The organism is Streptomyces sp. NPDC047081, from assembly GCF_040643775.1.
Taxonomy (GTDB): Bacteria; Actinomycetota; Actinomycetes; order Streptomycetales; family Streptomycetaceae; genus Streptomyces.
This window is the reverse complement of sequence record NZ_JBEYUY010000016.1, coordinates 114,873-228,926: the sequence shown is the minus strand read 5'-3', so window position 1 is coordinate 228,926 and position 114,054 is coordinate 114,873. Positions and strand designations below refer to the sequence as shown.

Sequence of the window (114,054 nt, the reverse complement as noted above, 5' to 3'; positions counted from 1 at the left end):
ATGCCCGTCACCGAGACGCCCGTGACGCCGTACAGGGTGTCCAGGTTCACGAAGCAGAGCAGGGCGCCGGGGATGCCCACCGCGAGGGTGGCGACCCAGGGGGAGCCGAAGCGGCCGAGCTTCGAGAAGACGTCGTTGACCGGCTGCGGCCAGGCCTTGTCGCGGGCCGAGGCGAACAGGACGCGGGAGTTCTGGATGACCATGACGATGCCCGCGTTGATGATCGCGAGGGCCACGCAGAGGCTGACGAAGGTGCCGACCGCGGAGTTGGACCAGGCGGTGACCATGGAGCTGATGTCGCCGCCGGTGAGGGCGGACAGGTCCGAGGCGCCCATGGTGATGGCGACCACCGGGACCAGGATGATCACCGTGGAGATCGCGAGGGTGGCCAGGACCGTGCGGGCGACGTTGCGGCGCGGGTGCTCCAGCTCCTCGGAGAGGTAGACCGCGGTCGAGAAGCCCTGGGTGACGAAGAGGGCGATCGCGAGGCCGGAGACGACCAGCATGGCGGTGACGGTGTCCGTGTGGCCGTCGGCGCCCGCCACCTGCATCGAGGTGAGGCTGCCGAGGCCGCGCTCGCTGTGGGCGAAGCCCAGGACGGCCACCACGCCCGCCGCGACGACCTCCAGGACCAGGAAGATGCCGGTGATCCAGGCGTTGGCGCGCAGGTCGAGCAGGCCCGCGAGGGTCGCCAGGATCATCACCCCGGCGCCCGCGACCGACGGGTCGAGGTGCACGACCGGGGCGAGGTAGTCCGCCGTGCCCATGGCGATCACCGGCGGGACGATCATGACGACCAGGAGGGAGAGGACGAAGACCAGCCAGCCCGCGAGCCGTCCGGCCATCGTCGAGACCATCGCGTACTCGCCGCCCGCGCTGGGGATGAGGGTGCCCAGCTCCGAGTAGCAGAACGCCACGGCGATGCAGAGGAGGGAGCCGATGGCGATCGTCAGGGCGGTGGCGGTGCCGAGCGAGCCGAACAGGTCCGGGACGACCACGAAGAGCGTGGAGGCCGGGGTGACACAGGAGAGCGTGAGGAGAGTGCCGCCGACCACCCCGATGGAGCGCTTGAGCGTCTTGGGGCTGTCGGGCGCGGCGTCCGCGACGGCGGTGTCGGCAGGACGGAGCGTGTCGGTCATGCGGCGGATTCCGATCGACTGGTGTGACTGAGGGTGGGTTCGGGAGCGCTATCGCCTCCGGCGGATCGCGTTTCTCGTTCTCTTCGTCCGCTCCCGGCGGGAGCATGGAACCCCGACGAAAACCGACGCGTCAATGGCTGTTTACCTACGGAATTCGTGGTTCAAGACTGCCTCGGCACGCGTTAACGTCGCGTCAAGGCCCCATACCGGGCACCTTTCGGGCGTGCGGGAACCGTAGCGGGCGGGCACAAAAAAATGGGGCCGTCCGGAATACGGACGGCCCCGAGGGGTTTTTCAGGTCACCCTCAGTGGTTGCGCGGGAACCCGAGGTCGACGCCGGTGGGGGCGTCGGCGGGGTCGGGCCAGCGGGTGGTGACGACCTTGCCGCGGGTGTAGAAGTGCGTGCCGTCGTTGCCGTAGATGTGGTGGTCGCCGAAGAGGGAGTCCTTCCAGCCACCGAAGGAGTGGTAGCCGACCGGGACCGGGATCGGCACGTTCACGCCGACCATGCCGGCCTCGATCTCCAGCTGGAAGCGGCGGGCCGCGCCGCCGTCCCGGGTGAAGATCGCGGTGCCGTTGCCGAACGGGGAGCCGTTGATCAGCGCCACGCCCTCCTCGTACGTGTCCACGCGGAGCACGCACAGCACCGGGCCGAAGATCTCGTCCTGGTAGGCCTTGGCCGACGTCGGCACCTTGTCGAGCAGCGAGATGCCGATCCAGTGGCCGTCCTCGAAGCCCTCCACCGTGTAGCCGGTGCCGTCCAGGACCACCTCGGCGCCCTCGGCCGCCGCGCCCTCCACGTAGGAGGCGACCTTGTCGCGGTGGACCTTCGTGATGAGCGGGCCCATCTCGGAGGTCGGGTCGTTGCCGGGGCCGATCTTGATCTTCTCGGCGCGCTCGCGGATCTTGTCCACCAGCTGGTCGCCGATGGAGCCGACCGCGACGACCGCGGAGATGGCCATGCAGCGCTCGCCCGCCGAGCCATAGGCGGCCGATACGGCCGCGTCGGCGGCGGCGTCCAGGTCGGCGTCCGGCAGGACCAGCATGTGGTTCTTGGCGCCGCCCAGGGCCTGGACGCGCTTGTGGTTCGCGGAGGCGGTGGTGTGGATGTAGCGGGCGATCGGGGTCGAGCCGACGAAGGAGACGGCCTTGACGTCCGGGTGCTCCAGGAGGCGGTCGACGGCCACCTTGTCACCGTGTACGACGTTGAAGACGCCGTCCGGCAGACCGGCCTCGGCGAGCAGCTCGGCGAGCTTGATGGAGGCCGACGGGTCCTTCTCGGACGGCTTGAGGACGAAGGTGTTGCCGGTCGCGATGGCGATCGGGAACATCCACATCGGGACCATCGCCGGGAAGTTGAACGGCGTGATGCCCGCGACCACACCCAGCGGCTGGCGGATGGACGAGACGTCCACGCGGCTGGCCACCTCGGTGGACAGCTCGCCCTTCAGCTGCACGGTGATCCCGCAGGCCAGGTCCACGATCTCCAGGCCGCGCGCGACCTCGCCCAGCGCGTCGGAGTGCACCTTGCCGTGCTCGGCGGTGATCAGCTCGGCGATCGCGTCCCGGTTCGCCTCAAGCAGCGCCCGGAACTTGAAGAGGATCGAGGTCCGCTTGGCCAGGGACGAGGTGCCCCAGGTCGCGAACGCGTCCTTGGCCGCGGCCACAGCCGCGTCCACCTCGTCGACCGTCGCGAACGCGACCTTGGTGGTGACCGCGCCGGTCGCCGGGTCGGTGACCGGCCCGTAGTTCCCCGACGCGCCTTCGACGGTCTTGCCGCCGATCCAGTGGTTGACGATCTTCGTCATGCCCAGTTACTCCTTTTACAGATGGCGGCGTCGGGTAGAGACGTGCCGTTCGTACAGCTCTCGTGCCTTGACCGCCGACGGTCGGGTCGCGGTCTCGGCCACAGGTACATCCCACCAGGCCTGCGCCGGAGGCGCGCCCGACACTGTGTCTGCGGTTTCGGTCTCGACGTAGACACATGTGGGAGTGTCGGCCGCGCGGGCCTCTGCGAGCGCCTCGCGCAGGTCCGACACGGTCTTCGCGCGCAGCACGCGCATGCCCAGGCTGGCCGCGTTGGCGGCGAGATCCACGGGCAGCGGACGGCCGGTGTACGTGCCGTCGTCCGACTGGTAGCGGTAGGCGGTGCCGAAGCGCTCGCCGCCGACCGACTCGGACAGGCCGCCGATGGACGCGTACCCGTGGTTCTGGATCAGCAGGACCTTGATCGCCACGCCCTCCTGCACGGCCGTCACGATCTCCGTCGGCATCATCAGATACGTGCCGTCGCCGACCAGCGCCCAGACGTTCCGGTCGGGGGCGGCCAGCTTCACGCCGATCGCGGCCGGGATCTCGTAGCCCATGCAGGAGTAGCCGTACTCCAGGTGGTACTGGTCCCGCGAGCGCGCCCGCCACAGTTTGTGCAGGTCGCCGGGGAGGGAGCCGGCCGCGTTGATGACGATGTCCGACTCGTCGACCAGGGCGTCCAGCGCGCCCAGCACCTGCGGCTGGGTCGGGCGTACGTCCGGCTCGTCGGCCTCGAAGCAGGCGTCGACGCGCTGCTCCCAGCGCTCCTTGTCCTCGGTGTACTCGGAGACGTAGGAGGCGCCGACCCGGTGCTCGTGGATCTCCAGCGCCTGCGTCAGCTCGGCGAGGCCGCTGCGCGCGTCCGCGATCAGCGGCAGGCCGGCCAGCTTGTGTCCGTCGAAAGGCGCGATGTTGAGGTTGAGGAAGCGGACGCCGTCGGCGCTGAAGAGGGTGCCGGAGGCGGTCGTGAAGTCGGTGTAGCGGGTGCCGACGCCGATCACCAGGTCGGCGGTGCGGGCGAGTTCGTTCGCGGTCGCGGTGCCGGTGTGACCGATCCCGCCGACGTCCTGGGGGTGGTCGTGGCGCAGGGAGCCCTTGCCGGCCTGGGTGGAGGCGACCGGTATGCCGGTGGTCTCCGCGAACTCGGCGAGCGCTTCCTCGGCCCGGCTGTGGTGCACGCCGCCGCCCGCGACGACGAGCGGCCGGCGGGCCGACCTGATCGCCCGCACGGCCTCGGCGAGTTCGGTCGGATCGGCACCGGGACGTCGTACCACCCAGGTGCGCTCGGCGAAGAACTCGTCCGGCCAGTCGTGGGCCTCGGCCTGAACGTCCTGCGGAAGGGCCAGGGTTACGGCGCCCGTCTCGACCGGGTCGGTCAGCACCCGCATGGCCTGGAGGGCCGAAGGGATCAGCTGCTCGGGGCGGTTGATGCGGTCGAAGTACCTGGACACCGGGCGCAGGCTGTCGTTGACCGACACATCGCCGGCGTACGGGACTTCGAGCTGCTGGAGGACCGGGTCGGCGGGGCGGGTGGCGAAGACGTCGCCGGGGAGGAGCAGGACCGGGAGGTGGTTGATGGTGGCGAGGGCGGCGCCGGTCACGAGGTTCGTGGCGCCGGGGCCGATCGAGGTCGTCACCGCGTGGGTGGAGAGGCGGCCCGACTGACGCGCGTAGCCGACCGCGGCGTGGACCATGGACTGTTCGTTGCGGCCCTGGTGGTACGGCATGTCGTCCGCGTACTCGATGAGCGCCTGGCCGATCCCGGCGACGTTGCCGTGGCCGAAGATGCCCCAGGTGGCGCCGATCAACCGCCGCCGTACGCCGTCGCGTTCGGTGTACTGCGCGGACAGGAAGCGGACGAGCGCCTGCGCGACCGTGAGCCTCGTCGTCGAGGTCGTCATCGGTAACCCTCCGTGTGGTCCGGGTGGAAGCAGATCCGCCACTCCCGCGTCTCACCCGGTCCCGCCATGACGTTCAGGTAGTACATGTCGTGGCCGGGCTGGGCGATGGACGGGCCGTGCCATCCGTCGGGGACGAGGACGGCGTCGCCGGAGCGGACCTCGGCGAGGACGTCGGATCCGCCCTCACGGGAGGGAGATACGCGCTGATAGCCGAAACCGTTCGGGCCGTCGACCTCGAAGTAGTAGATCTCCTCCAACTCGGCTTCCACGCCCGGCCGGTGCTCGTCGTGCTTGTGCGGCGGGTACGAGGACCAGTTGCCGCCGGGCGTGACGACCTCGACGGCGATGAGCTTGTCGCAGTCGAAGGCGTCGGCGGAGGCGAAGTTGCGGACGTGCCGCAACTGGGTGCCGCTGCCGCGCTCTTCGACGGGGACCTCCGGCGCGGGGCCGTAGCGGGCGGGGAGTCGTCGCTCGCACTTCGCTCCTGCCAGGGCGAAGCGGCCTCCCGCGCCGGAGGCGATCTGGACCTGGGCGTCCCGGGGTGCGTACGCGAAGTCGGTGGCCGACGCGAACACGCTTTCCCTGCCCAGGAGTTGGAACCGTTCATCCGCCATTCGCACGGTACATCCGCCTTCCAGCGGAAGCACGATCCACTCACTGTCACCGGTGGTGAAGGTGTGGGTGCCGTCCGGCGCCAGCTCGACGATCCGCAGACTGCAGTACTCCCAGCCGGCCCGCTTGGGGTCGATGTCGAGCACGTAGTTCGCGCCGGCGGTGGTGCCTCGCGGAATGTACAGCTCCGTACTGCTCATGCGGCCCTCACAGCAGTCCTACGGCGGTGTCCACGGCGGCGGTCACATCGCCGTCCGCCGGGTACAGCAGCGAACGTCCGACCACCAGGCCGCGCACGGTGGGGAGTTGGAGGGCGCCGCGCCACTTCTCGTACGCGCCGTCCTGGTCGTCGCCGACCTCGCCGCCGAGCAGCACGGCGGGCAGCGTGGACGTCTCCATGACCTCGGCCATGTCGTCGGGATTCTCGGTGACGGGGAGCTTCAGCCAGGTGTAGGCGGAGGTGCCGCCCAACCCGCTGGCGATGGCGATGGACTTGGTGACCGCCTCGGCGGAGAGGTCGTTCTTGAGCTTGCCCTCGTCGGTGCGGCGGCTGATGAACGGCTCGACGAACAGGGGGAGTCCGCGCGCGGCCATGTCGTCGATGGCGCGGGCGGTGGACTCCAGGGTGGTGAGGGAGCCCGGGTCGTCGTAGTCGATGCGCAGGAGCAGCTTGCCCGCGTCGAAGCCGAGCCGCTCGATGTCCTCGGCGCGGTGGCCGGTGAAGCGGTCGTCGAGTTCGAAGCTGGCGCCCTGGAGGCCGCCGCGGTTCATGGAGCCCATGACGACCTTGCCGTCGAGGGCGCCGAGCAGCAGCAGGTCGTCGAGGATGTCGGCGGTCGCGAGGACGCCGTCGACGCCGGGGCGGGACAGGGCCAGGCAGAGCCGTTCGAGCAGGTCGGCGCGGTTGGCCATGGCGAACTTGCGGTCGCCGACGCCGAGCGCGCCGCGGGCGGGGTGGTCGGCGGCGACGATCATCAGCCGCCCGGAGTCGCCGAGGAGGGGCCTGCGGGTGCGGCGGGCGGCGGCCTCGGCGATCGCCTCGGGCCGCTGGGCGCGCAGCCGCACCAGCTCGCCCACGTCCACGCTCTTCGGCGTCCGGGGCGTCACGGTCATGCCCAGGCAGCCCGTGCCGCCCGTCTCGTCGTCCGCGGCCCCGTGGACCCGGCCCGCCCTCACAGCACCGCTCCGGCCTTGAGGGCGCCTTCGATCTCGTCCGGCGTGGGCATCGCGGAAGAGCACTCCAGGCGGGAGGCGACGATCGCGCCGGCCGCGTTGGCGTGTCGCATGATCGTCTCCAGGTCCCAGCCCTCCAGGAGGCCGTTGCAGAGGGAGCCGCCGAAGGCGTCGCCGGCGCCGAGGCCGTTGAGGACGTTCACCGGAAGGGGTGGCACCTCGGCCGACTCGCCCTTGCTGTTGACGGCGAGGACGCCCTTGGGGCCCTGCTTGACGACCGCGAGTTCGACACCGGCGTCAAGGAGCGCCTGCGCGGCGGCCTGCGGTTCACGGACGCCGGTCGCGACCTCGACCTCGTCGAGGTTGCCGACGGCGACGGTGGTGTGGCGCAGGGCCTCGGCGTAGAAGGGGCGGGCCGAATCCGGGTCCTTCCAGAACATGGGGCGCCAGTCGAGGTCGAAGACCGTCGTACCGGCCTTGGCGCGGTGGGCGAGGGCCGCGAGCGTCGCCGTGCGGCTGGGCTCCTCGCTCAGGCCGGTCCCGGTGACCCAGAAGATACGGGCGTCCCGGACGGCGTCGAGGTCCAGCTCGTGGGCGTCGATCTCCAGGTCGGGGGCCTTGGGCAGCCGGTAGAAGTACAGCGGGAAGTCGTCCGGCGGGAAGATCTCGCAGAAGGTGACCGGGGTGGGCAGGCCCGGGACCGGGGTGACCCAGCGGTCGTCGACGCCGAAGCCCTGGAGGGCCTCGTGCAGATAGGTGCCGAAGGGGTCGTCGCCGGTGCGGGTGATGACCGCGGTACGGCGGCCGAGGCGGGCCGCGGCCACCGCGACGTTGCTGGCCGAGCCGCCGAGGAACTTGCCGAAGCTCGTCACCTGCGGCAATGGGACGCCGGTCTGGAGTGGATACAGGTCCACCCCGATCCGTCCCATGGTGATCAGGTCGTACGCCATCGGCTTCCCTTCGTCACGGCTCTCCTCCGCGTTTGTAGTCCCGCGCCCCGAGCCCTGTCAATGTTTTGTCCAGACATTCGGACGAGACCTTGACAGCGCTTACCGCTGCCGCGGAGGCTGGCCGCCATGAACGCACCCGCGCCCCAGTCCTCACTGTCCCGCATCCGGATCGGGTCGGCTCCCGACTCGTGGGGTGTGTGGTTCCCCGACGACCCTCAGCAGGTGCCCTGGCAGCGGTTCCTCGACGAGGTGGCCGGATCCGGGTACGAGTGGATCGAGCTTGGCCCTTACGGGTATCTGCCGACGGATCCTGCGGTGCTGACGGAGGAAGTGGGCCGACGGGGCCTGAAGGTGTCGGCCGGCACTGTCTTCACCGGGCTGCATCACGGTGAGGGCGTGTGGGACAAGACGTGGGCGCATGTCGCCGACAACGCGGTTCTTGCGCAGGCCATGGGGGCTTCTCACCTCGTCGTCATTCCGTCGTTCTGGCGGGACGACAAGACGGGTGAGGTGCTGGAGCCGGACACGCTGACGCCGGAGCAGTGGCGGAATCTCACCTCTCTGACCGAGCGGCTCGGGCAGCGGGTGCGGGAGGAGTACGGGCTGCGGATCGTCGTGCATCCGCATGCGGACACGCACATCGACAGTGAGGAGAACGTCGTCCGGTTCCTGGACGGGACGGATTCCTCGCTGGTGTCGCTGTGTCTGGACACGGGGCACTACGCGTACTGCGGGGGCGACAGCGTGAAGCTGATCGAGACGTACGGGTCGCGGATCGGGTATCTGCATCTGAAGCAGGTGGATCCGGAGATCCTGGCGGACGTACGGGCCAAGGGGACGCCGTTCGGGCCGGCTGTTGCGCAGGGTGTGATGTGTGAGCCGCCTGGTGGTGTGCCTGCGTTGGGGCCCGTGCTTGAGGCTGCGCAGAAGCTGGATGTGGATCTGTTCGCGATTGTGGAGCAGGACATGTATCCGTGTGCACCGGACAAGCCGTTGCCGATTGCGCAGCGGACTCGGGCGTTTCTTCGGTCGTGCGGGGCGTAGTGGTCGCCTAATGATCTGCCGGGATCTGTGTGACTGCGGCTGCGGGTTCGTTGTGGCTGGTCGCGCCCACGCGGCGGAGCCGCATATCGATACAGCCCCGCGCCCCTAGGCATGCTGCAGGCCGCGTAAGACCATGAGTGCATGTCGGATGCTGTGCGACGCAGGTCGGGACAAGGGGCCTGGGGGTCTTGGGAGACCGTGCTGGCGCGGCCCGATCCTCGGTTGTTGCCCGGGGTTCTGAGTTATCGCGGGCTGCGGCTTGCCCTTGATCGGCCTCGGCGGCGGCTGGAGGCGCCCATCGGGGCCGCCACCCTGTTGCTGGGGTTCGAGGAGCCGGTGACCATCACGCGGATGGGGCGGGCGCCTGCGACGCTCGTGTCTGTGTTTGCCGGGCCCACGACCACGCCTGCCCTTGGTGAGCACTGCGGGCGGTTGTCGGGGATCGAGGTGTTGATGACGCCCTGGGCCGCGTTCACGCTCTTCGGGACGCCCTTGTACGAGGTCATCGACCGGACCCTCGATCCCGACGATCTGCCGCATGTGCTGGGGGCCCGGCGGAACAGCAGCGTCCGCGAACTCTCCGCCGCGCTCGCCTCCTTGCCGACCTGGGAGCTGCGGTTCGGGCTGCTCGACGACGTGTTGGTGCGGTGGGCCGGGGCCGGGACCCCCAGTTCGGCGCGGGTCGTGGCGGCCTGGTCCGAGCTCGTGCGGACCTGGGGTGCCGTGCCGGTACGGTCGCTCGCCGACGAAGTGGGCTGGAGCGTACGGCAGTTGGAGAACCGGTTCCGGGAGCAGATCGGGCTCGGGCCGAAGGTCGCGGCCCGGGTACTGCGGTTGCAGCGGGCACGGCGGCTGCTGGCCGAAGGGCACGGGCAGGCGGAGACCGCGGCCATGTGCGGGTTCTACGACCAGGCCCATCTCAGCGGCGAGTTCCGGGTCATGACCGGGTGCACCCCGCGCGAGTTCACCATGGCCCGGGGTGTCGCGCCGGTCTCGCAGCCCGGGGTGCCGGCCGCCGACCGGATCACCGGCGAGGCCACGAGCCTGTTGCTGACGTCCGCGCGCAGTGCGGTTTTCTCCAAGACCGGCCGGGTCCGGTCCGTGCACCCTGATCGTCGTCCGGCAGGTTGATCCCCGGACAGCGGTCTCCCAGGGCCATGGCACAGCCGACGGGGGCGGGGGAGCCGGTGGGCCGGGTCCGGCGCAGCGGGTCCGGCCCACCTCGCCGACCCTTTTCGCCGCGAATGTCAACGCGCCGCGCCTTTGAGCCCGCGTACGCCCTTGCAGCACTCGTGTCACAAACGCCCCCTCCGTGTCACACATGTCGCATGTACGCGGGCCCTGCGTCACACCCCGCGCACAGGCCCTGACCCGCCTTCACGCCGCGTCGTTCACGGAGCACAGGCTTTGTGATCGCCAGCGCAGCGCCCGGCTCCCCCGACGGCCGCCCCCGGCCGACCCCGCGGTGCGCGCAGGGAGGTGCACCTCATGACCGACCGACGGCTGTGGTCGTACAAGGAGATCGCGGCGCACATCAGTGTCCAGCCGGACACCGTGCGGTCCTACCGCAAACACGGGCTGCTGCCCCCGCCCGACCACGTCGAGGGCGGCAAGCCGTTCTGGTACGCCGACACCGTACGGAAATGGGTGGCGTCCCGGCCCGGCAACCGCGGGCGCAGAGAGGGCTGAGGAGAGAGGGCTGAGGAGAGGGAGGGCTGTTGGTCGGGCTCAGGTCCAGGGTTCGATGACCGTCACCCCCGCTCCGGGTGCCGTGCCCATCGCGGCCAGGGCTGCTGGGGTCGCGTCCAGGGTGATGGTGGAGGTGACCAGCAGGTCCGGTCGCAGTACGCCCGCCCGTACCAGCTCCAGCATCGCCGGGTAGGTGTGCGCCGCCATCCCGTGGCTGCCGAGTATCTCCAGCTCCAGGGCGATCGCCCGGGCCATGGGGACGGGGGTCGTGCCGTCCGCCGACGGGAGCAGGCCGACCTGGACGTGCCGGCCCCTGCGGCGCAGGCCGTTCACGGACGCGGCGCAGGTGACGGGTGAGCCGAGGGCGTCGAGCGACAAGTGGGCTCCTCCGCCGGTCAGTTCGAGGACCGCGGCGGCTGTGTCCGGCGTGCGCTGCGCGTCCACGCACTCCGTCGCGCCGAACTTTCTCGCCAGGTCCAGGGCCTGCGGTGATACGTCGACCGCGACCACCCTCGCGCCGGACGCTGCGGCGATCATGACCGCGGAGAGGCCTACGCCGCCGCAGCCGTGCACCGCCACCCACTCGCCTGCGGCGACCCTGCCCTGCTGGACGACTGCGCGGAACGCCGTGGCGAAACGGCAGCCGAGCGCTGCCGCTGTGGCGAACGACAGCTCCTCGGGTACGGCTACCAGGTTCACGTCCGCGTGGTCCAACGCCACGTACTGGGCGAAGGAGCCCCAGTGGGTGAAGCCGGGTTGGGTCTGGTGTTCGCAGATCTGGTGGTTGCCTGCGGCGCAGGTGGGGCAGGTGCCGCAGGCGCAGACGAAGGGGGCGGTTACTCGGTCTCCCGGGTGCCAGTTGCTTACGCGGGGGCCGACTGATTCCACTGTGCCGGCCAGTTCGTGGCCGGGGACGTGGGGGAGGGTGATGTCCGGGTCGTGGCCCTGCCAGCCGTGCCAGTCGCTTCTGCAGAGGCCGGTGGCTTCTACGCGGACGACTACGCCGTGGGGGGCGGGGTGGGGGTCGTTCACTTCACGTACGTTCGCGGGTTCGCCGTACTGTTCGAAGAGCACCGCTCTCATCTGCCGTCCCATCGCCGTTTCGGTCTGCGGGTGCATTGTGGCTGGTCGCGCCCCGCGGCGGAGCCGCAAATCGATTCAGCCCCGCGCCCCTATCGGGGCGCTGCCCCTGGCCCTCGCTCAGACCGAACCGTTCGTGGAACCTTCGCAGCGGGGCCGGTGCCCACCAAGTCGCCCTTCCCGTCAGCCTCATCACCGCCGGTACCAGCAGGCTCCGTACGATCATCGCGTCCATCAGGACCGCCAGGGCTATGCCCAGGCCCAGCATCTTCGTGTTCGTCACGCGGGACGTGCCTATCGCCACCATCACCACCGCCAGGATCACCGCCGCCGCCGTGATCAGGCCTCCGGTGCGTTGCAGGCCGTGGCGGACCGCCTCGTTGTGGTCGCCTGTTTCGTCGTACTCCTCCTTGATGCGGGAGAGCAGGAAGACGCCGTAGTCCATGGAGAGGCCGAAGGCGACGCAGAACATCAGGACCGGGAGCGTTGTTTCTATCGAGCCGGGGCTGGTGAAGCCGAGGAGGGACGACAGGTGGCCGTCCTGGAAGACCCAGACCACCGCGCCGAACATCGCCGTCAGGCTGAGGGCGTTCAGGACCACCGCCTGGACCGGGATCAGGACGCTGCCCGTCAGGAGGAAGACCAGGATCAGGGTGACGATCGCTATGAAGGCCGCCGCCCACGGGAGGCGGTCCGCTATCGCGTGCTTGGAGTCGACCAGGACCGCCGCCGTGCCCGTCACCTTGGTGTCGAAGGGGGCCTTCGTCGCACGCACTTCGCCGACCAGGCGCTGGGCCGTGTCGTCCACCGCCTCGCCCTTGGGGAGGACCGTGAAGTAGGCCGCGTCTCCCTTCACCAACGGGCCGTCGACCCTCAGGACTCCGGGGAGGGAGGCCAGTTGGCTCTTGTACGTCGTGTACTGCTCCTGGGTCGCCCTGCCCTCCGTGAGGACCTCCAGGCCGCCGCCCGGGTTGCCCGGGAAGCCGTCGCGGATGTGCTGCTGGACGATGTGCGACTGGGCTGTGGAGGGCAGTTGGCGGTCGTCCGCCGTGCCGAACTTCACGCCCAGGAAGGGCAGGCCCAGGACGATCAGGACCGTCGTCGTCGCCACCGCGAAGAAGGGGGCCCTGCGCATCACCAGCGTGGCCATGCGCGCCCAGGCCGTGCCCTCCTCGCCGGAGGCCCTCGGTGCGCGGCCGCGGCGGAACAGGCGGCGCAGGTCCAGGGAGTTGACCCGGTGGCCCAGGAGGACCAGGGCGGCGGGGAGGAGGATCAGGGCCGCCGCGGCTGCCAGCAGGACGACCGCCATGCCGGCGTAGGCGAAGGAGCGCAGGAAGTACTGCGGGAACAGCAGCATCGCCGCCAGGGAGACCGCGACCGTGAGGGCCGAGAAGAGGACCGTGCGGCCTGCCGTGCGGAGGGTGGTGCCGACCGCCGTCAACGGGTCGGCGCCTGTGGATAGTTCCTCCCGGAAGCGGCGGACTATGAAGAGTGCGTAGTCGATGGCCAGGCCCAGGCCCAGGGCCGTGGTCAGGTTCAGGGCGAAGACCGAGACGTCCGTGAACTCGGTGAGGCCGCGCAGGACCGCGTTCGTGCCGAGGATCGCGACGATGCCGATGCCCAGCGGAAGCAGGGCCGCGATCGCCGAGCCGAAGACCATCACGAGGAGCACGAGGGTGACCGGCAGGGCGATCATCTCGGCGCGGGCCAGGTCCTCCTTGATGATCGTCTGCATGTCGTGGCGGACCGCGACCATGCCGCCGACCTCGACCTCCACCGGGCCGTGCGTGCCCCGGTAGCGGGGGGCGATGCGGTCCAGGGTGTCGGCCGCCGCCTTCTCGTCGCCCGAGATGTGCGCGGCGATCAGTGCCTCGTGGCCGTCCTTCGCCCGCAGCTCGGGCGACTTGGTCTGCCAGTAGGAGCCGACGCCTATGACGCCTTTCTCGCCGGTCAGTTGGGCGGTCAGGCGCTCCGCCTCGGCCGCCACCGCGGGAGCGTCGACCGACGCGCTGCCCGAGTCCACCAGGAGCAGCAGGTTCGGCTGGGAGGCCGGGAACTCGCGCTCCAGGGCCTTGGTCGCGTACGTCGACTGCGCCGCCGGGTCCTCCCAGCCGCCGCTTCCGAGCCGGTCGGCGACCCCGCTGCCGGCCAGTACTGCGAGTGCCGTGATCAGGAGGGCGAGGAGCAGGGACAGCCGCGGGCGGGCCGTCACGAAGCGGGTCCAGCCGCCGGGCCTCGGCGGCTTGTTGACTTCGGTCATCGGGCGGTGTCCCCTTCTTCGTGGCACCATGAAGATGCAAATACGAGAGAGCGCTCGCGTTTCGCCTGGATCCAGAATGCGAGCGACCACTCGTGTTTGTCAATGACGTTCGGAGAGCTGGGGATAACGCGTGTCCGAGAACGAGCAGAAGGAACAGCCGCGCCGCCGCCAGGCCCGCGGCGAGCGCCGTATCGCCCAGCTGCTCGAAGCGGCCGCGAACGTCTTCTGCACCACCGGCTACACGGCCGCCAGCACCAACGCGATCGCCCGCGAGGCCGGCGTCTCACCGGGCACGCTCTACCAGTTCTTCCCGAACAAGGAAGCGATCGCGATCGAGCTGGGCGAGCGGCTGATGCACGAGATGCGGGAGACGTACGGGGAGGCGCTCGCGCCGGTCGACCCCGCGACCCCGCTGGAGGAGGCGGTCGGGGCGGCCGTCGACCGGTTCATCGCCTTCAACTGCGACCACCCGGTGTTCTTCGCGCTGATGCACGGGCCGGACCTGCCGGGCCGCATCACGGAGGAGCACGACGCCCTGCACGCGACGCTGCTCGCCCGGATCGAGGACCTGCTCGGCAGCTTCCTCCCCGACGCTCCCCCGGCCGACCTCACCCGCACCGCACAGGTCTGCCTCGGCGTCTACAAGGCGGGACTGGAGCTGGTGCTGGCCCACGAGGGCGCCGAACGCGACGCCTACGTACGGGAGTTGAAGCACGTACTGATCCGCTATCTGGAGCCTCTGGTCGGCGGCCGCCCCGGCCGTCCGGCGGTCACCACGACTCGGTCTGCCTGACCGCCCGCTCGGCCGGCGTCCGCTCCCCGCGCAGCCGCAGCCCCGCCAACGGGAACACCAGCACCGACACCATCGCCGCGCCGACCAGCGCCGCCGCCTCCTCGGTCGCGAGGATGCCGTCGTCGACGCCGATCGTGGTGATGGCCACGACCAGCGGCAGGGCGGTCGACGCGAAGAGGGTGAGCGCGCGCCGGTCCCGTCGTACGAGATCCGGCGGGGCGAGGACGTACACCGGAAGGCCGCGGATCAGCACGAACAGCAGCAGGAAGACCGGCAGGAGCAGCAGCGCCCTGCCGCCCGACAGCAGCGCGTCCAGGTCGAACTCGATGCCGGTGACGACGAAGAACAGCGGCACCAGGAAGCCGAAGCCCATCGCCTCGACCTTCTCCAGGACCGCGCCCGCGCTCTCCGGCGCCGCCCCGTGCAGTACGAGGCGGGTGAGCAGCCCGGCCGCGAAGGCGCCGAGCAGAATGTCGAGGCCGAGGGCGTCGGAGAGGCCGAGCATGGCCGCGAGCAGCAGCACGACCAGGCGTACGGCGAACTGGGCGCTGCTGTGCAGCGTCCGCGCGATCACCCGGGAGAACCAGGGCGGGCGCGGCCGCATCGCCCACCACACCGCACCGGCGGTCAGCAGCGCGAAGGCGGCGAGGAGGGCGGCGGAGCGGCCCGGTGAGCGTCCGCTGAGCAGCAGGGCCATGGCGATGATCGGGCCGAACTCCCCCACCGCGCCGAACGCCATCATCACCGAGCCGAACCGGGAGCGCAGTTCGCCCGCGTCGCGCAGCACCGGCAGCACGGTGCCCAGGGCGGTGCTGGTGAGGGCCGTACCGACGTAGACGCCCTTGGACCAGCCGGACAGCAGCGTGGCCACGCCGAGCGCGACGGAGAGGGAGATCCCCCAGGCCGCCAGCGAGCGCTTCAGGGTGTCGCCGCGGACCTTGTCGAACTCGATCTCGTACCCGGCGAGGAAGATCAGCATCGCCAGACCGAGGTCGGACAGGGTGTCGATGACCTGTCCGTCGCCCGCCCAGCCCAGTACGTCCGGGCCGACGAGGACACCCAGCAGGATCTCGAAGATGACCAGCGGGACCGGTAGCCAGCGGCCGATTCCGTACGCCAGCAGGGGCGCCAGCACGGCGATGGACATGATCAGAACGAGCGTCCCGGACTGCGACATGATCGGTATCTACCATAAAGTGCCGGTAAATCTGCCCTGTACGAGTACGAGGGGATTTGCCGTGACCTACTCACCGCCGCCCGGCGCACCCCAGGCCCGCATCCCCGGCCCTCAGCAGCCGCCGCCGACGTATCCGCAGATCCGCCCCGGGCTGTGGAAGCGGTCCCTGGGGGGCGGGCTCGCGCTGTGGGGACTGACCGCGCTCGTGACGTACGCGACCAGGAACACGACGCTGCTGCCCACCCTGATCCTGCTCGGCAGTTTCCTGGTGCCGGTCACCTTCGTCCTCTGGGCGTTCGAGCGGCACGGCCGCGATCTCGGGGTCAGCGTGATCCTCGGCTGCTTCCTCACCGGCGGCACGCTCGGCGTCCTCGGCGCCTCCGTCATGGAGTACTACCTGCTGCACCCCTCCTTGTGGATGTTCGTCGGCGTCGGCCTGATCGAGGAGGCCGTGAAGCTGGGCGCGCTGATGTTCGTGCTGCGCCGGCAGGTACGGCTCCGGGGTATGCGCGCGGGCCTGGTGCTCGGCGCGACCGTCGGCTTCGGCTTCGCCGCCCTGGAGAGCGCCGGGTACGCCTTCAACGCGGCCGTCTCCGCCAAGGGCATCGACCTGCGCGCCCTGCTGGAGACCGAGATCCTGCGCGGGGTGCTCGCCCCCTTCGGGCACGGCCTGTGGACGGCGATCGCCGGTGGCGTGCTGCTGTCGTACCGCCGGATGAACGGGCGCTTCCACTTCGCCGGGCCGGTGCTCGGCGCGTATCTCGGGGTCGCGCTGCTGCACGCGCTGTGGGACTCGACGCACGGCATCGCGATCTGGCTGGTGGCGCGGCTGGCCGGAACGGATCTGGACCGGCGGTTGTTCGCCCAGGGGTACATCCCGCGCCCGACCGAGCAGCAGGAACACCTCTTCACCTTGTTCTCGGTGGGCGGGCTGGTGCTGGTGTCGCTGCTCGGGATCGGCTGGGTGCGGTCCCTCGCCCGGCGGGACCCCTCTTGGAGAAATACCCCCTAGGGGTATAGTGTGGGTATACGGGAAACCACCGCGGGTCCCCTACGCCCCACATGCCTCGACGAGGAGAACGACATGACCGCCCAGACCGACACCCAGGGTTCCGTCACCACCGTCTACAAGGTGACCGGGATGAGCTGCGGACACTGCGAGGGCTCCGTCTCCAGTGAGATCTCCGAGATCCCCGGTGTCAGCTCGGTGAAGGCCGTCGCCTCCTCCGGTGAGGTCACCGTCGTCTCCGCGGCCCCGCTCGACGAGGCCGCGGTGCGCGCCGCGGTGGACGAGGCGGGCTTCGAGCTCGTCGGCACGGTCTGAGCGGCGCCGCAGGAGGCCTGGTCATGACCACCACCGCAGAGACACCCATAGCCGACGCGTCCGAGGTCGAGCTGCTCATCGGCGGAATGACCTGCGCCTCCTGCGCGGCCCGCGTCGAGAAGAAGCTCAACCGGATGGACGGCGTCACCGCCACGGTGAACTTCGCGACGGAGAAGGCGAAGGTCAGCTACCCCGCGGGCATCCAGGTCGCCGACCTGATCGCCACCGTGGTGAAGACGGGGTACACGGCCGAGGAGCCGCTTCCGCCGGTGCAGGAGGAGACGCCCGCCGCCCCCGACGAGGACCCCGAACTCGCCGCCTACCGCGAGCGGTTCACCGTCTCCGCGCTGCTCGCGGTCCCGGTGATCCTGCTCTCGATGATCCCCGCCCTCCAGTTCGACAACTGGCAGTGGCTCGCGCTCACCCTCGCCGCGCCCGTCGTCGTATGGGGCGCCCTGCCCTTCCACAAGGCCGCCTGGACCAACGCCCGGCACGGCGCCGCGACCATGGACACGCTGGTCTCGGTCGGCACGCTGGCCGCGTTCGGCTGGTCGCTGTGGGCGCTGTTCTTCGGCGACGCGGGCATGACCGGCATGCACGACGAGTTCCGGCTCACCGTCTCGCGCATGGACGGCGCGTCCACGATCTACCTCGAAGTGGCCGCCGGAGTCGTCGCGTTCATCCTGCTCGGCCGCTATCTGGAGGCCCGCGCCAAGCGGCGCTCGGGGGCCGCGCTCAGGGCGCTGATGGAGCTCGGCGCCAAGGACGTCTCCGTGCTGCGCGCCGGCCGTGAGGTCCGTGTCCCGGTCTCCCAGTTGGCCGTCGGCGACCGCTTCGTCGTACGCCCAGGCGAGAAGATCGCGACCGACGGCACCGTCGTCGAGGGTGCGTCCGCGGTGGACGCGTCGATGCTGACCGGCGAGTCGGTACCGGTGGACGTGACCGTGGGCGCCACCGTCACCGGCGCGACCGTGAACGCCGGCGGACGGCTGGTCGTCGAGGCCACGCGCGTGGGCGCCGACACACAGCTCGCGCGGATGGCGAAGCTGGTCGAGGACGCGCAGAACGGCAAGGCGGAGGTGCAGCGGCTCGCCGACCGCATCTCGGCGGTCTTCGTACCGGTCGTCATGGCCATCGCGCTCGGCACCTTCGGGGTGTGGCTAGGCGTCACCGGCGAGGCGGTGTCCGCGTTCACCGCGGCCGTCGCGGTCCTGATCATCGCCTGCCCCTGCGCGCTGGGCCTGGCCACGCCGACCGCCCTGATGGTCGGCACCGGCCGCGGCGCCCAGCTCGGCATCCTCATCAAGGGCCCGGAGGTACTGGAGTCCACGCGCCGCGTCGACACCGTCGTACTCGACAAGACCGGAACGGTCACCACCGGCCGCATGACCCTCCAGCAGGTGTACGTCGCCCAGGGCGCCGACGAGAAGGAGGTGCTGCGGCTCGCGGGCGCCGTCGAGCACGCCTCCGAGCACCCGGTCGCCCGGGCGGTCGCCGTGGGCGCCGAGGAGCGGGGCGGGAGGCTCCCCGAGGTCGAGGAGTTCGAGAACGTGCCCGGGCGGGGCGTGCGCGGGCGGGTGGAGGGCCGTGAGGTGGCCGTCGGGCGGCTCTTCGAGGAGCTGCCCGAGGAGCTGGCCCGCGCCAAGGACGAGGCCGAGCGGGGAGGCCGTACGGCCGTCGTGGTCGGCTGGGACGGAGTGGCACGCGGTGTCGTCGCCGTCGCGGACGCCGTGAAGCCGACGAGCGCGGAGGCGGTGCGGTCGCTGCGCGCGCTGGGGCTCACGCCGGTGCTGCTGACCGGGGACAACCGGGCCGTCGCGGAGGCGGTCGCGCACGAGGTCGGCATCGAGCAGGTGATCGCCGAGGTCCTGCCCGAGGACAAGGTGGACGCCGTACGGCGGCTGCAGGGCGAGGGGCGCGTGGTCGCCATGGTCGGTGATGGGGTGAACGACGCCGCCGCGCTGGCCACCGCCGATCTGGGGCTCGCGATGGGTACCGGGACGGACGCGGCGATCGAGGCCGGTGATCTGACGCTGGTGCGCGGGGATCTGCGGGTGGCCGCGGACGCGATCCGGCTGTCCCGGAAGACGCTGTCGACCATCAAGGGCAACCTCGTATGGGCGTTCGGATACAACGTGGCGGCGCTGCCGCTGGCCGCGGCCGGGCTGCTGAATCCGATGATCGCGGGGGCCGCGATGGCCTTCTCGTCGGTGTTCGTGGTCACGAACAGTCTCAGATTGCGGACGTTCCGCTGAACAGCGGGAAAGTTACCGGCGGTTATGGCCAAGTCGAGGCGAAAGCCCCTCTGGAGTCCTGGGCCGGGCTCACATAAGCTCTTCACAAGGCTCGCGCATCATCCTTACGCTTGGGTCCCGATCAACCCATCGGGGCTCTTGCGTATCAAACGGACAAATGCAAGAGACGCAGATCACAGTGATGTGAACGTAACCATCGAAGGGGTTCGAAGGTCTAAGTTGACGATGTCAGGGAGCGTCTTGGGGGGCGCGAACTGGCATCTGAGGATGTCTTGGGGGACCTCCTCAGAGTTGCGTTGCCGGGGCACGTACTTCGGGAAGCTTTGAGCGGCCCTCCCGAGCGTGCGTTGTCCCGGCAGACCGCACACAGGAGTAGTACGAGGAGTTTTGCTCGTTCTGCTCAACCAGCAGTACCAGTAGTTCGAAACACGCAGTTCGAAGACAGCGATTCAGGCGCTGTCCTCTCAGGCGCCCGGCCGGATCCCGTGGGGGGAATCCGCACCGGGACATGGGAAGGCGCCCTGGACGTCGGCCCGTGGGGGGACCGGCGCCAGGGCGCCTTCTGCTTTACGTCTGTGTCAGCGCGCCCTTGTCAGCGCTGCTCGACCGGGATGAAGTCCCGCTCCACCACGCCCGTGTAGATCTGGCGCGGGCGGCCGATACGGGAACCCGGCTCCTTGATCATTTCGTGCCACTGGGCGATCCAGCCCGGGAGGCGGCCGAGGGCGAAGAGGACCGTGAACATCTCGGTCGGGAAGCCCATGGCGCGGTAGATCAGGCCGGTGTAGAAGTCGACGTTCGGGTAGAGGCTGCGCGAGACGAAGTAGTCGTCGGAGAGCGCGTGCTCCTCCAGCTTCAGCGCGATGTCCAGCAGCTCGTCGGACTTGCCGAGCGCGGAGAGGACGTCGTGCGCCGCCGCCTTGATGATCTTCGCGCGCGGGTCGAAGTTCTTGTAGACCCGGTGGCCGAAGCCCATCAGCCGGACGCCGTCCTCCTTGTTCTTCACCTTGCGGATGAAGGAGTCGACGTCACCGCCGGAGGTCTGGATGCCCTCCAGCATCTCCAGCACGGACTGGTTGGCACCGCCGTGCAGCGGACCCCACAGCGCGTTGATGCCGGCCGAGATCGACGCGAACATGTTCGCCTGGGACGAGCCCACCAGACGGACGGTCGACGTCGAACAGTTCTGCTCGTGGTCGGCGTGCAGGATGAGGAGCTTGTCCAGCGCGGCGACGACGACCGGGTCGAGGTCGTACTCCTGGGCCGGCACCGAGAAGGTCATCCGCAGGAAGTTCTCGACGTAACCGAGGTCGTTGCGCGGGTAGACGAACGGGTGGCCGATCGACTTCTTGTACGCGTACGCGGCGATCGTCGGAAGCTTGGCGAGCAGGCGGATCGTCGAGAGGTTGCGCTGCTTCTCGTCGAAGGGGTTGTGGCTGTCCTGGTAGAACGTGGACAGCGCGGAGACCACCGACGACAGCATGGCCATCGGGTGGGCGTCGCGCGGGAAGCCCTTGTAGAAGTTCTTGACGTCCTCGTGCAGCAGGGTGTGCTGCGTGATGTCGTTCTTGAACACGGAGAGCTCGTCGACGGTCGGCAGCTCGCCGTTGATCAGCAGGTAGGCGACCTCCAGGAACGTCGAGCGCTCGGCCAGCTGCTCGATCGGGTAGCCGCGGTACCGGAGGATGCCCGCCTCGCCGTCGAGGTAGGTGATGGCGGATTTATACGCGGCGGTGTTCCCGTAACCGCTGTCCAGTGTCACCAGACCGGTCTGGGCGCGGAGCTTCCCGATGTCGAAGCCCTTGTCGCCGACGGTGCTGTCGATCACCGGGTAGGTGTACTCGCCGTCGCCGTACCGCAGTACTACAGAGTTGTCGCTCACGTCTTCCCTCACCGACGTAGTGCCTCATCTTCGAGGTTGCCCTGACTGTCTCTACCATCCCCCAATTGGCTCAGGAGAGTGCACTCGGGGTCGACCATCGGGCCTATCGGCGGCACTGAGTGCCGCCAACTTGCTCATCCTGCCCCCTGTCCTTCCCATCCGGAAGAGCTCTGTGACCTTCACGACTCATTTGATCGATCATTTTTCGAGATGAGTCGAGAGATGGGTCGAGCCGAGCCGGAAGTCGAGGGCCGTACAGCGCCGTCCCGCCGACACCGTACGCACCGCCTGGCCGATCGCCTTGCGCGAACCGACGAGGACGACCAGCTGCTTGGCGCGGGTCACCGCGGTGTAGAGCAGATTGCGCTGGAGCATCATCCAGGCACTCGTGGTGACCGGGATCACCACGGCCGGATACTCACTCCCCTGCGAACGGTGAATGGTCACCGCGTACGCGTGGGCCAGCTCGTCCAGCTCGTCGAATTCGTACGGAACCTCCTCGTCCTCGTCCGTCAGCACCGTCAGGCGCTGGTCGACCGGGTCGAGCGAGGTGACAACGCCCACGGTGCCGTTGAAGACACCGTTCTTGCCCTTCTCGTAATTGTTGCGAATCTGGGTGACCTTGTCGCCGACCCGGAAGACCCGGCCGCCGAACCGCTTCTCGGGCAGGTCGGGGCGGCCGGGCGTAATCGCCTGCTGGAGCAGCCCGTTGAGGTTGCCGGCGCCCGCGGGGCCTCTGTGCATGGGCGCGAGGACCTGCACGTCCCGCCGTGGGTCGAGCCCGAATTTGGCCGGAATCCGACGGGCGGCGACGTCCACGGTGAGCCGTCCGGCCTCCTCCGTGTCGTCCTCGACGAAGAGGAAGAAGTCCTTCATGCCGTCGGTGACCGGGTGCTGTCCGGCGTTGATCCGGTGCGCGTTCGTCACGACGCCGGACTGCTGGGCCTGCCGGAACACGCGCGTGAGGCGTACGGCCGGGATGGGACTGCCGTCGGCGAGGAGGTCCCGCAGCACCTCCCCCGCGCCCACGCTCGGGAGCTGGTCGACGTCCCCGACGAAGAGGAGATGCGCCCCGGGCGGTACGGCCTTCACCAGCTTGTTGGCGAGCAGCAGGTCCAGCATGGACGCCTCGTCGACCACCACCAGGTCGGCCTCCAGCGGGCGGTCCTTGTCGTAGGCCGCGTCGCCGCCGGGCTTCAGCTCCAGCAGCCGGTGGACGGTGGAGGCCTCGGCGCCGGTGAGCTCGGCGAGCCGCTTGGCGGCGCGGCCGGTGGGGGCGGCGAGGACCACCCTGGCCTTCTTGGCGCGGGCCAGCTCGACGATCGACCGGACGGTGAAGGACTTGCCGCAGCCGGGGCCGCCGGTGAGGACGGCGACCTTCTTCGTCAGCGCGAGCCGGACGGCGGCCTCCTGCTCGGGGGCGAGGTCGGCGCCGGTGCGTCCCTTGAGCCAGCCGAGCGCCTTGTCCCAGGCCACGTCGTGGAAGCCCGGCATCCGGTCCTCCTCGGTGCGCAGGAGCCGCAACAGCTGGGAGGCGAGGGCGACTTCGGCACGGTGGAAGGGGACGAGGTAGACGGCGGTGACGGGTTCCCCGTGCTCACCGGGCACCTTCTCCCGTACGACACCCGGGTCCTCGCCCTCCTCGGGTGGCACGGCCAGCTCGGCCAGGCACTCGATGACGAGCCCGGTGTCGACCTGGAGGAGCTTCACCGCGTCGGCGATGAGCTGTTCCTCGGGGAGGTAGCAGTTGCCCTGGTCGGTGGCCTGGGAGAGGGCGTACTGGAGGCCGGCCTTCACGCGCTCCGGGCTGTCGTGCGGGATGCCCACGCTCTGGGCGATCTTGTCGGCGGTGAGGAAGCCGATGCCCCAGACGTCGGCGGCGAGGCGGTAGGGCTGGTTCTTCACGACGGAGATGGAGGCGTCGCCGTACTTCTTGTAGATGCGGACCGCGATGGACGTGGAGACCTCCACGGTCTGGAGGAAGAGCATGACCTCCTTGATCGCCTTCTGTTCCTCCCAGGCGTCGGCGATCTTCTTGGTGCGCTTGGGGCCGAGGCCGGGGACCTCGATGAGCCGCTTCGGCTCCTCCTCGATGATCTGGAGGGTGTCGAGCCCGAAGTGCTGGGTGATGCGGTCGGCGAAGACGGGGCCGATGCCCTTGACGAGGCCCGAGCCGAGGTAGCGGCGGATGCCCTGGACGGTGGCGGGCAGGACGGTCGTGTAGTTCTCGACGGTGAACTGCTTGCCGTACTGGGGATGCGAGCCCCAACGGCCCTCCATCCGCAGGGACTCCCCCACCTGGGCGCCGAGCAGCGCGCCGACGACGGTGAGGAGGTCGCCGCCGCCTCTGCCCGTGTCCACGCGGGCGACCGTGTAGCCGTTCTCCTCGTTGGCGTACGTGATGCGCTCGAGTACGCCTTCCAGGACGGCCAGCCGCCTTTCACCCGTGGGGTTCCCCGACTGTTGAGCCATGATCCGACGGTACCGGTGGGGTCTGACACAGCGGGGCGATGTCCTCGGTCGTGGCCAGGGCCGCGGCGGCGGCCAGGTGGCCCAGACGCAGGCCAGCCTCGGGGGCGCGGCCTTCGAGGAGGGCGGCCAGGAAGCCGGCGGCGAAGGCGTCGCCGGCGCCGACGCGTTCGACGATCCGGGCGGGCGGGGCGGGGACGAAGGCCTCGGTGCCGTCGGCGCCGTATGCCGTCGCGCCGTGCCCGGCGTCCTTGACGACGAGGGTCCGGCCGGGGCCCAGCAGGTCGTGGACGGCTGCGGGGGTGCGGGTGCCCCACAGGGTCTCGGCCTCGTCGCGTCCGACGAACACCAGGTCGGCGGAGCGGGCCAGTCGGAGGAGGGCGGGGGCCGCGTCCCGCGGGCGGTCCCGCCACAGGGACGGGCGGTGGTTGACGTCGAAGGAGACGAGCGGTCCGGGGACGGTCCGGCGGACGACGAGGTTGGTGAGGAGTTCGGCGCAGGTGCCCGAGAGGGCCGCTGTGATGCCAGAGAGATGCAGGACCCTGGCCCGGTGCAGGAGGGGCACGGCGGCCAGCTCCGGGCCCATGGCGGAGGCGGCCGAGCCGCGCCGGTAGTAGTGGACGCCGGTGCCGTCGGGGCCGGGGTCCTTGAAGTAGACGCCGGTCGGCCGTGTCGGGTCCGTCTGCGCGGCGGAGACGTCCACGCCCCGGTCGGCCAGGTCGGCAAGGACGCGCCGGCCGAGCGGATCGGCGCCCACCCGGCCGAGCCACGCCGCGCTGCGCCCGAGGGCGACCAGGGCGCAGGCCACGTTGGACTCCGCGCCGCCGACGGAGAGGGCGAGGGTCGTCTGGAGGGCGAGCGGGTGGGCGGTGTCGGCGGGGGCGAGGACGGCCATGGTCTCGCCGACGCACACCACTTCGACGGGGGCCTCCGGGTCAGCGCCCCTCACGTGTCCAGGACCCGGTGCAGGAACTGCTGGGTCCGCTGCTGGGCCGGGTTGCCGAACACCTGCTCGGGCGGGCCCTGTTCGAGGACGACACCGCCGTCCATGAACACGACACGGTCGGCGGTGTCCTTCGCGAAGCGCATCTCGTGCGTGACGACGACCATGGTCATGCCGTCCTCGGCGAGGGAGCGCATGACGCCGGTGACCTCGCCGACGAGCTCGGGGTCGAGCGCGGAGGTCGGCTCGTCGAAGAACATGATCGCGGGGTCCATGGCGAGCGCGCGGGCGATGGCGACGCGCTGCTGCTGGCCGCCGGAGAGCTGGGCGGGATACGAGTCGGCCTTGTCGGCGAGGCCGACCCGGGCGAGGGCCGCCCGGCCGCGCTCCTCGGCCTCCGCGCGCGACAGCTTGCGCACCTTGAGCAGGGCGAGGGTGACGTTGCCGAGGGCGGTCCTGTGCGGGAACAGGTTGAACTGCTGGAAGACCATGCCGACATGGCCGAAGATCTCGGGGGCGCGCTTGCGGTCGTGCAGCGGTACGCCGTTCACCCAGACCTCGCCGCCGTCGGCGCGCTCCAGGTCGCACATGATGCGCAGCAGGGTGGACTTGCCGGAGCCGCTGGCGCCGATGAGGACGACGACCTCGCCCGGTTCCACGTCGATGTCGACGCCCTTGAGGACCTCCAGGTCGCCGAAGCGCTTGTGCACGCCGGAGAGGGAGATCCGGGCGGCGGCCACCGCCTTCTGCTGTGCGGCGGGATCGGTGATCATCATGCGGTGACGGCCTTTCGCTCCATGTGCCGCACGAGGAGCGACAGCGGGTAGCAGATGACGAAGTAGAGGACGGCGACGGCGACGTACGAGGTCGCCGGGTCGCCCATGCGGTCGATGACGGCCTGGCCCTGGCGGACCAGTTCGACGTAGCCGATGACCACGGCGATGGACGTGTCCTTGATCAGGGAGAGGTACTGGCCGACCAGCGGCGGCAGCACGATCGCGCGGGTCTGCGGCAGTACGACGCTCACGAACGTCCGCCCCCGGCTCAGGCCGAGCACCCGCGCCGCCTCCCACTGCCCGCGCGGCACGGCCTCGATGCCGGCCCGGAAGATCTCGGCGATGTAGGCGCCCTGGTAGAGGGTGAGGGCGAACAGGGCGGCGCCGAAGATGGTGACGCCGAAGCCGGTCAGATAGGCGGCGCCGAAGTAGATGAACAGCATCTGGATGAGCAGCGGGGTGCCGCGGAAGACCTCCAGATAGCCGCGGGCGAGCTGGGCCAGCACCGGGACGCGGCTGGTGCGGATCGCCGCGACGACCAGGCCGAGGAGCGTGCCGGTCGCGATCGCGGCGAGCGAGAGCAGGACGGTGGCCCACAGCCCGGAGAGGTACAGCTCGCGGTTGGACCAGATGACGGACCAGTCCATCTCAGGCCTCCTTCGGGGCGGGCCGCGCGGGCAGCAGACGTCGTACGGCGCTCAGCGGGCGGGGGCGCGGGGAGGGCCGTAGCGGAGGCTTGAAGGCGACGCGGCCGACGAGACCCGCCACCAGCACCACCGCGTTGGTGAGGACCAGGTAGAGGATCGCGGCGATGCCGAAGACCTGGACGGTCAGCAGGGTGCGGGAGTTGATGACCATGGCGGTGCCGGTGAGTTCGGGCACCGAGATGGCGGAGAGCAGGGACGAGCCGAGGATGATCTGCACCAGCTGGTTGACGACGGCCGGGTAGACGTTGCGCAGCGCCTGCGGGAGTACGACGTGCGCGAAGGTGCGGGCCGGGCTCAGGGCGAGCACCCGGGCGGCCTCGCGCTGGCCGCGCGGGACGGCCTGGATGCCGGCGCGGAAGATCTCGGTGAGGTAGGCGCCGACGTTCACGCCGAGGGCGAGGACGCCCGCCTGCACCGGGCTCAGCCGCAGGCCGGCCGACGGGAGGGCGAAGTAGGCGACGAACATCTGCAGCAGTACGGGGGTGTTGCGGATGACCTCGACGTACGCGGCGGCGGGTGCGCGCAGCACGAGGAGGCGGGATCCGCGGGCGAGCGCGCCGAGCAGGCCGAGCGTGAAGGCGAGTACGAAGGCTTCCAGTGACAGCCGCAGGGACAGCCAGGCGGCGTCCAGATAGGTGGGCCAGTCCCGGAGGGCATAGCTCCAGTCGACGAACATGGGACTCCTCCCGGGGCGGCGGGGACGATCTCCTCCGCCGCCCGGCCGGGACTCAGTGGTTCAAGGTCAGCAGGACGGTCGGCAGGACCGTCAGTAGGACGGGTTGAGCGGGTAGGGGCGGTCGACGCCGAACCACTTCTTGTAGAGGTCGGCGGCCTGCCCGGAGGTGTTGAACTCCCGCAGCCAGGTGTTGACCCACTGGAGCCAGGTGGCGTCGCCGAGCGGGACGCCGATGCCGTTGTACTCCAGCGGTACGACGGAGTCCTTGGTGACCTTCAGCGAGGGGTCCTGCTTGGCCTGGTAGTTGAGGAAGTTGGAGTCCTCGACCATCGCGTCGGCCTGGCCCTGCTTGACCGCGAGGACGGCGGCGGACGAGGTGTCGTACTCCTGGATCTTCGCCTTGGGGTTGCCGGCCTTGACCGCGTCGCCGTTGGTGGAACCCTTGGTGACGGCGACCGTCTTGCCGGTGAGGTCCTTGAGGGTGTCGATGCCGCTGGACTTCTTCACCAGCAGCACCTCGCCCGCGACGATGTACGGGTCGCTGAAGGAGACCTGCTTCGCGCGCTCGGCGGTGGTGGTGAAGTTGCAGACGACCGCGTCGACCTTCTTGGTCTGGAGGTTCGGGATGCGGTTGGCGGAGGTGGTGTCGACGATGTGCACCTTGACGCCGAGCGCGGTGGCCATGGCGGTGGCGACGTCGACGTCGAAGCCCTGCGGCTTGTTGCTCTTGTCCATCGAGCCGAACGGCGGGAACGTCAGGCAGCTGGCGACGTTGAGGGTGCCGCGCTTGATGACGGTCTGAAGCGTCGAGGAGGTCTGACCGGAGGACGAGCCGGAGGTGCCGGCGGAGGCGGAGGTGCAGGCGGACAGGGATGCGACGGCGGTCACACCGATACAAATCGCCATCAGATTGCGGGTACCGTGACGAAATCTCATCACTTGAGTTCCCTTCCGGGAGGGTGCGAGGGGAGCCGGGAGGCGGGAGCCAGGAGGCGGGGGCCGGGGGCCGAAAAGGTGAAGCGTGTCCGGTGAAGCGTGTCCTGCAATGCAAAACGTCGTTTCGCATTGCGTTGGCGAGAAGTTAGCCCGGACCCCCGAGGTCGTCAACGGCGGATTTCAATATGTAACATTCAGTTTTGCAATGCAGTACGGTAGGGTGCGCGGCGTGACCTCTCCAGACGCCCCGGACGCGCCCGAAACCCGCCGTAACTCCTCGTCGTCCCTGCGACGCGCGCTGAGCATCCTGATGTACCTGGCCGAGGACGACGGCCACCCGCACGGCACGTCCCTGACGGACCTCGCGACCGGCCTCCAGCTGAGCAAGAGCACGGTTCTACGGCTCCTCGCCCCCCTCCGTGACACCCGCCTGGTCGACCAGGACCCGGAGAACGGCCACTACCGGCTCGGCCCGCAGAACGCGCTGCTCGGCCAGGTGTACCTGGAGCGCCTCGACATCCGCCGCACGGCGTCGCCCCTGCTGCACCGGCTCGCCCAGGAGGCGCGCGAGGCCGTGCACCTGGTCAGCTTCGACCCGCCGGAGATCGTCTACATCGACAAGGTGGAGAGCCCGCAGGCGGTACGGATGCACTCGCGTGTGGGCGGACGGCAGCCGGCGTACTGCACGGCGACGGGCAAGGCGTTCCTCGCGCACGCGGCGGACGAGATCCTCGACGGGGTGATCGCGGCGGGGCTCCCCGCGCGCACGCCGGCCACGATCACGGCGCCCGACCAGTTGCGCGCCGACCTCGCGCTCATCCGCGAGCGCGGTTACGCCATCGACGACGTGGAGAACGAACTCGACATCCGCTGCGTGGCGGCACCGGCGTTCAACCACGCCGGCGCGGTGGTGACGGCGATCAGCATCTCGGGACCGGCGTCCCGGGTGACGCACGAACGACTGCCGGAGATCGGGCGCCGGGTGACCGAGACGGCACGTGAACTCACGGAACTGCTGGGCGGGGTGGCGCCGACGCCTTGACCGGCGTCAGGAGTGGGGGTGCCGGGACTTGTTGAGGGCTTCGAGGAAGGCGGTGAAGGTGGGGGTGGTGGCTATCTCCACGCACTCGTTGCCGTCGCCGGGGCCCGAGTAGGACGACTTCCGCCAATTGTCCATGGGGACCTCACAGTTCCTTCGTCAGCCTGTGGATGAACTCACGCGACTGTTCGGGGGCGGAGGAGGGGCGGGGGCTGTGGCTGGTGCGGGCATTACCTCAGCTACCTGTACGAGAAGTACCGCTGCGAGCCCGTCCTCATCGTCACCACGCAGAGCAGTACGACGGCCAAGTGGGCCTCCCAGCCGATCCGGTTCGGCTTCCGGGGCTGGCACTCGATGACGGTACGGCCCCTGGTTCTCGGTCCGGACAGCGTCCCGTTGATCACCGACGAACGGCAGGCCGAGAAGGACGTACCCCTTGCGGTGCTGTCGGCGATGACACACGGCCGTGGACCGCAGGCTTCGTGCAGTTTGTCGACTCCTGCCTGGCCGACCCCCAGGCAAAGCAGATGTGGAGGCGACACCCGCTCGCGGAGCAGGTGCGTGAGGAGGGGCGGGAGCAAGGCCGAGAGGAGGGTCGGGCCGAAGCCAAAGCCGAGATGATCCTGCACATCCTGGAGTGGCGCGAGCTTCCGGTGCCCGATGACGTACGCGAACGAGTTCTGTCCTGCACGGATCTCGATCAGTTGGAGTCCTGGGCGCAGCGAGCCATGCACGTCAGGAACCCGGCGGAGTTGTTCAGCACGGAGTGAGGGCCGCCGCCCCAGCCGCTCAGCGCAGGACCGCTGCCAGCAAGTCCGTGCCCAGTGCCGTCGTCTCGCGGACGTTGAGGGTGTAGTGGACGTAGCGGCCCTGCCGCTGGGAGGTGAGCAGGCCCGCGCGGCGCAAGACCGCGAGGTGGCGGGAGATCTCCGGGAGGGAGAGGTCCCAGGCGTCGGCCAGCTCGCCGGGGGTGTGCGGGCCGCGGGCCAGGGTGCGCAGGAGGCGGAGTCGTACCGGGTGGGCGAGGGCCTCCAGCCGGAGGGTGACCGTTTCCAGCGGTACCGGGTCCGATGGGGTCGGCTCGGCCACCGGGTACTGGACCACCGGCTGCCAGCCCGCCGCGTGCACGGCCACCAGATGCGGGCGGCCGAAGGCACTTGGGATGAAAGTGACGCCGGTGCCGTGAGCCGCCGTCGCGTTGTCCTGGAGTTTGTCCACGAGGATGCTGTCGCCGTCCGGGGCCAGGGTCACCGCGCCGGAGACCGAGGCGAGCGCCGGCCCGATGCCCTGGTGTTTCAGGAGGTCGTTCTTCAGCCGTAGGTCGGTGGCCAATTGGACGGCGGCGCCCCTCCAGGCGGCTTCGAAGAACGCCTCGGCACACTCTTCGAGGGTTTGGCGCACCCTCGCCCGCACCGCCGCCGGGTCCGCCAGCAGCCGTTCCGCGAACGCCTCCTGGAGCGCGCCGCGGGCCTGCGCCAGGTCCAGGGCCCGCTCGCGCGCCGCCGGGTCGGCCAGCGGCGACGGCGCGGCGAAGTGAACCCGGTTGCTGCCGCACGTGGTGACGAGCGCCGCGGTCACGTACGTCTCGTCGTCAATGCGGTCCACGTCGTCCAGTTCCTCGGCGAGGGTCTGCCGGGGCCGGGCGGGCACCAGGAAATCGGCCCGTGAGGAACGCCAGAGGAACTCCGCCTCCCGCAGTCGTTCGGCCAGCTCCGGCGGCAGCCCGGACCAGACGTCCCCGGCCCAGTCGGCCAGCCGCGGGTGGTGCGCGGGTTCGGCCAGGACGTGCAGCATCGCGGTCAGTTCGGCCAGCGGGGACGCGGCGAACCGCAGTCGCTCGGCCGGCAGCCCGGTGATGTCGATGCGCAGCGTCATCCCGTCATCATCCCTGGTCGGACGGCGGCTTACGGGGTCGCTTGACGATGTCCGTCAAGCGGCGTGCCGCGTCCGGCGGCCCGGCACGACCGTTGGCGCCATGGCGAGCACCAACACCAGCACCAGCAGCGGCACCAGCAGCGGCAGCGGCAGCGGCATCCGTCCCCGCGCCCTCGTCCGTGCCTCCGGAGGGCCCCGCTACGCCGTCGCCCTCGCCGTGGACGCCCTCGGCACCGGCCTGCTGCGGCCCTTTCTGCTCCTCTACGGCGTGACGGTGCTCGGGCTGTCCGCGCCGGTGACCGGCACCGCCATGACGGGCGGCGTCGTCGCGGGGCTCGGGTGCATGCCCGCGGTGGGGCGATGGCTGGACCGGGGAGCGCGCAGTGCGGTCGTTGCCGCGTCGATGCTGGTCCGGGTGGTCGGCGTGGTGCTACTGCTGGTCACCCCCACCGGGAACGCCTGGCTGTTCGCCACCGCCGCGCTCTTCCTCGGCATCGGCAACCAGGCCTGGCCCGCCGCCCACGCCGCCCTCGTCGCCACGGTCGCCCACGGCCGCGAACGCGACGCCGCCCTCGCCGGGGGCCGCGCCCTGCGCAACGCCGGTCTGGGCGTCGGGGCGCTCCTCGCCACCGCGTGCCTGGCGGGCGGCACCGCGGCCTTGCAGGCGCTGGCCTCCGTCACCGGGCTCGCCTACCTCGCCGCGGCCGCCCTGGCGTGGTCGGTACGGGTGCACGCGGATCCGGCGGGGACCGCGCCGGCCGAGGACGGGGACGACGAGCCCGCACCCCGGATGCGCACGCTCCTGGCCGCCAACGTGATCTACGTCTTCTGCCTCAACGTCCCCGAAATCGCGCTCCCCCTGGTCCTGGTGACGCAGCTGCACGCCTCCCCTGTGTGGTCGGCGGCCATATTCGTGGCCAACACGGTGTTGGTGGTCGCTCTGCAGGTTCCGGTCACCGTTCTGCTGTCCCGCTTTCCCCACCGGTCCGTGCTGGCCATCGCCGGCGTGGTGCTCACCGCCTCCTACCTCGGCTTCCTCGCGGCCACCTCGCTGGGGCACGGCTGGGGTGCCCCGGCCGTCGCCGCGGTGTCCGTGGTCTGCACGCTCGGCGAGATCGTCTACGCCGGCAGCGCCACCGCGCTCGTCACCGCCCTCGCCCCGGCGTACGTCCTGGGACGCGCCCTCGCCCGCTTCCAGCTCTCCACGGGCTTCGGCCTCGCAGCCTCCCCGGCGGTCATCACCGCTCTCGCACCCCACGGCCCGGCCGCCCTCTGGGGCAGCCTCGCCGCCGCGACGCTTCTCTCGGCCGCCGCCGTGGCCCGGTGAGCGTGCGCGATCACCACCGAACCGGCCCCCGGGACACGGTTGTTGTGGCGACCCGGCCTCGGCATGATGGACGGCACCGTACGCACGTGCCAACGATGTCGGACCAGGACGGAAGCATGTCGGGAGACCTCTCGCCCACCGGGAAGCGCTCCGGCGCCGACTCGTCGCCCGAGCTGCAGGGCTCTCATCCCGCGCCGCGAGCATCTCATCCCGAGCCGCAGGCTTCTCATCCCGAGCTGAGGGCCTCCCACGCCGACCGGGACCGGGTCGTGGACGTGCTGCGGGTCGCCGCCGGGGACGGTCGGCTCACCGCGGACGAGCTGGACGAGCGGCTGGAAGTCGCCCTGTCCGCGCGGACACTGAGCGAACTCGCCCCGCTCACCGCCGACCTGCCGCCGGTGTCGGCCATGAGCGGCGGCGCGACCGGCGTCGAGGCCAAGGACCTGGTCCGGATCGAGCAGGTCCACAGCGGGGCCGTCGAGCGCGTGGGGCGCTGGGTCGTGCCGCGGAGAATGGAACTCGCGGTGACGTTCTGCAAGGTGACCCTCGACTTCACCGAGGCCGTGATCACGCACGACACCCTGCGGATCGACCTGGCGATGACGGGGAAGACGCTGACCCTGGTCACGAGGCCGGGGATCGTCGTCGACACCGACGGTCTGCAACTGGTGCACGCGAGGATCAAGTCGCGGCCCGCTCCTACGGATCCCGCTGCGCCGGTCGTTCTGCGCGTGGAGCTCGTCGGGCAGAAGGCGCACGGCCGTGTGGTGGTACGGCCGCCCCGGCGGACCTTCGGGCAGTGGCTGCTGCGGCGCAGGCCCGCGCCGCCTGCCGAGAAAACCTGATCCCACCCCACGGCCCCGTCACGCCTCCACCACGTCCTCCGCCTCCCAGCGCAGCAAGTCCCCCGGCTGGCACTCGAGTACCTCGCAGAGCGCGGCGAGTGTCGTGAAGCGCACCGCCTTCGCGCGGCCGTTCTTGAGGACGGCCAGGTTGGCGGGCGTGATCCCGACGCGGTCCGCCAACTCCCCCACGGACATCTTCCGCTTCGCCAGCATCACGTCGATGTCGACGGCGATCGGCATCAGATCACCTCGTCCAACTCGGCCTGCATCTGCGCCGCTTCCACGTCGCGCGCGACGGCCTGGGCGAGCAGCATGCGCAGCACGAGCACGATGAGCGCGACGCCCAGGATGGCGACGCCGATCCCGGCCATGATGACGGTGACGCCCGGGTCGTCCCGCTGGCCCGGCGCGTTGATGCCCGTGACGGTGAACCACACGAGGGCGGCCGACACGATCGCGCCGATCACGATGTCCACGTAACGGAAGGCGTCGTGGGAGAACACGGTCCCGCGGCGCACCATCGTCACCAGCCGCCATACGCAGACCACGGCGACCTGGACCGACACCATGCCCAGGATCGTGACGATCCGCAGCGGTGTCAGCGGGACCGAACCGTCCTCCGGATCGTTCCCGCTGACCAACGTCCACACCAGCCCCGCCTGCACGAACAAGGTGCCGACGAACACCACCCCGAGCACGGCACACAACGCCCGCACCGCCAGCTTTCCCATGACTCACCCTTCGATCGACTCGCGATGGGAATCTATCGAATGTCGATAGGTAGGGCAAGGGGTGGGGTGCCGTGATCACCCCTGGGCGGCCACGAGGGTCGGGAGCTCCGGGAGGTGCCAGTCGCCGCCGCGGTCCTCTTTGGAGAAGCGCGCCACCAGGTCGGGGACGCGCAACGCCGTCGCCAGGCCCGTGACGGCGAGGAACGCGTCTATCGCCCGCCGGGTCATCGGCAGACCGATCCGCAGGAGGCGCGGGTCGACCCGGCTCTGGATCGCGTCGACGAAGGGCCGCAGCGTGGTGTCGTAGCCGGCCAGCGCGGTCGGCAGGTCGTCCGGGTGGCGGTTGATCTCGCCTGCCAGGACGTACGCGCCGACCAGGCCGCCCGAGATGCCCATGCCGCTGTACGGGGAGGCGCAGTGCGCGGCGTCGCCCGCCAGGACCACCCGGCCCCGGGACCACGCGTCGGTGCGCACCTGGACGATCTCCTGGGAGTAGAAGAACGGGCTCGCCTCCATGCCCTCGACGAAGCGCCCGGTCTGCCATCCGGCGTCGCGGAACCTGCCCGCCCAGAACTCCCGCTGCCGCTCGACCGGCTCGCGGTGGACGGCCGAGGCCTCCTCGGAGTCCTCCCGCAGCACGAAGTACACCTGCGACTCGGTCGGATTGTGACTGCGGCGCATGATCTGGCGGCCGCCCGGGATCATGTACGTGTCCCGGATGTTGCCGTCGGAGGCGATGCGCGGGACGAACCAGTAGGCCATGTGGATGCCGAGCCGCCGGTACGGGTCGGGGCCCTCCGGGAGAAGCGCCCGCCGGATGCGTGAGCTCTGCCCGTCCGCACCGACCAGGAGGTCGAACTCCCGGGACGATCCGTCGGAGAAGTGCCCGACGACGTGGTCGTCACCCTGGTCGAAGCCGTCGACGCTCAGCCCGAAGACGTACTCCACGTCGTCCTTCACGGCGTCGTACAGGATGCGCACCAGGTCGCCGCGCATGATCTCGTACTCCGACGTGAGGGACTGGCGGCCCCGGCCGGAGGTGTTGGCCATGATCGTCGCCCGGGGTCTGCCGTCGGCGTCGATGAGGGCGACGCCCGCCTCGTCCACGAGCCGGCCGCGGACCGCGCCGAGGAGACCCATGCGCCTCACGGCCTCGATGCCCTGGCCCCGCAGGTCGACCTGGGCGCCGGTCGCCCGCAGCACCGGAAAGCGCTCGACGACGGTCACCCGGTGGCCGCCCCGCGCCAGCCAGAAGGCCAGGGCCTGCCCCGCGATCCCGCCACCGGCGACGAGAACCCGCAGAGACTTCGCACGCGGTCCGGGTGCCATTGCCCTCACCTCAGAATCTATCAGTGAATGATTTTCTCCAGAGTCGTCTATCAGCGATAGATTGTCAACGTGACCAAGATGAACCGAGAGAACGTCGTCACCGAGGCGCTCGACCTCCTCGACGAGGTCGGGCTCGACACCGTCAGCACCAGACGGCTGGCGAAGCGGCTGGGCGTCGAACAGCCGTCGCTCTACTGGTACTTCGGCACGAAGAAGGACCTGCTGGCCGCCATGGCGGAGGTCGCCATGGCGCCGCACGCGAAGGCGCCGCTGCCGGAGCCCGGCGACGACTGGCGCGCGTGGTTCCTGGACAACACGCGCAGCTTCCGGCGCACCCTGCTCATGCGCCGCGACGGCGCACGGCTGCACGCCGGCAGCACCCCGACCGCCGACCTGGACCGGATCGGCCGCAAGATGGACTTCCTCGTCGCCTCCGGCGTGCCCGAGCAGCACGCCCGTATGGCCATGCTGGCGGCCAGTCGCTTCACGGTCGGCAGCGTCCTGGAGGAGCAGGCGGAGGCACAGTACGGGGACAGCGCGGAGCTGCCGGCGGGCGTGCCGGTGATCGACCACGAGTCGGCGTTCGAGGCGGGGCTGGCTCTGATCGTGGACGGTCTCGCGCGACACGTGGAGGCGTAGCCCCGGCCCCCCTAGCCGGCCGAGGCAGCCCCCATCGCGCTGTCCAGGTGCCTGATGACCGTGGGTACGTCGTCCTCCTCGGTCCTGCGGATCAGCTCCAGGGCCGGGCGGACCAGGCCCCCCGGGTGGGCTATCAGGCGGGCCAGCACGCCTGCCCTGATGTCCAGGCGGTCGATGGTGACCGCGCGCTGCTCCTCCGTCTGGCCGGCCAGCAGGACCGCGTTGTACCAGGCCTCCTCGCGGGACTGGCGGATGCTGAAGTCGAGGATCTGCTCGTCCGTGCGGCCCCCGACCTTGTCCAGCAGCGACATGAACGGCGACAGCGCGTCGACCGAGTCCTGCACCGCCAGGACCACGCTCGCGAGGATGTCGTTGATCAGCAGGAAGTCGTTGCGCAGCTCCTGGATGTCCTCGCCGGGGCTGGTCCGCGCCGCCGCCACGGCCAGGTCCAGGTTGATGTGCGCGTTCACGCCCAGCAGCAGGTGCTGGACGATGACGGTGTCGGCGTCGTCGAGCAGCCCGAAGGTCTCGCGCCAGCAGCGCGGCCCACTGCCGTCGCGGATCCAGGCGTCGTGCGCCTCGAAGTAGCGGTTGCCGAAGTGCGTGTCGAAGCGGTCCATCCGCGGGCCGTCCTCGAAGCGGCCGGCGTGGATCGCCTTGCGGACCTCGACCGTCACCTGTCTGTAGAGCGCCGCGAAGTAGCCGATCCGGTCGGCGTCGGCGGTCGCCTTCCGGATGATCCCGGCCAGCCCGTCCACGACATCGTCGATATCCTGCGCCACCGTGCCCACCATGCCCAACTCCCTCTCCTGACAGGACAGTTCGGCCCGCACCCGCCCGCCGCGGCCCTCGGTGCCGATTAAAGCCCCGTCCGGCCCCCGCCCGCCGGGGAACATCACGATCCGGTTTCGGGGTCTTGCGCGGCCACCGTGTAATCGATTCCAATCCTCGGTACACAGAGCCGTGTAATCGATTCCACGAGGAGGTGGGGCGGCGATGGCGAGCATCAAGGACGTCGCTGCCGAGGCGGGGGTCTCCGTCGCCACGGTGTCGCGGGTTCTGAACGACCATCCGTCGGTCAGCGCCGACGCACGCGCGCGCGTGCTCGCCGCCGTCGAGGCGCTGGGCTACCGCCCGAACGCCGTCGCCCGCTCGCTGCGCACCGACCAGACCCACACCCTCGGCCTGGTCATCAGCGATGTGATGAACCCGTACTTCACCGAGCTGGCCCGATCGGTCGAGGAAGAGGCCCGCGCGCTCGGCTACAGCGTCATCATCGGCAACGCCGACGAGCGGCCCGAGCTCCAGGACCACCACGTACGGACGCTGCTCGACCGTCGTATCGACGGGCTGCTCGTCTCCCCCACCGACGGCGGGTCGCCGCTCATGCTGGACGCCGCCCGGGCCGGGACGCCCATGGTGTTCGTCGACCGGTGGATCCCGGGCGTGGACGTGCCGGTCGTCAGGGCCGACGGGCAGGCCGCCGTGCGGGATCTCGTCGCGCATCTGTACCGGCTGGGGCACCGGCGGCTCGCGATCATCGCGGGGCCCGCGGCCACCACCACCGGGCGCGAGCGGGTCGAGGCCTTCCGGGAGGCGCTCGGGGCGTACGGGCTCGGGCTGCCGGACGAGTACATCGGGCAGGGCGACTTCCAGGCCGAGAGCGGGCGGCGGGTCACCGAGGGGTTCCTGGACCTGCCCGAGCCGCCCGAGGTCGTGTTCGCGGCCGACAACCTGATGGCGCTCGGCGCGCTGGACGCGATCCGGGCGCGCGGGCTGTCAGTGCCATGTGACATAGCACTGGCCGCCTTCGACGACATCCCGTGGTTCGTGCACACCGATCCGCCGATCACCGCGATCGCCCAGCCCACGGGCGAGCTGGGCCGGGCCGCCGTACGCGCCCTGGTCGACCGCATCGAGGGGCGGCCCCCGCAGTCCGTCACCCTCCCCGCCCGTCTCGTCGCCCGCCGCTCCTGCGGCGAGGATCTGAGCCCCGGGCAGAACCAGACACCTGTGCAAAGGAGCACATCGTGAGCAACCGGGACGAGTTGCTTCGCATCGAAGGCATCCGCAAGACCTTTCCCGGCGTGGTCGCGCTCGACGGCGTCGACTTCGACCTGCGCCGGGGCGAGGTGCATGTGCTGCTCGGCGAGAACGGCGCCGGCAAGAGCACGCTGATCAAGATGCTGTCGGGCGCCTACCACCCCGACGAGGGCCGCGTCCTGGTGGACGGCGAGGAGGTGCACATCCGCCGGGCGCAGGACGCCGAGCGGCTGGGCATCGCCACCATCTACCAGGAGTTCAACCTCGTACCCGACCTGACGGTCGCCGAGAACATCTTCCTGGGCCGGCAGCCGCGCCGCCTCGGGATGATCGACCGGGGGCGCATGGAGGCCGACGCCGAGGTGCTGCTGAAGCGCGTCGGCGTGAACGTCTCGCCACGCGCGCGTGTACGTGAACTCGGCATCGCGCGCCTCCAGATGGTCGAGATCGCGAAGGCGCTGAGCCTGAACGCGCGCGTGCTCATCATGGACGAGCCGACCGCCGTACTCACCTCGGAGGAGGTGGAGAAGCTCTTCGTCATCGTGCGGCAGCTGCGCGAGGACGGGGTGGGGGTCGTCTTCATCACCCATCACCTGGAGGAGATCGCCGCCCTGGGTGACCGGGTCACGGTCATCCGGGACGGGAAGTCCGTCGGGCAGGTGCCCGCCACGACCGCCGAGGACGAGCTCGTACGGCTGATGGTGGGGCGGTCGATCGAGCAGCAGTACCCGCGTGAAGTGCCCGAGAAGGGCGCCGCGTTGCTCACCGTCGAGGGGCTGACCCGGGACGGCGTCTTCCACGACGTCGGCTTCGAGGTGCACGCCGGCGAGGTCGTCGGCATCGCCGGGCTCGTCGGGGCCGGACGCACCGAGGTCGTACGGGCCGTGTTCGGGGCGGACCCGTACGACAAGGGTGACGTGAAGGTCTCCGGAGCGCGGCTCAAGGGGCATGACGTCAACGCCGCCATGGCCGCCGGGATCGGGCTCGTGCCCGAGGACCGCAAGGGGCAGGGGCTGGTGCTCGACCAGACGGTCGAGGAGAACCTGGGCCTGGTGACCATGCGCGCCGCCACGCGCGCGGGGCTCGTCGACCGCAAGGGGCAGCACGAGGCGGCCGCCAGGATCGCCGGGCAGCTCGGGGTGCGGATGGCCGGACTGGGGCAGCAGGTACGGACGTTGTCCGGCGGCAACCAGCAGAAGGTCGTCATCGGCAAGTGGCTGCTCGCCGACACCAAGGTGCTCATCCTCGACGAGCCGACGCGCGGGATCGACGTCGGCGCCAAGGTCGAGATCTACCAGCTGATCAACGAACTCACGGCCGCCGGGGCCGCCGTACTGATGATCTCCAGCGATCTGCCCGAGGTGCTCGGCATGAGCGACCGGGTGCTGGTGATGGCGCAGGGCCGGATCGCGGGCGAACTCGCCGCCGCCGACGCCACCCAGGACGCCGTGATGGCCCTCGCGGTCAGCAACCCCACGAACGAGAAGACCGAAACGGAGACCGGCCGTGGCCACTGACACGCTCAAGAGCCGGGCGGGCGCCGACAGCGCGACGAACGGACTGCGCCGCCTGCTCCTCGACAACGGCGCGCTCACCGCGCTGATCGTCCTGGTCATCGCCCTGTCGGCGCTGTCCGGTGACTTCCTGACCACCGACAACCTGCTCAACGTCGGCGTCCAGGCGGCCGTGACCGCCGTCCTCGCCTTCGGCGTCACCTTCGTGATCGTCTCGGCGGGCATCGACCTGTCGGTCGGCTCGGTCGCGGCCCTCTCCGCCACCGTCCTCGCCTGGAGCGCCACTTCGCACGGCGTGCCGGTCCTCCTCGCCGTGATCCTGGCCGTCGCGACCGGCATAGCGGCCGGACTCGTCAACGGTTTCCTGATCGCGTACGGCAAACTGCCGCCGTTCATCGCGACGCTGGCGATGCTGTCGGTGGCGCGCGGTCTGTCCCTGGTGATCTCCGAGGGCTCCCCGATCCCCTTCCCGGACTCGGTCTCGCACCTCGGCGACACGCTCGGCGGCTGGCTGCCGGTGCCGGTCCTGGTCATGGTCGTCATGGGGCTCATCGCGGCCTTCGTGCTCAGACGGACGTACATCGGCCGCTCCATGTACGCGATCGGCGGCAACGAGGAGGCCGCGCGACTGTCCGGTCTGCGGGTGAAGAAGCAGAAGCTCGCGATCTACGCGCTGTCCGGTGTGTTCGCCGCGGTCGCCGGCATCGTGCTCGCCTCCCGGCTCTCCTCCGCGCAGCCGCAGGCCGCCGACGGCTACGAGCTGGACGCGATCGCCGCGGTCGTCATCGGCGGCGCCTCGCTCGCGGGCGGCACGGGCAAGGCGTCCGGCACGCTGATCGGCGCGCTGATCCTGGCGGTGCTCAGGAACGGCCTCAACCTCCTGAACGTCTCCGCCTTCTGGCAGCAGGTCGTCATCGGTGTCGTCATCGCGCTCGCGGTGCTCCTCGACACGCTGCGGCGCAAGGCGGGCGCGACTCCGGTGGCCGCGGGCACGGGCGGCAACAAGGGCAAGCAGGCGGGGACGTACGCACTGGCGGCCGTGGTCACAGTGGCCCTGGTCGGCGCGACCTCCTTCCTCCACAACGGCGGCTCGTCCTCCACCACCCCGAAGATGGGCCTGTCCCTCTCCACCCTCAACAACCCCTTCTTCGTACAGATCCGCTCCGGCGCACAGGCCGAGGCGAAGAGGCTGGGCGTCGACCTGACCGTCACCGACGCCCAGAACGACGCCTCGCAGCAGGCCAACCAGCTGCAGAACTTCACCAGTTCGAACCTGGGCGCGATCATCGTCAACCCGGTGGACTCGGACGCGGCGAGCAACTCCGTCAAGGCCGCCGACAAGGCGAAGATCCCGGTCATCGCGGTCGACCGCGGGGTCAACAAGGCGACCGTGGACGCCCTCGTGGCCTCCGACAACGTCAAGGGCGGCGAGCTGGCCGCGCGGACGATCGGCGAGAAGCTCGGCGGCAAGGGCAAGATCGTCATCCTCCAGGGCCAGGCGGGCACTTCGGCGGCCCGGGAGCGCGCGGCCGGTTTCGCGGCGGGCCTCAAGGCCTACCCGGGCATCCAGGTCGTCGCCCAGCAGCCGGCGGACTTCGACCGCACCAAGGGCCTCGACGTGATGTCGAACCTGCTCCAGGCCCACCCGGACGTCCAGGGCGTCATCGCCGCCAACGACGAGATGGCGCTCGGCGCGATCAAGGCGCTGGGCTCCAAGGCCGGCAAGTCCGTGCAGGTCGTGGGCTTCGACGGAACTCCGGACGGCCTGACGGCCGTTGAGAAGGGCACGCTGTACGCGTCCGTGGCACAGCAGCCCTCGCAGCTGGGGAAGATCGCGGTGGACAACGCGCTCAAGGCGCTGCAGGGCAAGAAGGTCGAGGAGACGGTGAAGGTGCCGGTGAAGGTGGTCACGAAGGAGAACGTGGCCGGGTTCAGCGGCTGACGGGGCAACTCACCCAACAGGGAGTCAACTTCATGTACGACTACGACCTCCTGGTCGTCGGTTCGGCCAACGCCGACCTGGTGATCGCGGTCGAGCGGCGGCCGGGAGCCGGTGAGACGGTGCTCGGCGGTGACCTCGCCGTCCACCCCGGCGGCAAGGGCGCCAACCAGGCCGTCGCCGCCGCCCGCCTCGGCGCCCGTACGGTCCTGCTGGCCCGGGTCGGCGACGACGCGCACGGCCGGCTGCTGCTCGACTCGCAGCGGGCGGCCGGGGTCGACACGGTGGGCGTGCTGGTCGGCGGGGCACCGACCGGGGTCGCGCTGATCACCGTCGACCCGTCCGGGGACAACAGCATCGTGGTGTCGCCGGGCGCGAACGGGAAGCTGACGCCGGGCGACGTCCGGGCCGCGGCGAGCCTCTTCCACGCCTCGAAGGTCGTCTCCACGCAGTTGGAGATCCCGCTGGAGACGGTGGTGGAGGTCGTACGCAACCTGTCCGCCGAGAGCCGCTTCGTCCTCAACCCGTCCCCGCCCCGCCCCCTCCCCTCCGAGCTGCTGGCGGCCTGCGACCCGCTGATCGTCAACGAGCACGAGGCGAAGGTGGTCCTGGGCGAGGCCTGCGTCTCCGACCGCCCCGAGGACTGGGCGCGGCTGCTGCTGGCCAAGGGTCCGCGCTCGGTCGTGGTCACCCTGGGCGCGGAGGGCGCGCTGGTGGCGTCCGGGGACGGGGTGGAGCGGGTGCCTTCGGTGAAGGTCGACGCGGTGGATACGACGGGCGCGGGCGACGCCTTCACGGCGGCACTGGCGTTCCGGCTGAGCGCGGGGGCGTCGCTGGCCGAGGCGGCCGGGTACGCGGCCCGGGTGGGCGCGGCCGCGGTCACCAAGGAGGGCGCGCAGGTGTCCTTCCCCACGGCCGAGGAGGTCGAGGCGCTGTGAAGAAGGCGGGGATCCTGAACCGTCATCTCTCCGGGGCGCTGGCCGAGCTGGGCCACGGGGACGGGGTGCTGGTCTGCGACGCGGGCATGCCGATACCGGCGGGCCCGAGGGTGGTGGACCTGGCGTTCCGGGCCGGGGTGCCGTCGTTCGCGGAGGTGCTGGAGGGGCTGCTCGCGGAGCTGGTGGTGGAGGGCGCCACGGCGGCGAAGGAGATACGGGGCTCGAACCCGGGGGCCGCGGCGCTCCTGGAGGGCGAGTTCCCGGACCTGGAACTGGTCTCGCACGAGCGGCTCAAGGAACTGTCGGCCGGGGCGCGGCTGGTGGTACGGACGGGCGAGGCACGGCCGTACGCGAATGTCCTGCTGAGATGCGGAGTGTTCTTCTAGCGGACGGAGCAGGTCCGGTCGCCGACAAACGAGCAGGTCCGGTCGCCGACAAACGAGCAGGTCCGGTCGCCGACAAAACGGTTGTCCCGGACAAATTCGAGGGGGCCCGATCCGTCGACCGGGCCCCCTCGGGTTTTCCCCTCCAACATCAGAACCCCCGCGATCCCCCCAGATCCCCCTCCAGAAGTCCTGATGCCAAGTACGACCCGCGAGGTCGGCGAAGGGTTGCACGGCATCTTCAGAATTTTTTCGGGGGGCTCTGTGCAGCCTTCGGGCGGGGGCACCGCGGCCGACGGTCCGCCGGTCGGGCCGGTGATAAATTCGGGCCCGTGATGTCTGCGGGGGCCTTGAGTCGTACGGCGGCCAGTGGGTCCGCGGTCGTTCTGAGTCGCGTCACCCTGGTCGGGGAGCGACGGCGTGTCGAACTCGTGTTGCCGGCGCGGGAGCCGGTCGGGGCCCTGCTGCCCGAGATTCTGCGCGTACTGGACGACGGGACGGCCGAGCGGCCCGGAACACGGCGCCTCATGACGGCGGACGGCTCCCCGCTCGACGAAGACGACAGCCTTGAGTCGGCGGGTGTGCTCGACGGGGCGGTGTTGCGGCTGGTGCGGGTCGGGGACGGTCGTCCGTATGAGCCGGTCGAGGTCGCGGAAGGGCCGGGCGGCTGGGCCTCCTGGTGGGGGCCGCGGCCGATGCGGGTCACCGCGGGGGTGCTCGCGGTGGGTTGGGCCGGGGCGGCCGGTATGTTCGCGAGTTCGGCGTACGGGGCCGGTGTCGTCGCGGGTGTCTTGTTCGCCGTATCCGTGGTCGCCGGTCTCGCGGGGGTGCTGGTCGCGCGGGGGCCGTGGCGGGGTGGGCTCGGCGCGACCCTGCTGTGCGTCGCCGGAGTGCTGGCCCTGCTCGGCGGCTCCGCTCTTGCCGACGCGCAGGGCTGGCCGGCTCCGGCGCGGGTTGCCGTGTCGGCCGCCGTGGGCGTCGTAACCCTCGTACTGCTGGGACTCTTCACCAGGCTCGGGCGGGGTGGGCTCGTCGGGGCCGCCGCCGTCGGGCTCGTGGCGGTCGGCTGGGAGGCGGTCGTCGCGCTGGAGTCGGGGGCCGGGACGGCCGCGCGGCAGGCGCGGGTCGGTGCGGTGCTCGCCGTCGTGTCCGTGGTCGCCCTCGGCGCGCTGCCTCGGCTCGCGCTGAAGGCCTCCGGACTGGCCGGGCTCGACGACCGACGGGCTGGTGGGGTCTCCGTGAGCCGCTACCGGGTGTCCTCGGCACGGGCCGCGGCCCATCGAGGACTGGCGCTCGCGACGGTGATCGTGGCCGGGTCCGGGGCGGCCGCCGCGGTGTGGGCGCTGCGGGCGCCGACGGTGTGGACCGTGCTGCTCGCGGTCGTCGCGGCGGCGGTGATGGTGCTGCGGGCACGGGCCTTTCCGCTCGTGGCCGAGGTCGTGGTGCTGCTTGCGGGCGGGGCGCTGGTGGGCATACGGCTGCTGGGCGTGTGGGCGGAACGGGCCGGCGCGGGCGGGGCGGTCGCCGTGCTGGTGGTACTGGCCGTGGTCCCGCTCGCCGTGCAGGTGGTACGGCCCACCGAGCGGATGCGGGTACGGCTGCGGCGGGCGGGTGACCTGGTGGAGTCCGCCGGGGTCGTCGCCCTGCTCCCGCTGCTCATCGGGGTCTTCGACGTGTACGGGCGGCTGCTCGACACCTTCGCGTAGGGGGCGGGGACGGTATGGGTGCGGGTCTGGGGGAACAGGGGCGACGGGGCGGCGACTGGCGGGGCGGGGAGGATTGGCAGCGGGAAGTGCTGCGGGAGCTTGGGGAGTTGGGGGAGCTCGGGGAATTCCGGGAGGGCGGGGAGTTCGGGGACCGCGGGGAGTTGGTGGAGGGCGGGGGCTCGGTGCGGGCTGGTGGGGCCGAGGGTCTGGAGGTTGCTGAGTCTGCGAGTGAGCCGACGCGTGCGCCCACGCCGGGGCTGGCGAAGTCGTCGGGGGCTGCGGAGGGGGACGGGTTCGCGGTCGCGGAACAGGACGGGGCCGTCGCCGGGCGTGCGCCGCTCCCGCCCATGCCAGGGGCCGCTGAGCAGACCGGTCCCGACACCGTGCGCGCACCTCTCCCGCCCGCCGTCCCGCCCACCTCGCACCCCGCGCCGCCCACCGCAGCCGCAGCCGCAGCCGACATGGGCTACCCGCTCCTGCCGCCGTCGCCCATCGTCCCCGCGCACCCGGCACCCGCCCCAGCACCCCTCGCTTCCGCGCACCCAGTCCCCGCCCCGGCACCCCTCGCGTCCGCACACCCGACTCCGGCACCCCCCGCTCCCCCGCACCCCGCCCCAACTCCCGCTCCCTCCCCCACTCCCCGCACCCACATCCCCTCATCCCCCACCCCCCGAACCTCACCCCCACCCCCCTCCCTCCCCTCCCCCGAATCCGTCCCCACCCTCGACCCCCGGCTGGCCGTCGCCCTCGGGCGGCCCCACCACGGCGACTCCCTCGCCCACCGCACCGGTCGTACTCTCCGTCGGCTCACCTCCTCCGTCTCTCAGGACGTGGCCGAACAGACCCGTGTCGCGCGGGAGTTGCAGCAACCCGTGGCCACCGGGCGGGTCGTCGCCGTCACCTCCATCCGCGGGGGCGTCGGCAAGTCGACCGTCGCCGCGCTGCTCGGCCGTACCTTCAACCACTACCGGCACGACCCGGTACTCACCCTGGAGGCCGACGCCGCGCTCGGCACGCTGCCCGTGCGGATGGGCGCCGAGTCGGTCCGCTGGTCCTGTGCCGACCTCGCCCGGATACTCACCCCGGCCATGCAACTCACCGACGTCATCGGCTACTTGGTGCCCGTGTCCAACGGCGGATGGCTGCTGCCCGCCAGCCAGGGCCGGGTCGGCGCACCCCTCGACGTACGGACGTACCGGACCGTGACGCTGGCCCTGCGCCGGTACTTCGCCGTCACCGTCGTCGACTGCGAGACCCTGCCCGGCGAGGTCGCCCGTACCGCGATGGACACCGCGCACGCCCGTGTCGTGGTCGCCCCCACGACCGCCGAGGGCGTCGGCGGGACCCGGCAAGTCCTCGACTGGCTCGGCCAGTTGCCGCACTCCGCCCTGTCCACGACCGTCGTCGCCCTCACCGCGCACTCCCCCGACATGACCCTGGACGTGAAGGCGGCCCGCGCGCACCTGAAGGAGACGGGCGTCAGCGTCGTCGTCCTGCCGTACGACCGCCACCTCGCCGCCGGCGGTCCCATCCACACCGACCTGCTCGCCTCGGCCACCCGCGAGGCCACCCTCGAACTGGGCGCGGAGGCGCTCCGCCGGGCGGTACGGGGCGGTTGACGGCGGGTTCACGCCGTCAAGAACCCCCGGGTGGTCAGCTCCGTACGGCGTCGCCCTCCCGCACCCACCCACCCCGCACCACCTGCGCGTACACCCCCGCGCACGGCTCCGCCGCCCGCCCCGGAAGGGCCGGTACCCGGTTGTGGCGGGCCAGGACGCGCAGGGCGTCCGGGTCGCGGGGGAGGTGGCCGTGGGCCAGCGTGGGGACGGCGCAGCGCGGGGTCGAGGCGATGACGCGCAGGGTCAGCTCCTCGCCGATGCGCAGCTCTTGGCCCACCCAGGCGTGTTCCACGAAGCCGTTCCCGTCCCCGTCGGCCCCGCCCGTGTCGATGAGCAGGTTGGGGCGGTAGCGGGCCGCTTCCGCCGTACCGGCGGGGCTGAGCTCGGCGATCCGTGCCAGCGTGGACGTCGTGATCAGGTGCACCGGCGCGAAGTCGAAGAAGGTGCCGGGCGGGGACGCCGAGCCGAAACGGACGATGTCCGCGGCGACTTGGGCGTCCGGGCCCGCGGCCAGGACCTCGTCGGGGCGGGAGCGGTCCAGCTCGCCGTCCGGCGGGGGTACGTCGGTGAGGACGACCTTGCGGCCGAGGAGGGCGGAGAGGGAGTCGGCGTCCGGGAGTTCGGTGCCGTCCGGGGCCGTGACGCGCGGGCCCGCCGGGGTGAGCGTCGCCGTGCAGGTGAGCAACTGCCGCCACAGGCGCGGGGACTTGGCGCTCACCACCTTGCCGGTCTCCGAGTCCAGCAGCGCGTACCCGCGGTCGCCGGTCGGGCCGCGGTCGGTGACCTCGACGGCGCCGAGCCGCTCGCCGAGCATGGACTTCACGGGGTAGCGGTAAAGGGCGGCGACGGCTCCGAGGCTCACGTGATCCACGAGATCACATTCTGCATACGCCTCTGGGCAGGTCCAGCGAATGTGCAGGACAATCTACGAGCCTGCCCCACCCCGGATCGGACGGGGTGGGGCAGGGTTCACGGGGTGTCAGCGAGCGGTCGTCGCCGTCACTTGACGGTGATCGTCACCGTCTTGGAGACCGTGGCGCCGTCCTTGACGCGCAGGACCTCGACGCCCTTCTTCTTGAACTTGTCGGTGAGCTTGTAGGCGCTCTTCTTGACCTTGGTGGTCACCGGCAGGGCCACCCACTTCTTGCCGTCCTTGACCTGGAGGGTCACCTTGCTGCCGTCGTCGAGGCCGGCCGTCTTGCCGGTGAAGGTGACGACGTCGCCCAGCTTGATGCCGGTCTTGCTCGCCTTGAGGGTGATGGACGGCGCGGGCGCCGGCGCGGCGACGGCGGCGGTGGCCCCGGTCGCGACCGCGGCGGCGGAGAGAACGGCGACAGCCGCAATACGTACGTTCACAGAAAACTCCTCGTGCATGAATAGGGATGGCAATTCCACCGCATTTTCCAAGCCTTTTGCCTGGCCCCTGCGGCGAGCCTGATCCTATAGACACACGCAGGTCAGAGTCGGTTCCCTGTGCTTAGAAAAAATTGAATTGACAGCACAATCACAGGAATTCGGATGCACGAATACGCCTTGAACTGCGCTGATTAGCACGACCTGTGTGAAGGTGTCCTCACAATTCGGGGCCGGAGGTCCGGACATGGCCCCGCCCCGCACCGGTCAGGTTCGGTGCGGGGCGGAGGAGTGTGGTGGAGCCGGGCTATCCGGCGTGCTCCACGAAGCGGTGGGCCGTCTCCGCGAGGACCTCGTGGCCGTCGCGGGCCCACAGGGCGTCGTTGAAGAGTTCGACCTCGATGGGGCCGGTGTAGCCGGCCGCCTCCACGTAGCCCTTCCACTCCCGCATGTCGATCGAGCCGTCGCCGATCTGGCCGCGGCCGTTGAGCACGCCCTCGGGCAACGGGGTGGTCCAGTCGGCGAGTTGGAAGGTGTGGATACGGCCGCCCGCGCCGGCCCGGGCGATCTGCGCGGGCGCGTTGTCGTCCCACCAGATGTGGTACGTGTCCACGGTGACGCCGACCTGGTGGGCGGGGAAGCGTTCCGCCAGGTCGAGGGCCTGGGTGAGGGTGGAGACCACGCAGCGGTCGGAGGCGTACATCGGGTGGAGCGGCTCGATGGCCAGCTTCACCCCGTGCTCCTCCGCGTACGGGCCCAGCTCCGCGAGCGCGTCGGCGATGCGCTCCCGCGCGCCGTGCAGGTCCTTGGAGCCGGCGGGCAGGCCCCCGGAGACCAGGACCAGCACCTGCGTGCCCAGCGTCGCCGCCTCGTCGATCGCGCGGCGGTTGTCGGCGACGGCCGCCGCCCGCTCGGCCGGGTCGATCGCCGTGAAGAAGCCGCCCCGGCACAGGGTGGTCACCGCCAGGCCCGCGTCGCGGACCAGCTTGGCGGTCGCCTCCACGCCGTACGCCTGGACGGGTTCGCGCCACAGGCCCACGCCCGGGACGCCCAACTCAAGGCAGGCGTCGACCAGTTCGGGCATCGACAGCTGCTTCACCGTCATCTGGTTGATGGAGAAGCGGGAGAGGTCTCCGATACCGGTCACTGGGTCACTCCGTACAGGGCGAGCAGGTTCTTCATCCGCTCCTCGGCCAGCTTCGGGTCCGGGAACAGGCCCAGTCCGTCGGCGAGTTCGTAGGCGCGGGCGAAGTGCGGGAGGGAGCGGGCCGACTGGAGGCCGCCGACCATGGTGAAGTGCGACTGGTGGCCGGCCAGCCAGGCGAGGAAGACCACGCCCGTCTTGTAGAAGCGGGTCGGGGTCTGGAAGAGGTGGCGGGACAGCTCGACCGTGGGGTCCAACAGCCCCCGGAAACCTGCCGTGTTGCCCGTGTCCAGCACCCGTACCGCCTCCGCGGCCAGCGGGCCCAGCGGGTCGAAGATGCCGAGCAGGGCGTGGCTGAAGCCCTGGTCGTCGCCCGCGATCAGCTCGGGGTAGTTGAAGTCGTCGCCGGTGTAGCAGCGCACGCCCTGCGGCAGGCGGCGGCGCAGGTCGATCTCGCGCTGGGCGTCGAGGAGGGAGACCTTGATGCCGTCGACCTTGTCGGGGTGGGCGGCGATGACCTCCAGGAAGGTGTCGGTGGCCGCGTCCAGGTCGGACGAGCCCCAGTAGCCCTCCAGCGCGGGGTCGAACATCGGGCCCAGCCAGTGCAGGATCACCGGCTCGGCGGCCTGGCGCAGCAGATGGCCGTAGACCTCCAGGTAGTCCTCGGGGCCGGAGGCCGCGGCGGCGAGCGCGCGGGAGGCCATGAGGATCGCCTGCGCGCCCGCTTCCTCGACCAGCGCGAGCTGCTCCTCGTACGCCGCCCGGACCTCCACGAGAGAACCGGCCGCCAGCTGGTCGGTGCCGACGCCGCAGGCGATACGGCCGCCCACGGCGCGCGCCTCGGCGGCGGACCGCCGGATCAGCTCGGCCGCGCCCGCCCAGTCCAGGCCCATCCCGCGCTGGGCGGTGTCCATCGCCTCCGCGACGCCGAGCCCGTGGGACCACAGGTGGCGGCGGAAGGCGAGGGTGGCGTCCCAGTCGACGGCGGCGGGCGAGTCGGGCGACACGTCCGCGAACGGGTCCGCGACGACATGCGCCGCCGAGAAGACCGTACGAGAGGTGAAGGGGGTGCCGGGAGTGACCGCGAGGGGTTCGGAGCGGGGCTCGTACGTCCGCAATCCGCCTGTGGGGTCCGGGAGTTGGATGGTCACAGCGCGATCTCCGGTACGTCGAGGCGGACGCCCTCGGCCGAGGACTTCAGGCCCAGTTCGGCGAGCTGGACGCCGCGGGCGCCGGCCAGGAGGTCCCAGTGGTAGGGGGCGTCGGCGTAGACGTGCCGCAGGAACAGCTCCCACTGGGCCTTGAAGCCGTTGTCGAAGTCGGCGTTGTCGGGGACCTCCTGCCACTGGTCGCGGAAGGAGTAGGTGGCCGGGATGTCGGGGTTCCAGACCGGCTTGGGGGTCGACGACCGGTGCTGGACACGGCAGTTGCGGAGCCCGGCGACCGCCGAGCCCTCCGTGCCGTCGACCTGGAACTCCACGAGCTCGTCGCGGTTGACGCGCACGGCCCAGCTGGAGTTGATCTGGGCGATCGCGCCGCCGTCCAGCTCGAAGATGCCGTAGGCGGCGTCGTCGGCGGTGGCGTCGTAGGGCTTGTCGTTCTCGTCCCAGCGCTGCGGGATGTGGGTGGCGGTGAGGGCCTGGACGGACTTCACGCGGCCGAACAGCTCGTGCAGGACGTACTCCCAGTGCGGGAACATGTCGACGACGATGCCGCCGCCGTCCTCGGCGCGGTAGTTCCAGGACGGGCGCTGGGCGGTCTGCCAGTCGCCCTCGAAGACCCAGTAGCCGAACTCGCCGCGGATGGACAGGATCCGCCCGAAGAAGCCGCCGTCGATCAGGCGCTTGAGCTTGAGCAGGCCGGGGAGGAAGAGCTTGTCCTGGACGACGCCGTGCTTGATGCCCTTCTCATGAGCGAGCCGCGCCAGCTCCAGGGCGCCCTCCAGGCCGGTGGCCGTGGGCTTCTCGGTGTAGATGTGCTTGCCCGCGGCGATCGCCTTCTTGATCGCCTCCTCGCGGGCCGAGGTCACCTGGGCGTCGAAGTAGATGTCGACGCTCGGGTCGGCGAGGACCTCGTCCACGTCCGTCGCCCAGTACTCGAGGCCGTGCTGTTCGGCGAGCGCCTTCAGAGCGTGCTCGCGGCGGCCGACCAGGATCGGCTCGGGCCACAGCACGGTGCCGTCGCCGAGGTCGAGGCCGCCCTGTTCACGGATGGCCAGGATGGAGCGGACCAGATGCTGGCGGTAGCCCATGCGTCCGGTCACGCCGTTCATGGCGATACGCACCGTCTTGCGTGTCACTTGCTTTCCCTTCGTTCGCCCTAGCCACCCATGCAGCAAGCGCTTTCTATCCAAGAAGAAGCTAGCCTCTGAGCGGTGGTCTGTACAAGGCTGTGACGGGGTTGAGTTGTTCGAGGGGGCGAACAATCGGGGGCTGTGGCCGTATGGTCTGCTCCTTGGGACGCCTCCGCGAGGATGCCCTGCCAACGACAAAGTGATGCGCGACCGGAGGACGACGAGATGACGGTGACCCTGGCGGACGTGGCGGCCCGCGCGCAGGTCTCGCCCGCGACGGTGTCGCGCGTGCTGAACGGGAACTATCCCGTGGCAGCCTCCACCCGTGAGCGGGTGCTGAAGGCGGTCGACGAGCTGGACTACGTACTGAACGGCCCCGCGAGCGCGCTGGCCGCGGCCACGTCGGACCTGGTGGGCATCCTCGTCAACGACATCGCGGACCCCTTCTTCGGGATCATGGCGAGTGCGATCCAGTCGGAGATCGGGGGGCCTGGCGGCCGGGCCGGCGGCGAACGGCTGGCGGTGACCTGCAACACGGGAGGCTCGCCGGAGCGCGAGCTGACGTATCTGACCCTGTTGCAGCGGCAGCGGGCGGCGGCCGTCGTACTGACCGGTGGGGCCGTGGAGAACGAGCCGCACGCGGCGGCCGTCGCGTCGAAGCTGCGGAAGCTGGCGGAGGCGGGGACGCGGGTGGTGCTGTGCGGGCGGCCGCCGGCGCCGGAGACCGGTGCGATCGCGCTCACCTTCGACAACCGCGGCGGCGGGCAGCGGCTGACCGAGCACCTGATCGGGCTCGGCCACCGGCGCCTCGGCTACATCGCGGGCCCCGAGGAGCGGACCACGACCCGGCACCGGCTGGAGGGGCATCGCGCGGCCCTCGCGGCGGCCGGGATCGAGGAGGATCCGCGCTGGACGGTGTGGGGCCGGTACGACCGTCAGGCCGGGTACGAGGCGACGCTGGAGCTGCTCCGCCGGGACCCGTCCCTCACGGCCGTGGTGGCGGCGAACGACTCGGTGGCGCTGGGGGCTTGCGCGGCGCTGCGGGAGTCGGGGCTGCGGATCCCGGAGGACGTCTCGGTCGCCGGGTTCGACGACCTGCCGTTCAGCGTGGACGCGGTGCCGGCGCTGACGACGGTGCGGCTGCCGCTGGCGGAGGCGGGGGCGCGGGCCGGGCGGATCGCGATGGGGCGGGAGGAGCCGCCGCCGGGGGGTATCGCCACGGTTCGGGGGGAGTTGATGGTGCGGGGGTCGTCGGGGGTGCCTCGGGGCTAGTGCCGGTCGTCGGCTGGTGCCCGATGAGTTTCGGTGTGCCGGGCGGTCCAAGTCGGCACACCCAACCGAGGGAGAAGCTGATGGGTACGACGCGCCTGCAACCGACGACTCATATCGCCCGGCGCATGTTCGAGCTCTTGGAGCCGGTCTGCCTGGTCACCTTCATGGCCGAGGAGTGCAACGAGGAACTGGCCGCGCTCGGCCACCGCACCTACTGGGACGGCTACTTCGCCAGCCGCGCCGCACCTCTGGGACGGGTGCCGGCCCACGTCGTGCACGCGGCCTTCTACAACTTCGCCGACGGGGAAGCCGCCCGGCACATCCCCAGCGCCTGGGAGACGATCCCGCCGGAGGCCTCCGTCGCCGCGCGGGAGCGGGGCAGCGCGGCCTCCCTGCGGCGCATCCTGGGCGAGGAGCTGGCCGGCTCCCCGGGTCTCGTGCGCGCCGCCGACCTGACCACCAAGGCCGCGATCAGCGCCCCCACCGAGGGCCGGGTGATGTACGCCGGCATGCGCACGCTGCCCGTGCCGGCCGACCCGGTCGCCCGGCTGTGGCACTCCGCGACGATGCTGCGCGAGCACCGGGGCGACGGGCACATCGCCGCGCTCGTCGGCGCACGCATCGGCGGCACGGAGGCCCACGTACTCTCCGCCCTCGACCAGGGCATCCATCCCGCGGAGTCGTTCGGACGCATCCATCACCTGCCGAAGAAGCGCCTGGCCTCGGTCATGGACGGCCTGCGCGCACGCGGACTCGTCGACACCGACGGCCACTTCACCGACGCCGGCCGCGCGACCAAGCAACGCATCGAAACCCTCACCGACGAACTCGCCATCGCGCCCTACGAGGCCCTGTCCCCCGCCGAACTCGACGAGCTGATCACCGAGCTGGAACCCATCACCGCGGCCCTGGTGGCCACCGGCTCACAGTGACAACGTGCTCGCAGTGACAACGGCGCATCAGGCGCCGGGCCAGCTCTCGGCCGCTTTCCGCGCCGCCCGCTCCACCCGATCCCGGTGCTCGGCCCACCAATCCGCGTCCCCGGACGGCAGGTTGTCGTTCGGGCCGCGCAAACCCACCGCCCCGTCGACGAGTTCGCGCACGATGTCGGCCTGGCCGGTGTGGCGGTGGGTCTCGCCGATCATGTGGACGAGGATGCGGTGGAGGGTGAGTTCGAGGTGCGGGGGCCAGGGGACGCGGCCGATCGCGTCCAGCGGCAGCGCGGCGATCGTCCCGTCCGAGTGGGCCCATGAGCGCCGGTACTCGCCGACGATGTGCTCGCGCGTCTCGTCGGGGGTCGCCCACAGGTCGGTGTTGGGTTCGGCGGCGCCCGTGACCCAGAGCAGCGGGCCCCCGTCGAAGGGCCGCCCGAAGGTCTCGCCGAAGTAGACCGCCTCCGCGCCGGTGAGGTGCTTGACCAGGCCGAGGAGGTTGGTGCCGGTCGGCGTCATGGGCCGCCGGATGTCGTACTCCGAGACCCCGTCGAGCTTCTGGAGGAGGCAGTCGCGGGCGTCCTGGAGGTAGCGGACGAGGTCGGCTTTGGCGTCGAGGTCGGTCATCGGGTCAGTGTGGAGGGCGGGTGATCGGCGGCGCACGGAGTTTTTCCACGGCCCGTTCTCCTGCTGCGCGCCCGGTTCTCCTACTCCGCGCCCCGTTCTCCTGCTCCGCGCCGGCTGCTACCGCGCCGCACCTTCCCGCACCGCCGCGCCTCCCCGCACCGCCACACCGTCCTTCACCCCTTCACCCTTTCACCCCTTCACCCCTTCACCGCGGCGAATGCGAACAGCTCGGGAAGCGCACCCTCCCCCGCCTCCGCGGTGCGTACGAGTCGCAGCCCCTGCCCGGTGGCGGCGTTCAGGAGGTCGGCCAGCGGGGTGTGCCAGGCGCCGACCCTGACCCGTACCCCCGCGGGATTCCCGTCGAAGCTGCGGGAACGGTCGGCGTACCGGCCGTCCAGCACGACCCTCGACGCCTCGCTGCGGTCGGCGAACGCTCCGACGAAGCACGGGTGCACCCCGAGGTGGACGAACCGTCCGCCGGGGGCGAGCACCCGCCCGATCTCCCGCAGTACGGCCGCGTAGTCGGGCACGTCCGTGCTCGCCAGGACGCACACCGCGGCCGGTACGCAGCCGTCGGCGAGCGGGAGGGCCCCGGCGTCCGCCACCGCGACGGGCAGACGGGTCGCGGCATGGCGGAGCTGGTTGCGGGAGAGGTCCACGCCGACCGGAGTCCAGCCCAGTCCGGCGAGCGGGCGGGCATGGGCGCCCGTGCCGCAGCAGACGTCCAGACAGGTGCCGGTGCCGGGTCCGAGCAGGTCGGCCAGGGTGCGGTGCACCCGCTGGACGTAGGCCGAGGCGCCGTCCGCGGACATGTGGTCGTTGTACCAGTCGGCGTGTTCGTCGTAGGCAACCGTCTGCTTCACCGGCCTGTCCTCCCCCGACCGATGACTTCCGCGTCGCGGCCCGGTCTGATTGCCGTAACGCTGTTCAAGCGGTCGCACGTCCAAACATCGCACGCGCAACGAGGGAGTCGGTTTCATGCGGATCGTCGTCAGTGAGTTCATCAGTCTCGATGGGGTCGTGCAGGCGCCCGGTGGGCCGGAGGAGGACACCGACGGGGGGTTCGCGCATGGCGGGTGGTCGCATCCGTACTTCGATCCCGAGGTCGTGGGCGGGGCCTTCGCGGCCGGGCTCGAGAACGCCGAGGCGCTGCTGTACGGGCGGCGGACCTACCTGACCATGGCGGGGGCGTGGCCCGAGCGGGCCGGGGATCCGTTCGCGGATCGGCTCAATTCGATGAAGAAGTACGTCGTCTCCGACAGCCTCCGTGACGACGAGCTGACCTGGCACAACACCGAGCGGATTCCGGGGGCGGACGCCGTCGCGCGGATCCGCGAGCTGCGGGGCGCCCCGGGCGGGGACCTGGCCATGATGGGCAGCCCCACCCTCGTGCGGACGCTCATCCAGGAAGGGCTCGTCGACGAGCTTCAGCTCATCCACATGCCCGTGATCCTCGGCGGCGGGAAGTCCATCTTCCCGGGCGACGGGGTGAAGCGGGGCTTCGAGCTGGTGTCGACCGTCGTCGGCAAGACCGGCGTGCAGGTGAGCGTCTACCGGCCCGCCGCCTCCGAGGGCTAGCCCCGGAAAGGGCTGGCGCCCAGGGCGCGGGCGTCCTACAGTCGACCCATCGATATCTCTGACTGAGTCAACTATCCGGGGGTCGATGAGCATGACCGTCCAGGACGTCCGCGCCTTCAACCGTTTCTACACAAACGTCATCGGCGCCCTCGACTACAGCCGCCAGCTCTACGCCCCGTACACCCTCACCGAGTCCCGCGTGCTGTACGAACTCGCGCACTCCCCCCGTACGGACGCGGCCGATCTGCGCACCGAACTCTCCCTGGACGCCGGTTACCTGAGCCGGATCCTGAACAAGTTCGAGAAGGACGGCCTGATCGAGCGCACCCCCTCCCGCCGGGACCCGCGCCGCACCCGCATCACGCTCACCGCCCACGGCCGCGAGACCGCCGCGCTGCTCGCCGAGCGGGCCAACGAGTCCGTCGGCGCGCTGCTCGCCACCGTCCCGTCCGCCGAGCGCCCCCGCCTGGCCGAGGCGATGTCGACGGTCCGCGAGCTGCTCTCCGACGGCCGTCCGCCGCGCCGCGAGGACGTCGTCCTGCGCGAGCCCGGCCCCGGCGACCTGGGGTGGATCGTGTCCCGCAACGCCGCGCTGTACGCCGCCGAGTACGGCTGGAACGCCGACTACGAGGGGCTCGTCGCCCGGATCGTCGCCGACTTCGCCGAGGACCACGACCCGCATCTGGAGCGGGTGTGGATCGCCGAGCTGGACGGGCGGCCGGTGGGGTGCGTGATGTGCGTACGGGACGACGCGCCCGCCACCGCGCGGCTGCGGCTGCTGCTGGTCGAGCCGGAGGCGCGCGGGCTCGGCATCGGCGACCGGCTGGTGCGGGCGGTCATCGGCTTCGCCCGTGACGTCGGCTACCGCGACCTGGTCCTGTGGACCAACGACGTCCTCAGCTCCGCCCGCCGCATCTACCAGCGCCACGGCTTCGTCCTGGTCGCCGAGAAGCCCCACCGGTCCTTCGGGAAGGACCTGAACGGGCAGGACTGGCGACTGGACCTGCACGGGGCACCCGAGTGACAGTGGGGTCATGAGACTGGCGTTCTCCACCCTCGGCGTCCCCGGCCTGCCCATCCCGGACGTGGTCCGGCTCGCGGCCACCAACGGCTACCACGGCGTCGAGCTGCGCGCGCACCCGGAGGAGCCGGTCCACCCCGGCATCGGCCTCACCGAACGGGCCGACGTGGCCGCCGAGTTCAAGGCCGGCGGCATCGAGGTGCTGGGCCTCGCCGGGTACGCCCGGGTGGCCGCGCCCGGCGACGACGGCCCGGTGATCGACGAGATGCGCGAGCTGCTCGACCTCGCCCGCGACCTCGGCGCGCCCTACATCCGCGTCTTCCCGGGCGGCGGCCACGAGCAGAGCCGTGAGCGTGCCGACGCGACGGCCGCGCGGCGGCTGGGCACGGCCGCGGAGTATGCCGCCGACCTCGGCGTACGCATCCTTCTCGAGACCCATGACTCGCATCGCACCGGTGCGGACGCGATCCGTGTGCTCGGCCGGGTCGGGCACCGGCATGTCGGGGCGCTCTGGGACGTCATGCACACGTGGCTCGGCGGCGAGCAGCCCTCGGAGTCGTTCGCCGCGCTCTCTCCGTTCCTCGGCTATGTCCAGGTCAAGGACATCTCCTCCGCGGAGGAGAAGACGCCGCTGGGGCTTGGGGCGGGGGTGCTGCCGCTCACCGACGTGGTGGATGTGCTTTCTCGGCACGGGTGGGACGGGTGGTTGTGCTGGGAGTACGAGAAGCGGTGGTACGAGGAGGCTGCGCCGCTTGCGGGTCAACTGGCCGCCGGGAGGGAGCATTTGGGGCGGTTGCTGAATGACTGTGCGTAGGTGACGTCGTCGGTTGTCTGCGGCTCCGTGGGGGCTGGTCGCGCAGTTCCCCGCGCCCCTGAGCGGCGTCGCAGTACCCCTCGCTAAATCAGTCGCCCGGCGCCGACCCATCCATATAGCGTCCCGGCCATGTCTGTGTGCCCATCGCCCTCATGAGTCTCAGCCGTACGTTTCTCGACGTTCGGCCTCTGCGTGGTTCGCCGGTGTTTCGGCGGTTGCTCGTCGGGCGGACCGTGTCGGTGCTCGGTGGGTTCATGACCATGGTGACCGTCATGTACCAGGTGTGGGACATGACGCGGAGTACGGCGTGGACCGGGGCCGTGGGGCTGGCGCAGGCCCTGCCGTTGGTGGGGTTCGGGCTGTTCGCGGGGGCCTGGGTGGACCGGGCCGATCGGCGGCGGGTCTTTCTCGCCGCCACCGTCGGGCAGGCCGCCTGCTCCGTGTTGCTCGCCGTGCAGGGGTTCACCGGGCATGTTCCGGTGGGCGCCGTGCTCGGTCTCGTGGCCGTGCAGTCCGCCTTCGGCGCGCTCGGTGCCCCCGCCGCCGGTGTCTTCGTGCCGCGGCTGCTGCCGAAGGACCAGGTCGGCGCGGGGCTCGCCCTCAATCACGTCGCCGCCCAGGCGATGATGTTCCTCGGGCCGGCGCTGGCCGGCGTCCTGCTCGCCCGTTACGGCATCGGCGTCTGCTACCTGCTGGACGCGGCCAGCTTCGGTCTCGCCTTCTACGGCGCCTTCGGCCTGCCCGCGCTGCCGCCGCAGGGCGAGCCGTCGCGGGCGGGCCTGCGCGGCGTCCTGGACGGCCTGCGCTTCCTGGCCGGCCACCGGGTGGTGCGCGGCGCGCTGATCACGGACCTGGCCGCGACGGTCCTCTCCTTCCCGGTCAGCCTCTACCCCTTGGTCAACGCGGAACGCTTCGGCGACGACCCGCGCACCCTGGGCCTGTTCCTCTCCGCGATGGCCCTCGGCGGCATCACCGCCACGGCCCTGTCCGGGCCGGTGACCCGCCTCGGCCGCCCGGGTCTGGTGATGCTCTGCGGGGCGGGTACGTGGGGCGTGGCGCTCGTCCTCTTCGGCCTCGCCACCAATCCCTGGAGCGGCCTGGCCCTCCTGGTCCTTGCCGGTGCGGCCGACGCCACCTCCGTCGTCTCCCGCTCCACGATCGTCCAGACCCGTACCCCGGACGCCCTGCTCGGCCGGGTCACCGCGGCCGAGGCGATCGTCGGGCAGGCGGGCCCCAGCCTCGGCAACGTCCGCGGCGGCCTCCTGGCGGGCTGGACCTCGGGCACGACCGCGCTGATCTCCGGTGGCCTGATGTGCGTGCTCGCGGTCGCCGCCGTGAGTGTCACGACTCCTGAACTGCGGGGCGGGGCAGGCCGGTTGGACGGACCGTGAGCTCGGCGGCCGGGTCGAGACACCAATCCAGTACGGACGGCCAGGAGCCGTAACCGGCGTCCAGGTCGAGGTGTCCGGCGCCCGGGAGGAGGTCGGTGGGGATGCCGAGCGGATCGCCGTAGACGACGCGCGCACCCTCCGGGCAGTACGGGTCGTCGTCCCCGGCGACCAGCCGGGTGGGCGTGGGGAAGGTGAAGTCGAGGGCGGGCGGGGTGAATTCGACGACCTCGGGGAGCGGGGCGAGGATCGACGGGGACGGCGGGCCGACCAGCAGCACCCGGTCCACGGCCCCCGCCTCGACCGACCCGCGCGCGACGGCGTGCAGCCACAGCAGGGCGGAGGCGCTGTGCGCGATCACGACCCGCTCGGGGCCGCGCAGTTCGCCCAGGTACCGGTCGAGTTCGCCGAGCCAGACCTCCAGGCTCGGGTCGTCGGGGTCGGGCAGCTGGGGGTAGACGACGTGGTGGCCGAGCTCCGCCAGCCGGTCGGCGAGCCAGTGCTGCCAGTGCTCCTTGGGCCGGTGGTTCTGATAGCCGTGGAGGATGAGGAAGGTCATGGCTCCGATGGTTTCCGACCGGCCCGCCCCCGGTCCAGTTAATCTTTTATGGTGGAACAGGTAAGCGAATCCTTCACGGTCGACCTGCGCCGCCTGACCGTCCTGCGCGAGCTGGAGCGCCGCGGCAGCCTCGCCCGCACCGCCGAGGCCCTGCACCTGACCCCCTCCGCGGTCTCCCAGCAGATCGCCGCGCTGGCCCGCGAGACGGGCGTACCGCTGACGGAGAAGGACGGCCGGGGCGTACGGCTCACGGGCCAGGCCCGCGTACTGCTGGCCCATGCCGAGGTCGTCGCGGCCCAACTGGAGCGGGCCCGCGCCGACTTGGCGGCGTACGGGGAGGGCGGCGGGCGCGGCTCGGTGACGATCGGCTGCTTCTCCAGCGGCATCCTGGGCCTGCTGCCGGGCGTACTGCGGGGCCTCGCCGAGCGGCTCCCGAAGGTGCGGGTGGACGTGCTGGAGGCGGAACCCCCGGACCTGTTCACCGCGCTCGACGCCGGCCAGGTGGACGTGGCGGTGGCGGTGGACTTCGCCGCGGCGCCGCCGCACACGGACGGGCGGTACGAGCGGGTCGACCTGTTCACCGACGTACTGGACCTGGTGGTACCGGCCGATCACCGGCTGGCGGGCCAAGGGCCGGTGGCGCTGCGGGAGTTGGCGCGGGACGCGTGGATCGTGGGGGCGGCGGAGAGCTGTTGCGGGGCGGTGGCGCGTTCGGTGTGCGCGGCGGCGGGATTCACGCCGGATGTACGGCACGCGGTGAACGACTGGTCGGCGTTGGCCGCGCTGGTGGAGGCGGGGGCCGGGGTGGCTCTCGTTCCGCGGCTGGTACGGGAGTTGTACGCGGGGCGCCGGGTGGCCGTGGTGCCGATGGAGGGTTCGCCGCCGTCCCGTAACGTCTTCGCGGCCGTACGGGCGGGCGCGGAGGGAGACGCGGTGCTCGCGGCGGTACGGGATCAGCTGATGACCCGCGCCCAGACGGACTTCCCGAACTCCCGTGCCCGGACGCCCCATTCCTCGCACAGCGCGTCCACGAGGAGCAGGCCGCGGCCTGAAGTGGCGGCGGGGTCGTAGCCGTTCAGGACGGGGTGGTGCGGCGATCCGTCGTAGACCTCGACCTCGATGGTCTTACGGCCGTCGTGGGCGAGGGCGAGGACGACGGTGAGAGTACGGCCGGGGCGGCGGGCGTGCCGGACGGCGTTGGTGGCGAGCTCCGTGAGGATCAGGGCGACCGTGTCGGAGACGTCGTCGGGTACGTCCCAGGAGGCGAGCACGAGTTGGGCGCCGTGGCGGGCCTCGGGGATGTTCTCGACGACCGGCATGAAGGAGCGGCGCCAGGTGTGGGGGCGGGAGTGGGGGTGACTTTCCGTGTTCACGTTACGACTGTCGGTCCTGGTGGCTAACTTCGATAGAGATCGCGCCTCGACGATCGGGTACGGCGAGTGACGTTGGGGGTGCGTTGAATGGCGTTGAGGTGAGTTGAGGGGGAGGTTGCGATGGGGCAGCCGAAGAAGAACGCCTCGTCGCCTGCGGCGCAGTACTTCGCGGAGGTTCTGCGTCTGCTGCGCATGGCTGCGGAGCTGTCTCAGACCGAGCTGGGCGACGTGATGTCCTACTCGGGGGCGGCCGTGAGCGCGGTCGAGACATGCACCAAGCCCGCGACGGACGAGTTCATCGACGCGGCGGAGAAGGCGCTGGATGCGAAGGGGGTGGTCGCGGCCGCGAAGAAGTACCTGAGGCTGGAGCGGTATCCGGAGTACTTCCAGGGGTTTGTGCAGCTGGAGCAGGAGGCGCTGAGCGTTTCGTCGTACAGCGCCCAGGTGATCGAGGGGCTGCTGCAAACCGAGGCGTACACCCGGGCACTGCTGGCGTGCGACTTCCCGCCCCTGGAGCCGGACGAGATCGAGCAGTTGACGCTGGCCCGCATGGACCGACGGGCGCTGTTCGACCGGAAGCCGGTGTGCGTCGTCAACGTCGTCCTGGAAGAGGCGGCCCTGCGGCAGCAGATCGGCGGCGCCGAGGTGATGCGTGCCCAGTACGAGCACATCATCGAGCAGGCACAGCGCCCCAACCTGGCGGTGCAGGTGATCCCGATGAGCCGCGGCGGCCACGCCGGCCTCCGTGGACCCATGAAGCTGATCGAAACCCCCGAACAGACCACGCTGGCCTATGCGGAGTCCCTGGGCAAGAGCCTCCTGGTCTCCAAGCCGGACGAGGTCGGTCTACTCTTCCGGCGCTATGCGAAGATCAGTCAGCAGGCCCTCCGTCCGGAGGAATCCATCGCCCTGATCCGGCAGTTGGCAGGTGAGCTATGACCGACCTGACGTGGTTCAAGAGCAGCTACAGCGACAGCGGCGGCGGCGATTGCCTCGAAGTCGCCCTCACCTGGCGCAAGAGCAGCCACAGCGACAACACCGGAGGTGACTGCGTCGAGGTCGCCACCACCTCCGCGTCCACCGTCCACATCCGCGACTCCAAGACCCCAACCGCCCCCCACCTCACCGTCTCCCCCACCACCTGGTCAGCCTTCCTCGCCGACCTCCACGAGTGACCGGGCCCGCCCCACGAACCGTTCCACCCGCTCCTCCAACCGCCCCCGGCACCCCGGCCACTCCTCCGCCGTGATCGAGAAGATCGCCGAGTCACGCAACTGCCCGTCCTCCCCCGGCGCCCAGGACCGCGACCAGTTCCTCAGCACGCCCTCGAAGCGCGCGCCGACGCTCTGGATGGCCGCGCGGGAGCGTTCGTTGCGGGCGTCGGTCTTGAGGTCCACCCGGGAGACGCCCCACACCTCGAAGGCGTGCCGGAACAGGAGCAGCTTGGCCTCGGCGTTGATGCCCGTGCCCTGGGCGGACGCCCCCAGCCAGGTGAAGCCGACCTCGACGGCGTCCAGGCGATCCTCGGCCCGCCAACACCGCGGCTCCCAGTACGACGTCGCCCCCACCGCCCGCCCCGTCGCGACCGACACCTGGGCGTACGGCGCGAGCCTCCCCGTTGCCGCGCGGGCGAGCTGCGCGGCGACGTACTCGCCGACCTCCTCCGCCCTCGGCACCCACGTGAACTCGTACGTGCCCCGGTTCTCCTCCGCCGCCACCGCCAGGTCGGCCCCATGCCGCCGCTCCAGCGGCTCCAGCCGCACCAACTCGCCTTCCAGCAACGGCCCTTGCAATCCGAAACCCACGTGGCACCTTTCTCATCGACTCGCATCGGCTCAGAGGAGAGCGTGAACGACGAACAGTGTGACGAGCGCTCCCAGGACGATCGTCGTGACGATCCATCCGGTCAGTGCGCGGTAGGGATCGGAATAGTACGGCGGGGCGAAGTCGATGGTCGCGGGGTCCGCGGGGCTGTAGCGGACGTGCAGCCGGGTGCCGACGGGGATGTCGTCCTGGTTGGTCAGGCCGGAGGGGCCGGTGCCGATGACCGTCAGACCCTCGTGCGTGGTGAAGCTGACGACCGCGGTGTAGGTGTACGTGACGTCCTCCTCGTTGTGATGCGCTTCGCGCATGAGGGAGACGACCTCGGCGGGCACGGTCGGCGCGCCTTCGAGCAGAGCCCGGCGACGCCTTCGCCGCCGGACGGCTCCGACGCAGCCGTATGCGAGGAGCAGGGTCAGGCCGTAGCCGAACCCGGCCCAGGCCCAGCCGTAACTGTGGTGCTGGACGGTCGTGAAACGCACGAGCAGGACGGCCGCGCAGAGCACCGCGGCCCAGTAGGCGCGGGACAGTTCCTGGCCCCGGCCGAGCGGCCGGTTCTGCACGCGGAACGCGGAGGGTTCTCCCGAGGAGAAACGCACCCAGACCGGCATGCCCTCCCAGGCGGTGTACAGCGCGCCGTTCTTCCCGTCGGCCGTTCGCAGCGTCAACTCCTGCCCGGTGGAGGGGTCCTGGAGGGCAACGGCCACCGGCAGACCGTGCTCCTGATCCGTGTCGGGCAGGGGTACGTCGACCCGCACGACACGGGAGTCGGCGGAGTACGCCACCGGGGCCGGGGTGAATCTCGTCGCGTACCAGACCGCCTCCACCACAGCCCACGCTCCGAAGGCGGCGGCCAGCACCAGCAGTACCGCGTTCCCCGACATCCGTCCCCCACCCCGCCGCCCTTGGGATCAGACTCCGTCCACCACGGCTGAGTCTTCCCCGTCACTCGGGCCGGAAGTCATCCCCCCAGCCCACTCCTCAACTCCGCGAACGCCTCATGGAAGCCGGGGAAAGTCTTCCGGACACACCCCGGGTCGTCGAACGAAACCCCCGGCACCCGCAACCCCGCCACCGCGAACGCCATCACGACCCGGTGATCCCCGTACGACTTGATCTCCGCCCCGCCCGGCGCCCGTACCCCCGGACGGATCTCGATCCAGTCCGGCCCGGTCTCCACCTCCGCCCCCAGCCGCCGCAGGTTCTCCGCGCACGCCTCCAGCCGGTCGCACTCCTTGACCCGCGTGTTCGCCACGTCCTCGATCCGGACGGGGCCGGAAGCGAACGGAGCGATCGCCGCCAGCGTCGGCATCGTGTCCGAGATGTCCCGCATATTGACGGTCAGCCCGCGCAGCGGACCCGTGCCCCGTACCGTCGTCGCCTCCGCGCCCACCGTCACCTCCGCGCCCATCCTCCGCAGCACGTCCACGAAGCCCAGGTCGCCCTGCAACGCCCCCTCCCCGAGCCCGGGCACCGTCACCTCCGCACCCGGCGTCACCGCGGCCGCCGCGAAGAAGTAGCTCGCGGTGGAGGCGTCCGGCTCGATCGCGTACGTCGTCGCGCGGTAGCCGCCGGGCGGGACCACGAAAACATCCCCCTCCCGCTCCACCTCCACCCCGAACGCCCGCATCATCGCGATCGTGATCTCCACGTACGGGACGGAGACCAGGTCCGTGACCCGGATCCGCAGTCCCTTCCGCGTCAGCGGGCCCAGCAGCAGCAACGCCGTCAGGTACTGCGAGGACTGGCCCGCGTCCAGGACCACCTCCCCGCCCTCCACCCCGGCCGCCCGGACCGTGAGCGGATGGTGGCCCTCCGCCTCCTCGTGCCGCAGGTCCACGCCCAGGTCGCGCAGGGCCCGGGTCAGGGGCAGCAGCGGTCGCCTCCGCATCTGCGGCGACGCGTCGAAGCGGTACGTGCCCCGGCCCGTCGCCGCCAGCGTCGGCAGGAAACGGGCCGTCGTCGCGCCGTCCCGGCAGTACACGTCCGCCTCCGGGAGCGCCGGGCCCGCCGGGCGGCCGTCCACCTGCCACGCGTCCGGCGTGCGGCCGACGCGATAGCCGAGCCGTAGCAGGCCTTCGGCGAAGCCCTCCGTGTCGTCCGAGCGGAGCGGGCGTACAAGGGTGGTGACACCGTCGGCCGCGGCGGCCAGGAAGAGGGCGCGGGCGGTGATGGACTTGGAACCGGGGATGGCGACAACGGGCATACCCTCATGATCGGACGGGCACGGGCCGCGATGCCGTCACGTCCACGGGATGGACCGCTCGCAGTCCCCCTCGGATGAAGCAGCGCCGATCGGTCAGGAGCTTCCGTGCTTGATCTCCAGCGTCTCCGCGCCCTGCACGCCGTCTCCGTCCACGGCACCGTCGGGGCGGCCGCCGCCGCGCTCGGGTACACGCCCTCCGCCGTGTCGCAGCAGATCGCCAAGCTGGAGCGGGAGACCCGGACCGTGCTGCTTGAGCGGGAGGGACGCGGGGTCCGGCTCACCCCGGAGGCCCATCAACTCGTCGACACCGCGAAGGAGTTGCTGGCCATCGTCGAGCGGGCCGAGATCGAGATGGAGGAGCGGCGCGGAGTGCCCTCGGGGCGGTTGAGCGTCGCCGCGTTCGCGTCCGCCGCGCGCGGGCTGATGCCCGCCGTGCTCGCCGATCTGGCCGTACGGCACCCCGCCCTCGACGCCCGGCTCACCGAGGTCGACCCGCATCTGTCCGTGGATCTCGTCGCCAAGGGGGCCGTCGACCTGGCCGTCGTGCACGACTGGGACGTGGCTCCGCTGTCCGTGCCGGCCGGTGTCGGGCAGGCGGAGATCGGCGACGACCACAGCACCCTGCTCGTACCCGCCGGGCACGCCTTCGCCGGGCGGGAGTCGGTGCGGCGGGAGGAGCTGGGCGGGCAGCGGTGGGTGTGCCAGCCGCCGGGGCGGGTCTGCCACGACTGGCTGGTGCGGACGATGCGCGCCGCCGGGCACGAGCCGGAGATCGTGCACCAGGCCGACGAGAACCCGACTCTCGTGGCGCTGGTCGCGGGCGGGCTCGGCGTGTGCCTGGTGCCCCGGCTCGGGCGGGGGCCGCTGCCGGACGGGGTGGCCGAAGTACGGCTCGACCCGACCCCGGTACGGCGGCTGTACGCCTTGTGGCGCAAAGGAGCCGCCCGTCGTCCGGCAATCGCAGAGGCCGTACGCACCTTGCAGGAGCAGTGGCCGAAGGTCGCGGCACAGCCGTCCCGTTGACCCCTCCGGCACCGACTTCCGGGATTCGCCGGGAACGCGGGAACCCTCCCCCCGTACGGTTCGTCCAACCCGCAAGCTGCCGGATGAGTCTCCGCCGTGCGGTGTCGGCCCTCGCTGCTGGCTGCGATCGCTGACCTACCCTCTCCGCCGTACTGCGGCCGGCAGCACAGCCGCCATCGGCGCGCCCCCCTCCAACAGCGCCGATGGCGGCCCCTCTTCGGCCACGCCGGTGCGTGCGCGCTCCCTTGACTGGCAGAAACTTCCCGGATATTGCTTCCCCGACGGAAGTTTCCTTCAGCGGATCACTCAGGATCACTCCGGATCACTCCGGGAGGAGCGCACGTGCCCACCAGACGTACCGTCCTCGCCGCCGGCGCAGGCGTCACCGCCGCTCTGGCCGTCGGCAGCACCGGCGCCGACGCCGCCGGCACCCCCGACGACAAGAAGCTCCGCTCGCTCATCTCCCGGATGACCCTGGAGGAGAAGGTCGGCCAGCTCTTCGTCATGCGGGTGTACGGCGACTCCGCCACCGACCCCGCCCAGGCCGACGTCGACGCCAATCTGAAGGAGATCGGCGTCCGCACGGCGGCCGAGCTGATCGCGAAGTACCGCGTGGGCGGCATCATCTACTTCACCTGGGCGCACAACACCGAGAACCCGCACCAGATCGCCGACCTGTCCAACGGCGTTCAGCGCGCCTCGCTCACCCAGCCGCGCGGGCTGCCGCTGCTCGTCACCACCGACCAGGAGCACGGGATAGTGTGCCGCGTCGGCAAGCCCGCCACCCTCTTCCCGGGCGCCATGGCGATGGGCGCCGGCGGCTCCCGCACCGACGCCCGCACCCTCGGCCGTATCTCGGGCGCCGAGCTGCGCGCGATCGGGATCAACCAGGACTACTCCCCCGACGCGGACGTGAACATCAACCCGGCCAACCCGGTCATCGGCGTCCGCTCCTTCGGCGCCGACCCGGACGCGGTGGCCGCCCTGGTCGCCGCCGAGGTCGCCGGCTACCAGCGCTCCTCCGTCGCCGCCACCGCCAAGCACTTCCCGGGGCACGGCGACACGGCCGTCGACAGCCACTACGGCTTCCCGGTCATCACCCACACCCGCGAGGTGTGGGAGAAGCTGGACGCGGTCCCCTTCCGGGCCGCGATCAAGGCCGGGATCGGCTCGATCATGACCGCTCACATCCAGTTCCCGGCCCTGGACGACTCCGGCGACCCGGCCACCCTCTCCCACCCGATCCTCACCGGCATCCTGCGCGGCGAACTCGGTTACGACGGGGTCGTGGTGACCGACTCCCTGGGCATGGAGGGCGTACGGACCAAGTACGGCGACGACCGCGTGCCCGTGCTCGCCCTCAAGGCCGGCGTCGACCAGCTCCTCAACCCGCCCGACCTCGCCACCGCCTGGAACGCCGTCCTGAAGGCCGTACAGGGTGGGGAGTTGACCGAGGCGCGGCTCGACGAGTCGATCCTGCGGATCCTGCGGCTGAAGGCGCGGCTCGGTCTCTTCGAGAAGCCGTACGTCAGCCGGGCGGGCGTCGACCGCGTGGTCGGCGCGGACGCGCACCTCGCCGCCGCCGACCGGATCGCCGAGCGGACCACGACTCTGCTGGTCAACAAGGGGAAGGTGCTGCCGCTGTCCCGGCGGACGCAGAAGAAGGTGCTGGTCGTGGGCGCCGATCCGGCCTCCCCGTCCGGCACGACCGGCCCGCCGACGGGCGTCCTCGCGACCGCGCTCACCGAACTCGGCTTCACCGCGACGGCGTTGAGCACCGGCACGGCCCCGTCCGCCGCCACCATCGCCAAGGCCGTCGCGGCGGCCCAGGACGCGGACGCGGTCGTCATCGGGACCTACAACGTCACCGCGGGCAGCTCCCAGAAGACGCTCGCCGAGCAGCTGGTGGCGACCGGCAAGCCGGTGATCGCGGTCGCCGTCCGCAACCCGTACGACGTGGCACAACTCCCTTCCGTCCCGGCCCACTTGGCGTCATACTCCTGGACCGACGTCGAGCTGCGCGCCGCCGCGCGCGTGATCGCCGGGAAGGTGGCGCCGCGCGGGAAGCTGCCGGTGCCGGTGCAGCGGGCCGACGACCCGGCCCAGGTGCTGTACCCCATCGGTTACGGGCTGTCGTACTAGAGGTGACGTAGGGGTCGTACGCCACACAACGGGCGTACGACCCCCAAAGTGCTCAAAGCATCCCGCGCGTCTGGCGTGCGCCCGCTGTGGCGGGTCACGCTGGATGCGGGTCATCTGGGGAGGTGCCCGGGGGGATTGCGATGCGTGAGAGATGTTCCGCGGGGGTGGTCTGCGCACTGCTGGTACTGGTCGCCGTCCTGCTGACCGGCTGCCAGGCCTTCTCGTCGGCGGCGGAGAAGGACGACGAGCCCACCTCGACGCCCGCAGCCACCTCGACACAGTCCTCGGGCTACGGGGCCGTGTTCCTCGCGGTCGACGAGTGCAGTTCGTTCGGTACGACGAGCTTCACCGAGGTGCCCTGCACCAGCGAGCGGGCGGCGGCGCGGGTGATCGCGCGCTACGACGGCCAGGTGGCCAAGGGTCCGCTGTGCCCGGCGACCACGGACTTCGTGCTGCACATCAGCGAGCAGAACCCGTCCTCCGACGAGGACGGCGACGGCACGGTGCCGCAGGGCTACGCCTGTATGCGCAACCTGGAGCCACCGCACCCCGGCGACCCGGGCGGCGGAGGCGGCCCGCGCACGATCGTCGGCGACTGCGTCTACGGCTCCGGCAACGGCCAGGTCCGCGAGACCGCGTGCGACGGCAGCGGGAAGCGGAAGCCGCAGTACAAGGTGGTGAAGGCGGTGGCCAAGCGGTCGCTGTGCCCGACGGGGACCGCGCTGTACGTACGACTGAAGGGCGATGAGCCGGTGGGCTGCGCCCGGCCGGTGTGACCCGATTCGGTCAACGGCCGGGCGCAGCAAGGAGGTTACGGCCGCAGAGCGGGCTCGCGCTCCACGTCACGGACGTCCAGCTTCGTGTCGTACTTCGCGAGCGGCTTCGCCTGGGCCACGGCGGAGGACGACAGGCCCGCCCACTCGAGGATGCGGGCCGTGGCGAGCGCCTTCTGGTCGGCGACCAGGCCGGCGACGTTCGCGCCGTGGTTCAGGCCGGGCGCGGTGAAGACGTACGCGTCCTTCGAGCCCTTCCCGACGCTGAAGCGCTCCGCGCCCCACGGGTCGTTCTGGCCGTACACGAAGAGCATGTGGTGGGCGTTGTGCTTCACCCACGTGTCGACGTCGCGCATCGCGTACGGCTGGAACTTCATCGGGATCGACCGCGGCACGAAGTTCCGCGGCGGCTGGTAGCCGTACCGGATGTACTTCTTCTCGATGTACGGGAAGTGGATGGTGGGCGCGCCGAGCTGGGTGCCCGCCTGGTAGTAGTACGGCGTGTACGGCTCCAGGCCCTGGTCGGTGTAGAAGGAGAAACCGGAGATCGTGTCGACGGAGTTCCAGATGTCGTCGTCGCTCGCGGTCTTCGCGTCCGCCGGGATGGTGGCGCAGTCGGCGAGCAGGCTGTACTGCCAGAAGCCCCAGACGTAGTCGAGGACGACGGCCTCGTAGGCGCGGTCGAGGCTGCCGATGGTGTCGAAGGTGAAGCCGTTCTCCGCCGCGTAGGCCGCGTACTTCTTCTCCAGCGGCTCCCGGCGCACGAGCGCCTCGCGCTGCACCGCGTCCAGCCGGTCGCGGCACTCCTTGGTGCCGACCTTGGTGAAGAAGCGGTCGTAGGCGGAGTCCTCGTCGTTGACGACGTCGTTCGGGGCGACGTAGGCGACGACCCCGTCCATGTCCTTCGGGTAGAAGCGCTCGTAGTAGGTGGCGGTCATGCCGCCCTTGGAGCCGCCCGTGGAGATCCAGTTCTTGGTGTAGATCTTCTTCAGCGCCTTGAAGATGCGGTGCTGGTCGCCGGCGGCCTGCCAGATGTCCAGCTTGGACCAGTCGGCCGGGTCGGGCCGGGACGGCGTGAAGAAGCGGTACTCCATGGAAACCTGGTTGCCGTCCACGATCTGGGTCGGCTCACGGCGGCTCGGGTTGGTGGAGACGTTGTAGCCGCCGGTGTAGAAGACCGTCGGGCGGCTGACGTCCTTGTGCAGCACGGTGATCCGCTGCTGGAAGGTGCCCTTGGACGGGTGCCGGTGGTCGACCGGCTGGGTGTAGTCGAGGACGAAGAAGCGGTAACCGGTGTACGGCTTCTCCTCGATCAGGCTCATCCCGGGTATCGCGAGCAGCTGATCCTTGATGTCGGTCGCGGCTTTGGTGCCGGTGGCCTCCGGCTGGGCGGCGGTGGCCGCCCCGGCCGTGCTCAAGGTGCCTATGAACACGGTGAACGCCAGCAGCCATCTGAGCGCCTTGCGCATGCACACTCCCCTGTGAGTACAGATGTCCGCCGGACGCTAGCGGGGCAACATGCACATGCAAAAGGGGAGTTCGAGAAATACCTGTAGGAAACCTGTGGCTCAGCAGAGGATCCAGCCGGAGCTCACCTTGCCGGACCCCACGGAGCCCTTGATCCGCACGCAGCGGTGTCCGGCGTGCACGGTGATGGGTCCCGCGTGGTGGCTGTACCGCCCCTTGTCGACGACCGGGCGGTTGCCGCGGGCCTGGACGCTGACCGACATGGAGCGCTTGGTGGACGAGGAGTGCTTGGGGAAGGTGACGGCGCAGACGTACCCGTTGGCCTTGTAGACCTCCACGTTGCCGGTGGAGAACGGCAGGTCCTTCACCTTGCGTCCGGGGCAGTACGAGTCGGCCGCCTGCGCACTGCCCGGCGCGGCGAGCGCGAGCAGTCCGGAGGTGGTGAGCACGGCCATGCCGAGCGCGATCCGGCGTCGTATCGCAACACTGTCCACTGTCGTCCCTCCCGTGCAGCCGTCAGAAAGCGTACGGCTGTACGGACGCACGACGTATGTCGGACGGTTGCACGCCCGTCAACGCGAGACGCCGACCGGCTCCTCCGTGTCCGGCGCCCCCACGAAGGTCCGCCACAACCCGGCGTACCGCCCGTCCAGCGCGAGCAGTTCGTCGTGCGTGCCGTCCTCGACGACCCGGCCGTGATCCATGACCACGACCCGGTCGGCGCGGGCCGCCGTGGTCAGGCGGTGGGCTACGACGAGGGTGGTGCGGCGGCCCGTCAGGCGGTCGGTGGCCTGGTTGACCTGGGCTTCCGTGGCCAGGTCCAGGGCGGCGGTCGCCTCGTCGAGGAGGAGGATGTCGGGGTCGACCAGTTCGGCGCGGGCCAGGGCGATGAGCTGGCGCTGGCCCGCGGAGAGGTTGCGGCCGCGCTCGGCGACCTCGTGGAGGTAGCCGCCGTCGAGGGTGGCGATCATCTCGTGCGCGCCGACCGCGCGGGCCGCCGCCTCCACCTCGGCGTCGGTCGCGTCCGGGCGGCCGTAGGCGATGGCGTCGCGGACGGTGCCCTGGAAGAGGTACGCCTCCTGCGGGACGACGCCGAGCCGATGGCGGTACGAGGTGATGTCGAGGGCGCGGAGGTCGGTGCCGTCGACCGTGACCCGGCCGCCGGTGGGGTCGTAGAACCGCGCCACCAGCTTGACGAGGGTGGACTTCCCGGCGCCGGTCTCACCGACGAACGCGACCGTCTGCCCGGCCGGGATCCTCAACTCGATCCCGCCTAGCGCCTCTTCGTCGTCCCCGTACGCGAAGTGCACGTCCTCGAAGGCCACTTCGCCCCGCAGGGAGAGCACTTCGAGGGGTTCGTCCGCCGCCTTGGTGGAGGTCGGCTCCTGGAGGAGTTCCTGGATGCGGCCGAGCGAGACCGTGGCCTGCTGGTAGCCGTCGAAGACCTGGGAGAGCTGCTGGACCGGCGCGAAGAACAGGTCGATGTAGAGGAGGTAGGCGACCAGCGCGCCGGTGGTGAGCGTGGCGTCGTCGACGCGGCCCGCGCCCGCGATCAGCACGGCCGCGGCGGCCACCGACGACAGCAGCTGCACGAACGGGAAGTAGACCGAGATCAGCCACTGGCCCCGGATACGGGCCTGGCGGTAGCTGTCGCTGCGCTCCGCGAACCGCGCCCCGCCGTCCCGCTCGCGCCGGAAGGCCTGCACGATCCTGAGCCCCGACACCGACTCCTGGAGGTCGGCGTTCACCAACGACACACGCTCACGGGCGAGTTCGTACGCCTTCACGCTCGCCCGGCGGAAGAAGAACGTGCCGACGACCAGCGGCGGCAGCGTCGCGAAGACGACCAGCGCCAGCTGCACGTCGATCACCAGCAGCGCGACCATGATGCCGAAGAAGGTGACGACCGAGACGAACGCGGTGACCAGACCGGTCTGCAGGAACGTGGAGAGGGCGTCGACGTCCGTCGTCATCCTCGTCATGATCCGGCCGGTCAACTCCCGCTCGTAGTAGTCGAGTCCGAGCCGCTGGAGCTGCGCGAAGATCTTCAGGCGCAGGGAGTAGAGGACCCGCTCGCCGGTGCGCCCGGTCATCCGGGTCTCGCCGATCTGCGCCGCCCACTGCACGACCACCGCGACCAGCCCGAGCAGCGCCGCCGCCCAGACCGCGCCGAGCGCCATCGCGGTGACACCCTTGTCGATGCCGTGCCGGATCAGGACGGGCAGCAGCAGACCCATGCCGGCGTCCACCGCGACGAGCCCGAGGCTGACGAGCAGCGGGAGCCCGAAGCCCCGTAGCAGCCGCCCCAGTCCGTACGACTCCTCCGGCCGCACCGCCCGTGCCTCGTCGATGTCCGGGGTGTCCGTCGCCGGGGGCAACGCGTCGACCTGGGCGAGGAGTTCGGGCGTGGCCGGCATGCCCTCCATCGCGGTGTCCCGGGGGACGCGCTCGCCCGCCCACAGCCTCGGAGTGATACCGCGCTCGGCGTCGAACTCGGCGTCCAGCTCGTCCCGTACCGAGGTGTCCTCCTGGGGACAGGCGGGCTGGGAGTGGCCGGGCGAGACGCCGCCGAGCTCGTCCGGGTCGGTGAGCAGGCGGCGGTAGAGGGCCGAGCGCTGCTGGAGCTCCTCGTGGGTGCCGATGTCGGCGAGGCGGCCCGCGTCGAGGACGGCGATGCGGTCGGCGAGGTTCAGGGTGGAGCGGCGGTGGGCGATCAGCAGGGTCGTGCGGCCCCGCATGACCTGCTTGAGGGCCTCGTGGATCTCGTGCTCGACGCGGGCGTCCACCGCGGAGGTGGCGTCGTCGAGGACGAGCAGGCGGGGGTCGGTGAGGATCGCGCGGGCGAGGGCGACGCGCTGGCGCTGGCCGCCGGAGAGGGTGAGGCCGTGCTCGCCGACCTTGGTGTCGTAGCCGTCCGGGAGCTCCTTGATGAAGCGGTCCGCCTGGGCGGCGCGGGCGGCCTGCCGGATCTCCTCCTCGGTCGCGTCGGGACGGCCGTACGCGATGTTGCCCCGGACCGTGTCGGAGAAGAGGAAGGAGTCCTCGGGGACCAGGCCGATCGCGGCCCGCAGCGAGTCGAGGGTGAGCTCGCGGACGTCGTGGCCGCCGACGAGGACGGCACCGTGGGTGACGTCGTAGAAGCGCGGCAGGAGGAGGGAGACCGTGGACTTGCCGGAGCCGGAGGAGCCGACGACGGCGAGGGTCTCGCCCGGGCGGATCTCGAAGCTGAGCCCGTCGAGGACGGGGCGGGTTTTGCCGGGGGCGCCGTCGTAACCGAAGGACACGTCGTCGAACTCGACGGTCGCGGGGGCGTCGGCGGGAAGCTCCTTGGTCCCGTTCGTCATCGAGGGCTCGGTGTCGATGAGCTCCAGGACGCGCTCGGTGCCGGCGCGGGCCTGCTGGCCGACCGTGAGGACCATGGCGAGCATGCGGACCGGGCCGACGAGCTGGGCGAGGTAGGTGGAGAAGGCGACGAAGGTGCCGAGGGTGATGTGCCCGCGGACGGCCAGCCAGCCGCCGAGGGCGAGCATGGCGACCTGGCCGAGGGCGGGGACGGCCTGGAGGGCGGGGGTGTAGGTGGAATTGAGCCGGATGGTGCGCAGGCGCCCGGCGAAGAGCTTCCGCCCCACCTCCCTGAGCTTCCCGGTCTCCTGGTCCTCCTGCCCGAACCCCTTCACCACGCGTACGCCGCTGACGGCGCCGTCGACCACGCCCGCGACGGCGGCGGCCTGGGCCTGCGCGTACCAGGTGGCGGGGTGCAGCTTGGAGCGGCTGCGCTTGGCGATCCACCACAGGGCGGGCGCGACGGCGAGCGCGACCAGGGTGAGCGGCAGCGACAGCCAGGCCATGATCACGAGGGAGATCAGGAAGAGCAGGAGGTTCCCGATGGTCATCGGGAGCATGAAGAGGAGTCCCTGGATCAGCTGGAGGTCGCTGGTGGCGCGGCCGACGACCTGGCCGGTGGACAGCTCGTCCTGGCGGCGCCCGTCGAGCCGGGTGATCGTCCCGAACATCTCGGTCCGCAGGTCGTGCTGGACGTCGAGGGCGAGCCGGCCGCCGTAGTAGCGGCGGATGTAGGTCAGGACGTAGACCACGACGGCGGCGGCCAGCAGCAGCCCGGCCCAGGGGGCCATGTCCCGGCTGTGATCGCCGATGACGTCGTCGATGATCACCTTGGTGACCAGCGGAACCAGCGCCATGACGGCCATACCGCCGAGCGAGGAGCCGAGGGCGAGGAGGACGTCCTTGGGATACCGCCAGGCGTATCCGGCCAGTCGTCGTGCCCATCCCCGTTGCGCTGCCACGCGGGTGCCTTCCGTCAGAAGTCCTGATCTACCGGAAGGCACCAACACGGACGGAACCGGATTTCATCCCTCCGCAACAAAACGTGAGGACCCGGTGACGGTCAGACCCGGACGCGCAGGTAGTAGAAGCGCGTCGTCTGTACCGCGTTCTGGTTGTCGTCGCTGACCAGGAGGACCTTGAAGCGGTCCTTGTCGCGGCCCGTGATCACCATGCCCTCGATGTTGTCGAGGAGCGGGTTGGGCTGCGGCTGCTTGGCGGTGGCGCCGAGGGACGGGCAGGTGGCGATGTCCGTGAGCAGGGTCTTCTTGATCAGGCGGACGCCGGCCTGGCCGGTGAGGTTCTCGATGCCGCTGGTGTCCGTCGCGTGGCGCGGGTCGGCCACGAAGAGGCGGACGGTGTTGCCGACGCCGGAGGTGAAGCCGCGCTCCAGGACGAGCAGGCGGCCGTCGGGGAGGGCCTGGACCTCGGGGACGCCGAGGATGGCCTCGTCGGTGCGGTAGGCGTACTGGGCGCCGAGCCGCCAGTGGTCGTCCTTGGTGCGGTTCCAGGTCTGGAAGCGGACGATGCCGGTGGAGTCGCCGGAGATCGCGTACTCCATCGACGCGAGCAGCGTGTGGCCGCCGGGGAGGAGGGTCAGGCCCTCGAAGGTCTGGTTCGTCGTGGCCCGGCCGGCGGGGGCGACGAGGAGGGAGGAGGGGACCGGGAGGCGGTCGAGGATCTTGCCGTCGGGGCTGTAGCGGCGGATCGACGGCTCGGTCTCGGACGTGATCAGGCGGGTGCCGTCGCGGTCGATGACCAGGCCCTCGCTGTCGAGCGCGGCGCCGTTCTCGTCGGCGAGCGGGACGACCCGCTTCGGCGCGAGCGTCTTCGCGTCCAGGTCGAAGAGGGAGGACCTGTCCTCCAGGGCCGCGAGCGAGCCGTCCTTGTCCACGGCGAGCGCGGAGAAGTTGCCGACGAAGGTGCCGTCGTACGTCGTCTTGTCGAGCGCGTCGGAGAAGCGGTCGATGGAGACGGACGGTGAACAGGCGTGGTCGGCCGACGAGTTGGCGTCGGCGGTGGCGGGCCCGGCGGCGGACAGACAGGTGGCCGCCGCCAGGGCCGCGGTGGTGGTCGCGAGTACGGTTCTCAGGCGCATGGGCGTCACCGTAGGACGGGTCGGTGACGCACGGGAGACCGCCGTGTGAAGCGTCAGCTTGCGGCCAGATCCTTGTGAATTGCCTTTGCGACGCCCTGGATGGTCGTAATGCCGTAGTTCATGGTGCTGTTGTCCCAAGTGAGCACCGAGATCATGTAGTCGTGGCCGCCGCCGGTGAAGGTGCCGACGCTGTGTACCCGCCAGCCGTGCGTGGAGCGTTGCAGCCAGCCGTTCTTGACGTGCCAGGTGACGCCCGAGGGGCGGCCGTACGGGGTGCCCCAGCGCTGGGACGAGATGACCTGGCCCATCAGCTTCAGGATGTAGGCACGGGAGTTGTCGCTCAGCACCGAGTTCTTCGCGGTGATCAGCTTGAGCAGCTTCTGCTCGTCGGTGACGTTGATCTGGGTCAGGCCCCAGTAGCCGTTGGCGCCGGGGACGGTCTTCGTCATGCCGGCCGCACTCAGGAATCCCTTGATCTTCGTCAGGCCCAGCTGCTTCCAGAGCTTGGTCGTCGCGTCGTTGTCCGACTTGGTGATCATGGCCTTGGCGCGGGCGGCCTCGGTGTCGGTCAGGTAGCGGTTGTGCTTCTTCGCGTCCCACAGGAGGGTCGCGAGCACGGTCACCTTCACGACGCTCGCGGAGTCGTAGGAGTTGGTGGCCCGCAGCGAGCAGGTGGTGCCGGTGGAACGGTCGTAGAGGCCGACCGCGACGGTGCCCTTGCGACCCGCGAGGGCGGCGGTGATGTCCTTCTTCAGCTTGGTGGCCAGGGCCGCCTTGGAGGACGTACAGCTGACAGTGGGGGTGGCCGCGGCGGCGGGCACGGCGGCGGCCACCGAGGGTATGAGCACACCGAGGCCCACGGCCCCCGTGGCGAGCGCCCTGGCGCGTCTGGTGGATCTCCGGTGATTCATACCCCTGTTGACACACAGGTTCGGGTGAAAGGTTGTACGCATCAGCGGGCGCATTGGGCAAAGGCTGTCCAACGCGTTACCGCCGCCTTGGCCAATTCACAGGCGGGAGCCAGGTTCGCCACAGCGCGCACCCACCCCCGGTTTGCACGATGCGCTCGTGACGTCTGCCACCGATCCCCACCCCCACGCCCCGACCGTGTCCGCCGACTGGCCCCCGCCCACCCCACCGGCGGCGCCACCGGACAAGGCACCGCGCTGGTCGCTGCCCGCCCTGATCGCGATCCTGGTCCTGGCGGCGGTCCTGTACGCCTGGAACCTGTCCGGCTCCAGCCTGAACACCTTCTACAGCGGAGCCATCTGGGCCGGCACGAAGAGCTGGAAGGCCTGGTTCTTCGGCTCGCTGGACCCGGGCAACTTCATGACCGTCGACAAACCGCCGTTCGCGACGATGGTGATGAGCCTGTCGAGCCGGATCTTCGGCTTCGGCACCTGGCAGATGATGCTGCCGCAGGTGCTGGCAGGACTCGGCGCGATCTGGATCCTGCACGCTTCCGTGAAGCGCGTGTGGGGCCACGGCGCGGCGGCCGTCGCCGCACTGATCTTCGCGCTGACCCCGATCACCGTCGCCATCAACCGCGACAACAACCCCGACACCATCCTGGTGTTCCTCATGGTCGCTGGCGCGGCGCTCGCGCTGCGTGCCACCCGTGACGAGAAGCTGCTGCCGCTGCTCGGCTCGGCCGCCTGCTTCGGCCTCGCCTTCAACACCAAGCTGCTGGCGGGCTGGATCGCCCTCCCGGCCGTCTTCGCGCTCTACCTGTACGCCTCGAAGGCCCCGTGGGTGAAGCGCGCCGTCAACCTGCTGCTGGCCGCGGTGGTCCTCGCCGTCTTCAGCTTCTGGTGGGCGCTCGCCGTCTCCCTGGTGCCCGCCTCCGACCGCCCGTACATCGGCGGCTCCACGGACGGCACCGCCTGGGACCTGATCATGGGTTACGACGGTCTCGGCCGCGTCTTCGGCGGCGAGGGCAACGGTGGCGGCGGAGGCGGGGGCGGCAGCTTCTCCGGCACCGCGGGCCTGGGCCGGATGTTCAACGACATCCTCGGCGGCCAGATCTCCTGGCTGCTGCCGTTCTCCGCGATCGCCCTGATCGGCGGCCTGGTGCTGTGCGGGCGCGCCCCGCGCACCGACCTGAAGCGCATGGGCCTGGTCCTGTGGGGCGGTTGGACCCTGCTCCACTACGTCATCTTCGCGACCGCCCAGGGCACCATGCACCCGTACTACACGACCGCGCTCGCCCCGGGCATCGCGGCGCTGTGCGGCGGCGGTGGCGTGATGCTGCTGGACGCCTACCGCAACGACAAGCGGTGGGCATGGGTGCTGCCGGTCGCGTTCGGCGTCACCGGTATCTGGGCGATCGTGCTGCTGCGCCGGGCCTCCGGCTGGAACACCTGGCTGTGGCCGGTGATCGCCGTGGTCATGGCCCTCGCGATCGCGGGCATGCTCGTCTTCCGCTCGGGCAACAGGGCGCGGCTGTTCACCGTGTCCGTCGCGGCGGCGGCCGTGGCGGCCCTCGCGGGCCCGACGGCGTACGCCGCCTCGCCCGCCTTCGGTTCCTCGACCGGCGGCGGCATGGGCGGCTCGAACCCGACGGCGGGCCCCTCGACGGGCGGCGGCTTCGGCGGCGGACCCGGCGGTGGCGGCACCCGGGGCGGCTTCCCGGGTGGCGGCGAGATGCCGGGCGGCACCCAGCAGGGCGGCCAGAACAGCCAGGCCGGCGGCCAGGCCGAGGGCGGCTTCCCCGGCGGCGGCCAGAACGGTGAACTGCCGGGCGGCGGCGAGATGATGCCGGGCGGCGGGAACGGCGAGCTGCCCCAGGGCGGCACCGGGCAGGCCCCGGGCGGCACGGGCGAAGCCGGCGGTACGGCACCGGGCGGCACCGGCGAGGCGGGCGCGGGCGGCACGGCCCCCGGCGGCGGTACGACCGGTCAGCGCGGCGGCTTCGGCGGCGGTGGCGGGATGGGCGGCGGCGCGTCCAGCGAGCTCATCGCGTATCTGAAGAAGCACCAGGACGGCGCCAAGTGGCTGCTCGCGGTGTCCAACTCGCAGAGCTCCGCGCAGATCGAGCTGAGCGCCCAGGAACCGGTCATCTCCATGTGGGGCTTCACCGGCTCCGACAACGGGATGACGGTCGCCAAGCTCAAGGAGATCGTGAAGAAGGGCGAGCTGCACTACATCCAGATCAGCAGCGGCGGCATGGGCGGCGGGATGGGCGGCAACAACCAGCTCGCCACCGAGGTCGCCAACTGGGTGAAGGCACACGGCACGGCGGTCAAGGAGAGCGCGTACAGCAAGAGTTCGACGTCGGGCTCGACTTCGAGTACGAACTCGAGCTCGACCTCGACCTCCACCACCGCGTCGATCTACCGCCTGGACCCGTCGGACGTCAGCTGACGCACACCGGCACCACGGCACCACAACGGCCCCCGACCACACGGTCGGGGGCCGTTTTTAACGTCCCGTTAACCACCAAGACCTCATGTCCATGTCACCCTCCCTCTTGCCGCCTCCATTCAACCCGCGTAGATGGGACAACCTTTATGCTGGCGACACGCACACGGCTGGCAACACGCACACGGCGCTGGAAGCCGGTGGCGCTGACCACCGCCGCCGTCCTGGTGGGCCTCGCCGCCCCGGCCCTGACCGCGACCCCGGCCGCCGCGACGACGACCGCGTACGACTCGACGTACTACAAGAACGCGATCGGCAAGTCGGGCACGAGCCTCAAGTCGTCCCTGCACACGATCATCAGCGCCAACGTCACCAAGATCTCGTACTCCGCGGTCTGGAACGCGCTGAAGGTCACCGACCAGGACCCGAACAACAGCAACAACGTGATCCTGCTGTACAGCGGTGTCTCCCGCGCCAAGTCCCTCAACGGCGGCGACGTCGGCGACTGGAACCGCGAGCACGTGTGGGCCAAGTCCCACGGCGACTTCGGCGAGGTGACCGGTCCCGGCACCGACCTGCACCACCTGCGCCCGGCGGACGTCCAGGTCAACAGCATCCGCGGCAACCTGGACTTCGACAACGGCGGCAGCACGGTCACGAACGGCGGCGGCAGCCTGGTCGACTCCGACTCCTTCGAGCCGCGCGACGCGGACAAGGGCGACGTGGCCCGCATGATCCTCTACATGGCCGTCCGCTACGAGGGCGACGACGGCTTCGCCGACCTGGAGCCCAACGAGAAGGTCAACAACGGCTCCAACCCCTACATCGGCAAGCTCTCGGTCCTCAAGCAGTGGAACGACGAGGACCCGCCGAGCGCGTTCGAGGAAAAGCGCAACCAGACCATCTACGACACCTACCAGCACAACCGCAACCCGTTCATCGACCACCCGGAGTGGGTGGAGGCGATCTGGTAGTCGGCGCTTCGGGACGCAACTGGGCGGCAGCAACGCTCAGTTGCGTCTGAAGCACACCGTGTAGGCGATCTGCGGGAAGGCGTTGGACCGCCAGGTGGTCCAGCCGTTGGAGCCGCAGTAGGCCGTGTCGTCGTATACGGACACACGGCCGGTGACCACCACGTTGGCCACACTGCACGAGGCCGCCTGGAAGGTGTGCCGCTGCCCGGAGCCGGTCATCAGCAGGCAGGACCCGACCGGGGCACGACCTGCGGCATCGGGGAAGTTCATCGAGAGGCAGTGCACGACGTTCAACTGGCTCCACCGGGTCGTGGTCTTGATGCTCTCCTCGACATTGGCGTACGACTGGCAGCGGGACGTGTCGTCCGTGCCGCTGAGCCGCGCCTTCACGGTGAAGTTGCCCGTGGCGCAGGACTGCCGGTACCAGGCGCTGCCCGCCGAGTTCGGGCCGAAGACACAGTCACCGGCCCGCGCGTGGTAGGCGCTGGTGGCCTGGTACGAGAGGCACAGCACGCGGTCGTAGTAGGCGTTGCTCACGTTGTAGTCGACGTCCGCCGTACCGGAGCACTCCCCCGAGTCCGTGGTGTCGTCGTACGCCTGCACCACCTTGAAGACCCCGCCCGTGCAGCCGGTCTTCCGCAGCACCGGCTTCTCATAGGTGCCCTCGTTGGCAAGGCAGTCGCCGGTCTCCGTCGTCTCCCAGAAACTCGTGGGGCTGGGACTCGGCGTAGGGGTGTCCTCGGGTCCGGTCGTGGGATCGTCCGGTGTCTCGCTGTCGGGTGTCGTCGGATCCGGTTCCGGTTCGGTGTACGAGGACGGGTCCACCGACGGCTGCGTGGAACCGGAGCTCTTGTCGTCCCCCGAGCCGGCGTCGGCGAAGTGGACCGGCAGCCAGATCAGGAGCACCAGGCAGACCAGGGCGAGCAGGGCGCCGAGCGCGCCGCGTGACACCGGCGGGGCGGGTGGCGTCGGTTTCGGGGGCGGTGGGGTGCCGGGTCCTGGGCCCGGGGGCCGGGGCGGCGGCGGGGTGACGGGCGGCCGCTTGACGGCCTCGGTCTGCATGAGGCGGCGCAGCGACTGGTTGCGGGCGTGGATGCCGGGGGCCGCCTTCTCCACCGGCAGATAGGCGCCGGGCTTGAGCGGGCCGGTGGCCGCCGCGCAGATCTCCACCACCCGTGCGGCGGTGGGCCGTTGGTCGGGGTCCTTGGCCAGGCACTGCCGCACGAGGTCCCGGACCTCCTCGTCCAGGGCGTCGAGATCGGGCTCCTCGTGCGCGATGAGGTTGATGACCCCGAGCGGGTCCTCGGCCGCGAAGGCGTCCTTGCCGGTGGCGAGGTGGTAGATCGTGGCGCCCAGCGTGAAGATGTCCGACTTGGCGGTGACCGGCTGCCGTCCCGTCGCCTGCTCCGGGGACCGGTAGGCCGGGGTGCCCAACTGCGTGTTCGTGTGGGTCATCCGGGTGGCCGTGACGGACTTGGCGATGCCGAAGTCGATGACCTTGGGCCCGGTCTCGTCCAGCATGACGTTGGCCGGCTTCAGATCGCGGTGAATGGCGCCGACCGCGTGGATGTCACCGAGTCCCCGGGCCATCCCCGAGGCGATCAGCATCACGTCCCGGGTGGGCAGCGGACCGGCTTCCCTGACCAGTTCGAGCAGGGACGGCCCGCACACATAGGCGGCGGCCAGCCAGGGCGGGTCGGACCAGGGGTCGGCGGCCACCAGTTGCGCCACATGGTTGCCGCGCACCCGCTGGGCGATGTCGACCTCGCGGGCGAAGCGTTTCGCGAACTCCGGGTCCTGGGCGAGGTCGGCGTGCAGCACCTTGACGGCGAGGGGCTGTCCGCCGGGCGTGAACGCCAGGAAGACCCGGCCGGCCCCGCCCTCGCCGAGCCGCGCCTTGAGGACGTACGGGCCGATCTTGCGGGGGTCGACGTCCTTCAGCGGCTCGAAGCGGAACTCGTCTGCGGCCCGCACCGCGGCCTGGCCGCGCACGAACAGGAACTGGTCGGGCCGCCCGCTGTAGTGCAGATCCGGCATCGGCGGAATGCTCACGTCCGGCAGGCTCGTGCCGCGCAGCCGGTTGCGGACGTCGTCGTGCAGGTCGGCCACGGTCGCCCCGAGGGAGTCCTCGGCGTGCGCCTCGCGGACCACCTCCGACAGGAACTTGGTGAAGTAGGTCAGGCCGCCGGGCTTCTCCTCGAAGTACGTCTTCTGGGTGTGCTTGCAGGCGGTCCAGATGTAAGTGCCGGCGCCGCGCGTCGGGCTGGAGCCGTCGGCATGGCCGGTGAGACCGGCGGAGGGTTCGGCGTAGCGGGTGGCGATGCCGGCGCAGCAGCAGTCGAGAACGAAGATCTTCATACGGGCGTTGCTGCGTTCCAGCAGCTCGCGCACCTCGCGGAAGCGGAGCGAGGTCAGCGCCCGCTGCGCGGGGTCCTCGCTGGTGTCGGTGAGGGCGAGCCCGAGGTCGTAACGGCCGCTGTTGCTCGTCAGCAGCTGGCCGTGGCCGACGTAGTAGAACAGCAGCACGTCGTCGACGTCGTCGATCAGCTTGGCGATGTCCCGTAAGACCTTGCTGCTGTCGCGCCGGTCCGCGAAGGAGGTGATGCGCTTCGCGGGCCACTCGGCGGGCCCGGTCAGTACCCGGCGCATCTCCTCCAGGCTCTTGAGCGCCGCCGGCATGGGGCTGCGGTCCTGGAATCCGGCCGTGTACTTCGAGGTGCCCAGCAGGATGGCGCGCGAACGACCGAAGTCGATGTCGTCACGCCGGGTCATCCGGGGCCTCCGCCGGTCCCTCCAGTGCCCTGGCGATCTCCATGACCTCGCGGAGCTTGACCTCGGCGTCGCGCCCGTTCACCCGGATGCGCCGCCCGTCGACCTCCACCTCGATCTCGGTGGTCTGGGCGCCGATCCACAGCTGCAGCGCGGTCACCGCGGCGACGATCGGCCCGCCGGCGGCACACACCACCGACAGGAAGTCCCACACGGTGCCCTGGCTGTTGCGCTCGGGCGGCGGCTCCACGATGCGCACGTCGACGCCCGGGTGCCCGCCCATCCACTCGCGCAGGCCGTCCAGCCGCCCGACGCCGTTCACGTAGACACGTAGTTCGACTGTCATGCTCACTAGCAACTTCCCCCGTAGATGCGCACCGAGACTAGATCGTCACGTGGCGTCAGTCCAGGGGGTGGTCAGTCAAGATGCGTAGGCGCGAACATCCGCAGCACGGCCGGGAGTACGACCACCGACGGCCCCGGCGCCGACAGCGCCTTGGCCAGGTCCGTCTCCAGCGTCTCCGGGGTCGTCCGCACCCCCGGCACCCCGAAGGACTCGGCCAGCGCCACATAGTCCGGCCGGGTCAGTTCCGTTGCCGTCGGCTCGCCGAAGGTGTCCGTCATGTACTCGCGGAGGATGCCGTAGCCGCCGTCGTCGACGATCAGCCAGGTGACGTTCAGGTCGTACTGGCGGGCCGTCGCCAGTTCGGCGATCGAGTACAGGGCGCCGCCGTCGCCGGACACCGCCAGCACGGGCCGTGTCGGATCCGCCGCCGCCGCGCCGAGCGCCGCGGGGAAGCCGTAGCCCAGGCCGCCCGCGCCCTGTGCCGAGTGCATGCGGTTGGGGCCCTTGGCGTCGAAGGCCGACCAGGCCCAGTAGGCGAGGATGGTCATGTCCCAGAAGGACGGGGAGTCGGCGGGGAGGGCCTTGCGGACGGACGCCAACACGTCCTGTTCCAGGGTGAGTTCCTGGCCGGCGATCCGGTCCGCGACGCGGGCCAGCACCTCGCGCACCCGCTCCGGCGCCCCCTCGTCGGCCCGCTCCACCACCGTCTCCAGCAGCGCCTGCAACGCCAGTCGGGCGTCCGCGTGGATACCGAGGGCCGGGTGGTTGGACTCCAGTTTGCCGAGGTCCGCCTCGATCTGGATCACCCGGCCGCGCGGCTTGAACGTGTGGTAGTTCGAGGACAGTTCACCGAGCCCGGAGCCCACCACCAGCAGGACGTCCGCGTCCTCCAGGAAGTCGGTCGTGTGCCGGTCCTCGATCCACGACTGCAGGGACAGCGGATGGTTCCAGGGGAACGCGCCCTTGCCACCGGGCGTCGTGACCACCGGCGCCCGCAGCACCTCCGCCAGCTGCCGCAGCTTGCCGGACGCGTCCGCCCGTACCACTCCCCCGCCCGCGATGATCGCCGGGCGGGCGGCGCGGGAGAGCAAGTCGGCCGCGACGGCGGTGAGTTCGGGGCGCGGGGGCAGGTCCTCGGGGAAGGCGTCGCCGCCCGTGACCACCGGGATCGCGGTCTCGGCCAGGAGGACGTCCTGCGGGATCTCCACCCACACCGGCCCGTGCGGGGCGGTCAGCGCCGACTTCCAGGCCGCCTCGATCGCGGACGGGATCTGGGACTGGGTGCGCACCGTGTGGACGGACTTCACCACGCCACGGAAGGAGGCGGACTGGTCCGGGAGTTCGTGGAGGTAGCCGTGCCGGCCGCCGCCCAGGCCGGCGGAAGGGATCTGACTGCTGATCGCCAGGACGGGGGCCGATGCCGCCGCCGCTTCCTGCAACGCCGCGAGAGACGTCAGCGCGCCCGGCCCCGTCGACAGCAGCAGCGGTGCCGCCTCACCGGTGATCCGGCCGTACGCGTCCGCCGCGAACCCGGCGTTGTTCTCCACCCGCAGCCCGATGTACCGCAGGGACGAGCGGCGCAGGGCGTCGAACATGCCCAGCGCGTGCTGGCCGGGCAGGCCGAAGACGGTCGTCGTGCCGAGGGCGGCGAGTGTCTCCACGACCAGGTCTCCGCCGTTGCGGCCGGGAGGAGGGTTCAGAGCGGCGGAGATCTGCGCCTGGGTCGGGCGGAGTTCCAGGTCGTGGTCGTGGGTCACTTCGCAGCCTTCTCCTGAGCCCTCGCCGCGGCGATCTGGCGGGACATGATCGTGGTCAGTTCGTACGCCGTGTGGGACGCGGCCACCGACGTGATCTCCGCGTGATCGTACGCGGGCGCGACCTCGACGACGTCGGCCGATACGAGGTTGCAGGACGCGAGGCCGCGGAGGATCTCCAGCAGTTCGCGGGAGGTCATGCCGCCCGCCTCCGGCGTGCCCGTGCCGGGCGCGTGGGCCGGGTCCAGGCAGTCGATGTCGATGGAGATGTAGAGGGGGCGGTCGCCGATCCGCTGCCGCAGCTGGTCGGCGACCTCGTCGGCGCCGCGGCGGTAGATGTCCGCCGAGGTGACGATGCCGAAGCCCATCTTCTCGTCGTCGGTGAGGTCCTGCTTGCCGTACAGCGGGCCGCGGGTGCCGACGTGGGAGAGGGCCGAGGTGTCGAGGATGCCCTCCTCGACTGCCCTCCGGAACGGGGTCCCGTGCGTGTACTCCGCGCCGAAGTACGTGTCCCAGGTGTCGAGATGGGCGTCGAAGTGGAGCAGCGCGACCGGGCCGTGCTTCTTCGCGACGGACCTGAGCAGCGGCAGGGCGATGGTGTGGTCGCCGCCCAGGGTCATCAACCGGGCGCCGGTGCCGAGCAGTTCGTCGGCCGCGGCCTCGACCGTCTCGACGGCCTCGTTGATGTTGAACGGGTTCACGGCGATGTCCCCGCCGTCCGCCACCTGCGCCAGCGCGAACGGGGACGCGTCCTGCGCCGGGTTGTAGGGCCGCAGCAGCCGGGACGCCTCGCGGATCGCGTTGCCGCCGAAGCGGGCGCCCGGCCGGTACGAGACGCCGGAGTCGAACGGCACGCCCACGACGGCGACGTCGGCACGGCCGACCTCGTCGAGGCGGGGCAGCCGGGCGAAGGTCGCGGGTCCGGCGTACCGCGGGATGCGGGAGGAGTCGACGGGGCCGCGGGGCGTCTCGTTGCTGCTCATGAGGTAATGCCTTCTTTCCTACGCTTCATCGCGCATGGAGCTATATGTACTACTTCTTGTACGACTCTACTGGGGAGCCGGGACCGGGGCGGCCGTGGCTTCGGGGGCGCCGCGGCCGGCGAGACGCTCGCGCCAGGCGGTCAGGACGGCCGGGTCGGTCGCGGGCGTGAGGAGGGAGACGACCACGTAGGCGGCGAGGGAGGCGAGCAGGCCGTAGTAGACGGGCTCGTTGGCGAGGATGCCGTAACCCGCCATCAGACCGATCACCGCGAGGCCGCCGACGGTCACCGAGGCGAGCGCGCCGTGCACGGTGCCGCGCTTCCACAGCAGTCCGCCGAGGATCGGGACGAGCAGCCCGCCGACGAGCAGGTTGTACGCCACCGTCAGCGCCTCGACGACGTTGTTGAGGGCGATCGCCGTACCGATCACGGCGAGGCCCATGACCAGGATGAACAGCCGGTTGTCCTTGACCTCGTCGTGCTCTCCGTCGGACCTGCGCACGGCTCCCCGCAGCCGGGACCAGATGTCGTTGTTGGCCACGGTGGCGCAGGCGATCAGCGCGCCGGAGGAGGTCGACATCACGGCGGCGAGCGCGGCGGCCAGCACCAATCCCCTGACACCGACGGGGAGTTCGTCCTTGACGATGGTCGCGAAGGCGTCGTCCGGGCTGCCGAGCTTGGGGTACAGCACCCGGGCCGCCGTACCGATGACGGCACCGGCGAGGGCGTACGCGAGACAGTAGGTGCCCGCGACCGTGCCGCCCCACTTCGCCGTCCGGTCGCTGCGGGCCGTGAACACGCGCTGCCAGATGTCCTGGCCGATGAGCATGCCGAACGTGTAGATCAGGACGTACGTGAAGATCGTCTCGCCGCCGATGCCCAGCGGGTCGAAGTACTCGGTCGGCAGCTTGGCCTTCATCTCGGAGAAGCCGCCGGCCTTGACCACCGCGATCGGAAGCAGGAGCAGGAGCACGCCGATCGTCTTGACGACGAACTGCACCATGTCGGTCAGGGTGATCGACCACATGCCGCCGAGCGTCGAGTACGCGACGACGATCGAGCCACCGAGGATGATCGCGACGGTCCGGTTCATGTCGAAGAGGACGTCGAAGATGGTGGCGTACGCGATGGTGGACGTCACCGCGAGCATGAGGGTGTACGCCCACATGACCACGCCGGAGATGACGCCGGCCCGGCCGCCGTAGCGGAGGTCCAGCATCTCGGAGACGGTGTAGACCTTCAGGCGGGCGATGCGGGCGGAGAAGAAGACGGAGAGGGCGAGCAGGCCGAGGCCGATGGTGAAGACCATCCAGGCGCCGGAGAGGCCGTACTGGTACCCCAGTCCCACGCCGCCGATGGTGGACGCGCCGCCGAGGACGATCGCGGCCATGGTGCCGGAGTACATGGCGGGGCCGAGGCGGCGCCCGGCGACCAGGAAGTCGCTCTTCGACTTGGCGCGGCGCATGCCCCACCAGCCCATGGCCAGCATGCCGGCCAGATAGACGACGATCACTGTGTAGTCGACGGCCATGGGACAGGCCTCCTTCACTTGAAGTCGCAGTGGGTTCGCCGGCGGGTGTGGGGACGACACTAGGTGGCCGGAAAGCGACTGCGAAGTGTACGTTTCATCCATTCGGGCCGTACGGGCTGGAGGGAACGCACACCATGCCGGAACCCACTGTTCCCCCTACTCCACCGGTGCCCCTCGCGGCGCTCCTGGCCCGTGAGGACCTGGCCCTGCGGCAGATCGCGGGCCCCGTCGACCCCGGCATCGTCATCCACTGGGCGCACACCTCGGAGATGGCCGACCCGTACCCGTATCTGCTGGGCGGCGAGCTGCTGCTGACGGCCGGGGTGCACATCACGGAGGCGGCGGGCTCGGGCACGTACTTCGACGACTACGTCTCGCGGATCGTGGCGGCGGGCGGCGCGGCGCTGGGCTTCGGGGTGGCACCGGTGCACGACACGGTGCCGCGGGCGCTGGTGGCGGCCTGCGACGCGTACGAGCTGCCGCTGATCGAGGTGCCCGAGCAGACGACCTTCTCGGGCGTGGCCCGCGCGGTCTGGCAGCTGATGGCCCAGGCGCGCCTCGCCGAGCTCCGCCGTGTGACGGAGGCCCAGCAGAGCCTCGCCGCGGCGGCCTCCCGCCCGGACCCGGTGCCGTCGGTGCTGCGGCAGCTGGCCCAGCGGGTGGGGGGACGGGCGGTGCTGTACGGCCCGGAGGGTGTGGAGGTCGCGGCGGCGGGCCGCGTCCCGGAAGGGGCGGGCATCCGCGACTCCTTGGCCGAACTCGCCGAGGTGGTACGCCCGTCGGGCCCGGGCACTCCCACCTCCGCGACCGACGCGGCGGCCGGCACCCACCTCGCCGCCTACGCCCTGGGCGCGGGCCAGGGCTTCGTCCTGGGCGTGGCGTCCCCGCACCGCGAACCGGGCGACCACACGATCGCGTCGGTGGCGGCGGTCCTGCTCTCACTGCTGACCGGCGAGCACCAGAGCGGCACGGGGGCGGCACGGTCCTCGGCGCTGGTACGGGTGCTGCTGGGGGCGAGTCCGGAGGAGGTGGCCCCGCTGCTGGGCACGGGCGGGGGTGGGGGCGGTGCGGACCGCTGGCTGGTGGTGCACGCGCGACCGGAGACGCACGCGCCGGACAGGAGGGCCGCCGCCCCGTATGCGCCCGGCGCGAGGTCCGCCGACCCGGCCGTCGCCCGCCCTTCGTCACCTCCGGACCCGGTGTCCGCCTCCGCCCTCGGCGCGGCCCTCGGCTCGCCCCTCGTGGACCTCTCCGGTGACATCGTCCGGGTGCTGCTGCCCGCCGACCGCGAGCCCGCCCCTCCCCCCGGCTGGGTCCTCGGCGTAAGCGCGCCCGTCGGCCCCGATGCCTGGGTGTCCGCCGATGCTCAGGCCGGGCGGGCGCTGGCGCGGGCGCGGGCCACTCGGGTCGCCGTCGTCCGGCACGGGGAGCGGGCCGGGCTCACCGAACTCGTAGGTGCCGAGGAGGCCGCCGCGCACGCCCGTGCCCTGCTCGCGCCGATCGCCGACACCCCCGCGCTCGCCGAGACCCTGCGCACCTGGCTCTCGCTGCACGGGAGTTGGGACCGTACGGCCGTCGCGCTGTCCGTGCACCGCAACACCGTCCGCCAGCGGATCGCCCGTTGCGCGGCGCTGCTCGACACCGACCTCGACGACCCCGACGTACGCATGGAGTTGTGGTTCGCCCTGCGGCAGCAATAGGTACCGCGGCTCATCACCATGAGTACGTGACCCACGTCGCAGCGTCCGGGACGCCAGGGACGTGCGCGGTCCGCTGCCTCACAATGGGTTTCATGCCGATACCCGGGACCCCCAGCCGCGCCGAGCTCGTCGACCACCTCGTACGGACCCGCATCGCGGGCGACGTCGCGACGCCCCGCGAGAACAACCTGAACCACTACCGCAAGCTCGCGAACGGCGACCGCCACTACTGGCTCGGCCTGGAGCTCGGTGACCGCTGGAGCGACGAGCAGGACGTGCTCGCGGTGATGGCGGAGCGGGTCGGCGTGAACGACGACCCGGAGTACCGGTACGGCCAGGACACCATCGACCCCGAGCTGACGGTCGCCGCGCTGGAGCGGCTGGCGGGGCGGCTGCGCAAGGCGGCCGAGGGCCGGCAGCGGGTGCTGTTCGCGACCGGCCACCCGGGCGGCCTGCTGGACGTGCACCGCGCGACGGCGGCCGCACTGCGGACGGCCGGCTGCGAGATCGTCGTCATCCCGGAGGGGCTGCAGACGGACGAGGGTTACGTCATGCAGTTCGCGGACGTGGCGGTCCTGGAGCACGGCGCCACGCTCTGGCACACCCACTCGGGCGAGCCGATGAAGGCCATCCTGACGGGCCTCGAACGCAAGGGCCGCCCCCTGCCGGACCTGGTCGTCGCCGACCACGGCTGGGCGGGGTACGCCGGTCAGCACGGCGTCGACTCGGTGGGTTACGCCGACTGCAACGACCCGGCGCTCTTCCTCGCCGAGTCCGAGGGGACCGTACAGGTGACCGTCCCGCTCGACGACCACGTGGTCAGCCCGCGCCACTACGACCCGATGACGGCGTTCCTGCTCGCGGAGGCGGGGCTCGACTAGATCCCGGCGATCGGACCGGGTGCCCGCTCGTCCCGGGCGAGTGCCCGGACCAGTTTGAGCGGGCCGTGGCGGCGGGCCGAGAGGCGGGTGAGCAGGTCGATCACCGGGGCGGTCACGTACTCCGGGAACTCCGGTGTCGGCAGGCCCACGCTGCACGCCAGGTCGTCGCTGTGGACGACGAGTTCGAGCGTGCGGGTGAGCAGCAGGTCGTCGAGTTCGAGGGACCAGTCGCCCCAGGTGGGGATGTGGACGGGCCGCTCGGCGGGGACGTCCGGCAGCATGGCCCGGAGCATGCCCGTCGCCTTGTCGATCTCCTGCCGGAGGGCCGCGTGCCCGTCCGCCGCCGCGGCTTCCCCGCCCTGCCGGATGCGCTCGCCGACGGGTGAGTCGGCGCCGCCGTCCAGCCAGGTCACCCGGTCCAGGTAGTACTCGCGCAGCGGGATCACCGGCTCCGTCGGCACCGGCGCGGCGAGCATCCCCGGCAGGGCGAACTCCTGCCAGAACATGTGCCCGGCGAGCCCCCGCACGGTCCAGTTCCTGAGCACGCTCGGCTTGTCCCACGCCTCGGCGACTGCGGGCTTGGACACCAGCTCGCCCGCGATGCCCGCGGCCACGACGAACGCGTCCCGGATCCGTCCGCCCCGCCAGTTCCACGACTCCTCGGCCATGACGGCATCCAACCGCCCACGGCGGTCGGCCTCAACCGCCTTTCACGGCCAGGGGTTCAGCCCCTCCTCGCGCCGCTGGGCGAACCCCGGCGTCGGATCCAGATACACCCTGCTCACCGCCGGGTACACCTCGCGGATCCGCAGCTCGGCCTGCTCGCAGGCCCACTCGATCTGCGCCGCCGTGGACACGTCCCGGAAGTCCACCTTGGCGGCCACCAGCGCCTCACGCGGCCCCTGCACGAGCGTCGTCAGCTCCAGTACGGCCTCGACGTGCTCGTTCGCCAGCAGCTCGGTCCGGATCCGCTCCCGCATGGCCTTCGGCAGCGGGCGCCCGATGAGCAGCTCGGCGTTGGAGCGGCCCAGCACCCAGGCGACGACGAGCAGCAGCAGACCGATGAGGAGGGAGGCGACGCCGTCCCACACCCCGGAGCCGGTGAGCTGTCCGCCGAGCAGTCCCCCGGCCGCCAGGACCAGGCCGATCAGGGCGGCCGAGTCCTCCAGCACGACGGCCTTCACGGCGGTGTCGGGCGTGTGCCGGAGGTAGAGCTTGAAGGGCGCCTCGAAGCGGTCCGCCTCGCCGCGCGCCTGCCGCAGTCCCGTCCGCAGGGAGTAGCCCTCCAGGAGGAAGGCGACGCCGAGGACGACGTACGAGACGACCGGGTCACCGAGGTCCTCGCCCGCGACGAGGGTGTGGACGCCGTCGTAGATCGAGAAGACCGCGCCTCCGACGAACGTGGCGACGGCGGCCAGCATGGCCCAGATGTAGCGCTCGGGGCCGTAGCCGAGCGGGTGTTCCTCGTCGGCGGGTTTCTCGCTGCGTTTGAGGGCGGTGAGCAGGAGTACCTCGGTGACCGTGTCGGCGACCGAGTGCGCGGCCTCGGAGAGCATCGCGCTGGAACCGCTGATGACGCCGGCGACCGCCTTGGCGAGCGCGATCCCGAGATTGGCGACGGCGGCGACGATCACCGTGAAGGTGCTCTCGCCGCCGCCCTCCTCCGCTGCTGAGGTCATGCCCCTCAGTCTTCCCGAGGGACGCGCACCACGCCTTCCTGTACGACCGAGACGGCCAGCTTTCCGTCCTGCGTGTAGATGCGGGCCTGGCCGAGACCGCGGCCGCCGTACGCCGAGGGCGACTCCTGGTCGTACAGCAGCCATTCGTCGGCGCGGAACGGCCGGTGGAACCACATGGCGTGGTCCAGCGAGGCCCCGACCACGTCACCGACCGCCCAGCCGCCGCGGCCGTGCGCGAGCAGGATCGAGTCGAGCAGGGTCATGTCGGAGACGTAGGTCGCGAGGACGACGTGCAGGAGCGGTTCGTCGATGGCTCCGCCCAGCTTGCCGTTGGTGCGGAACCACACCTGGGAGTGCGGCTCGCGCGGCTCGCCGTACTTCCCGTACGGCGGCTCCTCGGCATAGCGCAGGTCGACGGCCTCGCGCGCCTGAAGGAACTTCTCGGCGATCTCGGCCGGAATGTGGTCGTAGCCGCGCAGCCGCTCCTGGGAGGTGGGCAGCGTCACCGGGTCGGGCGCGGGCGGCATCGGCGCCTGGTGGTCGAGGCCTTCCTCGTACGTCTGGAAGGACGCCGACAGCGCGAAGATCGGCCGGCCGTGCTGGACCGCGATGGCCCGGCGGGTGGTGAAGGAGCGGCCGTCGCGGATGCGCTCGACGGTGTACACGATGGGCGCACCCGGGTCGCCGGGGCGCAGGAAGTACGCGTGCAGGGAGTGGGCGTGCCGGTCCGCGGGGACCGTGCGCCCGGCGGCGACCAGCGCCTGGGCCGCCACCTGTCCGCCGAAGACGCGCGGGACGACGGCGGACCGGGACTGGCCGCGGAAGATGTTCTCCTCGATCTGCTCCAGGTCGAGCAGATCGAGGAGATCCTGTAGTGCCTGGCTCATGGTCTCTGTTTGTACCGGGCGGTAATTGCCGGGACCTTACAGACCCATGTCCTTCGCGATGATCGTCTTCATGATCTCGCTGGTGCCGCCGTAGATGCGGTTGACGCGGTTGTCCGCGTACAGGCGGGCGATCGGGTACTCGTTCATGAAGCCGTAGCCGCCGTGCAGCTGGAGGCAGCGGTCGATGACGCGGTGCGCGACCTCGGTGCAGAACAGCTTGGCGGAGGCGGCCTCGGCCGGGGTCAGCTCGCCGGCGTCCAGGGCCTCCAGGGCGCGGTCGGCGACGGCCTCGGCGGCGTCCACCTCGGCCTTGCAGGCGGCCAGCTCGAACTTGGTGTTCTGGAAGGACGCGACGGTCTTGCCGAACACGGTGCGGTCCGTGACGTACTGCTGGGCGAACCGGACGGCGGCCTTGGCCTGCGCGTAGGCGCCGAAGGCGATGCCCCAGCGCTCGGAGGCGAGGTTGTGGCCGAGGTAGTAGAAGCCCTTGTTCTCCTCGCCGAGGAGGTCCTCGACCGGGACCTTGACGTCGACGAAGGCCAGCTCGGCGGTGTCGCTCGTGCGCAGGCCGAGCTTGTCGAGCTTGCGGCCGATGGAGTAGCCCTCGGACTTGGTGTCCACGGCGAACAGGGAGATGCCGTGGCGGCGGTCCTCGGCGGTCGGCGCGGCGGTGCGGGCGCAGACGATGACGCGGTCGGCGTGCACGCCGCCGGTGATGAAGGTCTTGGAGCCGTTGAGGACGTAGTGCGTGCCGTCCTCGGAGAGCTTGGCGGTGGTCTTCATGCCCGCGAGGTCGGAGCCGGTGCCCGGCTCGGTCATCGCGAGGGCCCACATCTCCTCGGCGGTGACGAACTTCTCGAGGTAGCGCTTCTTCTGCTCGTCGGTGGCGAGCATCTTGATGTACGGCAGGGCGAGCAGCACGTGCACGCCGGAGCCGCCGAAGTGGACGCCCGCGCGGGCCGTCTCCTCGTACATCACGGCCTCGAACTTGTACGAGTCGATGCCCGCGCCGCCGAACTCCTCCGGCACGTTGATGCCGAAGAGGCCCAGCTCGGCCAGCTTGTAGTAGAAGTCGCGCGGCGCCTGGCCGGCGGCGAACCACTCGTCGTAGACGGGAACGACCTCGGCCTCGATGAAGGCCCGGAGGGTCTCCCGGAACGCCTCGTGGTCCTCGTTGAACACCGTACGGCGCACCGCGCCACCTCCTGGGTCCTCTGTCTAAGCGCTTGCTCAGACTCCAAGGTACCGGCGAGTAGGCAAGGCCGTCCAGAGGAGCACCTCCGTAACGCTCGTCACGCTCCCGCCGCCGCGAAGGCGCCCCTGGCCATCCGGTGCAGCAGCTCCGCCGTCGCGCCGCGGCCCGGGAGGGAGCCGGGGCGGCCCAGGTGCGGGGTGGAGTTCAGGAGGCCGAAGACCGAGTGCACGGCGGACCGGGCGGCGGGTTCGGTGAGCCCGGGGTACACCTCGCGCAGCACCTCCACCCACAGCTCCACGTACTGCCGCTGGAGCTGCCGCACCAGCTTGCGGTCGCTGTCCCGGAGGCGGTCCAGCTCGCGGTCGTGCAGGGTGATCAGGGGGCGGTCGTCGAGCGCGAAGTCGATGTGCCCCTCGATGAGCGAGTCGAGGACCTCCTCGGCGGGAGTCCCGTCCGCCTCCGCGAGCCGCCGCTTGGCGCCCGTCAGCAGCTGGCCGCTGATGCCCACCAGGAGCTCGGCGAGCATCGCGTCCTTGCCCGCGAAGTGGCGGTAGAGACCGGGGCCGCTGATGCCGACGGCGGCACCTATCTCGTCGACGCCGACCCCGTGGAAACCGCGCTCGGCGAACAGCCGCGCGGCCTCCTTGAGGATCTGCTCGCGGCGGGTGGGGGCGTCGGTTCTGGTGGCCATGGAAGCAATTCTAGACAGGGAGGTTAGCGGTCGTTAACCTGAAGGAGATGGTTAACGCTCATTAACAGTCGACCACTGGGTGAGGGGACCGCAGGATGCACGAGGCACCGGAGCTGACGAGCGCGGCAGACCCCGCGTCGGAGGCCTGGCGGGCCAACGAGGCGGCGCACCGCGCGCTGGTCGAGGAGCTGCACGGCAAGCTGGCCGCGGCGCGGCTCGGCGGCGGCGAGAAGGCGCGCGCCCGGCACACCGCGCGCGGCAAGCTGCTGCCGCGCGACCGGGTGGACACGCTGCTCGACCCCGGGTCGCCGTTCCTGGAGCTGGCGCCCCTCGCGGCCGACGGGATGTACGACGGGGCGGCCCCGGCCGCCGGGGTCATCGCCGGGATCGGGCGGGTGAGCGGGCGCGAGTGCGTGGTCGTCGCCAATGACGCGACCGTCAAGGGCGGGACGTACTACCCGATGACGGTGAAGAAGCACCTGCGCGCCCAGGAGGTGGCCCTGGAGAACCGCCTTCCCTGCGTCTACCTGGTCGACTCCGGCGGCGCCTTCCTGCCCATGCAGGACGAGGTGTTCCCGGACCGCGAGCACTTCGGGCGGATCTTCTACAACCAGGCGCGGATGTCCGGCGCCGGCATCCCGCAGGTCGCGGCGGTTCTTGGCTCGTGCACGGCCGGTGGGGCGTATGTGCCGGCCATGAGCGACGAGGCGGTCATCGTCCGGGGCCAGGGCACGATCTTCCTGGGCGGGCCTCCGCTGGTGAAGGCGGCGACCGGCGAGGTGGTCACCGCAGAGGAGCTGGGCGGCGGCGAGGTCCACTCCCGGATCTCCGGCGTCACGGACCACCTCGCCGAGGACGACGCGCACGCCCTGCGCATCGTGCGGAACATCGTCTCGACGCTCCCCGCGCGCGGGCCGCTGCCCTGGGAGGTCACCCCGGTCGCCGAGCCGAAGGTCGATCCGTACGGGCTGTACGGCGCCGTGCCGGTCGACCCGCGCACCCCGTACGACGTCCGCGAGATCATCGCGCGCGTGGTCGACGGCTCGCGTTTCGCGGAGTTCAAGGCCGAGTTCGGGCAGACCCTGGTCACCGGCTTCGCCCGGATCCACGGCCACCCGGTCGGCGTCGTCGCCAACAACGGCATCCTGTTCTCCGAGTCCGCCCAGAAGGGCGCCCACTTCATCGAGCTGTGCGACCAGCGCGGCATCCCGCTGCTGTTCCTGCAGAACATCTCCGGCTTCATGGTCGGCAAGGACTACGAGGCGGGCGGCATCGCCAAGCACGGCGCCAAGATGGTCACGGCCGTGGCGTGCACGCGCGTGCCGAAACTGACGGTGGTGGTCGGCGGCTCGTACGGCGCCGGGAACTACTCGATGTGCGGCCGCGCCTACTCCCCCCGCTTCCTGTGGATGTGGCCCGGCGCCAAGATCTCCGTGATGGGCGGCGAGCAGGCCGCCTCGGTCCTCGCGACCGTCAAGCGCGACCAGCTGGAGGCACGCGGCGAGTCCTGGCCGGCGGAGGACGAGGAGGCCTTCAAGGCCCCCGTCCGGCAGCAGTACGAGCGCCAGGGCAACGCCTACTACGCGACCGCCCGCCTCTGGGACGACGGCGTGATCGACCCGCTGGAGACCCGCCAGGTGCTCGGCCTGGCCCTGACCGCTTGCGCCAACGCGCCGCTGGGCGACCCCCAGTTCGGCGTCTTCCGGATGTGAGGACCGATGTTCGAGACAGTACTGGTCGCCAACCGGGGCGAGATCGCCGTCCGTGTGATCCGTACGCTGCGCTCGCTGGGCGTGCGCTCGGTGGCCGTCTTCTCCGACGCGGACGCGGACGCCCGGCACGTCCGTGAGGCCGACACGGCGGTACGGATCGGTCCCGCGCCGGCCGCCGAGAGCTATCTGTCCGTGGAGCGGATCCTGGAGGCGGCGGCCCGCACCGGCGCCCAGGCCGTGCACCCGGGATACGGCTTCCTCGCCGAGAACGCCGGCTTCGCGCGCGCCTGCGCCGACGCCGGGCTGGTCTTCATCGGGCCGCCCGCCGAGGCCATCTCCCTGATGGGCGACAAGATCCGGGCCAAGGAGACGGTGAAGGCGGCCGGGGTACCGGTCGTACCGGGCGGCCGCGACCCCGAACTGGCTGCCGCCGCCCGTGAGTTGGGCGCGCCGGTGCTGCTCAAGCCGTCGGCCGGCGGTGGCGGCAAGGGCATGCGGCTGGTGCGGGACCTGACCGTCCTGGAGGAGGAGATCGCCGCCGCCCGCCGCGAGGCCCGCGCCTCCTTCGGCGACGACACGCTCCTGGTCGAGCGGTGGGTGGACCGGCCCCGGCACATCGAGATCCAGGTGCTGGCGGACGGCCACGGGAACGTGATCCACCTCGGCGAGCGCGAGTGCTCCCTGCAGCGCCGGCACCAGAAGATCATCGAGGAGGCGCCGAGCGTGCTCCTCGACGAGGCCACGCGCGCGGCGATGGGCGAGGCGGCGGTGCAGGCGGCGCGGTCGTGCGGGTACCGGGGCGCGGGCACGGTGGAGTTCATCGTCCCGGGCGGCGACCCGTCGTCGTACTACTTCATGGAGATGAACACGCGGCTCCAGGTGGAGCACCCGGTGACCGAGTTCGTCACGGGCCTGGACCTGGTGGAGTGGCAGCTGCGGGTGGCCGCGGGTGAGGAACTGCCGTACGAGCAGGGCGACATCAAGCTCACAGGGCACGCGATCGAGGCGCGGGTGTGTGCGGAAGACCCCGCGCGCGGGTTCCTGCCGTCCGGCGGGACGGTGCTGAGGCTGGCCGAGCCGCAGGGTGACGGGGTCCGTACCGACTCGGGGCTCAGTGAGGGCACGGAGGTCGGTTCGCTGTACGACCCGATGCTGTCCAAGGTGATCGCGTACGGGCCGGACCGGGAGACCGCGATCCGCAGACTGCGGGCCGCGCTCGCGGAGACGGTGACGCTGGGCGTGCAGACGAACGCCGGGTTCCTGCGGCGGCTCCTCGCCCATCCGGCGGTCGTGGCGGGCGAGTTGGACACGGGGCTGGTCGAGCGGGAAGTGGACGCGCTCGTGCGGGACGAGGTGCCCGCGGAGGTGTACGCGGCGGCGGTGCTGGCCCGCCGGGCCGCGCTCGCGCCTGCCGCCGACGCCGGTTGGGCCGACCCGTTCTCGGCGGCGGACGGATGGCGGCTGGGCGGCGAGCGGGCGTGGACCCCGCACCACCTCCGGGTGCCGGGCCACGAGCCGGTCACCGTGCGCGTGCGCAGCACGCCGCGCGGCGGCGTCGAGCTGCTGCTCCCCGGCGCGGACGAACCCCTCCGGGGGTCCGGGGGCGTGCCCCCGCGTCCTGGGGCCGAGGGCCGGCTCACCTTCATGCTCGACTGCGTCCGCCACACCTTCGCCGCGCTGCCGGACGGCACCTGGCTCGGCCGGGACGGCGACGCCTGGCAGGTGCGCGACCACGACCCGGTCGCCGCGTCCCTCACGCGCGCGGGGCACGCGGGCGCCGACTCGCTGACCGCGCCCATGCCCGGGACGGTGACGGTGGTGAAGGTGGCGGTCGGGGACGAAGTGACCGCCGGTCAGAGCCTGTTGGTGGTCGAGGCGATGAAGATGGAGCACGTCATCTCCGCCCCGCACGCCGGCACGGTCGCCGAACTGGACGTCACACCGGGCACGACGGTCGCCATGGACCAGGTGCTCGCGGTCATCACGCCGGCAGAGGAGGACCAGTGACACTTCCCATGGTCGTACCGTCCCCGGGCCTGCCCGCCCGCGTCCGCATCCACGAGGTCGGCGCACGGGACGGACTTCAGAACGAGAAGTCGACCGTGCCGACGGAGGTCAAGGCGGAGTTCATCCGCCGGCTGGCCGACGCGGGCCTGACGACGATCGAGGCGACGAGCTTCGTACACCCGAAGTGGGTGCCCCAACTCGCCGACGCGGAGCAGCTGTTCCCGATGGTGGGCGAGCTGCCGGTGGACCTCCCGGTGCTCGTGCCGAACGAACGCGGCCTGGAGCGTGCGCTCGCGCTCGGTGCCCGTCGGGTCGCCGTCTTCGCCAGCGCCACCGAGTCCTTCGCCAAGGCCAACCTCAACCGCACGGTGGACGAGGCGCTCGCGATGTTCGAGCCGGTGGTCGGCCGTGCCAAGGAGGCGGGCGGCCATGTCCGCGGCTACCTCTCGATGTGCTTCGGCGACCCGTGGGAGGGCGCGGTCCCGGTCCCGCAGGTGGTACGGGTGTGCCGGGCCCTGCTGGACATGGGCTGCGACGAGCTGAGCCTGGGCGACACGATCGGGGTGGCGACGCCGGGTCACGTACGGGCGCTGCTGACCGAACTGGACGTACCCGTCGAGAAGATCGGCGTGCACTTCCACGACACGTACGGGCAGGCGCTCGCCAACACCTACGCGGCGCTGCAACACGGCGTGACGACGGTCGACGCCTCCGCGGGCGGCCTCGGCGGCTGCCCGTTCGCCAAGTCCGCCACCGGCAATCTCGCCACCGAAGACCTCGTGTGGATGCTTCAGGGCCTCGGCATCGACACGGGAGTGGACCTCGGCCGCCTCGTCGCCACCAGCGTGTGGATGGCCGAACAACTGGGCCGACCCAGCCCGTCCCGCACCGTCCGCGCCCTCTCCCACCAGGAGCAGTGATCACAGCCATGGACTACCGACTCTCCCCCGAGCTGGAGGAACTCCGGCGCACCGTCGAGGAGTTCGCGCACGACGTCGTGGCGCCGAAGATCGGCGAGTTCTACGAGCACCACGAGTTCCCGTACGAGATCGTCCGCGAGATGGGCCGCATGGGCCTGTTCGGGCTGCCGTTCCCGGAGGAGTACGGCGGTATGGGCGGCGACTACCTGGCGCTGGGCGTGGCGCTGGAGGAACTGGCCCGCGTCGACTCCTCCGTCGCCATCACCCTGGAGGCCGGGGTCTCCCTGGGCGCGATGCCGATCCACCTCTTCGGGTCGCCCGAGCAGAAGCAGGAGTGGCTGCCGCGCCTGTGCTCCGGCGAGATCCTGGGCGCCTTCGGCCTGACCGAGCCGGACGGCGGCAGCGACGCCGGGGCGACGCGCACGACCGCCCGCCTGGACGAGTCGACGAACGAGTGGGTGATCAACGGCACCAAGTGCTTCATCACCAACTCGGGCACGGACATCACGGGGTTGGTGACGGTCACGGCGGTCACGGGCCGCAAGCCCGACGGCAAGCCCCACATCTCCTCGATCATCGTCCCGTCCGGCACACCGGGCTTCACGGTGGCGGCGCCGTACTCGAAGGTCGGCTGGAACGCCTCCGACACCCGCGAGCTGTCCTTCTCGGACGTCCGGGTCCCGGCGGCGAACCTCCTCGGCGCGGAGGGCCGCGGCTACGCCCAGTTCCTGCGCATCCTCGACGAGGGCCGCATCGCGATCGCGGCGCTGGCCACCGGTCTCGCGCAGGGCTGCGTGGACGAATCGGTGAAGTACGCGAAGGAACGCCAGGCCTTCGGCCGCCCCATCGGCGCCAACCAGGCCATCCAGTTCAAGATCGCCGACATGGAGATGAAGGCCCACACGGCCCGCCTCGCCTGGCGCGACGCGGCGTCCCGCCTGGTCACGGGCGCCCCCTTCAAGAAGGAGGCGGCCCTGGCCAAGCTGTACTCGTCCACGATCGCGGTCGACAACGCCCGCGACGCCACCCAGATCCACGGCGGCTACGGCTTCATGAACGAGTACCCGGTGGCCCGCATGTGGCGCGACTCCAAGATCCTGGAGATCGGGGAGGGGACGAGTGAGGTGCAGCGGATGCTGATCGCGCGGGAGTTGGGGCTGGTGGGCTGACCGGTCAGATGCCCAGCTGGTCCAGCATCCGGAAGAACAGTTCCTCCGCGAAGTCGCTGTCCTCCTCCGCGAACGTAGCGAGGAGGCCCGGCGGGTCGGGGGTGAGGCCGGCTTCCCGGGCCCATGTGGTCGCGGCCTGTGCCGCCTGCTCCGGGAGGGGGAACTCGGCGTCGAAGTCCTCGTCGTCGTCCTCGCAGTAGGCCTCGGCGGCCTCGCGGGCCAGGCACGCCCGCCAGTATCCGCCCGCGCTGGAGTACCCCTCGACGAACACCGTGTCGCTGTCCAGCACGTAGCCGGTCAGCGCCGGTGCGCCCGTCTCCTCGGCCAGTTCGGGGAGCATCGCCGGGCCCTCGTCGGCGAGTTCCGCGCCCGGGTAGCGGCCGATCTGCCAGCCGCCGGGGCGGTGTTCGTGCTCGTCGATGCCGTCGTGCCGGTCGATGACGGCGTGAAGGTCGTCGAGCGGGGTTTCGCTGCGGCAGACGACATAGGCGCCCCAGAAGCCCATGGTCAGCTCTCCTCTGTCGTGCGTCGGGCGAGTCGGGTCCGGGACCAGGCGATCAGCGGCGGGAAGGCGCCTTCGGCCTCGGCCTTGTCCACCAGCGTGCTCACCTCCGCGACCGGGTCGTCGTCGATGCGCAGGAGGATCTCGCTCTTGGTCGCGTCGCCGAGCCGGACCAGTTCGCCGTTCGGGTTCGTGCGGGTCTCCGCCAGCAGCGTCCCGCGGTCCAGCAGCCGTACCATCCACGGCACCGCCTCCTCCGTGAGCACGCGGGCCAGTTCCCGGCCGCAGAGGTCGCGGGTGTCCGGCTCGGCGAAGGCCCATCGGCTGCGGAAGTACCCCTCCTCCTCGGGCTGATGGGCGGCCACGTCCGGCGGAATCACCTTGCAGGTGGCGAGGGCACCGCTCGCGTTGGGCGCGGTGCGGTTCGGAACGTCACGGTACGCGAACTCCCAGCTCGGCAACGGCACCATCCAGAAGCTCACCTCGAAGACGAACTTCTCGGGATCGACCAGGTCCGCGTCGATGTGCAGAAAGGCGTGATCGCCGTTCGGCGCGGCCCGCCGGAAGGTCCTGCCCTTCTTCGCGAAGCCGGCCGCCTCCATCACGGGGGTCACGTGCTCCCGGATGAGCGTGTCCAGGGGATTCATGTCCGCCGTTTCCTGTTCACGCCGCCGGATTCAGGCCGAGTTCCCGAGTCGGTTGTCCGTGACGAGCGGACCACCGGCCCGGACTCCGCCCAACAGCCCCAACTCCTGCGCTCTGGCACCGAGTGCGACGCGCCCCACCACTCCCCAGCGATCCATGACTCGCTGCACGCGCCGCTGGACCGTCCGGTGCCCGATGCCCAGGCGGCGGCCGATGGCCGCGTCGCCCAGCCCCTGGTGGAGCAGACGAATGATCATGATGTCCATGTGGTCAAGGTCTGCACACTCCGGCGATGCGGCACTCACGACAACCCCCCGGTCATGGAACCCTACGAACCTCTTAGGTCACCCTAAGGTTCCGCATCCCGCCACGCCCGTCTTAACAATTAGTCAAAACTCCCCACACCACCCAACTCACGATGGCGGCATTACGCCAAATCCGCACAGCTTGGAACGCGTCAGTGCCGAAGTGCCTCCGCGGGCTCGACGCGTGCGGCCCTGAGAGCCGGGTAGAGGCCGGCCAGCAGACCGGTCGCGAGCCCGACCAGCGGCGCCATCGTGACGGTGGCCGGATGGACGACCGGCGTCCACTCCCGGGCGGCGGCCACGGCGACCACCGTGGTCGTGGCGATGGCAGTGCCGAGCAGCCCGCCGAGCAGCCCCAGCGCGCCCGATTCGGCCAGGAACTGTCCGGCGACATGACGCCCACGCGCACCGAGGGCACGACGCAGCCCGATCTCCCCGGTCCGCTCCAGCACCGCCACCAAGGTGGTGTTGGCGATGCCGACCGCGCCGATCACCAGACAGATCCCCGCGAGCAGCAGGAACAGCGTGTCGAGGTCGGATCCGACCGACGCGCGCAGCTTCCGGGCGTCCGGTGGGGCGATCGCCCGGAAGTACTCCGGGTGGTCGGGACGCAGGGCGAGCGCCGCCTCCCCCGCGATCTGCCGGGCCGCGCCGAGCCGTGTGGAGATCAGCATCCTGGGCTCCGAGGCGCTCTCCACTCCCCAGACGCGTTCCGCCGCCGCCCGTGGCACGACCACGGAGAGCAGCAGATCCGCCTTGCGCCGCACGTCACCGACGATCCCCACCACGGAGAAGGCCTCCTGACCGATGAAGACCGCGGGCGAGTTCTCCAGACTGGTGATGCCGAGCCGTGCGGCGACCCCCTCGCCGATCACGGCGACGGGCGCGGCGGTCCGCTCGGCGAAGTCGTCGTAGATCCTGCCCTGTACGAGAGTCGGTACGGCGGCCTCGACGGCGCCCGGCGTGGCGGCGACCACCTGGGTGCGGGCGGCCGAAGCGGTGGCGTCGGCCTGCGGTGCGGAGCCCACCGTCACGCCCTCCGGCAGCCGGACGGTGAAGTACACCCCCGCCTGTTCGACGCCGTTCAGCCGCCGGACCCGTTCGTCGGCGTCCTTGGGGAAGGCCACGTCCTCGAACTCGTTCTGCTGCCGGGCGTTGTCCTCGACCGTCACTTCCGTCGCGCCGAGCCTGCTGAAGCGGCTGTCGATCTGGGCCGAGGCCGTGGCCGTCAGGCCCAGGACGGCCACGAAGCTGCCGACTCCGAGGACGGTGCCGAACACAGTGAGCAGGGACCGTGCCGGGCGTTGCAGGATGCCCGCCGCCGCCTCGGCGCACAGGTCCCGCGCGCGCAGGGTGGAAGCGGCGATGCCGCCGGCTCGTCGTGGGCTGTGTCTGGCCATCGGTGCCCCTACCGGGCCGCGGTGGGCGCCGACTCGTTCAGCACGCCGTCCCGGATGGTGACGCGACGCGATCCGCGTGCGGCGACGGTCTGGTCATGGGTGATCATCACGAGTGTCATTCCCTGGTCGTTGAGCTCGTCCAGCAGCGTGAGGACGGTTTCCGCCGTCGCACTGTCGAGGTTTCCGGTGGGTTCGTCGCACAGCAGCAGCGCCGGGCGGACCGCCAGGGCCCGCGCGATGGCGACGCGTTGGCGCTCCCCGCCGGAGAGCCGGCCGGGCAGGGCGGCGCGCCGGTGGCCGAGGCCCACGTCGCGCAGCGCCGCGCTCGCCCGCTCGGCCCGTTCCCGGCCCGGGACGCCCGCGTAGACCATGCCGAGTTCCACGTTCTCCTGTGCCGTGCGGTGCGGCAGGAGATGGAAGGACTGGAAGACGAATCCGATACGGCGGCCCCGTACGGCGGTCCGGTCCGCGTCGGCGAGGCCGCCGACGTCGATCCCGTCGAGGAGGCAGGTCCCCTCGGTGGGAGTGTCGAGAAGCCCCGCGATATTGAGGAACGTCGACTTTCCCGAGCCGGAAGGGCCGGACACCGTGACGAAGTCTCCCCGACGCACCGAGAGGTCGGCGGGTCTCAGGGCGGTGACCGGCGGCGGACCCGGATAGGTCCGGCCGACTCCGCGGAACTCCAGCACCGTCTCCCCGTCTTCGGCGGCCGCAGCCGCAGTGGCCGGCCGGTTCCGGCGCGGGAACGGTCTCACCGGGCACCGCCGGTGCCGCGCAGTCCGACGACGACCCGGTCGCCCGCCCGCAGTGCGGTTCCCGAGCCGACCGGGACGACCTCGACGAAACCGTCGCCCTGGGTGCCGGCCTGGACCTCGACCCGGTGCCGGGTGCCGTCCGCGTCCAGAACCGTGACAGACGTCCTGCTGTCGGCACCGGCCGACACCGCCGTGATGGGTACCACCAGCGAACGGCCCTTGGTCGAGGCCGATTCGACGGTCAGCCGTACGTCCTGCCCGGCCGCGTCGGTACCGAGCGGCTTGTCCGGTTCGACCACCAGCCGGTAGGTACCGGCCTGGGGAGTCGCACCGGTCGTGCTGCCGGTGCCCTCGGCGGCCTTTCCGGATTCGGGAGTGTCGGCCACGGAGGTCACCTCGGCCGAAGTCCGCGCACCGCTCAGTTCGGAGAGGATCTGCACCTTTTGCCCGGCGGCGACGAGTCGGCGCTGGTGTTCCTGAAGGTATCCCTCAACGACCAGCTCACCCGCCGAGAGCCGCAGCACGGTCCCCGAGACCCGCGAACCCACGGCTCCGGCGACCGAGTCGACGAAGGCCGGGAATCCCCGGACGAAGACCACCTCGGCAGCGGGCAGCATCGGCCCCGACGCGGCCTGCGCTGCGGCGAGTTCGGCTCGCGCGTCCGCGAGGTCCTCCTCGGCCCGTTGCCGGACGACGTCAGCGCCCGCCTTCTGCCCGGCGGCGCTCGTGTCCTGAAGGGCCCGCTCTGCCGCCCGCACCGCGTCGCGTGCGGCGTCGAGGCGTTCTCCTCCGTCGTCCTCGGCCTGCGGGGGCTCGTAGCCGATCGACCCGTAGTACTTCTCCAGGGCAGACTTGGTGCCCTCGCCGAAGACGTCCTCGGCGTCCCCTCCGGTGTCGAACCCGAGGTCGCGCAGGGCAGTCTGGAGCTGCCCGACATCGCGGCCCTCGGCACCGGGCTTGAGGTCGCGGTAGACGGGAATGGCTCCACGCAGCACGAATACCGGGCGACCCGAGACTTCCAGGATCACCTGCCCGGCCTTGACAGGATCGCCGGCCGCGACCGGGAGCCGGGTCACCACGGGGGCGCCCGCGCCCTCGGTCGACGTGCCCTGCGGCGCCACGTCGACGGCCTGGCCCGCGCGTACGGTACCGCGCAGCACGACCGTGTCCTTCAGCACCCGGTGCTCCACCACGGCGGTGAGCAGGTCGGGCTCGGGCGGCGCGGTCTCCGCCGCCGCCTGCGCCGGTGAGCGGATCAGCTGGGCGGAGGCCACGCCCGCGCCGGTGAGCAGCACTGAGCCGACGGCCACTCCCACCAGCCATCGCCGACGTCGCACCGATCCGGCAGGCTGCGGCCCGTCGGCTTCCGGGCCGCCGGCGTCGAGCCGGTCGCCGGTCATCGCGACACCGACTGCCGCCTCTCGTCTGCCTTTCGGCGATCCGCCGCCCCGCACCGGCACCTCACTCACCCCGTCCGTCATCGTGGCCCACCGATTCCCGGTTCCCAGGCTCCTCAGGAGCCGGTCGCCTTCGTGCGCGCCGCGGCCTTCAGCGCCGTCTCCAGCACCTGTCCGGCCTCCTGGAGTTCCTGGATGTGCTGTTCCGCCAGTTCCCTCTGCAACCGGGTCTCCGTGTCGAACCACACCTCGGCCACGCGGTACTCATCACGGCATTCCAGGTCGGCCAACGCGGTGGCGATCTCCGCCGGTTCGGCCTTCGGGGCCGCGAAGGCGGGGTCGCTCGGGGCGTCGAGGGGCTCGTCGTACGAGTAACCCCGCTTCGCCATGCACTGCGACCATGACCGGAACACCTTCTGTACGGGTTCGGTCTTCTTCGCCTTCGTATATGCCTGGTTGCTCAGGTCCATGGCCAGCGTCGAGACCTGGTCGTCGGTGCCGTAGATCCGCCGATGGGCCTCGCCCGCGCAACCACCCTCGGGCAGCTCCGCCTTGCCGCCGCCCTCCCCGGTCATGGCGGCCTCTTCGGCGGCAGTCAGCGTGTTGGCCTCCATCGCCTGGCGCATCTCCTCCTGGTAGGCGTCCATGTCCCCCGCGGGCTTGTAGCCATAGGTCTCGGCCACCTGCCGGTCGTGGATGCCGTAGCGCAGGTCGGTGAGGGTGTCCGGGCCGAAATCGGGGAGCGGCTTGGCCGGTCGGTAGTCGAAGCCGAACCGCGCCATGCAGGCGGCCTTCGCATCCTCCAGGGACTGGAACAGCAGGTCCTCCTGTTCGGGGTCCGGCAGGTAGGCCTGGAGGGGCAGCACCCAGGTCGCCGGGTCACCGGGGTCCGCCGACCGGTCGGAGCCGGCGGCCTCGTCCTTCGCGCTCTGCCCGCCGCACGCCGTGAGCAGGAGGAGAGCCACCGCGACGGCGAGGGCGGGGCGAGCCCCTCGGGACGCGCCCCTGACTCTGAACGAGCTCAGCACCACTGGAACGAGGCGTTCTCGTTGTACGTGTTCACCAGGTTCTTGCTCACCGGCGTGGGAACCGCCGGCTGCAGGGAGTCCTTGGCGCCGTTGAACCAGCTGCTGAAGTAGACGCACGCGCCGTACGACGTGTGCTCGTTCCTGGCGGAAGCGGCATTGTTCTTCACACCCTGGCCCGCTCCGGCGCCGGTGCCGCCACAGAACTTGTAGGCGACGGTGCCGGAGCCGTAGATCTCCACGGCCCCGAAGTTGCCGACGGCGTAGCCGAAGTCGCGGTACGAGCCGCCGGAGTTGGAGTTGTAGTAGAGCCGGAACTTGAACGTGTTGTACGTCTGGCAGCCCAGCCAGTAGTTGTCCTCGTCCTGCTGCGTCGCGTTCGCGGGCACGGCCGAGAACATCAGCAGCCCGGCGGCGGACGCGACCGTAAGCGCCTTTGCGAGAGTTCGCATATCCATCTCCTCAGGGATCGGCGAACGCAGATCCTGGCATCACCGGATACGACTGCCAATGATTCTGACGTCATTACGCCAATCCACTCGGCCCAAGTCCGGTGCGTTCTGGCGTAATCACGCCAGCGCCTTCCCATCCGAGGTGGGCTGACAAAGACTCGGTAGCCGCTGCGATTCCCACTCCCTGAAAGCGAGCTTCGGCATGGCCGACGAGATGGTCCTGCAAGCCCAGCGTTTCTTCAACACCACTTACAGCGGCTACGCAGGCATGCCCAAGCTGACGGAGAACGGGCAGACCTCCTGGTACGTCATGTACGCCCTCACCCGGGCCCTGCAGTTCGAGCTCCTGATATCCCCCCAGTCGGACAACTTCGGCCCCGGAACGCTGGCCGCGCTCACCTCGAAATGTCCGTCGATCAACGAGAACACCACACTCTCGGGGAACTTCACCCGCATCATCCAGTCCGCGCTCTATTGCAAGGGATATGACGGCGGCGGAATCGACGGACAGTACAACGACCGGGTCAAGGCCGGTGTCGCCAAACTCAAGGCGAACATGGGTGTCGACAGCATCTACCCCGGAACCTCCCTTGAGCCGAAGGTGGTCAAGGGGCTGATGAACATGGACGCCTACACGACCATCTCGGGCGGCAGCGACAGCGTCAGATCCATCCAGCAGTGGATGAACTCGCGTTATATCGGGCGGGCCGACTACTTCGTCATCCCGTGCGACGGGCTCTACTCACGCGATGTGCAGAAGGCCCAGATGTACGCGATCCAGTACGAGCTCGGCATGGCGGACGGGACCGCCAACGGTGTGTTCGGTCCCGCCACCAAGGCCGGTCTGAAGAGCCACACCCTGTCCGTCGGCTCCAGCGGCACCTGGGTGCAGCTGTTCTCGGCCGCCCTGGTCTTCAACCGACGGGCCGGCGTGAGCTTCACCAGCAGCTACACCTCCGACCTCGCCGCCGCGGTGTCCTCGTTCCAGAGCTTCCTGGCGCTGAGCGTCAACGGCACCGCGGACTATCCGACCTGGGCCTCACTTCTGGTGTCCTACGGCGACGACACCCGCAAGGGCACGGCCTTCGACTGCGCCGACGAGGTCACCGCCGCGCGCGCCCAGTCCCTGTACGCCGACGGTTACCGGCTCGGTGGGCGCTACCTGACGAACGTCCCTGGTACCACGCTCGACAAGAAGATCAAGCCGGGCGAGCTGGCGACCATGGCGAGCGCCGGCCTCAGCTGCTTCCCCATCTACCAGACGTACGGCGACAGCTCCTCCTACTTCAGCCGTCCACAGGGGACGTCCGACGCGATCGCCGCCACACAGGCCGCCCTGGAGCACGGCTTCAAGAAGGGCACCCGTATCTACTTCGCGATCGACTACGACAACACCGGCGAGGAGATCGTCAACAACCTCATCCCGCATTTCCGGGGAATCAACGAGGGCATGGCCCAGGCGGGAGGCTATTACCAGGTCGGGATCTACGCGACCCGGAACGCCTGCTCCCAGGTCTCCGCCGCGGGTCTGTCCACCGCGAGCTTCGTCTCCAACATGTCCGCGGGATACTCCGGGAACCTGGGGTTCCCCATGCCGGCGGACTGGGCCATCGACCAGATCAAGACGATCACCGTCGGCTCCGGCACCGGTGCGATCGAGATCGACAACGACATCAACTCGGGCCGTGAGAGCGGGCAGAAGACCTTCGACACCCCTCCGGCCAGTACCGACCTGGACACCGCCTTCGACATGTCGTGGTCGGACCAGTTCCTCACGGACATTCAGACGTACTTCGAGTCGATCGGCATTCCCGAGTCGGGCCCGCCGGACTCCTGGCCGTCCCCCGGCATGACCAAGTACACCACCAGCTTCTGCGTGGAGTTCATGCTGAACTGGGACGACCTGTTCACCTCCCTGGCCCGCCGGCTGAGGATGCGCAAGGCGCTCATCCAGGTCTCCGCGATCTGGGAGCTGCGCCACCACAACATCACCAACATCGCCGATCTGGCCGTCCCCAAGGTCAACGACGACTTCTCCGACGCGTGTGTGTACGACTACTACAACGACGGAGTGCTGCCGGACTGGGTGACGGAGTTCGGCAACAAGCTCACGTCTCTCGACGACTGTTCCACGGGCGTGGGGCAGATCTTCGGCAGGCGGGCGATCGCCGCCCGCAACCACGCGATCGATCTGGGCCTGCTCGACGAGGCGAAGCGCGACGCGTCCAACGAGTCCGACATCTGGGCCGTCTGGGAGAAGCTGCACTTCAACCAGTCGTACAACATCTCGACCGTGCCGTACATGCACATCCTGCACGCCTCGGAGAACGGACTGGCCCGACCGGGCCTGACGACCAGTGAGACGGACACCGAGAAGCTGCTGCAGTACTACCAGGGAACCACAGCGGAGGCGGCGGAGCAGGCGAGGCTGCGCATGGGCATGTACCGCATCATCGAGGACAAGTACCAGAGCGTGTTCCGCAAGTACATGTGACGCACGCACACGACGCACAGGCGCGAGACGAGGGCGATGCGGGAACCGGAACTCAAAGAAGCGGCGCGGAGGCCGCATTGGCGGCACTGGGCACCCCTGTACGTCAACCTGCTGCTCGGCGTGCCCGCCATGGTGCCGCTCCACGCGGCCCGGCTCCTGCTCACCGACTATCGGTCGTGCGCGCTGGACAACTCCCCGTTCGGCCTCACCGACTGCGGTGATGTCAGTGTCATCGAGGGCGCCGGCTGGGCACGGATGAGCCTGTTCGTCTTCGGTGGGCTTGGGCTGTTGCTGGTGTTCACCGTGGATGTGCTCTTTCCCGCTGCCACGGGACGGCGGTGGCGGCGCTGGCTCGCGGCCGCACTCGTCATTCCCCTCCCCTACCTGTTCACCGTCATCACATTCGCGATCTTCGACTGAAGGAACCGATCAGCCATGACACACAAGAGCGTTGCGCGGCGTGCGGTGCTCAAGCGGTTCGCCGGAGTCGGCGCGGGTGCCGCTCTGGTATCGGCCTCCGGCGGCCTGCTGGTTCCCGCCCACGCGGCCGAACGGGGGGCCGGGGCCGGGCAGTCGGCCCCGGTACCGGGCGAGTACGCGACGTCCGCCAACGGCTGGGCGCTGGCCGACAAGGTCAACGCGGGCCAGGGCGTCTGGTCCCGGCCGGTGTCCGGCACCGGATTCACCCTCGACACCCGGCTCGGGGCCGTGGAGACAGTGCTGGTGCACATCGTCCGGCGCTGGCACTACGAGATCGAGACGCTACGGGAGGGTGAGGTGGTCGGCTGGCGCCCCATCGGTGAACTCGACGCCGACAGCCCCGAGTCGAACCAGGCCTCCGGTACCGCGGTCGCCATCCGGCCCGGCGCGTATGTGAAGGGTGTTCAGGGCAATCTGACAAAGATCCAGCGGGAGACCATCGAGAGCATCCTGGACGACTGCGGCGACGTGGTCCGCTGGGGTGGCCGCGACCGGACGCCGTACGAGGCGCTCTTTTACATCGCCACTCCGCCGAGCGAGGAGGAGACGCGTCCCACCCATCACCCCGTGGAGAAACTGGCCCGGAAGCTGCGTGGCTGGAATCGGGCCCCCGGCCTGGGAGCGGGGGCCGTCGCATAGCGGCTGCCGAGTGACGCACGCACCAGGTTCTGGGATATGCGCTTCACGCCAGACCGGGACGAATGGCGCGGGGCCACCGTTCAGATGTGAATGAGGTTAGGCTAACCTACCTTCGAACATGTCCGGCGGACGCTCCGCCCCGTTCGAAAGCAGCCACACCATGTCCAACGCCAGAGTCACCCACCTCACCCGACGCGGCATCCTCGCCGCCGGCGGCGCCCTCGGCCTCGGCGCCGTGCTCGCTGCCTGCGGGGACGACGACGCGAAAAGCGGGGGCTCGGACGACGGCACGGCCGCCGCCAAGTCAGGGCCCTGGTCGTTCAAGGACGACCGGGGCACGACGGTGAAGCTCGACAAGGTGCCCGCGAACATCGTGGCCTTCACAGGTGTCGCGGCCGCCCTCTACGACTACGGCATCTCCGTCAAGGGCGTCTTCGGCCCGACGAAGACCAAGGACGGCAAGGCCGACGTCCAGGCCGGCGACATGGACATCAGCAAGGTCACGATCCTCGGCAACGCCTGGGGCCAGTTCAACGTCGAGAAGTACGCCGCCCTCGCCCCCGACGTGCTCCTCACCACGATGTTCGACGACGCCGGCACCCTCTGGTACGTCCCCGAGGAGTCCAAGGACAAGATCGCCAAGCTCGCCCCGAGTGTCGCGATCTCCGTCTACGACCGTCAGCTCACCACCCCGTTGCAGCGCATGTGGACGCTGGCCGAGTCACTCGGCGCCGACATGACCGCGACCGAGGTCACCGACGCCAAGAAGCGTTTCGAGGAAGCCTCGGAGAGGCTGCGCAAGGCCGCCAAGGCGAAGCCCGACATCAAGGTGATGGCCAGTTCCGCGGCCGACACCGTCTTCTACGTCTCCGGCACCAACCTCTCCATCGACCTGGAGTACTTCAAGGCGCTCGGCGTCAACTTCGTCGAGCCGTCGGAGAAGGCCAAGGCGAAGACCGGCGGCTGGTACGAGACGCTCAGCTGGGAGAACGTCGACAAGTACCCGGCCGACATCATCATGATGGACGACCGCAGCGCGACCATCCAGCCCGCCGACATCACCCAGGCCACCTGGAAGAAGCTGCCCGCGGTCAAGGCCGGCCAGGTCATCGCCCGCTCCCCCGAGCCGATCCTGTCGTACGACAAGTGCGTCCCGATGGTCGAGAACCTCGCGAAGGCCATCGAGACCGCCAAGAAGGTCAGCTGACCCCCGCCCCATCCTGAACCCACCTCAGGAGCACGCATGAGTACGGCCGTAGCCGCCCCGTTCCGTTTCTTCTCCCTCCAGGTCGTACGGACGAGGCGGCTCGGCCCGTCCCTGGTCCGGGTCACCTTCGGCGGCGAGGAACTGCAGCACTTCTTCTCCGACGGCCGCGACCAGTCCCTGTCGCTGTTCATCCCCGCCGAGGGGCAGACCGAGCCGCACGTCCCCGTCGAGCTTGGCGACGGCTGGTGGCAGGCCTGGCGTGAACTCCCCGACGACGTACGGGCCGTGATGCGCTCGTACACACTCCGGGCCCTGCGTCGCGGCCCCGACGAGATCGACATCGACTTCGTGCTGCACACCCCGGCCGGGCCCGCCTCCGCGTGGGCCGCCGGGGCCGCGGCCGGCGACCGGGTCTTCCTGCTCGGCCCCGCCATCGCCGACAATCGCGCGATCCGCTTCCGCCCGCCCGCGGACACCGACCTCGTGCTGCTCTGGGGCGACGAGACCGCGCTGCCCGCCATCTCGGCGATCCTCGAATCCCTGCCCGCGGGACAGCGCGCCCGCGTCTGGCTGGAGGTGCACGACGCCGGGAACATCCTCGACCTCAGCACCGAGGCGGACGCCGAGATCACCTGGCTGGTGCAGGATCCGGCCGGCGCCGAGGAGTCCCCCATGGCCCTCGGCGTCCTCCGAGACGCCCAACTCCCGCCCGCCGAGCACCCGTACGTCTGGATCGCGGGCGAGTCCGGCTCGGTCAAGGCGCTGCGCCGGCACTTCGTCGGCGAGCGCGGGATCGACCGGCGCCGGGTGACCTTCGTCGGTTACTGGCGCCAGGGCATGACCGAAGAACAGCTGCGCGCGGCCGAGTAGACACGAGCGTGACGGGAGTGATCACCGTCACGATCAAGGCTGCCCTCATCCCGCACTACTTAGGTTAGGCTCACCTAAGTAACTGCTTCTCGTAGTTCCCCGTAGCTCCCACCGGAGGACACCCCGCATGCGCTCGCACCTGCTCAATGACACGACCGCGGAGCAGTACCGTCGCTCCGTCACGGAAGGCGTCGAGCGGGTGGCCGCCAAACTCGCCGCCACCGAAAGTCCGTTCACCGGCGTCACGGTCGACGCCCTCGCTCCCCGCATCGACGCGATCGACCTCGACCAGCCGCTGCTCGACACCTCGGCCGTGCTCGACGAGCTGGAGGAGGTCTACCTCCGGGACGCGGTCTACTTCCACCACCCCCGCTATCTGGCCCACCTCAACTGCCCGGTCGTCATCCCAGCCGTGCTCGGCGAGGCCGTCCTGTCCGCCGTCAACTCCTCCCTGGACACCTGGGACCAGTCGGCCGGCGGCACCCTGATCGAGCGCAGGCTCATCGACTGGACCACCGCCCGCATCGGCCTCGGCGAGAACGCCGACGGCGTCTTCACCTCCGGCGGCACCCAGTCCAACCTCCAGGCCCTGCTGCTGGCGCGGGAGGAGGCCAAGCCAGGGCGGGATGGGTGGGAAGGTCCTGCCTCCCTGGCCAAACTGCGCATCTTCGCCTCCGAGGTGAGCCACTTCAGCGTGAAGAAGTCCGCGAAACTGCTGGGCCTCGGGCAGGACTCCGTCGTCTCCGTCCCCGTCGGCGCCGACAAGCGGATGCAGACCGTCGCGCTCGCCCGCGAGCTGGAGCGCTGCCGCCGCGACGGCCTGGTCCCCATGGCCGTCGTCGCCACCGCCGGCACCACCGACTTCGGCTCGATCGACCCGCTGCCGGAGATCGCCGAGCTGTGCGAGCAGTACGGCACCTGGCTGCACGTCGACGCGGCCTACGGCTGCGGACTGCTCGCCTCGCTGAAGTACCGGGACCGGATCGACGGCATCGAGCGTGCCGACTCGGTCACCGTCGACTACCACAAGTCCTTCTTCCAGCCGGTGAGTTCGTCCGCCGTGCTGGTCCGGGACGCCTCGACCCTGCGGCACGCGACCTACCACGCCGAGTACCTCAACCCGAAGCGCATGGTCACCGAGCGCATCCCCAACCAGGTCGACAAGTCCCTGCAGACCACCCGCCGCTTCGACGCCCTCAAGCTGTGGATGACCCTGCGCACGATGGGCGCCGACGGCATCGGCCAACTCTTCGACGAGGTCTGCGACCTGGCCGTGGAGGGCTGGAGGCTGCTGGCCGCCGACCCGCGCTTCGACGTGGTCGTGGAGCCCACCCTCTCCACCCTCGTCTTCCGCTACATCCCGGCCGCCGTCACCGACCCGGCCGAGATCGACCGCGCCAACCTGTACGCCCGCAAGGCCCTGTTCGCCTCCGGTGACGCGGTGGTCGCGGGCACGAAGGTCCAGGGCCGCCACTACCTGAAGTTCACCCTGCTCAACCCCGAGACCACGACGGCCGACATCGCCGCCGTCCTCGACCTGATCGCCGGCCACGCCGAGCAGTACCTGGGAGAGTCCCTTGACCGCGCGTCCTGAAACCCCGTCCAAAACCCTCGACTTCGTGGGGATCGGGCTCGGTCCCTTCAACCTGGGCCTGGCCTGCCTCACCGAGCCGATCGACGAACTCGACGGGGTCTTCCTGGAGTCCAAGCCGGACTTCGAGTGGCACGCGGGCATGTTCCTGGACGGCGCCCACCTCCAGACCCCGTTCATGTCGGACCTGGTCACGCTGGCCGACCCGACCTCGCCGTACTCCTTCCTCAACTACCTGAAGGAGAAGGGCCGGCTGTACCCGTTCTACATCCGCGAGAACTTCTACCCGCTGCGGGTCGAGTACGACGACTACTGCCGCTGGGCCGCGAACCGGCTGCGGAGCGTGCGCTTCAGCACGACGGTCACCGAGGTGACGTACGAGGACGGGCTGTACGGCGTCAGGACCGAGGCCGGTGACGTGTACCGCGCCCGGCACCTGGTCCTTGGCACCGGCACCTCCCCGCACTACCCGGAGGCCGTGCGCGGTCTGGGCGGCGACTTCTTCCACAACTCCCGCTACATGCACAACAAGGCGGAGCTGCAGAAGAAGGACTCGATCACGATCGTCGGCTCCGGCCAGTCCGCCGCCGAGATCTACTACGACCTGCTCAGCGAGATCGACGTCCACGGCTACCGGCTGAACTGGGTGACACGCTCCCCGCGCTTCTTCCCGCTCGAATACACCAAGCTCACGCTGGAGATGACGAGCCCGGAGTACATCGACTACTACCGCGAGCTCCCCGAGGCCACCCGCTACCGGCTCACCCAGCAGCAGAAGGGCCTGTTCAAGGGCATCGACGGCGACCTCGTCGACGAGATCTTCGACCTGCTCTACCAGAAGAACCTCGGCGGCCCCGTGCCCACCCGCCTGCTCACCAACTCCGCGCTGAACGGCGCGCGTTGGGAGAACGGCACGTACACCCTCTCCTTCCGCCAGGAGGAGCAGGAGAAGGAGTACGACATCGAGTCGCAGGGCCTGGTGCTCGC

General features: G+C 70.7%; 102 protein-coding genes and 1 pseudogene (2 of these 103 running past the window's edge). 46 read left to right on the top strand and 57 right to left on the bottom strand.

Annotated elements, in window-relative coordinates; all coding sequences use genetic code 11:
* The 6 genes from ABZ848_RS28910 to iolC all read right to left on the bottom strand — a co-directional run.
* Positions 1-1,139, bottom strand: partial view of an APC family permease gene (locus ABZ848_RS28910; protein ID WP_360836565.1) — the 5' portion only. 262 nt of this gene lie to the left of the window's left edge; only the first 1,139 of its 1,401 coding nucleotides appear in the window; it begins with the start codon at positions 1,137-1,139; its stop codon lies off the left edge, out of view.
* 305 nt (positions 1,140-1,444) lie between these two features.
* Positions 1,445-2,947, bottom strand: a complete 1,503-nt coding sequence (gene mmsA, locus ABZ848_RS28905) for a CoA-acylating methylmalonate-semialdehyde dehydrogenase (RefSeq protein ID WP_360836563.1) — start codon at positions 2,945-2,947, stop codon at positions 1,445-1,447.
* Between the two features lie 15 nt (positions 2,948-2,962).
* The gene (gene iolD, locus ABZ848_RS28900; protein ID WP_360836561.1) at positions 2,963-4,849 is read right to left on the bottom strand and encodes a 3D-(3,5/4)-trihydroxycyclohexane-1,2-dione acylhydrolase (decyclizing); all 1,887 of its coding nucleotides are present in this window, start codon (positions 4,847-4,849) and stop codon (positions 2,963-2,965) included.
* Positions 4,846-5,661, bottom strand: a complete 816-nt coding sequence (iolB, locus tag ABZ848_RS28895; RefSeq protein WP_360836559.1) for a 5-deoxy-glucuronate isomerase — start codon at positions 5,659-5,661, stop codon at positions 4,846-4,848. Before iolB ends, iolD begins: the two co-directional genes overlap by 4 nt.
* Before the next feature lie 7 nt (positions 5,662-5,668).
* The gene (locus ABZ848_RS28890; protein ID WP_360836598.1) at positions 5,669-6,574 is read right to left on the bottom strand and encodes a deoxyribose-phosphate aldolase; all 906 of its coding nucleotides are present in this window, start codon (positions 6,572-6,574) and stop codon (positions 5,669-5,671) included.
* Positions 6,575-6,633: 59 nt separating this feature from the next.
* Positions 6,634-7,584, bottom strand: a complete 951-nt coding sequence (iolC, locus tag ABZ848_RS28885; protein WP_360836557.1) for a 5-dehydro-2-deoxygluconokinase — start codon at positions 7,582-7,584, stop codon at positions 6,634-6,636.
* 126 nt (positions 7,585-7,710) lie between these two features.
* Here iolC and ABZ848_RS28880 point away from each other — a divergent pair, with 126 nt between their 5' ends.
* The 3 genes from ABZ848_RS28880 to ABZ848_RS28870 all read left to right on the top strand — a co-directional run bounded on the left by ABZ848_RS28880 (position 7,711) and on the right by ABZ848_RS28870 (position 10,317).
* The gene (locus tag ABZ848_RS28880; protein ID WP_360836555.1) at positions 7,711-8,628 is read left to right on the top strand and encodes a sugar phosphate isomerase/epimerase; all 918 of its coding nucleotides are present in this window, start codon (positions 7,711-7,713) and stop codon (positions 8,626-8,628) included.
* Positions 8,629-9,081: 453 nt separating this feature from the next.
* Positions 9,082-9,759, top strand: a complete 678-nt coding sequence (locus ABZ848_RS28875) for a helix-turn-helix domain-containing protein (protein ID WP_360836553.1) — start codon at positions 9,082-9,084, stop codon at positions 9,757-9,759.
* A 357-nt stretch (positions 9,760-10,116) separates the two neighbouring features.
* Entirely contained in the window at positions 10,117-10,317 is a 201-nt protein-coding gene (locus ABZ848_RS28870) for a MerR family transcriptional regulator (protein ID WP_360836552.1), read from the top strand.
* Between the two features lie 39 nt (positions 10,318-10,356).
* Here the strand turns inward: ABZ848_RS28870 and ABZ848_RS28865 are convergent, their stop codons facing one another.
* Together ABZ848_RS28865 and ABZ848_RS28860 are read right to left on the bottom strand one after the other, a co-directional pair.
* On the bottom strand, positions 10,357-11,400 hold the full coding sequence (locus ABZ848_RS28865) for a zinc-dependent alcohol dehydrogenase family protein (RefSeq protein ID WP_360836551.1): 1,044 nt from the start codon (positions 11,398-11,400) through the stop codon (positions 10,357-10,359).
* Positions 11,351-13,657: an MMPL family transporter gene (locus tag ABZ848_RS28860; protein WP_360836549.1), complete on the bottom strand. Its 2,307-nt coding sequence runs from the start codon at positions 13,655-13,657 to the stop codon at positions 11,351-11,353. Before ABZ848_RS28860 ends, ABZ848_RS28865 begins: the two co-directional genes overlap by 50 nt.
* A 130-nt stretch (positions 13,658-13,787) precedes the next feature.
* Here ABZ848_RS28860 and ABZ848_RS28855 point away from each other — a divergent pair, with 130 nt between their 5' ends.
* Positions 13,788-14,450 (top strand): TetR family transcriptional regulator, encoded by a 663-nt coding sequence (locus ABZ848_RS28855; RefSeq protein ID WP_360836547.1) that lies wholly within the window; start codon positions 13,788-13,790, stop codon positions 14,448-14,450.
* On the opposite strand, the gene ABZ848_RS28850 is transcribed toward ABZ848_RS28855, so the two are convergent.
* The gene (locus ABZ848_RS28850; RefSeq protein ID WP_360836546.1) at positions 14,428-15,627 is read right to left on the bottom strand and encodes a cation:proton antiporter; all 1,200 of its coding nucleotides are present in this window, start codon (positions 15,625-15,627) and stop codon (positions 14,428-14,430) included. The genes ABZ848_RS28855 and ABZ848_RS28850 overlap by 23 nt on opposite strands.
* Before the next feature lie 61 nt (positions 15,628-15,688).
* Between ABZ848_RS28850 and ABZ848_RS28845 the strand changes: the two genes are divergently transcribed.
* The 3 genes from ABZ848_RS28845 to ABZ848_RS28835 all read left to right on the top strand — a co-directional run bounded on the left by ABZ848_RS28845 (position 15,689) and on the right by ABZ848_RS28835 (position 19,206).
* Complete coding sequence (locus tag ABZ848_RS28845) at positions 15,689-16,639, top strand: PrsW family intramembrane metalloprotease (protein ID WP_360836545.1); 951 nt, start codon at positions 15,689-15,691, stop codon at positions 16,637-16,639.
* Between the two features lie 72 nt (positions 16,640-16,711).
* Complete coding sequence (locus ABZ848_RS28840) at positions 16,712-16,951, top strand: heavy-metal-associated domain-containing protein (RefSeq protein ID WP_360836543.1); 240 nt, start codon at positions 16,712-16,714, stop codon at positions 16,949-16,951.
* A gap of 23 nt (positions 16,952-16,974) precedes the next feature.
* Positions 16,975-19,206, top strand: coding sequence for a heavy metal translocating P-type ATPase (locus ABZ848_RS28835; protein WP_360836542.1), 2,232 nt, complete (start codon positions 16,975-16,977; stop codon positions 19,204-19,206).
* 592 nt (positions 19,207-19,798) lie between these two features.
* Here ABZ848_RS28835 and ABZ848_RS28830 read toward each other — a convergent pair.
* The 7 genes from ABZ848_RS28830 to ABZ848_RS28800 form a co-directional block, all read right to left on the bottom strand.
* A complete protein-coding gene (locus ABZ848_RS28830) occupies positions 19,799-21,088 on the bottom strand; it encodes a citrate synthase (protein ID WP_360836541.1) in 1,290 nt (429 codons plus the stop codon).
* 198 nt (positions 21,089-21,286) lie between these two features.
* Complete coding sequence (locus tag ABZ848_RS28825) at positions 21,287-23,560, bottom strand: ATP-dependent RecD-like DNA helicase (RefSeq protein ID WP_360836540.1); 2,274 nt, start codon at positions 23,558-23,560, stop codon at positions 21,287-21,289.
* On the bottom strand, positions 23,529-24,506 hold the full coding sequence (locus tag ABZ848_RS28820) for a sugar kinase (protein ID WP_360836538.1): 978 nt from the start codon (positions 24,504-24,506) through the stop codon (positions 23,529-23,531). The genes ABZ848_RS28825 and ABZ848_RS28820 overlap by 32 nt, the downstream gene beginning before the upstream one ends.
* Positions 24,503-25,273 carry an amino acid ABC transporter ATP-binding protein gene (locus tag ABZ848_RS28815; protein WP_360836596.1) on the bottom strand — a complete coding sequence of 257 codons (771 nt, stop codon included), beginning with the start codon at positions 25,271-25,273 and terminating at the stop codon, positions 24,503-24,505. Before ABZ848_RS28815 ends, ABZ848_RS28820 begins: the two co-directional genes overlap by 4 nt.
* Positions 25,273-25,923, bottom strand: coding sequence for an amino acid ABC transporter permease (locus ABZ848_RS28810; protein WP_360836537.1), 651 nt, complete (start codon positions 25,921-25,923; stop codon positions 25,273-25,275). The genes ABZ848_RS28815 and ABZ848_RS28810 overlap by 1 nt, the downstream gene beginning before the upstream one ends.
* Before the next feature lies 1 nt (position 25,924).
* On the bottom strand, positions 25,925-26,659 hold the full coding sequence (locus tag ABZ848_RS28805; protein ID WP_360836535.1) for an amino acid ABC transporter permease: 735 nt from the start codon (positions 26,657-26,659) through the stop codon (positions 25,925-25,927).
* A 90-nt stretch (positions 26,660-26,749) separates the two neighbouring features.
* A complete protein-coding gene (locus ABZ848_RS28800; protein ID WP_360836533.1) occupies positions 26,750-27,565 on the bottom strand; it encodes a transporter substrate-binding domain-containing protein in 816 nt (271 codons plus the stop codon).
* Between the two features lie 259 nt (positions 27,566-27,824).
* On the opposite strand from ABZ848_RS28800, the gene ABZ848_RS28795 reads away from it, so the two are divergent.
* The gene (locus ABZ848_RS28795) at positions 27,825-28,637 is read left to right on the top strand and encodes an IclR family transcriptional regulator (protein WP_360836532.1); all 813 of its coding nucleotides are present in this window, start codon (positions 27,825-27,827) and stop codon (positions 28,635-28,637) included.
* A 6-nt stretch (positions 28,638-28,643) separates the two neighbouring features.
* Here ABZ848_RS28795 and ABZ848_RS28790 read toward each other — a convergent pair whose 3' ends face one another.
* The gene (locus ABZ848_RS28790; RefSeq protein ID WP_360836530.1) at positions 28,644-28,772 is read right to left on the bottom strand and encodes a DUF397 domain-containing protein; all 129 of its coding nucleotides are present in this window, start codon (positions 28,770-28,772) and stop codon (positions 28,644-28,646) included.
* Positions 28,773-28,862: 90 nt separating this feature from the next.
* Between ABZ848_RS28790 and ABZ848_RS28785 the strand changes: the two are divergent.
* Positions 28,863-29,404, top strand: a pseudogene (locus tag ABZ848_RS28785) (hypothetical protein); the annotation flags it as partial.
* Positions 29,405-29,423: 19 nt separating this feature from the next.
* Here the strand turns inward: ABZ848_RS28785 and ABZ848_RS28780 are convergent.
* Positions 29,424-30,509, bottom strand: coding sequence for a DUF5937 family protein (locus tag ABZ848_RS28780; protein WP_360836529.1), 1,086 nt, complete (start codon positions 30,507-30,509; stop codon positions 29,424-29,426).
* A gap of 100 nt (positions 30,510-30,609) precedes the next feature.
* On the opposite strand from ABZ848_RS28780, the gene ABZ848_RS28775 reads away from it, so the two are divergent.
* Together ABZ848_RS28775 and ABZ848_RS28770 are read left to right on the top strand one after the other, a co-directional pair.
* The gene (locus ABZ848_RS28775; protein ID WP_360836527.1) at positions 30,610-31,836 is read left to right on the top strand and encodes an MFS transporter; all 1,227 of its coding nucleotides are present in this window, start codon (positions 30,610-30,612) and stop codon (positions 31,834-31,836) included.
* Between the two features lie 116 nt (positions 31,837-31,952).
* A complete protein-coding gene (locus ABZ848_RS28770) occupies positions 31,953-32,681 on the top strand; it encodes a DUF1707 domain-containing protein (protein WP_360836526.1) in 729 nt (242 codons plus the stop codon).
* 18 nt (positions 32,682-32,699) lie between these two features.
* On the opposite strand, the gene ABZ848_RS28765 is transcribed toward ABZ848_RS28770, so the two are convergent.
* The 3 genes from ABZ848_RS28765 to ABZ848_RS28755 form a co-directional block, all read right to left on the bottom strand.
* The gene (locus ABZ848_RS28765; RefSeq protein ID WP_360836524.1) at positions 32,700-32,921 is read right to left on the bottom strand and encodes a helix-turn-helix transcriptional regulator; all 222 of its coding nucleotides are present in this window, start codon (positions 32,919-32,921) and stop codon (positions 32,700-32,702) included.
* Positions 32,921-33,412 (bottom strand): DUF2975 domain-containing protein, encoded by a 492-nt coding sequence (locus ABZ848_RS28760; RefSeq protein WP_360836523.1) that lies wholly within the window; start codon positions 33,410-33,412, stop codon positions 32,921-32,923. Before ABZ848_RS28760 ends, ABZ848_RS28765 begins: the two co-directional genes overlap by 1 nt.
* Before the next feature lie 75 nt (positions 33,413-33,487).
* Positions 33,488-34,741, bottom strand: a complete 1,254-nt coding sequence (locus ABZ848_RS28755) for an FAD-dependent monooxygenase (RefSeq protein ID WP_360836521.1) — start codon at positions 34,739-34,741, stop codon at positions 33,488-33,490.
* Positions 34,742-34,819: 78 nt separating this feature from the next.
* Here ABZ848_RS28755 and ABZ848_RS28750 point away from each other — a divergent pair, with 78 nt between their 5' ends.
* A complete protein-coding gene (locus tag ABZ848_RS28750) occupies positions 34,820-35,380 on the top strand; it encodes a TetR/AcrR family transcriptional regulator C-terminal domain-containing protein (RefSeq protein WP_360836594.1) in 561 nt (186 codons plus the stop codon).
* 11 nt (positions 35,381-35,391) lie between these two features.
* On the opposite strand, the gene ABZ848_RS28745 is transcribed toward ABZ848_RS28750, so the two are convergent.
* On the bottom strand, positions 35,392-36,174 hold the full coding sequence (locus ABZ848_RS28745) for a DUF5995 family protein (protein WP_360836519.1): 783 nt from the start codon (positions 36,172-36,174) through the stop codon (positions 35,392-35,394).
* A gap of 202 nt (positions 36,175-36,376) precedes the next feature.
* On the opposite strand from ABZ848_RS28745, the gene ABZ848_RS28740 reads away from it, so the two are divergent.
* From ABZ848_RS28740 to ABZ848_RS28710, 7 genes are all read left to right on the top strand, one after another.
* A complete protein-coding gene (locus tag ABZ848_RS28740) occupies positions 36,377-37,414 on the top strand; it encodes a LacI family DNA-binding transcriptional regulator (RefSeq protein WP_360836517.1) in 1,038 nt (345 codons plus the stop codon).
* On the top strand, positions 37,411-38,940 hold the full coding sequence (locus ABZ848_RS28735; RefSeq protein ID WP_360836515.1) for a sugar ABC transporter ATP-binding protein: 1,530 nt from the start codon (positions 37,411-37,413) through the stop codon (positions 38,938-38,940). The genes ABZ848_RS28740 and ABZ848_RS28735 overlap by 4 nt, the downstream gene beginning before the upstream one ends.
* Complete coding sequence (locus tag ABZ848_RS28730) at positions 38,930-40,879, top strand: substrate-binding domain-containing protein (protein WP_360836514.1); 1,950 nt, start codon at positions 38,930-38,932, stop codon at positions 40,877-40,879. Before ABZ848_RS28735 ends, ABZ848_RS28730 begins: the two co-directional genes overlap by 11 nt.
* A gap of 32 nt (positions 40,880-40,911) precedes the next feature.
* Positions 40,912-41,814, top strand: a complete 903-nt coding sequence (locus ABZ848_RS28725; protein WP_360836513.1) for a ribokinase — start codon at positions 40,912-40,914, stop codon at positions 41,812-41,814.
* Positions 41,811-42,200 carry a D-ribose pyranase gene (rbsD, locus tag ABZ848_RS28720; protein ID WP_360836511.1) on the top strand — a complete coding sequence of 130 codons (390 nt, stop codon included), beginning with the start codon at positions 41,811-41,813 and terminating at the stop codon, positions 42,198-42,200. Before ABZ848_RS28725 ends, rbsD begins: the two co-directional genes overlap by 4 nt.
* A gap of 332 nt (positions 42,201-42,532) precedes the next feature.
* Positions 42,533-43,903, top strand: coding sequence for a type VII secretion integral membrane protein EccD (gene eccD, locus ABZ848_RS28715; RefSeq protein ID WP_360836510.1), 1,371 nt, complete (start codon positions 42,533-42,535; stop codon positions 43,901-43,903).
* 830 nt (positions 43,904-44,733) lie between these two features.
* A complete protein-coding gene (locus ABZ848_RS28710; RefSeq protein WP_360836508.1) occupies positions 44,734-45,522 on the top strand; it encodes a type VII secretion protein in 789 nt (262 codons plus the stop codon).
* A gap of 34 nt (positions 45,523-45,556) precedes the next feature.
* Here the strand turns inward: ABZ848_RS28710 and ABZ848_RS28705 are convergent, their stop codons facing one another.
* From ABZ848_RS28705 to ABZ848_RS28685, 5 genes are all read right to left on the bottom strand, one after another.
* Positions 45,557-46,384 carry an MOSC N-terminal beta barrel domain-containing protein gene (locus ABZ848_RS28705; protein ID WP_360836506.1) on the bottom strand — a complete coding sequence of 276 codons (828 nt, stop codon included), beginning with the start codon at positions 46,382-46,384 and terminating at the stop codon, positions 45,557-45,559.
* A gap of 137 nt (positions 46,385-46,521) precedes the next feature.
* Complete coding sequence (locus tag ABZ848_RS28700) at positions 46,522-46,878, bottom strand: hypothetical protein (RefSeq protein ID WP_360836505.1); 357 nt, start codon at positions 46,876-46,878, stop codon at positions 46,522-46,524.
* Positions 46,879-47,182: 304 nt separating this feature from the next.
* Complete coding sequence (locus ABZ848_RS28695) at positions 47,183-48,013, bottom strand: sugar phosphate isomerase/epimerase family protein (RefSeq protein ID WP_360836592.1); 831 nt, start codon at positions 48,011-48,013, stop codon at positions 47,183-47,185.
* 5 nt (positions 48,014-48,018) lie between these two features.
* Entirely contained in the window at positions 48,019-49,170 is a 1,152-nt protein-coding gene (locus ABZ848_RS28690; protein ID WP_360836503.1) for a dihydrodipicolinate synthase family protein, read from the bottom strand.
* Positions 49,167-50,318 carry a Gfo/Idh/MocA family oxidoreductase gene (locus ABZ848_RS28685; RefSeq protein WP_360836502.1) on the bottom strand — a complete coding sequence of 384 codons (1,152 nt, stop codon included), beginning with the start codon at positions 50,316-50,318 and terminating at the stop codon, positions 49,167-49,169. Before ABZ848_RS28685 ends, ABZ848_RS28690 begins: the two co-directional genes overlap by 4 nt.
* Before the next feature lie 219 nt (positions 50,319-50,537).
* Here ABZ848_RS28685 and ABZ848_RS28680 point away from each other — a divergent pair, with 219 nt between their 5' ends.
* Positions 50,538-51,584, top strand: coding sequence for a LacI family DNA-binding transcriptional regulator (locus ABZ848_RS28680; RefSeq protein WP_360836501.1), 1,047 nt, complete (start codon positions 50,538-50,540; stop codon positions 51,582-51,584).
* An 80-nt stretch (positions 51,585-51,664) separates the two neighbouring features.
* Positions 51,665-52,516, top strand: coding sequence for a MarR family transcriptional regulator (locus ABZ848_RS28675; RefSeq protein ID WP_360836500.1), 852 nt, complete (start codon positions 51,665-51,667; stop codon positions 52,514-52,516).
* Between the two features lie 27 nt (positions 52,517-52,543).
* Here the strand turns inward: ABZ848_RS28675 and ABZ848_RS28670 are convergent, their stop codons facing one another.
* Together ABZ848_RS28670 and ABZ848_RS28665 are read right to left on the bottom strand one after the other, a co-directional pair.
* A complete protein-coding gene (locus tag ABZ848_RS28670) occupies positions 52,544-53,143 on the bottom strand; it encodes a DinB family protein (protein ID WP_360836499.1) in 600 nt (199 codons plus the stop codon).
* 197 nt (positions 53,144-53,340) lie between these two features.
* Complete coding sequence (locus tag ABZ848_RS28665; protein ID WP_360836497.1) at positions 53,341-54,006, bottom strand: class I SAM-dependent methyltransferase; 666 nt, start codon at positions 54,004-54,006, stop codon at positions 53,341-53,343.
* A gap of 115 nt (positions 54,007-54,121) precedes the next feature.
* Here ABZ848_RS28665 and ABZ848_RS28660 point away from each other — a divergent pair, with 115 nt between their 5' ends.
* The 4 genes from ABZ848_RS28660 (at position 54,122) to ABZ848_RS28645 (ending at position 57,947) form a co-directional block, all read left to right on the top strand.
* Positions 54,122-54,721 carry a dihydrofolate reductase family protein gene (locus ABZ848_RS28660; protein ID WP_360836495.1) on the top strand — a complete coding sequence of 200 codons (600 nt, stop codon included), beginning with the start codon at positions 54,122-54,124 and terminating at the stop codon, positions 54,719-54,721.
* 91 nt (positions 54,722-54,812) lie between these two features.
* Positions 54,813-55,745: a bifunctional helix-turn-helix transcriptional regulator/GNAT family N-acetyltransferase gene (locus ABZ848_RS28655; protein ID WP_360836590.1), complete on the top strand. Its 933-nt coding sequence runs from the start codon at positions 54,813-54,815 to the stop codon at positions 55,743-55,745.
* Positions 55,746-55,755: 10 nt separating this feature from the next.
* On the top strand, positions 55,756-56,556 hold the full coding sequence (locus tag ABZ848_RS28650; protein ID WP_360836494.1) for a sugar phosphate isomerase/epimerase family protein: 801 nt from the start codon (positions 55,756-55,758) through the stop codon (positions 56,554-56,556).
* A gap of 152 nt (positions 56,557-56,708) precedes the next feature.
* Positions 56,709-57,947, top strand: coding sequence for an MFS transporter (locus ABZ848_RS28645; protein WP_360836492.1), 1,239 nt, complete (start codon positions 56,709-56,711; stop codon positions 57,945-57,947).
* On the opposite strand, the gene ABZ848_RS28640 is transcribed toward ABZ848_RS28645, so the two are convergent.
* Positions 57,898-58,503, bottom strand: a complete 606-nt coding sequence (locus ABZ848_RS28640; protein ID WP_360836490.1) for an alpha/beta hydrolase — start codon at positions 58,501-58,503, stop codon at positions 57,898-57,900. The genes ABZ848_RS28645 and ABZ848_RS28640 overlap by 50 nt on opposite strands.
* A 48-nt stretch (positions 58,504-58,551) precedes the next feature.
* Here ABZ848_RS28640 and ABZ848_RS28635 point away from each other — a divergent pair, with 48 nt between their 5' ends.
* Positions 58,552-59,574, top strand: a complete 1,023-nt coding sequence (locus ABZ848_RS28635) for a LysR family transcriptional regulator (RefSeq protein WP_360836489.1) — start codon at positions 58,552-58,554, stop codon at positions 59,572-59,574.
* On the opposite strand, the gene ABZ848_RS28630 is transcribed toward ABZ848_RS28635, so the two are convergent.
* On the bottom strand, positions 59,457-59,876 hold the full coding sequence (locus tag ABZ848_RS28630; RefSeq protein WP_360836487.1) for an ATP-binding protein: 420 nt from the start codon (positions 59,874-59,876) through the stop codon (positions 59,457-59,459). The genes ABZ848_RS28635 and ABZ848_RS28630 overlap by 118 nt on opposite strands.
* Positions 59,877-59,996: 120 nt before the next feature.
* On the opposite strand from ABZ848_RS28630, the gene ABZ848_RS28625 reads away from it, so the two are divergent.
* Positions 59,997-60,815, top strand: a complete 819-nt coding sequence (locus ABZ848_RS28625) for a helix-turn-helix transcriptional regulator (RefSeq protein ID WP_360836486.1) — start codon at positions 59,997-59,999, stop codon at positions 60,813-60,815.
* A complete protein-coding gene (locus ABZ848_RS28620) occupies positions 60,812-61,051 on the top strand; it encodes a DUF397 domain-containing protein (protein ID WP_360836484.1) in 240 nt (79 codons plus the stop codon). Before ABZ848_RS28625 ends, ABZ848_RS28620 begins: the two co-directional genes overlap by 4 nt.
* Here ABZ848_RS28620 and ABZ848_RS28615 read toward each other — a convergent pair.
* The 3 genes from ABZ848_RS28615 to aroA all read right to left on the bottom strand — a co-directional run bounded on the left by ABZ848_RS28615 (position 61,022) and on the right by aroA (position 63,903).
* Positions 61,022-61,681 carry a GNAT family protein gene (locus tag ABZ848_RS28615; RefSeq protein ID WP_360836482.1) on the bottom strand — a complete coding sequence of 220 codons (660 nt, stop codon included), beginning with the start codon at positions 61,679-61,681 and terminating at the stop codon, positions 61,022-61,024. The genes ABZ848_RS28620 and ABZ848_RS28615 overlap by 30 nt on opposite strands.
* 30 nt (positions 61,682-61,711) lie before the next feature.
* Positions 61,712-62,581, bottom strand: coding sequence for a DUF3592 domain-containing protein (locus tag ABZ848_RS28610; RefSeq protein ID WP_360836481.1), 870 nt, complete (start codon positions 62,579-62,581; stop codon positions 61,712-61,714).
* Between the two features lie 77 nt (positions 62,582-62,658).
* Entirely contained in the window at positions 62,659-63,903 is a 1,245-nt protein-coding gene (gene aroA, locus ABZ848_RS28605; protein ID WP_360836479.1) for a 3-phosphoshikimate 1-carboxyvinyltransferase, read from the bottom strand.
* Positions 63,904-64,008: 105 nt separating this feature from the next.
* Between aroA and ABZ848_RS28600 the strand changes: the two genes are divergently transcribed.
* The 3 genes from ABZ848_RS28600 to ABZ848_RS28590 all read left to right on the top strand — a co-directional run bounded on the left by ABZ848_RS28600 (position 64,009) and on the right by ABZ848_RS28590 (position 67,844).
* Positions 64,009-64,926, top strand: a complete 918-nt coding sequence (locus ABZ848_RS28600; protein ID WP_360836477.1) for a LysR family transcriptional regulator — start codon at positions 64,009-64,011, stop codon at positions 64,924-64,926.
* 342 nt (positions 64,927-65,268) lie between these two features.
* Positions 65,269-67,068, top strand: a complete 1,800-nt coding sequence (locus ABZ848_RS28595; protein ID WP_360836475.1) for a glycoside hydrolase family 3 protein — start codon at positions 65,269-65,271, stop codon at positions 67,066-67,068.
* Between the two features lie 140 nt (positions 67,069-67,208).
* Positions 67,209-67,844, top strand: a complete 636-nt coding sequence (locus ABZ848_RS28590) for a hypothetical protein (protein ID WP_360836474.1) — start codon at positions 67,209-67,211, stop codon at positions 67,842-67,844.
* A 35-nt stretch (positions 67,845-67,879) separates the two neighbouring features.
* Here the strand turns inward: ABZ848_RS28590 and ABZ848_RS28585 are convergent, their stop codons facing one another.
* The 5 genes from ABZ848_RS28585 to ABZ848_RS28565 form a co-directional block, all read right to left on the bottom strand.
* On the bottom strand, positions 67,880-69,310 hold the full coding sequence (locus ABZ848_RS28585; protein WP_360836472.1) for a S28 family serine protease: 1,431 nt from the start codon (positions 69,308-69,310) through the stop codon (positions 67,880-67,882).
* Positions 69,311-69,409: 99 nt separating this feature from the next.
* On the bottom strand, positions 69,410-69,802 hold the full coding sequence (locus ABZ848_RS28580) for a hypothetical protein (RefSeq protein WP_360836470.1): 393 nt from the start codon (positions 69,800-69,802) through the stop codon (positions 69,410-69,412).
* 78 nt (positions 69,803-69,880) lie between these two features.
* Positions 69,881-73,612 (bottom strand): ABC transporter ATP-binding protein, encoded by a 3,732-nt coding sequence (locus ABZ848_RS28575; RefSeq protein ID WP_360836468.1) that lies wholly within the window; start codon positions 73,610-73,612, stop codon positions 69,881-69,883.
* A 101-nt stretch (positions 73,613-73,713) separates the two neighbouring features.
* A complete protein-coding gene (locus tag ABZ848_RS28570; RefSeq protein ID WP_360836466.1) occupies positions 73,714-74,748 on the bottom strand; it encodes an esterase-like activity of phytase family protein in 1,035 nt (344 codons plus the stop codon).
* Positions 74,749-74,801: 53 nt separating this feature from the next.
* Positions 74,802-75,659, bottom strand: coding sequence for a serine hydrolase (locus ABZ848_RS28565; protein WP_360836465.1), 858 nt, complete (start codon positions 75,657-75,659; stop codon positions 74,802-74,804).
* 157 nt (positions 75,660-75,816) lie between these two features.
* Here ABZ848_RS28565 and ABZ848_RS28560 point away from each other — a divergent pair, with 157 nt between their 5' ends.
* Positions 75,817-78,111, top strand: a complete 2,295-nt coding sequence (locus ABZ848_RS28560) for a glycosyltransferase family 39 protein (protein WP_360836464.1) — start codon at positions 75,817-75,819, stop codon at positions 78,109-78,111.
* Positions 78,112-78,257: 146 nt separating this feature from the next.
* The gene (locus ABZ848_RS28555; protein ID WP_360836463.1) at positions 78,258-79,082 is read left to right on the top strand and encodes an endonuclease; all 825 of its coding nucleotides are present in this window, start codon (positions 78,258-78,260) and stop codon (positions 79,080-79,082) included.
* 36 nt (positions 79,083-79,118) lie between these two features.
* On the opposite strand, the gene ABZ848_RS28550 is transcribed toward ABZ848_RS28555, so the two are convergent.
* From ABZ848_RS28550 to ABZ848_RS28530, 5 genes are all read right to left on the bottom strand, one after another.
* Entirely contained in the window at positions 79,119-81,854 is a 2,736-nt protein-coding gene (locus tag ABZ848_RS28550) for a protein kinase (protein ID WP_360836462.1), read from the bottom strand.
* Positions 81,841-82,197, bottom strand: a complete 357-nt coding sequence (locus ABZ848_RS28545; RefSeq protein WP_360836460.1) for a hypothetical protein — start codon at positions 82,195-82,197, stop codon at positions 81,841-81,843. The genes ABZ848_RS28550 and ABZ848_RS28545 overlap by 14 nt, the downstream gene beginning before the upstream one ends.
* A gap of 71 nt (positions 82,198-82,268) precedes the next feature.
* Positions 82,269-83,954 carry a thiamine pyrophosphate-binding protein gene (locus ABZ848_RS28540; RefSeq protein ID WP_360836459.1) on the bottom strand — a complete coding sequence of 562 codons (1,686 nt, stop codon included), beginning with the start codon at positions 83,952-83,954 and terminating at the stop codon, positions 82,269-82,271.
* A complete protein-coding gene (gene speB / locus ABZ848_RS28535; RefSeq protein WP_360836457.1) occupies positions 83,951-84,934 on the bottom strand; it encodes an agmatinase in 984 nt (327 codons plus the stop codon). Before speB ends, ABZ848_RS28540 begins: the two co-directional genes overlap by 4 nt.
* A 66-nt stretch (positions 84,935-85,000) precedes the next feature.
* A complete protein-coding gene (locus ABZ848_RS28530) occupies positions 85,001-86,464 on the bottom strand; it encodes a sodium:solute symporter (protein ID WP_360836456.1) in 1,464 nt (487 codons plus the stop codon).
* 134 nt (positions 86,465-86,598) lie between these two features.
* Here ABZ848_RS28530 and ABZ848_RS28525 point away from each other — a divergent pair, with 134 nt between their 5' ends.
* The gene (locus ABZ848_RS28525; protein WP_360836454.1) at positions 86,599-88,164 is read left to right on the top strand and encodes a PucR family transcriptional regulator ligand-binding domain-containing protein; all 1,566 of its coding nucleotides are present in this window, start codon (positions 86,599-86,601) and stop codon (positions 88,162-88,164) included.
* A 92-nt stretch (positions 88,165-88,256) separates the two neighbouring features.
* Positions 88,257-89,045, top strand: a complete 789-nt coding sequence (locus ABZ848_RS28520; protein ID WP_360836452.1) for a phosphatase — start codon at positions 88,257-88,259, stop codon at positions 89,043-89,045.
* Here ABZ848_RS28520 and ABZ848_RS28515 read toward each other — a convergent pair.
* From ABZ848_RS28515 to ABZ848_RS28495, 5 genes are all read right to left on the bottom strand, one after another.
* On the bottom strand, positions 89,042-89,713 hold the full coding sequence (locus ABZ848_RS28515; RefSeq protein ID WP_360836450.1) for a maleylpyruvate isomerase N-terminal domain-containing protein: 672 nt from the start codon (positions 89,711-89,713) through the stop codon (positions 89,042-89,044). The two genes, ABZ848_RS28520 and ABZ848_RS28515, sit on opposite strands and share 4 nt — an antisense overlap.
* Positions 89,714-89,755: 42 nt before the next feature.
* Complete coding sequence (locus tag ABZ848_RS28510) at positions 89,756-90,724, bottom strand: cation diffusion facilitator family transporter (protein ID WP_360836448.1); 969 nt, start codon at positions 90,722-90,724, stop codon at positions 89,756-89,758.
* A gap of 5 nt (positions 90,725-90,729) precedes the next feature.
* Positions 90,730-91,611 carry an acyl-CoA thioesterase II gene (locus ABZ848_RS28505; RefSeq protein WP_360836446.1) on the bottom strand — a complete coding sequence of 294 codons (882 nt, stop codon included), beginning with the start codon at positions 91,609-91,611 and terminating at the stop codon, positions 90,730-90,732.
* A 36-nt stretch (positions 91,612-91,647) separates the two neighbouring features.
* Entirely contained in the window at positions 91,648-92,805 is a 1,158-nt protein-coding gene (locus ABZ848_RS28500) for an acyl-CoA dehydrogenase family protein (RefSeq protein WP_360836444.1), read from the bottom strand.
* Positions 92,806-92,903: 98 nt separating this feature from the next.
* Positions 92,904-93,497 carry a TetR/AcrR family transcriptional regulator gene (locus ABZ848_RS28495; RefSeq protein ID WP_360836442.1) on the bottom strand — a complete coding sequence of 198 codons (594 nt, stop codon included), beginning with the start codon at positions 93,495-93,497 and terminating at the stop codon, positions 92,904-92,906.
* Between the two features lie 95 nt (positions 93,498-93,592).
* Here ABZ848_RS28495 and ABZ848_RS28490 point away from each other — a divergent pair, with 95 nt between their 5' ends.
* The 4 genes from ABZ848_RS28490 to ABZ848_RS28475 are packed head-to-tail and all read left to right on the top strand — an operon-like array spanning position 93,593 to position 99,305.
* Positions 93,593-95,209: a carboxyl transferase domain-containing protein gene (locus ABZ848_RS28490; protein ID WP_360836441.1), complete on the top strand. Its 1,617-nt coding sequence runs from the start codon at positions 93,593-93,595 to the stop codon at positions 95,207-95,209.
* Positions 95,210-95,215: 6 nt separating this feature from the next.
* Positions 95,216-97,216: a biotin carboxylase N-terminal domain-containing protein gene (locus ABZ848_RS28485; protein ID WP_360836439.1), complete on the top strand. Its 2,001-nt coding sequence runs from the start codon at positions 95,216-95,218 to the stop codon at positions 97,214-97,216.
* Complete coding sequence (locus ABZ848_RS28480; protein WP_360836437.1) at positions 97,213-98,136, top strand: hydroxymethylglutaryl-CoA lyase; 924 nt, start codon at positions 97,213-97,215, stop codon at positions 98,134-98,136. Before ABZ848_RS28485 ends, ABZ848_RS28480 begins: the two co-directional genes overlap by 4 nt.
* Positions 98,137-98,144: 8 nt before the next feature.
* The gene (locus ABZ848_RS28475; RefSeq protein ID WP_360836436.1) at positions 98,145-99,305 is read left to right on the top strand and encodes an acyl-CoA dehydrogenase family protein; all 1,161 of its coding nucleotides are present in this window, start codon (positions 98,145-98,147) and stop codon (positions 99,303-99,305) included.
* Between the two features lie 4 nt (positions 99,306-99,309).
* Here the strand turns inward: ABZ848_RS28475 and ABZ848_RS28470 are convergent, their stop codons facing one another.
* The 8 genes from ABZ848_RS28470 to ABZ848_RS28435 all read right to left on the bottom strand — a co-directional run bounded on the left by ABZ848_RS28470 (position 99,310) and on the right by ABZ848_RS28435 (position 105,786).
* Positions 99,310-99,810, bottom strand: a complete 501-nt coding sequence (locus ABZ848_RS28470; protein ID WP_360836434.1) for a hypothetical protein — start codon at positions 99,808-99,810, stop codon at positions 99,310-99,312.
* A 2-nt stretch (positions 99,811-99,812) separates the two neighbouring features.
* Entirely contained in the window at positions 99,813-100,454 is a 642-nt protein-coding gene (locus tag ABZ848_RS28465; RefSeq protein ID WP_360836432.1) for a hypothetical protein, read from the bottom strand.
* A 30-nt stretch (positions 100,455-100,484) separates the two neighbouring features.
* Positions 100,485-100,718: a helix-turn-helix domain-containing protein gene (locus ABZ848_RS28460; protein ID WP_360836430.1), complete on the bottom strand. Its 234-nt coding sequence runs from the start codon at positions 100,716-100,718 to the stop codon at positions 100,485-100,487.
* Between the two features lie 191 nt (positions 100,719-100,909).
* Positions 100,910-102,157 (bottom strand): ABC transporter permease, encoded by a 1,248-nt coding sequence (locus ABZ848_RS28455; protein WP_360836428.1) that lies wholly within the window; start codon positions 102,155-102,157, stop codon positions 100,910-100,912.
* Between the two features lie 8 nt (positions 102,158-102,165).
* On the bottom strand, positions 102,166-102,846 hold the full coding sequence (locus ABZ848_RS28450; protein ID WP_360836426.1) for an ABC transporter ATP-binding protein: 681 nt from the start codon (positions 102,844-102,846) through the stop codon (positions 102,166-102,168).
* A 62-nt stretch (positions 102,847-102,908) separates the two neighbouring features.
* Positions 102,909-104,312 (bottom strand): peptidoglycan-binding protein, encoded by a 1,404-nt coding sequence (locus ABZ848_RS28445; protein ID WP_360836424.1) that lies wholly within the window; start codon positions 104,310-104,312, stop codon positions 102,909-102,911.
* Between the two features lie 113 nt (positions 104,313-104,425).
* Positions 104,426-105,274, bottom strand: coding sequence for a hypothetical protein (locus ABZ848_RS28440; protein WP_360836422.1), 849 nt, complete (start codon positions 105,272-105,274; stop codon positions 104,426-104,428).
* Positions 105,275-105,330: 56 nt separating this feature from the next.
* On the bottom strand, positions 105,331-105,786 hold the full coding sequence (locus ABZ848_RS28435; protein WP_360836420.1) for a hypothetical protein: 456 nt from the start codon (positions 105,784-105,786) through the stop codon (positions 105,331-105,333).
* 202 nt (positions 105,787-105,988) lie between these two features.
* On the opposite strand from ABZ848_RS28435, the gene ABZ848_RS28430 reads away from it, so the two are divergent.
* The 7 genes from ABZ848_RS28430 to ABZ848_RS28400 all read left to right on the top strand — a co-directional run.
* Positions 105,989-108,280: a glycoside hydrolase domain-containing protein gene (locus tag ABZ848_RS28430; protein WP_360836418.1), complete on the top strand. Its 2,292-nt coding sequence runs from the start codon at positions 105,989-105,991 to the stop codon at positions 108,278-108,280.
* A 36-nt stretch (positions 108,281-108,316) separates the two neighbouring features.
* Positions 108,317-108,700, top strand: a complete 384-nt coding sequence (locus ABZ848_RS28425) for a hypothetical protein (RefSeq protein WP_360836416.1) — start codon at positions 108,317-108,319, stop codon at positions 108,698-108,700.
* Between the two features lie 15 nt (positions 108,701-108,715).
* Positions 108,716-109,399 (top strand): hypothetical protein, encoded by a 684-nt coding sequence (locus tag ABZ848_RS28420; RefSeq protein WP_360836414.1) that lies wholly within the window; start codon positions 108,716-108,718, stop codon positions 109,397-109,399.
* Between the two features lie 160 nt (positions 109,400-109,559).
* Positions 109,560-110,606, top strand: coding sequence for an ABC transporter substrate-binding protein (locus ABZ848_RS28415; RefSeq protein WP_360836412.1), 1,047 nt, complete (start codon positions 109,560-109,562; stop codon positions 110,604-110,606).
* Positions 110,607-110,642: 36 nt separating this feature from the next.
* Complete coding sequence (locus tag ABZ848_RS28410) at positions 110,643-111,476, top strand: siderophore-interacting protein (protein ID WP_360836410.1); 834 nt, start codon at positions 110,643-110,645, stop codon at positions 111,474-111,476.
* 127 nt (positions 111,477-111,603) lie between these two features.
* Positions 111,604-113,070 (top strand): lysine decarboxylase DesA, encoded by a 1,467-nt coding sequence (desA, locus tag ABZ848_RS28405; protein WP_360836408.1) that lies wholly within the window; start codon positions 111,604-111,606, stop codon positions 113,068-113,070.
* On the top strand, positions 113,054-114,054 hold the 5' portion of the coding sequence (locus tag ABZ848_RS28400) for a SidA/IucD/PvdA family monooxygenase (RefSeq protein ID WP_360836406.1). Its footprint extends 277 nt past the window's final position; only the first 1,001 of its 1,278 coding nucleotides appear in the window; the start codon lies at positions 113,054-113,056; its stop codon lies beyond the right edge, outside the window. The genes desA and ABZ848_RS28400 overlap by 17 nt, the downstream gene beginning before the upstream one ends.

Coding starts and splice junctions, on each gene's coding strand:
- ABZ848_RS28725 (WP_360836513.1), top strand. CDS start 40,912: ATGTACGACTACGACCTCCTGGTCGTCGGTTCGGCCAACGCCGACCTG.
- ABZ848_RS28880 (WP_360836555.1), top strand. CDS start 7,711: ATGAACGCACCCGCGCCCCAGTCCTCACTGTCCCGCATCCGGATCGGG.
- ABZ848_RS28775 (WP_360836527.1), top strand. CDS start 30,610: ATGGCGAGCACCAACACCAGCACCAGCAGCGGCACCAGCAGCGGCAGC.
- ABZ848_RS28765 (WP_360836524.1), bottom strand. CDS start 32,921: ATGCCGATCGCCGTCGACATCGACGTGATGCTGGCGAAGCGGAAGATG.
- ABZ848_RS28875 (WP_360836553.1), top strand. CDS start 9,082: ATGACGCCCTGGGCCGCGTTCACGCTCTTCGGGACGCCCTTGTACGAG.
- iolB (WP_360836559.1), bottom strand. CDS start 5,661: ATGAGCAGTACGGAGCTGTACATTCCGCGAGGCACCACCGCCGGCGCG.
- ABZ848_RS28780 (WP_360836529.1), bottom strand. CDS start 30,509: ATGACGCTGCGCATCGACATCACCGGGCTGCCGGCCGAGCGACTGCGG.
- ABZ848_RS28645 (WP_360836492.1), top strand. CDS start 56,709: ATGAGTCTCAGCCGTACGTTTCTCGACGTTCGGCCTCTGCGTGGTTCG.
- ABZ848_RS28635 (WP_360836489.1), top strand. CDS start 58,552: ATGGTGGAACAGGTAAGCGAATCCTTCACGGTCGACCTGCGCCGCCTG.
- ABZ848_RS28755 (WP_360836521.1), bottom strand. CDS start 34,741: ATGGCACCCGGACCGCGTGCGAAGTCTCTGCGGGTTCTCGTCGCCGGT.
- ABZ848_RS28495 (WP_360836442.1), bottom strand. CDS start 93,497: ATGGCCACCAGAACCGACGCCCCCACCCGCCGCGAGCAGATCCTCAAG.
- ABZ848_RS28675 (WP_360836500.1), top strand. CDS start 51,665: ATGGGTACGACGCGCCTGCAACCGACGACTCATATCGCCCGGCGCATG.
- ABZ848_RS28515 (WP_360836450.1), bottom strand. CDS start 89,713: ATGGCCGAGGAGTCGTGGAACTGGCGGGGCGGACGGATCCGGGACGCG.
- ABZ848_RS28550 (WP_360836462.1), bottom strand. CDS start 81,854: ATGACCCGGCGTGACGACATCGACTTCGGTCGTTCGCGCGCCATCCTG.
- ABZ848_RS28660 (WP_360836495.1), top strand. CDS start 54,122: ATGCGGATCGTCGTCAGTGAGTTCATCAGTCTCGATGGGGTCGTGCAG.
- ABZ848_RS28470 (WP_360836434.1), bottom strand. CDS start 99,810: ATGGGCTTCTGGGGCGCCTATGTCGTCTGCCGCAGCGAAACCCCGCTC.
- ABZ848_RS28655 (WP_360836590.1), top strand. CDS start 54,813: ATGACCGTCCAGGACGTCCGCGCCTTCAACCGTTTCTACACAAACGTC.
- ABZ848_RS28510 (WP_360836448.1), bottom strand. CDS start 90,724: ATGACCTCAGCAGCGGAGGAGGGCGGCGGCGAGAGCACCTTCACGGTG.
- ABZ848_RS28800 (WP_360836533.1), bottom strand. CDS start 27,565: ATGGCGATTTGTATCGGTGTGACCGCCGTCGCATCCCTGTCCGCCTGC.
- ABZ848_RS28475 (WP_360836436.1), top strand. CDS start 98,145: ATGGACTACCGACTCTCCCCCGAGCTGGAGGAACTCCGGCGCACCGTC.
- ABZ848_RS28640 (WP_360836490.1), bottom strand. CDS start 58,503: ATGACCTTCCTCATCCTCCACGGCTATCAGAACCACCGGCCCAAGGAG.
- aroA (WP_360836479.1), bottom strand. CDS start 63,903: ATGCCCGTTGTCGCCATCCCCGGTTCCAAGTCCATCACCGCCCGCGCC.
- ABZ848_RS28505 (WP_360836446.1), bottom strand. CDS start 91,611: ATGAGCCAGGCACTACAGGATCTCCTCGATCTGCTCGACCTGGAGCAG.
- iolD (WP_360836561.1), bottom strand. CDS start 4,849: ATGACGACCTCGACGACGAGGCTCACGGTCGCGCAGGCGCTCGTCCGC.
- ABZ848_RS28670 (WP_360836499.1), bottom strand. CDS start 53,143: ATGACCGACCTCGACGCCAAAGCCGACCTCGTCCGCTACCTCCAGGAC.
- ABZ848_RS28525 (WP_360836454.1), top strand. CDS start 86,599: ATGCCGGAACCCACTGTTCCCCCTACTCCACCGGTGCCCCTCGCGGCG.
- ABZ848_RS28430 (WP_360836418.1), top strand. CDS start 105,989: ATGGCCGACGAGATGGTCCTGCAAGCCCAGCGTTTCTTCAACACCACT.
- ABZ848_RS28770 (WP_360836526.1), top strand. CDS start 31,953: ATGTCGGGAGACCTCTCGCCCACCGGGAAGCGCTCCGGCGCCGACTCG.
- ABZ848_RS28485 (WP_360836439.1), top strand. CDS start 95,216: ATGTTCGAGACAGTACTGGTCGCCAACCGGGGCGAGATCGCCGTCCGT.
- ABZ848_RS28850 (WP_360836546.1), bottom strand. CDS start 15,627: ATGTCGCAGTCCGGGACGCTCGTTCTGATCATGTCCATCGCCGTGCTG.
- ABZ848_RS28740 (WP_360836517.1), top strand. CDS start 36,377: ATGGCGAGCATCAAGGACGTCGCTGCCGAGGCGGGGGTCTCCGTCGCC.
- ABZ848_RS28610 (WP_360836481.1), bottom strand. CDS start 62,581: ATGTCGGGGAACGCGGTACTGCTGGTGCTGGCCGCCGCCTTCGGAGCG.
- ABZ848_RS28465 (WP_360836432.1), bottom strand. CDS start 100,454: ATGAATCCCCTGGACACGCTCATCCGGGAGCACGTGACCCCCGTGATG.
- ABZ848_RS28425 (WP_360836416.1), top strand. CDS start 108,317: ATGCGGGAACCGGAACTCAAAGAAGCGGCGCGGAGGCCGCATTGGCGG.
- ABZ848_RS28625 (WP_360836486.1), top strand. CDS start 59,997: ATGGGGCAGCCGAAGAAGAACGCCTCGTCGCCTGCGGCGCAGTACTTC.
- iolC (WP_360836557.1), bottom strand. CDS start 7,584: ATGGCGTACGACCTGATCACCATGGGACGGATCGGGGTGGACCTGTAT.
- ABZ848_RS28815 (WP_360836596.1), bottom strand. CDS start 25,273: ATGATCACCGATCCCGCCGCACAGCAGAAGGCGGTGGCCGCCGCCCGG.
- ABZ848_RS28460 (WP_360836430.1), bottom strand. CDS start 100,718: ATGGACATCATGATCATTCGTCTGCTCCACCAGGGGCTGGGCGACGCG.
- ABZ848_RS28835 (WP_360836542.1), top strand. CDS start 16,975: ATGACCACCACCGCAGAGACACCCATAGCCGACGCGTCCGAGGTCGAG.
- ABZ848_RS28445 (WP_360836424.1), bottom strand. CDS start 104,312: ATGACCGGCGACCGGCTCGACGCCGGCGGCCCGGAAGCCGACGGGCCG.
- ABZ848_RS28520 (WP_360836452.1), top strand. CDS start 88,257: ATGCCGATACCCGGGACCCCCAGCCGCGCCGAGCTCGTCGACCACCTC.
- ABZ848_RS28810 (WP_360836537.1), bottom strand. CDS start 25,923: ATGGACTGGTCCGTCATCTGGTCCAACCGCGAGCTGTACCTCTCCGGG.
- ABZ848_RS28420 (WP_360836414.1), top strand. CDS start 108,716: ATGACACACAAGAGCGTTGCGCGGCGTGCGGTGCTCAAGCGGTTCGCC.
- ABZ848_RS28680 (WP_360836501.1), top strand. CDS start 50,538: ATGACGGTGACCCTGGCGGACGTGGCGGCCCGCGCGCAGGTCTCGCCC.
- ABZ848_RS28840 (WP_360836543.1), top strand. CDS start 16,712: ATGACCGCCCAGACCGACACCCAGGGTTCCGTCACCACCGTCTACAAG.
- mmsA (WP_360836563.1), bottom strand. CDS start 2,947: ATGACGAAGATCGTCAACCACTGGATCGGCGGCAAGACCGTCGAAGGC.
- ABZ848_RS28865 (WP_360836551.1), bottom strand. CDS start 11,400: ATGAGAGCGGTGCTCTTCGAACAGTACGGCGAACCCGCGAACGTACGT.
- ABZ848_RS28805 (WP_360836535.1), bottom strand. CDS start 26,659: ATGTTCGTCGACTGGAGCTATGCCCTCCGGGACTGGCCCACCTATCTG.
- ABZ848_RS28760 (WP_360836523.1), bottom strand. CDS start 33,412: ATGGGAAAGCTGGCGGTGCGGGCGTTGTGTGCCGTGCTCGGGGTGGTG.
- ABZ848_RS28570 (WP_360836466.1), bottom strand. CDS start 74,748: ATGCGCCTGAGAACCGTACTCGCGACCACCACCGCGGCCCTGGCGGCG.
- ABZ848_RS28825 (WP_360836540.1), bottom strand. CDS start 23,560: ATGGCTCAACAGTCGGGGAACCCCACGGGTGAAAGGCGGCTGGCCGTC.
- ABZ848_RS28890 (WP_360836598.1), bottom strand. CDS start 6,574: ATGACCGTGACGCCCCGGACGCCGAAGAGCGTGGACGTGGGCGAGCTG.
- ABZ848_RS28410 (WP_360836410.1), top strand. CDS start 110,643: ATGAGTACGGCCGTAGCCGCCCCGTTCCGTTTCTTCTCCCTCCAGGTC.
- ABZ848_RS28790 (WP_360836530.1), bottom strand. CDS start 28,772: ATGGACAATTGGCGGAAGTCGTCCTACTCGGGCCCCGGCGACGGCAAC.
- desA (WP_360836408.1), top strand. CDS start 111,604: ATGCGCTCGCACCTGCTCAATGACACGACCGCGGAGCAGTACCGTCGC.
- ABZ848_RS28870 (WP_360836552.1), top strand. CDS start 10,117: ATGACCGACCGACGGCTGTGGTCGTACAAGGAGATCGCGGCGCACATC.
- ABZ848_RS28745 (WP_360836519.1), bottom strand. CDS start 36,174: ATGGTGGGCACGGTGGCGCAGGATATCGACGATGTCGTGGACGGGCTG.
- ABZ848_RS28590 (WP_360836474.1), top strand. CDS start 67,209: ATGCGTGAGAGATGTTCCGCGGGGGTGGTCTGCGCACTGCTGGTACTG.
- ABZ848_RS28750 (WP_360836594.1), top strand. CDS start 34,820: ATGAACCGAGAGAACGTCGTCACCGAGGCGCTCGACCTCCTCGACGAG.
- ABZ848_RS28585 (WP_360836472.1), bottom strand. CDS start 69,310: ATGCGCAAGGCGCTCAGATGGCTGCTGGCGTTCACCGTGTTCATAGGC.
- ABZ848_RS28545 (WP_360836460.1), bottom strand. CDS start 82,197: ATGACAGTCGAACTACGTGTCTACGTGAACGGCGTCGGGCGGCTGGAC.
- ABZ848_RS28530 (WP_360836456.1), bottom strand. CDS start 86,464: ATGGCCGTCGACTACACAGTGATCGTCGTCTATCTGGCCGGCATGCTG.
- ABZ848_RS28565 (WP_360836465.1), bottom strand. CDS start 75,659: ATGAATCACCGGAGATCCACCAGACGCGCCAGGGCGCTCGCCACGGGG.
- ABZ848_RS28555 (WP_360836463.1), top strand. CDS start 78,258: ATGCTGGCGACACGCACACGGCTGGCAACACGCACACGGCGCTGGAAG.
- ABZ848_RS28415 (WP_360836412.1), top strand. CDS start 109,560: ATGTCCAACGCCAGAGTCACCCACCTCACCCGACGCGGCATCCTCGCC.
- ABZ848_RS28490 (WP_360836441.1), top strand. CDS start 93,593: ATGCACGAGGCACCGGAGCTGACGAGCGCGGCAGACCCCGCGTCGGAG.
- ABZ848_RS28435 (WP_360836420.1), bottom strand. CDS start 105,786: ATGCGAACTCTCGCAAAGGCGCTTACGGTCGCGTCCGCCGCCGGGCTG.
- ABZ848_RS28620 (WP_360836484.1), top strand. CDS start 60,812: ATGACCGACCTGACGTGGTTCAAGAGCAGCTACAGCGACAGCGGCGGC.
- eccD (WP_360836510.1), top strand. CDS start 42,533: ATGTCTGCGGGGGCCTTGAGTCGTACGGCGGCCAGTGGGTCCGCGGTC.
- ABZ848_RS28860 (WP_360836549.1), bottom strand. CDS start 13,657: ATGACCGAAGTCAACAAGCCGCCGAGGCCCGGCGGCTGGACCCGCTTC.
- speB (WP_360836457.1), bottom strand. CDS start 84,934: ATGAGCAGCAACGAGACGCCCCGCGGCCCCGTCGACTCCTCCCGCATC.
- ABZ848_RS28650 (WP_360836494.1), top strand. CDS start 55,756: ATGAGACTGGCGTTCTCCACCCTCGGCGTCCCCGGCCTGCCCATCCCG.
- ABZ848_RS28455 (WP_360836428.1), bottom strand. CDS start 102,157: ATGGCCAGACACAGCCCACGACGAGCCGGCGGCATCGCCGCTTCCACC.